Here is a 96,344-nt window from a genome sequence, read left to right as displayed (position 1 = left end):
ATCTGGGGTTGGGCTGAGGCAGATTGGATAACCAAGGTTAATGAAAATAAAAATATAATAAATCCTCGTATAAACATCGCTCGTTTTATCATTTTATCTTCATCCATCAAAACTGATAATTCATTTACTACCTCATCACAGATAAACTTTTCCACATGAAAAACAATATTAATGGGTAAAGACAAAATTTTGCAAGATGAATGATCAGATAAAAAATTATTTAGATTTCGTGAAAAAACGTGAAAATACGCCAATAATCGTGCTTTGCTTTGTATTACTTTTTGGCTACATTTTACCCACACTTGTTTATATTGATCTCCCATACGGCACCGATGCCTTCACACACCTAATTTACACAGATTTAATGGCAAAAACCAATTCATTGAACGAGTTCTACGAAAAAAATCTCGAAAATGGATACATAGGATATGACTACCCCTTTGGACTGTGGATGTTTGGCTCAATTGTGGCGAAAATAACTGGAGTAGAATTGCTACAGTTATCACTGCTGATACCTTTCGGGTGTTTTGCTATCCTAATTTTGCTCTATTATCAATACTCAGAACTCTTTAATCAGAGTAAAGAAGTGAGAATCTTCTCGATTTTATTTCTGCTCTCGATCCCATCCATAGTGATGAGTGTTCTCGGATATTCTACCTCAATCTTTGCAATGTTTGTAGATGTAGCGATTTTATATCTGCTTCTTAACGAGAGTATGGATGTAGCGAGAAGATTCATTCTGATAAACATCTTCGTTTTTTTCCTTTGCATCACTCACACTGGAACATATCTGTTCATAATTTTCCTATCTATGACCATGTTCGTTGTCTTCGCAGCAATTTCCGGCAAACTACACAAAGAATCGTATTTTCTCGCCTTGCTAACACTCTTATACTACACTGCATTGATGCATATCTTCCCCCATATCCATTCCCAATACATAGGCAAAGGGAGGATATTGCTGTCAATTGGAGAGTTTATGTCCATTGGTTCTGTGTCTATGAGACAAGTCTTGGAAATGTTTTATGAGCGGCTGCTCGTTAGTCTCAGTGTACCTTTCATTGTTTTCTGGATGTCATTTTTGTTCTTAATAGGCTATCTCACTACTTGGATAAACCATTACATTTTAAAAGCCATCAGGAACTCCCGTAGCGGAACTTACCAGGCACTTTTGCCCGCAGGTGCGATTTCTCATGGTCCTGCTTTTTGGCCATTATGGCTTGGCCCGGTCAATGTTATCTTGGCTGTGATAGGTGTATTGAGAATTAGAAAAATACTAATTCTAAGCTTAGTCATTTCAGTCACGATTATTACATTGCCCTCTGGGGTTTTCGCAGGAGAAAGGGCATTGAGAGAGCTCTTCTATATGTTTCTTGTAATTCCTCCTTTGTCTGCCATAGGGTTCGTAGCAATTAGAAAGTATCTTTCGAAAATGAAGAAATCTACGCTGAGATCAAGCTTTGCTGTCGCAGCGTATCTAATTATTTTCCTTTCAATAACCTCAATACCAGTAGTCGGCAATCTTTACTATCACCAAGACATAAGTGGTTCGAAACACGAGATAGATGGAATGAAGTGGCTTGCCAGTGTTGGAACTTCGGGGGAGGGGGCTATCGGGCCTTTAGGTTCAAGACTTGCAGTTTATGCTAATAAAATCCCAGTTAAGATTTTGTCAGTTACAGCAGGATCAGAAATGTCGAGACTGGCTAAGGACGAGTACTATACATATTTCAGATCACAAAGTGAGGATCGCACTAAGGATTTACTGGCTTCCTTTGGGATTAACTACCTTGTTTCTACAGACAAAATATTCAGAATTTATGGACAAAGCCCGTCAAATTTATCAGTGGATAGTAACACACAGCTTGACAAGATATATTCCAGCAAAAGTTTCTTCGCCATTTATCGCCAGATACCTTCAAAATATAGAATAGCTCAGATTTTCCCTCAAATAAACTTTGATGATGAGGTTCTAATTAAGGATGCTGGTGGTAGCTTCCTAATTGACACTAATTACTACAGAATTCGCTTGAGTAAAGAAACTCCTGAGATTCAATACATAGGCACGAGATTAAACAATTATCTGGGTGAGGGTGGCTTCGCGGATATATTAAAATTAGTATTACTGAGTCCAGATCGGAAGGAAGTTGTTTATGGTTTGCATGAACTCTCATATTCTGAGATTACAATTGGCAAAAATCAAATAATATACACTACTACAATAAAAACAGGAAGCGGTCAAAAGATGGCAACAATATCTGTTAAATATACATTTTTCGAAAGAGCATTTAAGAAAGAGATTTTTGTAGCCAATGATTGGAGTAACAGTTCGATGAGGGTGGGATACACTGCCAAAATTTACTCTCCTTTGGATATGTTCAAAATCAAATATGGGGAGAACGTTGAAAAAAGGAAACTTTATCCAAATGAAGATTACGTCTTGTTAGAAGATACGAAGTTCAGTGAGATGTTTATCCACCATAATGGTACGGGAATTCTGATTAAATACACTCAAAGTGCTCCATATCCAAATAAGATACTCTACACCGGATCGGTGACAGGATATTATATGGTAAATCAGATAATGGATACATTCCAAAATGAGCTGTCTCCGTCTGAGTCAATAGTTATCTCCCAGTGGATATCCACTGGAGATGAGGAGTCTGCAGAAAAGAACATTGACCGATATTCCTTGTCAATATATCCGTTCCCATACGCAATCAAGCCACTAATTCTCATCAGTTATCTTGGAGATGTGAACAACATAACAAACGATAAGCTAACTATTGTCAAAAATGTACACAAATATTTTGAACAACATAGTATTCCACATTACTTCGAGGTAGTAGACATAAATAGCGATTTGGACGTTCTTAGTGGAATAACCAAGGACATTATCTACACATCTGAAACTCAAGAGTTGCCTGGTGGGATAGAGGTGAGAGGTTATTATCCCAAATATTTGAAATGCGACTTAAAACTCGTAGAATCACTTGAAAAGAGTGATGCAATTTTCGTATTTTCTAAGGAAGTCCCAGCACCCTTCAACGTATACTGGAGAGAAGGTGTTAGACTGCCACATTCTGCCTATATCAAAGAGAAGGAGACCAATATATTGCACGTACCGGTGTCCAAGCCAACAATTAAAAAGGAAGGCACATATCCTGACTTCAAAGGCATGATTAATGTGATAGATTCATCAGCAAATTACGATTCACTTGTTGTGTTCCGGTGGGATTCCGTTTATTTAAACAGCTCTGAAATCCGAGAAATGGCGCTAAAAATATTGGATTATGCCAAAAGACGAGGTTTGACCATATCAGACCCTTATGAAATAGCGGATCATCTGTTACTCCTCAGAAATATCTCTATCAGTGTATCTATAAATGATAGCTCAGGCGTCATTGAAGCAAACATAACAAACAAAAATAACAAACCCATAAACGGTGTAACTCTCAGAATTGATCACCCTTCAGAGCCAAAAGTGGAGAACGCTCAGATAATCAAAAGAGAGAAGAATAAATGGTATATCACCACTGATATCATGGCAGGCAAGTCCAAAACGGTGAAGATATTTGTTTAAAAAATGCTTTTCACCAAATCTATTTTTAGATAGCCAGTAGCAAAAATCAGGAGAGTGAAAATTGTAGATATGAACAGCACATCATAGACAAAATTTGAAAATAGTGCAAAGTGTCCAATCACTCCAGTAATAACCGTCGCAATAGCCAATCTGTGAATTTTTTTAACGAATATTAAAGCTGGAGATACATCTTTTGAAAGTTTTAGTGTTACTAACAAGTAAACGAAATAAAAGGAGGTGAGAACGGAATAGGTTCCTAAAATCCCCATCAATATCGTGAAATTATGCACGGAAACAACAAGGAACAAAAGGCAAATTACTGTTGCAATAACGAGGGACCTGTATTCCGAAGGTTTCTGGTAAGATACGTTCAAATATGCTACAAATTGCTGAATATACAGAAAAACGTAACCGATAGCCAAGATAGGAAGAAATCTTGATGAAACTGCGTAATCTTTTCCAAATAGAAGTTCGACAAATTGTGAAGGATAAATGCAAAGTAACATTATGCCCAATATTAAGAATGCGAACAGTGCTCGAACAACATCACCGAGCCTTCCACTTTCATACAAGAGTTCCTCCCTACTGGCACTACTTGTAGCTTCTGGAATGGATATGAAGCTCATTGATGCAAATGCAAACGACAGTACAGATATTACAGTCAGTGACGCATCAAAATAGCCTTGCCAGACCACTCCAAGATCGTGGCTTACCACTACCTTGCTGATTGTCTGACTCATCCCCCCAAACAATCCTAAAAGGTAGATGGATGACCCAAAATACAATATTTCCCGGTCTGGCCTTATCAACTTTAAGTTCCCGAATATTGTCTTATGGTGAAATGTGAGCACAAACATGAGAGTAATTAAAGACGAAAAAGAGAACACCAAAATAGCCCTTGTAAAATCAAGGTTTTTCAAGAGTATCAGTAGAGCAATAAGTAGAAGAAGCTTGAGTATTGCCGGAAGAGAGGCTATAATACTTGTGGACGAGTACAACTTTAATCCTCTGAAGAGTCCTGTAATAACGTTTAGAATGCTTCCAGAAACAAGAACAACGAAAAAAGCCAGATATAATAGTCCCCAGTTGCTTAGTGGCAGATTAAGAAAATTGAAAAAAGGTTTATAGAGGACAAAAACAAATAATCCGAAAATCAAAGATACTACAAGCGAGTAGGTGAATGCAAAGCCAAAATAATTCCTGCCTTTTTTCGAATTGGATAGTAGATCATGCAGACAAAAGTTAGTAAAGTAAAAAAACATAGCTGGTAGAGATATTGTGGTTAAGGTTATCATCCCGTATTCGTAGGGAGTTATATACCTTGCAACAAGAATCTTACTTATAACACCGCTTAACTTCATTACTGCAAGAGAAAATATGAAAAATAAAGTATAAAATGGAAGGCTCTTTTTCATCCATTCCACCTTTTTGATCTCACTATATGGGACATCCTTTCTACGATTCTAAAAGCAAGAGAGGAATGTTTAACTGCTGAAAACCATGGAACTGGTTCTGGGTTGAAATTCGATTTGTAGTCAACCAACCTCGGATTCTCTCCTGAATCCATCAACTCGTACTTTTCGTATCCCTCGTTACATGCCCATTTTATTGCCTCCCACTGGACAAGGTCGTTTGGGTAAATCCCGGTTAACTTTGTTTTTGGGAGTCCTATCCATAAACCAGCCCATTTGCGATAATGAAGAGTTACAAGCCCACCGATTCTCTCTCCATTTTGTTTAGCCACGAATATTTTCATGTTTTCAGGATAAAAGGTTTTGAATAGTTCTTCAAGATAGCTTTTGTAGTAATCTTTGGTTGGTCTAAATCCCTGCTCCTCAAATCTACTGTAAAGAGCAGACCTTAAGTAAGCCAAGTCATCGTAGTCGCCCATTTCAATTATAACTCCCTCTCTTTTTGTTTTCTCAATATTTACCCTTGTTTTTCTGTTGAGTTTTTTCCACAACACCTCTGGGTCTTTTTCAAGTCGAATCATGTAGGTGTAAAGTGGCTTTACGTCATACCTGCTCCAAATGAGAGGTCTGCATTCAAAATACGGTGAAGTTCTTATGCGGACATAGTTTGCATTAAGTTCAGAAAATAAAAATTCATCAACCTCTTTCTGGAAATTGTAGAAAAGACTGACTTTTTTGCTCTCTTTCAGTGTCTCATAATTTGCAATCACTGGCCCGAGATACAGTAAAAGAGCTTTAGGAGGTGGTGAAAAATATGTTTTGATGAATTTTATTTTTTGGGCAAATAAAGGATATATTCCAATGGGAGTTGACCCCTTGTACCCTATCAACGGATAAAGCTTTGTTTCTGTATACTTTTCAACGATCTTCAACCATTCCCATAGGTGAAAAATTGTTCCTTGTGGGGAACTTTCCACAATCCGATTCCAGAGTTCTGAATCTTTCGTTGACTCAACATGTATGCTCATCACAAACACCTTTAAATTTTTTCAAATATTCTGATGTGTCTCCAATAACCTTTGCGGGAACACCTGCTACTATTTTACCCGGAGGGACATCCCGCGTAACAATAGCACCAGCTGCAACGATTGAAAATTCGCCAACCGTAACACCTGGTAAAATTAAAGCTCCTGCACCAATGTAAGCATTCCGCTTAATTACCACGGGTTTTAACATTATTGGGATATTGGGGCTGATGCAGTGAGCGCTCGAATCATGGGCAAGTATAATCACTCCTGGCCCTATATCTACCCCATCCTCAATCTCCACGAGTTCTGGAAACGAGTCCTCAATAAATACTCCATTGGCAATGTCCACGTTTCTACCAATTTTTGTTCCCCTCAACCTGTAGAGTGCCCTTTTTACTCTTCCTAAGGGGATGTTCATCGCCATTGAATGCAAAACGGCAAGATAAACGTCGCGAAATTTTCTCGTCATTTTTTCACCCTATGTATGCCAAGCTTGCCTTTCATTCTCGGGTAGACCCCTTCAATAATAGTAGGAATCATAGAAGATTTCTTTGCAGAAAAGCGAACAATAAGATCGAAATTAAATTTTGAATAATAGTTGTGGAGTCTTCTATCACCCGCTGCCCCCATTATTTCGTAGTAGTCGTATCCATTTTCACATGCATACTTTATCTCCTCCACTATCAAAAGATCATTTGGTGATGGTGAAAGCTTTATTCTCGGCTTTGGAAAACCTATCCAGCTCAAAAACCTGTCTTTAGAGCTAACACAAACTGTTCCGGTTACAATCTCATCCTCATACTCTGCAACAAAAACTTTCAATTTAAATCTGTCAAACAACTCCAGTAAATATTTTTCTGACACTGTTACCGGTTTACTCTGATTTTCATATCTTCCTAACATTAAATTGTAGATTGCCTCAATTTCTTTTTTACCTCCTTCTCTAACATAAATACCCTTCCTTAAAGCTCGTTTGATCTCCTTTCTGATTTTCTTTGTTGTTATTTTTTCCAAAACTGCCTCTAAACCGTTTTTCAAATCTGTGATATATCCATACGCCGGCTTAACGTCATATCCGAGCCATTGAAAAGCTCTTGGGTCATCAATTTTAGGAGGAGCGGAGAAGTAGACGTAATTAGCTTTTAAACTTTTACTTATGAAGCAATCTACTGATTTCAGGAATTCCAGAGTAGTATACTCTCTTTGTGATAATCTCAAATTCTCTTTACCTACCATGGCTGGACCGAGATATGAGATCGCTGTGCCCGGTGGTGGTGAAAAAGTAGACCTTACGAAGAATTTTTTATAGAAGAACACCGGGAATATGCCCACCGCCTCCTCCCCTTTGAATGCAATTAAAGGATAGAGCCTAAATCCGGTATGTTTTTCCATTAGTTTGAGCCACTCATACTGATGAAAAGCTGTTGCCTGTGGAGAAGTATCCGCGATTTCGTTCCATATTTTTTCATTCTCTGCGATCTGTATGTCCATGTTAAAACACCACCCTAACCTTTTCTTCACCAGTTGTGAAAATCGTCACCTTATCCTCATCCCTCCTAACAACTTTTGCACCGGATTTAACCTCTAATTCTGCTCCGTTCGTGGTGTGAATATCCAAAAAATGTGACTCTCCCTTTGGAAGTGGTTGAATCACAATTTCGCCGTCTAAATACTTAACCTCAACCTTAGATTTTTCCCGTTTTTTCCACCATTTAGCAATTTCACAACATGTTGCAACCCATGCATCCCTATTAAGGCAGTATCTCACAATCTTTTTGTAAGTATCTCTCCATCCTGGAAATTCGAGATCGTTGAACACAGAATGATGCCAAAGAATAGTTAAAATTCCTCCGTATCTCTCAACTCTCTCAGCTACTTTCAAAAATTCTTGCCAGGGTTTTTTGTAGGAAAATAGAGCTATATCTTCGACCACAAGTGGTATTTCAAGAAGATTGAGTTCTCTACCTGATTTCGAATCTAAGGGATAGAAGGGGAAGCTTGTGCCCCATCTAAATCCAATACAATTGTTAAATCCAAGAGTAGTATCATAAAATAAACCAAGTTTTTCGTGATATCTCCAAGTTTCGGGAATGTTCAAATTCAGGTTATGCTGTCTTGTACCGCATACTTTCCCGTTCATTACTTCCTCCAAAATTGCCAGCTCATTCGCCAACTTGTCCAAATCTCTGAAAGAGAAAAAAGACCCGTGAAGACCAACTTCCCATCCTTCAGAAGTTAGTGTTTTCAGCAAATTAGCGATTTTTTCATGTCTGATGTCAAATCTTCTACCGTAGTGTCTCCACGTTTTCAAATCGAAAAGATTGACTTTTGCAGTTTCATTGAGGAAGAAAAATGTAGATTTTACTCCCAACTCTCTTTCAAGTTTCATAATTTCCTCAAAAGTCCAAAATGGCTCTTCACCACCCAATTTCTTAAAAAGAGAGACAATCTGATTTCTAAAAGCCTTTAAGTTTCTCCCCTTCAGATGTCTCAGTGAAAATGTAAGATACTGGTAGGTTTTTTTAACTTCATCAACATCATGGGTAAGACACACCGCAAACTTTTTCCCATAGGGCCAAAAGGAGTGATTAACTATTGCTCCCCCTCTATTTTCGTGCAGAATTAAATCGAAAATCTGCTGCTCTGCCATGTCAACAAAAGGTTCTCTGGAAATTTTTTCTCTCAAGTCTTTATCGTGGTAGTATTTTTCCAGATGCCCTGAAAGCACCCTCCCTATACAATCAAAAACATTGGACTGAGTATCGGGTAAAATCTGCCTGGGAGACGGGTTCAAAATATTTATCGAGTTGTCTATAATTGTGCGTGGGGGGAGGGTTTTGTATTTATCCTCAAAGTGCTTCAATCCGTAAAGTGTGTAAATGTCATTTCTAACCATATTTTCACCATCATCAGAATGGAGTAACGTTTGAGATTACAAATCGCCTTTTTCCAGACTCCGTAGGAGGAATTGAACTTACAATTTTGATAGTCAATTCTACATCATCTCCCAACTGACCTTTTATCCTCGAAGAAATGTAATCTTCGTCCGTCTCCCTGAACTTCTCATTGATAACGATTCGTACCTCAACTTTGTCTATTCGTTCTTGAATTATCTGAAACTGTTCCACACCTTCGATGTATTTGAAGAGGTTCGCAAAGAACTGTGCAACAATAAATCTACCGCTTGGAGTTACAATGATGTCTGTATTCCTACCCTCTACAGATTTCATTAGCGAAAGACCTCTTCCACAAGGGCAATCTCCTACTCCCTTTACACCCACATCGTTTATCTTGTATCTTATAAAGGGCATGACAAAGTTGTCCAAGTTTGTAAAAACAATGCTTCCAAGTTCTCCTGGGGCTACCTCCTCACCCTCCTTAAGAAATTCTACAACAACGCTTTCATCACAAAGATGATAATTAAAGTGTTCCTCGCATTCAAAGGCTATAGGTGTGCTCTCTCCTCCATAGCCATCAAATACTTCACACTCGAAGACAGATTCTATAACTTCCCTGTAGTGTGGAAAAAGTGTGTCTCCAGTCGTCATTATAGCGGCAGGCTCTGGAATTTCACGGATATTCTCCTCTTCAATCAACTTTGCAATGATGTAGATGGATGACGCAAAACCTCTTATTATTTTCCCTTTTTTCATAGTTTTCAACAGATTTGGCAGCGTTTCCAAACTCACATCTGAGAAAGGTATATAGTGGCAGTTCATTAAGATGTCCTGAACTTTTTTCTTAAAAGACGTTCTAACACTCATGCTTATTTTTACATACGGGTCGCCAAGATTATATCCTGCCCAACTCCAGCAACGAAAAGTATGCGCCCAACCTATACTGTATGATGTTTTGTCCAAATAATATTTAAGCGGTTCACCTGTTGAGCCGCTCGATTGGGTGCCCAATATTCGGGATTTTGGAATATTTTGCGCTAAAAGATGTTTTAGATTTTTCCTGACATCGTCTTTTTCTAAAACCGGTAGTTTAGAAAGCTCTTCTTTTCTCCTGACATCGTCGGGAGTTAACCCAAGCCTCTTAAAGACCCGATGATAATATGGGACATTTTTGTAAGCATGATGAATCAGTGCCCGTAGTTTTTTATTCTGTATCTCTTCAATTTCATTACGATCCAGCCATTGTGTTTTTTTAAGCCAAGCAAGATGTTTTCTTATTTCAGTTCCTTGAAAACTTTCCATCAATGGGAAAATTAAATTTCTGAATGCTGCTGAGTAACCTAACATATACATCTCCTAATTATCTAATATGACAATTCATAAAAGCTTTCTGGATATTTCTCCACAAATTTTGTCACCCACTCTGTAACATCAATTTTGTCTCTGGTCAGCTTATTCCTTTTTTTCTGCCACTCTCTTTTTGTAGTATCAGATTCAAGCAATTCAATGGCTTTTTCAACAGCAGTATCGTGGTCAGCAAAAAAGAAAAGAAGGTCATATTCATTCCTGAGTTCAACAAAGTTACCGCTGGTCTCTCCAGTAGCCTTACCATTCTCCTCCGACTCTACATGAATAGCTGGCGTTCCAAGTAAGGCTGACTCGACAGCCATCGTACCTCCTTCTCCAAAATAAAGGTCAGCGTAATGAAGAACTGAATGGATTTTCTCTGGAGAAATATTCAACGCATAGTCTCTTAGGTGCCCGTTAATCTTTCTCTCTGAGGTAATAAAAACTCTGCCAGCCTTCTCAAAAAGTTTTATAGTCTCAAATAGTCGCTCGTGATCTAATCCTTTAAGCTTGCTATCATGATAAGCGCTCCATGAAATTAACCTTATCACAATAAATTTTTCCCCATTAATCCCAAGCTCGTCCAAAACCGATTTGTCCGGTTTAAAATACCTTGGGTGTAAATACGCCAGTTCCTGATATCCGTTGTATCTGATATTTTTCTCCACTCTTCCACGAAAACACTTTGGCGTACAAATTACCGAAGCAAAGTGAGTAACAAGTTTGCTGAATTTTACAAGTTCCGTATCATTGAAAATTACCGATGGCTTATTCATCAAAGAGCCGACCTGCGATGCATAGGGACTGAAAACTCCTGTAAAAACGTCTGGCTTGAACTTTCTTGCAATTTTTAGAAGCTTGATATCTTTTGCAGCCATATCTAATCCTTTCATAAAAAGTCCGTTTCTACTCCTGCCAATTTTAGTATGCTCAATTCCGAATGATTTTAGCAAATCAACTGTAAGGTCTTTGTCTCTCGCAACAACCAGAACTTCGTGACCCCTTTTTTCCCAATTTGTAACGGGATTCTTGTAAAAATGAACGTGTCCCGGATGCCCTACGTCAACTATTATCTTCATATTACTTCAAAAAATAAAAAATTGAGCTTATCTTTCTCTCCTTGTAAAGTAGTACACCGAACCAAGTAGAATACCTGCTGGTATCAGAATTGAAATGAACTCAGGTATACTTGGCCCCGAATCGTTTCCGCAGTATTCGGTTATCCAGAATCTCTTCACCGCAGTTGCTGGTTTATCTGGTAGTTCTGGACTTCCAATACAACTCTTGGGTATCGCCACTTCAAACGCATAGTTCGTTCTTCCAAAGTCATTTACACCCAAATCGGTTTCGCTGATATCTGCAACACAAAGATCACTCGCAGGATCAACACTTGAGAAGTTTATCTTATAGGGCGCATTCTCTGGAAACGGGCTTGGTATAGCCCAATCGTTGTCAGTTGGTGTCATGTAAACTCCCCCAAGAACTCCCTGTGTGTCTCCAGACCTATAGAAGTTTACTCCATACTCATACCCGTATCCTCCACCAGGTCCAAAATCAAGCGCCAAATCTCCTATAGCAGATTCAGTTGAGGTAATTATCAGCACGAATATGTAAGTATCATTCTCAGTAACATACATTGCCTCTATGTCATACATTTCGCCAAATCTACCACCTGTACCACCATAAGGTTCAGCTCTATTCCCAACGAGTAGGGGTTCACGGTAGGTTGCTTGCCATGTTGCATTGCCATAAATGTGCACTCCTGTATATGAAGCGTTGTAGTTTATCGCTGCAACGTTTAATGGGTCCTGATTATCTTCCACAAAGAAGCTGATACCATCCACTGTTGGAATCCAAGTTGCTGGATCACTCCAGTCGTCTGTCAAGATTTGGGATAAACCCCAATCACCCAAATCACCATCAACGGATACGTCAACGGCAAGAGTGGGGGTCATCGCCACTATCGCTCCAATTACTATCGACAGAATTGCCGACTTCAATACTTTCATTTCACATCCCCAAATATATTGATACTTGAGAGTATTTATAACTTTCTATTTAATAAAATTGTTATTATAGTTGTTACAATACTAACTATTATTGGATTACTATTATGAGAATATTTCAAGAAACCTGATTTTTTTTCAGCAAGAAAAATGCTACGGGAAGAAGAAAAACGGCAAAAAGTATCCAGCCAAGGTGAGAATGGACAGTCATCATGGTTTTAACACCATAAAAGTAGGTAAGATGAACGAGAATTGCCACTCTTAAGAGGTTGGCAATATATGATGCAAGAATAAGCAGTGCGAGGACTATCAACAACTTTTTCGTCCTGAACTTCTCAACTGTCTCGGAATATGCGATGACCAGACTGATTATTAATATCAGCGAGTACCATCCAAAACATGCAAGGTCAATCTTCAAAACTGTTCGTTCAACACCGCAAACCTCAATGAGCCGCATATCTGGATTGCTAAGATTGTAGCCCATGTTTTGCATTGTTGCCACCACAGGTAACGTAACGAAATAATGGCCGTAATAGTAGGGCAAATCAAAACCGACGTTCTCAGGTATCAGAAAAAGAATCGAGTAAAATACAAGAAACAAGAAAGAGAAATAAACTGAAAACTTGCCAATCTCTGAAAATCGGGGTATATTAGAGACTATCAAAGAAAAACCGAGCAGGAGAACCATAGAGTCCAAGGTTTGAATTTCGGAATTTTTGTATAAGTTATATCCAACTACAAGGAGAATTAAAGTAGCACCAACAAAAATCTGAAGTTTTGACGGTCTGATTCTGTCTCTTTCGGACTTTCTTGTAAGTATGTATATAAAAACAACTATTAATATAAGAAATATCAAACCGATATATAAGGAACCATAACTAAGCTCGATAAATGCTGCTATGAGGAGTAGTGCTGCCAAAGCTAACGTTAAACCCTCTCTTTTTTGAGTCACGATATCACTTTTTAAAACATCATAAAATCCTTTGCATCAGACTATCCACCGAATTACCTCAAACGCCTCTGCATATTCTGAATCAATCTGCACACCTCTCGTCCTTGCCAAGCTTCTGATGAATTTTTCCTCCATGTAAGCTTTATCCATCTGCGACTCGTAGCATTTTAAGGCTGCAATTTTTTTATCCACATGCCTCTTTTCAAGTCTGATGAAGCATGTTGTGTTGAAAGTTATATTATTCCAAGGCTGTTCATAACCGAGAATAGTATATTTTTTAAATGCCCTCAGTGTTTCTTCTCTCGTAACCTTATGATCTTGATGGGTGTCGAAAGATGATGGCGTGAACACCCATTCCGGCTTTACTTCATCCCTTATTTCGATAAGGACATCCAAAATTTTTTGTCTGAGTGTAGGATATTCTCTCACTTCGAAATCGTAGAGGAGTAAATTGGATTCGTCAACTCCTAAAATTTTTGTGGCTTTCCTGACTTCCCTTTTTAAAATGTCTGGTGGATACTCTCCAGGCACAGATTTTTCACATGCGGAGAGTGCTACATAGTACACTTCTATACCCTCCTCCACCAATCTTGCTATACTTCCTCCACAACCAAGCTCTCCATCATCTGTATGTGGACTTAAAACCAATACCCTTTTCATGTTTAACCACCCAACAAGTTTGCAGGGTCTTCAACTTTACTCTCATTGGCCAATTTTATTATCCAATTGTAGTAATTTTTACCTCCGAAGTCCACGTCTGAAACGACAGAGTAAAACTCGTTCTTGCAAATCACAGCCTTCTCGAGAGATGTCCTCCACTTCTCCGCTATTTCATCTACGTTTGCACTTGCTAAAAGATCAATAATTGAGTAGTTCAGAGAAAAGACTTTCTCTGCTATTTGGATTAAGGTATGTGAATATTGATAGTATCCTTTGAATTTTTTATCTGACTTCAACTGTTCAATCCACTCGGTTCTTTTTCTTTTTATGTTGATTCTAAAGAACTCTTCTCCGTATAATCTCGAGATATCATAAATTATTTTTCTATGCACGGGTGAAAGGTAATAATCGCTACTTTCCCAGTATGCAACCAATGGCCTCTCAATACCAAACTTTGAGTACATTTCATTTGATATCTGACCATATATCAGGCTACCTCCACTCCCAGAAATGAACAGGGATGTGTTCAAGCCTTTCGAAAACACAAGATTTCGAAAAACTGCTCTTGGAGATAATCGGTCAAAAACTTCTTCAATACTGTTAAACTCGTAAGTGGTTTTGCAAATGGGGCATTTTGCTGTAAAAATAGTATTGTAGTACACAGGAGTATTTCCACCGCACTCACAAAGGTACCAAAAAGGAGCCATAGTTAACTCATTAGTTCTACCATTGGGGATATTTTTCTCTATAACTACAGCATTGTAAATTCGGTTAAAATTCCTTACGTCTTTCGACATCTCCATCCACTCGTTTAGAAAAACTCCCTTCTTTTGAAGATCAGAGTATTTAAAAAAGAATACTTTATTGACGTCTAAATAATTGCAAATTCTTGCGAAAAGGATTGCATTAACGTCAGCAAAGCTTTTTCCAAGCTTATAGCTCTTCTCCATTTCATCAATTATCCAATCAGTACTAGCAGAGCTGTAAATTTCATTAATTTTTTCAATTTCCTGCACCCACCTCTCCCTCGACGGTTTTTCAACCTGATCAAACCTCCTTAGGGCGTCTTTTTTGTCCAATTTAAAACCTATCTTTTTAAATCCGTTTTTGTTGATGTCTGGCACCCTATTCTGATAGAGTAACCTCGCTGTTGCCGGATTGTAATCGTATATCCCAAATAGAGGTATTATCCCGTCAGTACATTTCAAAAAATTGGCCATGAAGGCCTTTTTGAACGTTCCGGAGTATGGAAGGAAGTTGGGCTGATGACCTGTCTCCACAACCACATCTCCGTCAATCTCAGGTATTTCTATACCAGCGTGCCTGTGAAACTTCTCTGCACACCTGATAACAGATTCTACATTATCGCCATTCGCTTTATTTCTTTTAATCACCTTCAAAAAATCGCTCCATTTCATCTACTTTTCACCATTCATTGTTTAAATTACATTTCTGTTAATATTTATAGTTAACGAGTTACAAATTTTAATGTTTATTAAAGTTGCATGAATACGCAGTATATATTTAATATTAATTTTATAACGAATACTAAAATATGATAATAACAACAATTATTATTTAAAGAATAGTATAGAAAAAGTTTATATAGTTTAAGAAACTAATAATCGTTGCATATAAGAATGTGGAGGTAAAAAGAAATGAGTTTAAAAAGCGTTGTAGTAGCAATAGCAGCACTGTTAGTTTTTGCTGGAACAGCTATGGCGGCAACATCACAGAATGTTGTGATAATTGGCGGCAACTCTCTGGGAACGGGATGGTATGATGCAAACTATATGGGATGGTCGTGGGGAGGTTATCTACCTGTCAGCGGAGAGCCGAGACTCGACGCCATCTCCTTTACCCCCATGTCACCAGGTGATGTTAGTGCGGCAAATCTGACGCCTTTTGACACAATTGTTCTCAATATGGCAAGTTATGCGATGGCCTGCAGTTCTGGCACGCTTACAGATGAGCAGAAACAAGCAATAGTTGATGCAGTTGCTACAGGGAAAAAGCTAATCATATACGACAGTGAGTGCACTCCAGGACCTGATTACAGCTGGCTACCGTATCCCTTCAATACAAACAACCCCGGTGCAATGGGCGCTTCTGGCACTCTGACCATAGTCGAGGAAAACACTCTCTCCAGCAGTAGCCCAGCAAGCCCCTACTTCATTGATGCGACATATTTAGGCTCCTCGACCGACGCAGTTGGAGATATGAACGTTATGGTAACTTTTGACCCATACTGGTGTATTGATATGTCTGGAACCAACATTAATCAGGTTACGGGCCCGGTTCACACGTATGCCAAGTATCCTGCAGGAACTGATGTTGGGCTGATAATATATAACGGAATGGATATGGACTACATGCCGGATTCAAAACTGCTTGAGGTCTGGATACAGGAGCTTGAACAACCTTTCAACCCGTCAAATCTGCCATGTGGTGTTACGGTTGTGGGAATAACTCTAACTCCTGCAACAGACACGAACTACGTTGGTCAGAGCCATACTGTTACTGCCAAGGTTACAGATTTGTTGGGCTATCCTGTTGAAGACGTTGATGTTACATTTACAGTGCTTTCAGGTCCAAATGCAGGTGACAGTGACATGGACACAACGGATTCGAATGGAGAGGCTACGTTTACATACACTGGCGACGGTGGGGTAGGAGTGGACATTATACAGGCTTGCTTCTTTGACCAAAATACTGAACAAGAAGTATGTTCGCAGACCGTAGAAAAAGAATGGACAACTCGCCCGCCGTCAGTCCCAGAATTTCCACCATTAGCAGTAGCAGCACTCGGACTTCTTGGAGCAATAGTACTTTTAAGAAGGAAATAAATATTAAATTTTAATTATTTTTTGTAAACAATATTAACTGAAAACAAAATAATTTATACCACATAAATTACAAATTAGGTCATGGTAGAGGGAGCTGCTGATGAGTCATATAATGACTTTGACAGTATCATCCAAAAAACTGCTGCACTGGCTATGGTTATAGGAGCAATAGCAGCAGCAATCCTAATCTGGTCAAGCTTACAGGAATCCTATTCTGCAGTGTACATTTACCCCGACAGCTATAGTAACTACATAAACGTATCAGAATTACCAAAGGAGATTACTTTCAGATATGGGGTCACAAATCACGAAACGAAGGACGAGGATTACAAAATTGACATTTTTTTGAATGATATGCTTGTAAAATCCAAAAAAGTTACAATAAAAAGAGGAGAATCTTTTGAGGAGTTTGAATCCATTACAATCCCGGAGAACATAAATCTACCTGCAAAAGTAAGTGTTGTTGTTGAGGTAAGTGGAAGCACTTATGAAGCTCATTTCTGGATCAGAGAATCTCCCTCTTGAATCATATCCTCACGTTTTCTCGTAAGTATGAGAACTTCAAGTCTCCAAACAGCTAAACAGGCTAAGGTAAAGATAAGGAGGGATGTAAATATATTTACGGGAGTGGTGGGTATGTGTAAAACAAGATCAATGAAAAGAGTGATCAGGACATCAAAAATCACACTTAATGCCCCAGAAAGACCTAATCTCAACGTTAAGCTTAACTCTTCCTTTTTCGGAAACAGGACAAGGCTGAAAGCGAACCCCGGAACAAAAAACAGGAAGATCAGTCCGAAAAAAACTCTAAAGAACTGCACAACCGCCAATATCATCTTACCACCCTGAATTTTCTTACAGCAAGTAGCAAGATTTGAGATATAACAAGTCCAGCGATGTCTGCCATTAAATCAGACGTGCTTGCTGATCTATAAGGGACAAAACTCTGGTGATATTCATCAGTTGCACCATAAATCGAGCCCAATATGATCGAGAGCGGTTCTGGATATCTCCCCACCGTTGTTTTTACAGTTGGATTGAGAGTAAGCCCGAAACCCATGTACAGCATCATATGGGCAAACTTATCGGGATAACGATACACAAAGTAAAAGGGAATACCAAGAAACTCAACACCCAATTCAACCATTTTCTGGTGTAGATACAAAAAAAAGCTTGAGCTGATGGGGTTAGGGGGAGAAGGAATTGATGACAGATAGAATATCAAAATTGCATATATAAAAGTGATAGTCACAAACAGATACTTTTTGGTCATAGTTTATACTCTCAAAGAAAATATAAAAATTTACCGCGAGTTTTCGAAAAATTATTTGGGGGTTTTTACCTTCTCCTTGTCAGAAATATGGCGCCAATTGCAATTGCTGCGGGTATAACTACTGTTCCAAACTCTGGGATTGAATTAGTGTGGCTGTAAAAGGTATCTCGTTTGGCTTTAATTATCCCGTCACATCCATTTGAGGAATCAACTACGAGGTCCACTCTGTAATCATGGCCAGAGAAATCACCGTTGGGAATAGTCCATATATATTGCGGAGGAATGTATCCCATTGAGTTAGTATCAACGTATCCTGACTTTAATACCTGCTGATAAGTTGAAGACCTCTCATCTTTGTCGAAAATGCAGTAAAGGTAAGTCCAGTTTTCTTTCAAATTTTGTCCTTCCAGAAAAACGTCCTCCCCAAGGTTAAAATAGTCGTCCCTTGCACCATCTGAATGAACAGCCCATATGTTTCCAGGGTTTCGGTTTGCCTCAGCAATTCCGACCATAACCATTGTCAACAGAATTGTTGAAACGATTATTTTCTTTACATTCATTATCTTTCCCTCATTAATTGTAAATACTTGGAGATATAAATACATTTTGGTTAAATAAAAATCTTATTATGCTTACAATCCTAATAACAATTTGGTGACATTGTAGGTTAAAAATGAAAAGGAAATTGTTGTCATAAAAAATATTTAATCTGAAATTGGTGTGGACTCAAAACCTGGCAGAAGTTTAAAATCTTTCAATAGTCTATGAAAAGACCCAAAATGCAGAAAATAAAAGTTAAGGAATACATCGCCACCACAATCTGCCATTCGGTCATTCTGAAATGGTAGGGCAGCACCCACTTCAGAGTAAGAGGGTTTGGTACCTCAATTGTCCAATCTTTCCTTATCTTTCCAAACTTTACTGGCTTCCATCTCGGGTCTTCTGGATGTAGCTTCCACATAGTCCTCCAGTAGACGTACATCAAAAAGTTTACCACGTGAGGGATGAGCATGACAAATCCTGATACAAGAAAACCATTTGCAACTATGCCAGCACCAATAGCTGCTCCCATTAAGAGGGCACCGACGTTCCCCTCAAATATTCTTGAGGGATACCTGTTGTACCACAGCAGTCCGAGTAAAGCCCCTAACATGCATCCAAGAGTAAAAAATGTATCTCGGCCTGCTAAAATAGATTTTACCAGTAAAAAAGCGATTATAATCGTTGAAAGACCGACTGCCATCCCATTAAAACCTGAATGCATATTGGTGAGGTTAGAAGTAACCATAATGTATGTGGGAACTATAAGCAGCCAGTAGAGCCACCCAAGCACCAACAATCCGAATAATGGCAAAAAAACGGTATTAGTGGTAATTTCAATTGCAAGTGGGAGGGAGAATGAGAATGTAAGAATTATTTTCGTTATCCTTCCTACATCTGCGTAGTCATCAAGCAACCCGAAAAGACCGAAAAAAGTGATTACAAATAATGCTTTCCAGTCCAATCGGGTTATTGGAATAAGTGGAGGGTTATTCCAAAGGCTATTGAAAATATAGAAGAGAGAATACATAATCAATAGAACAATAAGTACTGAAACGCCTCCGCTTGTCGGCACCCTCCTCAAATCTGGCTTGTAGTAATCTGGAACGACCAATCCAATTTTTCTAAACATCCTTATTTGTGCTGTGACCACAATAACAGAAAGAAAAAAGGACAGGAGTATCAACAAGTAAATTCCCATTAAGTTTCCCATGTTTTACGCCCTCGTGTGGAATTCCAGTTTGAATGTATCAAACACAACATCAGCCTCCTCAGGAAGCATCGGCAAGATGCCCATCCCTCTCAATTCCTCCTGACTGAACATTTCATCGTAAGCCCCGACATTGAGACCTTTATTCTTCAAATGCTCTACAATGGCTAAACCTCTACTGTGATACACCTCTTTAACTCCCTCTCTGAATGTAACCCCTTTAATACAGATTTTTACCTCTCGCAGAGGCTTATCAACTTTCATACACTCAAGAACTATCTTATCAATCCAGAATCGAACCATCTCATCATTGACTTCTCTTGCAGTTCTAAGTAATTTTGCATTCTCAAACTTCTCTCTGCGCTCCATCTCCTTAATTAAAAACCATGGATAAACGGGAATACAGTGCCCACCCACTCCAGTTGAAGGCAGGTGGATATGGCAGTATTCATGATTTGCAAAGTTTCTGGCCTCGTAAAAGTCAATTCCGAGTTCCTCTGCAATTTTAAATAGTTCGTTGGCAAGAGCTATATTTACATCTCTGTAACACCCCTCAATTACTTTTATAAATTCAGCCGTTCTCGCATTCGAAACAAGGTAAAGGTTGGGAATAAACCTTTTGTATAGATTAAAAGCCACTTCTCCACTTTTTTCATCAACCCCCCCGATTATCTTGGGAAACTCTCTTAATCGCGATATGCTGTATCCAGTCATTATTCTTTCCGGAGAGTAGGCTAAATAGAATTCTCCAAGTTTCAGCCCACTTTCATCTTCCAGCCATCTTCTGACAATGGTTTCGGTCGTTAAGGGCGGAACAGTAGTTTCAAGCACCACGACATCACCTTTTTTGATTACCCTCCCAACCGATCTGAAAGCAGATTCCATTATCGAAAAATCAGGATTATGCGCTGAGTCAATAAACAACGGAACAATAACTATAAAAAGGTTGCATTGTTTTGCATCATTGTAATCTGTAGTAGCTATTAAACTTTTACCCCCGTGCTTTCCAATTAACTCATCCAGACCTTCCTCTTCTGGAATTGGGTTTGCACCTCGATTTATCATTTCGCATCGCTTTTCATCTACGTCTATTCCGATTACCTTCATACCACTTTCAGCTATCGTTGCGGCCAATGGTAACCCAGCTTTACCCAATCCTACCACAGAAGCGAGCACCATAATATCACTCTCACGAAACAGAGTTAACAGTTTCTGCAATATATCTGAGCTGATCTTCATTAACACCCGGATGAACTGGCAAGCTTACAACTCTCGACGAAACTTCCTCGCTAACGGGGCATTTCACATCCCCATAACCGAGTTTAACGTAAAGGGGCTGTTTGTAGATTGGAAGTGGGTAGTGAATTGCACATCCAATCCCTTTGCTCTGAAGAAAGCCCACGAACTCATCTCTTTTTATGGGAAAATCATCTTCCACCCTAAGAACATACTGATGGTAAACGTGCTTCGATCCTCTAATTTCTACAGGTTTGGTCAGCCCCTCAACTCTAATATTTCTGTTTAGGAACTCCGCATTTCTCCTTCGAATCTCATTTAACTTATCGAGTTTTTCAAGTTGAGCAAGACCAATAGCTGCCTGAATATTCGTCATTCTGAAATTGTAACCAAGTATAAGATGTCTATATTTGGAAGCTTCTCCGTGACTGCGTATTAGTCTGCATTTTTCTGCAATGTCGTTATCGGAGGTTGTAATCATCCCGCCCTCTCCTGTGGTGATGTTCTTCGTTGCATAGAAAGAAAAACAACCGGTTCCAAATCTGCCGACTTTTTTACCTTTAAACTCCGCTCCATGCGCCTGAGCACAATCCTCGATAAGAATTAGATTGTGATCTTCGCATATATCCAAAATAGCATTAACATCAAATGGGTGTCCAAATAGGTGCACACCAACTATTGCCTTCGTCTTTGGCGATACTTTCTCAAGAACGCTTTCGGGATTTAAGTTGTAAGTCCTGTCTTCGATGTCGGCAAAAACAGGTCTCCCACCCTGAAACAAGATTGCGTTGGATGTTGCTATAAATGTAAATGGTGTTGTTATAACTTCATCTCCCTCACCGATGCCCAGAGCCTTTAATGCTACATCCAGCGCAACTGTTCCATTACACACAGCCACAGCAAAATCAGCTCCTATGTAGTTCGAGAATTCTTTCTCAAATTTTCCCACAACTTCGCCCTGTGCAACCATTCCAGACTTCAAAACATTAACAACTCCCTCAATTTCTTCGTCACCGATAAGCGGCTTGGATATTGGGATAAACCCCTCAGTTACCATAATTCACCCTTTCTCACCAAAGCACATAAATTTTTTGTAAAAAAAATTAAGGTTTTACCCGCTCGATTATCTCCCCAACACTGCTCGGCTCACCCTCTGCAACCTCTATGTTTGCCTTAAACCTCTTGAAACCATCGAAGTTTGTCAAGTAACTTGCAAAAATCCCGTTCGGAATTATCCCCCCACTTTCAGGTGCACTCTCAGACAGTTTTACCTTTAACTTAACAGCCCTCCCATTTGCCTCAACCTCGACCACATCTCCCTCCTTAACCCCACTCCTCTTAGCAAATTCAGGATGGAAGAAAATTACTGGCTCAAAACGCGACTTTGTCTCATCTGAGACTAAAGCATACCGGGCAACTACGATCTCAGCCTCAACCTTCAAGAATTTGGAAAAGCGCATCATCACAATCCCTCCTCAATCTTTTTGAGGATGTAAATATCGTTGACATCTCTCTCCTCGATTACCTCAAGCTTTATCCTTGCCCCATCACTCCTTACCATTGTTCCACCCATTTCTATACCGGAAACCGCTGATGGTATAATAATATCAGCAACCCTTGCTGTTGGACTCATCCTCGGATCAATTACGATAGTTTTGACCTCTTTCAGCTTAGATGCAACATCGTAAGGGAGAGAGGAGACGGGATCGGTGCCTATTATAACTGCTGTATCAACCTTCCCATTCTGCAGAAGGCTTGTAAAGGCAAAATCCACATCACCTTTTCCATCCTTAAAGCTGTACTTGTTCACATATCCAGTTTTTTCAAACAGAGTCTCATTGAAGCCCCTCATGTTGGCGTGAAAACCTGCAGGGATGAAGTAAAGAGGAGCAACCTCATTCATCTTCCTAACCATCTCCACGAATTTGCCCAAGTCTTTCAACCCGTACTTAAGGCCAAGACCGCCAAATATGACGTTGAGATCGGACTTTTTCATCTCATTCAGTATAATCCCAGCCTCTTTTGCGTATTTTGCTGCTTTTCCCTCCATAACTTTGAAGAAGGAATCAACAAGCTCATCGTCATTGTCAACCTGTATGAACTTCGCATTCTTCTTTGCAAGTTTGGCAGTCTCGGACCTTCTAACATCAACCACAACCAGAAATCTGTCCTCCTCATATCCGCGAGGCCTTTTCGCACCTCTTGGATAGTAGCTGTATCTCGACATGTGTCTTGAAAGGCTGTGGAAGGGGTTTGCACCCCAGTAAACCATAACGTAAGCCCTATCCCGCACATCCTCAAGCGTTGTGGTCGGCAACTCTTTTCTTAAAATTGCTTCAACAAACTCTCCAAGACAGAAGGAGGAATTATCGTCTATATATGCATTAAGCTTCTCAGCGAGTTCTATTCCAAGTTGCTGAGCTTCCACCGTCGTTGTATCCATACCGTAGATCACAGTGTTCTTGGAATCCTTCAAAACCTCAGTAGCCTCCTCAATAGCGGAGTCAATATCAACCTCCTTTCCTTTAACCATTGGTTTAGCCCTGTTTTCTTTGTATTTTTCAAAAATCTCTTCTCCCCTCCTGCAGGCATGTAAAATCCTACCATCCACGATTTCAATGTCATCACAAAGACAGGAACAACCCGGACATACAAAACTCATTTTCATCCCTCCAGAAATCTTATTGCATCAGTCGGACAGTTCTCCCTACAAACCACACACAGAACCCTGTTCTTACCGTATCTCCTGCACGCCTGCATGTTTATGACCTTCACAGCGCCATCTTCAACTCTTAAAATTGGATCGTCAATGGTTATACCTTTACCAACCGCCGCTCCTTTAGGATCCTTCTCTACATGAACCGGGCAGACAACAACACAGTTGCCACACCCGGTGCAGAGACCCTCGTCAACAATCAAACCTGTTTCGGTAGCCTCCTCAAGAGGTTTCAGCATTTCTTCAAGCTTCTTCCTCTGCCTTTCATATTTCTTGTCCTCGTAAAGCGGAGTGCATTCTTCAAGTTTCCTCTCACGATTTAGAAGTTTGAAAGCAAAGCTCATGCAGGTAGCTTCACCACATTTTTTGCAGTTCGTCTTGGGGAGAAGCTTGTAAATGTCCATCGGGTTTAACGCCATAATGTTAGGTGGATTTTACAGATTAAATTCTTTTGCCGTTTTTGCCGTTTCTCCCCTAACCTAACAATAGTTGCTTTATCCCGAATTATTCAGTTTATCAAGCCCTTAAGGATGACGGCAAATCCGTATGCTATAAACAGTGCTGAGATTATCCCAAAGGGTGTGAGTATTATGTGCGGGGTGACATTGAGCTTTTTACCATCCCACCTTGAGTTTATAACCACAGTGTATGCGAGGGTGTAGAGGATAATCAGCGGCGATATAATTTTCACTTCAAGCCTCTGAGCTACGAGAAAAACATATCCCCAAAGCAGAATCGTGATTGCTGCGAGAGGATATAAGGACATCAAAGCCCTTCTGGGCCCAAAATAAACCGGTGTGTTCTTTAATCCTGCTGCTTTGTCAAATTCGTAGTCGGAGACGGCTGTAGGAATGTAGAAGGTTGCAGCAAGGAAGAATGCTGCAATGTAGACAGCAAAGGGCATATCCGCACCACCTATGCTCAACCCAGCATAGAAAACGAGTACTGCAGCGAGAGCGTTGCAAATAACGTCTGCAACGGGCTTTGCTTTGAATCTGGGTGGAGCAGAGTAAACGTACCCGATGATATTGGCTCCAAGCATAGCAAAGAAAAATTTCGTATTTATGAAAGCCGCAAACACCATTGAGAGAATGAAGAATAACGCACACAGAATTTTCGCCTCTTTAACGGAAATCTCACCAGTCACAAGGGGCTGCATGGAAAGATTCAGGTCTTTCACTCTGCCATCATGTAACCTGTCCACATCTCTGTCAAAGAGAGCATTTATTGTGAAGCTGAAACTCATCCAGAAGGCAAAGGATACGAGACCAAAAACTGCGTGATAATAATTAGTCTGCGGTGTTACACCAAATCCAAAACCCACAGCGTAGGGAAGAAGGAAGCAAAGCCATGCGACAGGTCTTAAGAGTCTCAAATATTTCGATGGTAGATCATAAGCTTCGTATGCATCATACATTTCTCTGGCAATTCTTGGAAAGTCATCTTGCATATATCTTCACCTGAATGTTAATGATAAAAAATTTTCGGATTCAGCAGTCGAATTCGGCATTGAATAACTCTCTGTAAGCTTTAACATTCCTGTCCGTCAGTGAATAGTTTATCTCTTTGTATTCTCTTATTTTTTTCAGATCAATCTCGGCACTTACATCCTCTTCTCCATTCTCATTTTTACTTTTGGCGAGTATTCCGTCAAATGTTGCAATAAGGCTTCTACCTACGGCTTCGTTGCCTGTAAAGGTTCTTCCAAACCCTCCAGCCTTAACAATAGCATAGGCATTGTCAAAGGAGCGTGTGAAGTAGAGGCAGTATCTGTAATCCGTTCCAGGTAGTTCTGACTGCTTGAAGGAAACAACTGGATTTAAGACGATCTCAGCGCCTTTAAGGGCAGCAACTCTGCATAACTCTGGGTAGAGGATGTCGGCGCACACAAGAATGCTAACCTTAGCTCCTTTGATCTCAAGTATCTCAAGCTTTTCCCCGCAAACAATCCCAAGCTCTCTCTCCGTCCTCGTTGGGTGAACCTTATCCTGCCATCCAACAAGCTCTCCGCTGTCAAAGACATATGATCTATTTCTGTATCCTTTTTCGTCAACAACTGCGTTCCCAGAGGCAGCAATTCCATATTCAAGGCTCAAATCTTTCAGAAACCTAAGAGTTTCATCGAGGATTTCAAGAGCAAGACGGGAGTAGGAGAAGTATTCAGGAAACAGGATAAGCTCGCATCCGTTTTCGGCTGCTTTACTTGCAACCTTTCTGGCACTGTTCAAGTCACCGATTCTGCACTGAATCGCAGCAACTTTAATCTTGTTTTTCATCTCTTATCCTCCTCACTCCACAAGAATCAATTTTCGCTTTAAACGGCTCTCCAAATTCTTTGAGAGCCTCGTATCCATTTATGGCAAACACAGCTCTTCCGAGCATCACCATTCCTGCCCTACCGCCTGAACTCTCCACAGCCTCCACCACATCCTTAACAAATTCGACAAGCCCTGTTTCTTCAGCAAACTTATTTGAGCATACAAAGAGGTTTTCGATTGTCGGTTTCTTCAAAAACTCTTTAGTCCAAATCTTTCCAGCTTCGCCTATCTTTTTTCTTTTTAAATCGTCTGAAATCGTATCTTTTGTCGAGATTTCGCCTAAAATTAGAAAATCGAGATTTTCACTCCAGCAAAATTTCTCAACTGAAGCCAAGGATGGGCATGCTGCGTTCTTTCTCACAACAACACCACCATAGGTTTGGGTTACAATATCCCCTAAACCGGTTAAATTCACAACCTCTGCCTCATGTGCCAGATCGGCTGCTTTGATGTAGGGCAAATCTCCGAGCATTGCTACCGCCAGCGCAACTGCCCCGCTCATCCCAAAACCACAGCCGAAGGGCAAATCAGATTTAATTTCAACCCCCTCGAGTCCGACCTTTTCGATTACGTAGTTAAGGGTGGAGAAGCTCCATTCTTCTTTGTTAATTGTGGTTCTAACGCTTTCTCGTGCTGCAACTCCGAGATTAATTGTGAACCCAACCCCAATGCTGCCAGAACTTTTTGGTTTGTCTGAAATATGGGGTGAAAAAATGCACGTGATGCTTGCAGGGGCAAATATCATAGGCAGTCTTCGATGTAAGCCTTAACAATTTTTTCAGCAACGTCTATCTTCAGTCCTTCGACCCATTCCTGCCTTTTTTGTGTTAGTATGAGCACTCTTGTGTCTTCGGTCCCCATTCCTTTCTCCAGAACATCATTGGCAACGACCATATTCAAAGCATCCTCTTCCAGCTTCTCTCCAGCAATTTTCAGCAGTTCACCATCTGTAACTCCTGTCTCAGCCTTGAACCCAATTATATGCCCTTTGTAAATCTTTCTAACTTCTTTTATTATTTTGGGCGCCTCTCTCAGTTTTAACTCGATAGATGGGGTGGTCTTTATCTTCTTTGCCTCCATATCAACAATAAAGTCTGATGCGGCTGCAGAGGAGACGAAGATGTCACATCCTTTTTCGATCTCATATAAGACGGCTTTCAGCATATCTTTAACAGACCAGACTCTAATTTCTCTGAACATCGGGAGCCTCAGATTGGTGGACTTGGACGTTATCAGTGTCACCTCTGCTCCCCTCCTCCACATTTCAAGTGCAATTTCTTTCCCCATCTTTCCGGAGCTTTTGTTGCTTATGAATCTGATAGGATCGAGCTGCTCGTAAGTTGGGCCAGATGTGACGATAACTTTCTTCCCTTTAAGCTCCTTTGAGTAAAGCTCTCTCTCCACATGAAGGCAAATTGTCTCCAGATCAGGGAATTTTGCCTTTCCCTCTTCAATTCTGGGCTGCACAATCTCGATACCCATGTTCACGAGTTTCTGTATGTTCTCAAGCACAGCCTTGTTCTTCATCATACTCTCATGCATTGCAGGCACTATTATGATTGGCTTCCCTGATCCAAGAGCTGTCGTTGCAAAGGTTGTCACGGGAGTGTCGTCAATACCCTGAGCTATCTTGGAAATTGTATTGGCAGTTGCCGGGGCGATTAAGTAAAGATCGGCATCTCCATCTATACCCAAGTAGTTAACATGCTCGATATTACCGGTAATCTCAGTAATAGTTTTACGACCCGTTGCAAACTCAAGTGCATAGGGATGAATAATCTTTCTCGCTGCTTTGCTCATCACAGCAACAACATCAGCCCCTCTTCTGACAAGCTCTCTTGCAAGCTTTACACTCTCAACAGCTGCTATGCTTCCTGTGACACCGAGAACTACTCTTTTTCCTTCAAGTTTCCTGCTTTTCTTACCCTTTATCCTCTCCAAGTGCACGCTTAACACCCCTCATGAAGACATCTATGTCTCCGCTCTCAAGAGCCCTTCTGTATCTCGCCTTTTTTAAAATCTCCTCTATTCTTGAAATTTTCTCCCCCATTGCAGCGAGCTCTTCTTCATCCGGAGGAGTTGTTACTATTTCTTCTTCCTCTATTTCCACTTCTACCTCCTCTACGAAGAACTTAAAGGGTTCTTCAACTCTTTTCTTTTCAACAATCCGAACTACAGCGTCTTCCCAAGCCTCTCTCCAAGGAGCATCTGTTGCAACCTCTTTGGTGAAATAAGCGTCTCTATCAACCTTAATCAAATCATAAGGGCAAGCATTCTCGCAAGCACCGCAGTAAATACAGAACTTTTCGTTGAAATGAACCTTTCCCTTGTCCTTAGACACATACCATACTTTGTTGTGCTTGCAGATCAGGATGCATGCAGCACATCCGACAGGGTCGCACCTCGCCATCCTCGCCTCAAACAGTGAAAGTTTGCCCTCCATCGGTTTGATTGTTTTTGCAGCATCATAAGGGCAAACCTCTTCACAGTAACCGCAGTGGGAACACAAATCTTGCTCTATCTTTATTTCTGCAATTTTCTCGGGAAGCCGGAATGAAATTCTCTTTCCTTCAACTTTAATCGCTTCTTCGGGGCACACTTCCTCACATAGTTTGCAGTAGTCGCACGCCTCCTCATCAATCAGTATGTCCGTATATGGCATAACGTCTTCGGGAGTTGGTTCCTTCTCAACCATCTTGAAAACTTCACAAAACTCAGCACAAATTCCGCAGAGGTTGCACTTTTCTCTGTTAATCTCAACTTTTCCCTCTATATCTTCGTTTTTCTCTTCGATGTCCTGTCGGGTTATGAAAACCTCCCTCCCTATCGCATTTGTCGGGCAGGCTTTGTAGCACAGAGTGCACTCCCTGCACGTTTCGTATTTGTATGTGTACATGACCGGTGAGAGTGTAAGAGATGACCTGTCAACCTTTTCACCATTGATGTAAAACTCAAAGGCTGTAAAGGGGCAGAAAGAGTAGCAGATTCCACAGTAGGCGCACTTAAGGTGGTCTATTATCACAGGAGGCATGTCCAGCCCAACTGCTATATCGTGCACAGGCCCAAGTTCTATCGCGTTGACTGGGCAGGCGTAAACGCATATCCCACAGCCATTGCACCACTTGTAGTCGTAGATAAGTTCTCTTACCTCCCCCTTTGCTCTTTGGATGTATTTGAACTTTTCATCCTCAAGCATTTCGAGGTCTCTTTCCACGTCCATTTTCCTACCCTTTTCCACAATGGTTTTTAACCCTTATCAATCCGTTTAAACTTCACTTCCTCTCCAAGCGGCATTGTGGCATCTAAGCCCCATTTTGAGGTAGTTTTCTCTGCTGATGGGTCGAGACTGCTACCTCTTGCCCCTTTTATAACGATGAAGTCTTTATCTGGCTGGAACCTCGTTGATATGGCGAACTCGATGTCACGGTAATCGAGGATATCTATGTCTTCATCAACCACAACAACACCTTTCATGCTGGGATTTGCTGCAAGAGCTGCAAGGATTGCATTCTTCGCGTCTCCCTCCGATTTTTTCTCTATCTGGACTACGCAGTGGAAGTAATGGCAGCTTCCGGGAGTGGTGATTACGTTCTTCACCTTGCAAACATTGGATACGAATTTGTAGATTACTGGCTCGTAGGGAACTCCCATGAACATCTGGTGCTCCATACTGCCGGGAGTGATAGAGTAGTAGATGAAATCGTCCTTAACGTACATTTCATCGAAGATGAGTTTGGGTTCATCTCTCACCTTGTCATACGTGCCAGTGATGTCTACAAATGGACCCTCTCTAACTCTTTCGGCAGTTATTCTTCCGAAGAGAACTATTTCGGAGTCTGGAACAAGCAGGTCTCCTTTCTTATAAAGTTTCAGTCCGTTCATAAGCTTCGAAGCGTAATTGAACTCCTCCCCTACCGGAACCCTCGTGGATGAGGCGAGAAGGAAAAGAGGGTGAACTCCGATTGCTACAGCAACCTTAAGTTCTTCTCCTCTCTCAACCGCATCCTTCCACATCAGATATGTATGTCTTGGTGGTACAAGACGAATTGCAACAGATGACTCATCCAGAACCATCATCCGGTGTATACTGGCGTTGTAGTGCTCCCCCTTTGCAATCACTACTCCTGCCGTGATATATCTTCCACCATCCTTCGGGTAGTATTTCAGGATTGGTAGGTCGTAAAGGTTGACACCCCCCTTTCTCACATCAAGCCGGGAAAAATCGTCAATCTCAACTTTTGCATTCTTTTTTTCAATTTCAGCAAGCTCTCTGGCTATGCTGTAGGCATCTATACCAAGATATCTGGATAGAAGCTGGCGGTTACAAACAAAGTTCTTTGCAACTTTCTTTCCTTCGACATTAAGGATCACGGGTTTGTCTGATAGGTTCTTACTTTTCAAATAACCTGTTACTTCATCATGTTTCAGTTCGACATTGATTTGGATAGGTTCTACTCTCTTAATAGCATCTCTGAGGTTCATAAAAATTGAAGTCTATTTTAATAAATAAAGTTATTGAAGCTCTTGATCAATCAGCTTGGCAAACTCCTCATATGGCATGTATCCAACAACCTTCTTGCCATTGATGAAGAACGTCGGAGTGCCAGTGACGCCGTAGCTCCTTCCATCCTGCAAGTCCTTGTCAACCTCTGATTTGTATTTGCCAGAATCCAGACACGCCTTGAAGGCTGTTACGTTCAGGCCAAGCTGTTCGGCATACGAGTATAGCATGGAGGTGTTGGACATCCACTCTCTTTGATTCTGGTAGAGTATTTTGTGGAATTCCCAGTATTTGCCCTGTTCTCCTGCACAGTTTGCCGCTTCAGCACCTTTGTAGGCAATATCCCCATGCACAGGAAAATCCCTGTATACGAACCTGATCTTATCTCCGTAGTTCTCCAGCAACTTATCCTCGACCTCGTTTGCGAATTTTGCGCAGTAGGGGCAGGTATAGTCGCTGAACTCAACGATAACGACTTTTGCATCCTCCGAGCCTATGGATGGGTCATCATCCACGCTGACATTTATCCTGTTCCCTCCTGCTCCTGTTTCGCCATTGGTTTCCTGCTCTGACAGGGAAATAATACATCTCGGATCGTTGAGTAGTAACATTGAGCCGTTGGCAGTCATGAACATTGATTGACTTGTAAGTGTACCTTTATCATTGTAAAACTCCAAATTCAGAAGGTATATTTCACCATAAGGCTGGGTTTTTGTGACCCTTACGTTAACATCGGGGTAATTCGCATGAACCATTGAGTTAATTTTCTCAACGGCCTTTTCGAGAGTTTTATCAAAATCCGCACCCGGTGGATTTGCCTCGCAAGCTTGAGGAGCGGGATTTTGCGCTCCTACGACAATGTATCCGACCAGAACTCCCACAATAAGGCCTATCACTATTCCCACTGCCAAATCCTTCATGAGTCATACATCGGTGTGGGGATATATATAGGTGTGGGGTGAATTTTTTATCTCTCATGCAAATTCAGGGTGGATGAAAATTGCAGTGGTCGGAGGAGGGCTTACAGGACTGAAGGCGGCGAAGGAGCTTGCAGAATACGCTGATGTGAGAGTTTTTGAACCTCATGAAATCGGAGGTCTGGTGGCGGCTTGGGGCGACAGCTTCAAAATTGAGAAGTTCTATCATCACTGCTTTCGTGATGACCACTATCTAATTGAAGAAATAAAGAGATGTGGCCTCAAATTGGTCTGGAAAACCGCCAAAACTGGGTTTGCTGTTGCTGGTAAAATTTATCCCTTGAACACCCCTTTTGAAATACTCAGATACCCCTACGTGAGTCTGGTTGATAAAATAAAGCTCGCAAAATTTACGATCCGGAGCAGAAAGCTGAACTATGAGTATTTCGACGATATTGGTGCTATAGAGGGGATAAGGAAAGAGCTTGGGGAAAATCTTCTTGAAAAGTTTTTCATGCCCCTTTTAAGGTCAAAATTCGGTGAAAATGCCACAGAGGTAAGCTACGCATGGTTGCTCGGCAGGGTGGCAATAAGGAGTAACAGAAAGTTTTCTGGGGAGGAAATAGGCTATATAAGGCACGGTTTTTATCAGCTAATTGAGAAAATGGCGGAGGGTCTTGAGATTGTAAGGGAGAAAGCTAAGATCAAAAAAGGGGCAAAGTGGGAGGTGAATGGCGAGCCATTCGATGCAGTCATTTTCACCGCTCCCTTACCTGAGCTTGGAGAGTTAAAAGAAAGGCTCGGAATTCCTGAAGTAAAATATCAGAGCTCGGTATGCGCTCTTGTCGGAGTGGAGAGAAGCTTAACTGAGAGCATCTACTGGACGAACATTGCAGACAAAATGAGTTTTGGGGCTGTGATTGAGCACACGAACTTCATGCCCTTCGAAGACTACGGAATACATCTTATATACCTTGCAAGCTACTCGACACCCGAAGGAAAACTCTTCAGCATGGGTGAAGAGGAAATTGCGAGACTCTTCCTTTCCGAGCTGCGTAAACTGGGCATGGACGAGAAAGATATCAGGTGGATAAGGATTTTCAAGGCAAAATATAGTGGTCCAATCTATGAGAAGGGATACAAGAAAAAAATAACACCTTACAAGGTGGCGGACGGTTTTTACATAGCCGGAATGACCTCAAGGCCAAACTATCCGGAGAGGAGTATGAATGGGAGTATAAGAGCGGGGCTTGAAGTTGCAGAGGAGATCAAGAGAGACTTCCTATAATCTTCTCCAAAATCATCGCGAGTCTGACTCTTGCATATTCAGCAAATTTTTCTTCAAGCATAATTTTTGTTCCGGTAATCCTGCAAAAGCCCTCTTTTTCAGCTTTGAAAAGATGCTGTCCAGCTTGATTGAGAATGGGGTAGATGTCTGAGTGTGTCAGAGGGTAGGTTATGGCAAGGAATTCTCCCACCAGTTCACGTGGTATTTCTGCATAGCCAAACTTGAGAATTGCCTCAACAGCTTCTCTTGCGACTCTGTACTCTTCACCCATTTCGTAACCATAGGGGGTGTATGACTTCAGCCTGAATGCAAGACCCATTTTGCCCAGTTCTCCAACAAGCTCAATTGCATCGTCATTAAAAACGGAGTTCACGATGAACTGGCAGAGAAGGGTTTTTGGATGAACTTCATTAGTATATCTCATCTCTTCGAGAGGAAATTTTTTCATGAAGTTTAGAAGAGATTTTAGGCTGTAATCTTCTGGTTTTTCGTATATATTTCTCACAGTAAGTGATTCGGAAATTCCGAGAGCTATAATATAGTTTCTCGGATTTTCAGCCAGTCTCTTAAGTTCCTCTTTGTTCTTCATAATCCTTCTTAGAACAACTTTCTTCGCTGCTGCAAAACCTTCATGAGTTAGAGATGCGAACATTTCTGGATTTAACTTAGGTTTGGAGGAAGAAGTGACGAACCCGAGCATTTTCAAGTCTGTGATGGATGTTTTAAGTGGGCTATAACTGATATCCTTCTCATAAATCTCCCTAACTACGTAGAGGTAGGCAAGGGAATCTTCGATCGCCTTAACCTGCATGCTCGGATTCCCAAGCTCTTCAAAACTCTCAGATGGAATTTCAATTTTAAAACTCTTGCAGAACTCCTCAAGAGAAATGCAACCCTCACAATCTCCTATAACGTAAATTTCGCGGAAAGGGTATGATGTAAGCCTTTCAACGCATGATTCGTAACTTCCAGCAAAGATGTCAATCCCAATCCTTTTTCTGAGAATTGCGATGTCTACCCATCCTATAGGAACCTTAAAGGGCGAGATTGCTCTGTAACCTGCTCTTCTCAGGCAGTCGGCAAGTTTATTTCTCAAATCGAGATACATGGTCTTGGTTGGTCAGAAGATTAATGTTTTTTTGGACAGGTAAAAGCTGTAGAGAGGATATTATAAACAATAAATCATTTTCGCAAAAAGTTTTTAGTTTGGAAGCTAATTCTCATCATGGATTCATTTAAAATGGAGTTATCACGTTCTGTTAAAAGATACGATTTTCATCCTATTCAAAGAATGCTGTATTCTCAAGATTTAATCAGGATTTCTCCCTTTTTGAAAAGATTTATAAAATATCCTGTCTGTATTGTCCAGCCCGAAAGCGATGAGGAGGTTTTGGCGACACTTGAAATTAGCAGAAGGTTCAAAATTCCAGTAGTTCCGCGAGGTGCAGCAACTTCAGCCTATGGTGGTGCCACGACGCTCAAAAACTGTATGGTCATTGATTTTTCGAGAATGAACAGCTTTGAAATTAAAAATGGATGCGCTGTCGCGGAAAGTGGTGTGGTGTGGCTTGACCTTGAAAAGGAGCTTAACAAGGCTGGCTACGCACTTAGAGTCTATCCAACCAGTGCACCAGCATCAACTGTTGGGGGTTGGATAGCACAGGGTGGCTATGGGGTTGGAAGTCTGAGGTATGGTGATATAGGAAAAAATGTTGAGTGGATAGAGGTTGCAGATTTTGACGGCGTGAAAAGGGTTAAGGGAAATGAGTTGAAATACTATGTTGGGTTGTTTGGAACAACAGGGCTGATACTCAGAGCATGTCTAAAGCTGAGAGAAAACAGAGAGCCCAGTAACTATGCCGTTAAATGCAGCTTTAAGGAGTCTCTCAATCTTATAGAGGGAGCGTATCATGCATCTTACATGAACAGAAGTCTGAGTAAAATGGTTGGTTGTGGAGACGCCGAATCACTTTTATTGAGCTTTGAAGATCAGAAATCAGACTTAGATTTCGATGTTGAACTTGGCAATAAAATCTGGAAGAGGAGATTTTACCTGCTTAAAGCTGCAAAGAATGCTAACATAATTTTCACAGAGGCAGTATTGCCCTACGAAACTGTATCGGAGTTCTATCAAAAAGTAGGTAACCTTGCGATCAAGGCGATATTTACCCAAGACTGTGTGGTAATGCTTGGAATTCTTCCGGAAAGAGGATACTACAGCACGGCTTTGAAGGTTGTAAAATTCATAAAAATGGCAGAGAAGCATGGTGGAAGAGCATACGCGACAGGTATGCTGTTTCCTCATAAGAAAATCCTCGACGAAGATATTAGAGACTATAAGAAGGCTGTTGATCCTGAGAATCTGCTGAACCCCGGAAAAGCAATGCAAAGTAATGCAATTTCGAAGTTAATAAGGCTCGCGGAGATGATACCATGAACATCCAAGAAATAGCAGCGAGGTGTAGCAGGTGCGGATACTGCAACGTCTGTCCAACTTACCGCGTTGAGGGCTGGGAATCCGTATCACCGAGGGGAAAGATTCAGATTGCCCTTTCTTTTCTGAATGGGAATATTAAAATTGATGCAAGGACTGTAAAGGACATATTCAAATGTTCTGTCTGCGGGTTGTGCGAAGAGGTATGTCCAATTGATCTACCCCTAATCGATTTCTGGGAGGAATTGCGATATGTAATGTCCAAGAACGGATATGCGCCTCTCTCTGTCCACAAAAAGCTTAAAGAAATTACCTACAGATACTTTAATCCATACAGTGGGGATCAGGATAGAAGAGATGAATGGGTGAATTTTGAGATTAAACCGTCAAAAACTCTTTATTTTGCGGGTTGCACAGCAAGTTTCAAACTTCAAAATCTGGCCAAAGCTACTGCAAATGCCCTTAACAAACTTGGCATCGAATTTACCATTGCCGGAAGAAACGAATACTGCTGCGGCTCACCATTTCTGAGAACAGGGCAAAAAGATATCTTTGAAAAATTGTTTGAGAGGAACCTTAGATATTGGGAGAGAGCAGGGATAGAGAGAATAATAACTTCCTGTCCCGGATGTTACAGAACGATATCTCGTGATTATCCAAGGATTGCGGAAGAAAAAGGACAAGAGTTCAACATAGAGGTTGTTCACACTGTGTCCATTCTTGAAAGGATGGGTAGATTTGAGGAAGTTGAGAAAAAGGTTAAAGGAACGTATCACGACCCCTGTCACCTTGGAAGACACATGGGAATGTATGATGAGCCAAGAAATGTTATAAGAAAGCTTGGCATCGAATTCGTGGAAATGGAGAGAACGAAAGAATACTCGCTTTGCTGTGGTGCTGGAGGTGGTTTGAGGAGCCAGTTTAAAGAGATATCTTTTGAAATTGGTAAACAGAGGGTTCTGGAAGCGATGGAGACCGGTGCAGAATACCTTATAACCTGCTGCCCCTTCTGCGAGTATCACCTCTCAAAGTCCGCGGAAAAACTTGGAAACAAAATCAAAGTCGTTGACTTAGTTGAAATAGCAGAAAAGCTAATCTCTCCTTAAACGATGCTCTCCTACCGTTGTAACTTGCAGTTAAAAGTGAACTTAGCACGTCATGTGTCTCGGGCAGTAATGTTATAGCCATACCAACCGAATTTGCAGAGTGCGCGTCACTGCCAGCTATTCCAGGTTTTGAGAATTTCTTTGCGTATCTTTTTGCGAGAAAGTTGAAGTAGCTCTTAGAGTTAAAGACTTCAACACCGTCAACAACCTTGAAGTCAGCAACTCTCAAACTCCCCCCACGAATAAAGTCGAAGGGGTGAGCGAGGAAACACACACCTCCAAGAGTTCTTACCCTCTCGCATGTCTCCTTCATACTCATCTTTGGCTCAACGTCTTCTATTATTCCGTAGGCAAGCAGATGACCGCTTGAGGTTGTTATCTCGCATCCGGGAATAACTCTGAGAGGAAGATGTTCGTCCTCGGTAACTTCAATAGCCTCAAGAGACCCCTGAACAGTGTCGTGGTCTGTTATGGATATCACATCTACCTTTTTCGAAACAGCAGCATTCAAGATGGTTTTAACATTATCCCTACCATCGCTGATGGAAGAATGCACATGAAGTTCTGCCCTAAGCACATTACGACTTGACATCAAGTTTTTTATCATTTCCGCCCAACTTATTGTATGGAAGTGAAGCCGATAGCTTTTGACTCAATGGGTGTCAGGAGTATGGCTACTTTTGTGAAAACTAAGGATGTCAGCATTCTCATTGATCCCGGAGTCAGTCTCGCTCCCAAGCGCTACCGCTTACCCCCTCACAGAATTGAACTGGAAAGGATGAATTTAAAATGGGGAGAAATAAAAGCATATCTTGTTGAGAGTGATGTGGCAATTATAACCCACTACCACTACGACCACCATGACCCAAACGAGGTTGAGATTTTCAATGGAAAGAAGCTTCTCATAAAACATCCAACTGAAAACATAAACAGAAGTCAGAAAGGCAGAGCAGCTTACTTTTTAGACCAACTTAGCAAGACGGAGGTTGAAATAGACTACTGCGATGGAAATAGCTACTCTTTCGGTAATACGGATGTTGAGATTTCCGATCCAGTTTTTCACGGTGCCGACAGCAGGCTGGGTTTTGTTGTTGAGGTTTTCGTGGATGATGGGGAGAGCAGCTTCCTCTTCTCCTCTGACGTTGAGGGGCCAAATAATGAAGATCAGTTAACATTCATGCTTGAAAAGTCTGCAGAGGTGGTGTTTATTGATGGACCGATGACCTACATGCTCGGCTACCGTTACTCGCAGAAGGCTTTCGAAAATAGCATTGAAAACTTAAAAAAGTTGATTCATGAAACGGATGTCAAGAAACTCGTTCTCGACCACCACCTCACAAGGGATTTGAAATGGAGGGAGAGGATGGCTGATGTGTTTAGGAGCGGAGAGGAAGCTGGAGTAGAGGTGATGTCTGCAGCGATTTTTGCGGGCGTTGGGGAAGAACTGCTTGAAGCGAAAAGAGCTGAGCTTTACAGGCAAGACAGAGAAGGAAAAACTAAAAATTAGGAGAAAAACTTGCTGAGACTGTCAGTCCCTTGGTACTGTGGTTTTTCGATATCGGGAGTATAATGGCAGTCCCAGCACTCGGGATGTATACCCACGTAGTCATGGCACTGATCGCAAAACTCTTCCTTGCTGTCATGGCAGCTCCAGCAGGTATTGGTGGAAGCGTGATATTCTTCACCGGTCGTAAAGCTGTGGTAGATTCTTCCTCCCTCTGCCCCATGCCTTATTGCCTGAGTTCTCCACTGCTGAAGCAGTAGCATGTGGTTTGCTGCCATCCACTTTGAATCCTCAACACACTCGCCTGCTGGCTTTTTCAGTTCAGGTTCGTAGCCGAAGCTTCCAGCCATTGCGTTGTACCAGTAGGGTGTAAAAAATCCCACGAGAAATATCAGTATCAGCGGGATTACGTACTTTTTATTGTACATCTTCTTCACCTCCCAGTGGCTCACCTCTCAGGTCATACTGCCTGTCTTCAGGTTTCTCACCGAACGCTGTTAGAACTAAAGCATTTCCGACCATTTCCATTGGTCCTCCGACCTCAATTGGTATCTTCCAGTATTCGAGGGCATGCGGGAACTGAGCCTTGTCAATGGCACAAGGGGTAAGGAGTATGTTCACACCGTATTTCTTGTAAACGTGCCTCACTGCCATCATTCTTGGCATAACTCCACGCATTCTCAAATCCATAATCTCGTCAGCAAGCATACCTCCTCCAGCACCACAGCAGTAGGTCTTGTCCTTTATCGTGTGCTCCGGCATGTCATAGAACTTGTTCATGACATTTCTCAAGACGTATCTTGGCTCCTCGACCATACCCATTCCTCTCGCAACATTGCACGGGTCGTGGTATGTTGCTGTCCAGTGGTCATTTCTGCTTTTGTCAATGGTTATTTTATTATGCTCGATTAGTGCAGCTGTGAACTCAAGGATGTGTATCCATCCATGTTCACCTGAGGCATAACTGTCAAATCTTATCCCTCTCAATCCTTCAGCAAGCTCGCCTAAGTCTGGATTCTCCCAGAACTTCTTCCACTCTTCGTTCTTTGGCGGATTATTCATGGTGTTGATGAACTGGTGTTTATCTCTCCACATGTGCCCGCACTCTCCTCCAATGATAAAGCTAACTCCAAGCCTCTCAGCCTCCTTGTAGATTTTGGAGTTGAGCAGTTGTGCAGCCTCATAGCTGTGGAATGTACCAAAGTTACCTCCTTCACTCGCATACGTTGACCATGTAATTGTTAATCCGTATTTCTCTTCCAGCTCGTTGAAGAGCAAAAGATAGCCGAGCATAACGAACCAGTGCGGTGTGGCGAAGTAATCTGCGGAAGGGGCGACAAAGAGTACATCTGCCCCCTTCTTGTTGATATACGTATGCAAGTCAAAACCCGTTACATCCTTAAGCTCCTCAAGTCCCTGCTGTATGGCACCTACCATACCTCCAGGAAGTAGACCAAGGTGATTACCAGTTCTCGCTGACGCCTCAATTGAAATTGTCATAAACCTCTGATTCAAGCCAATTCTGCTCAGAATTCTTCTCAGCCACCAGACAATTTCTGCGGTGTCAATGCCATAGGGACAGAAAAGACTACATCTTCTGCAGAGAGAACACTGATAAGCATAGTAGTAAAGTTCCTTCACCACATCCTCGGTGAGCTCCCTTGCTCCAGCCCATTCGCCAAATATTTTGCCTGAGGGTGTAAAGTATCTTCTGTAAACAGATCTGATGAGTTCAGCTCTCCCAACTGGCATGTTCTTAGGATCGCCTGTGCCTATGTAGTAGTGACACTTATCGGCGCATGCTCCACATCTAACACAGATATCCATGAAGAGCTTGAATGCTCTATTCTTCTCCAAAGTGTCTTTCATCGCCTCAAGGAAGAGTTCCTTCCAGTTTTCAGGCAGTTTTAGATCATGGAGATCTCTTTCTACGTCACCAAATGGCATTTTGAAGAATTCTGAATCTACCTGCTTGGGTGTGGAAAGATAGCTTGTCCTACCCTCTTCAAGTTCTTTAACGGGTTTGAGCATCTCTCTCCATTCTGGAAATCTTTGCCTTATCTCAATCTTTTCGGGCATTTCTTCCATCACAATCACCTCACAATTCCTCGGGAACTATCTTGTAATCGCTTTCTGCAATTTCGTCAAGCTGATCGGTGTACATGCTGTAGTAAGTGTCCCAGTCAAGCTTCTTTGAAGTGAAGGTCATACCACTCACCGTAATTCCCTTTGTCAGTATCGGCACTGAAGGATCGCTATCCCACGGATTTATGTGCCTCTTTGCTCTGTTGTCGTTAGGCATGTTTCTTGTTGGTGTGAAGAGAACACCTCCAGCATGCATTAGTTTGCTGAAGGGGAAATAGGCGAGAAGGAAACTTGCAAGAGCGAAGTGGATATAGAAGATCGGTTCAATGCTGTCAGCAATTGCAGCAGCCTTTCCGACATTGAAAACCATCAGGTTCATCAGCAACTCTTTGACCGCTGCAAGGTCTGCCTTGAAGAAGTATCTCATAATGTTTCCGCTAATCGTTATGGCGAGAAGCAGAATTAAGGCGAAGTGGTCGCTTGGAAGACTGAGAGTTCTCTCTCTTGATAGAAAAATTCTCCTGAGCCATAGTAAAAACAATCCTGCGACTATTGCAAGGCCTGAGATGTACACTGATGGGATAAACACACCTTTGAATGCTTCAATCTCGCTAAGCATCTCTACGAATTCTGGAACAGGTTGAAGGAAAAACCTTGAGTGCCTGATAAGTACGAGGAGCAGTGAGTAGTGGAAGAGGATTGCAAAAAGCCAGAGCCAGCGCGCATCCTTCTGAGAGGCTCTGTCGAGGTAATACCGCGTATTCTTTAGCAGGCTTCGGAACATAAATATCTCAAGGATCATTCTTCCAACAGTTTCCCACCATGTGTAAGGGGAATCGAACCTGTCGTAGATCGTTCTTTTTATGAAAGGAAAGGATTTCTGCTGTCCTCCTGTGGTAGGTATCTTTAGCGGCACGGCACTGTTCGCCCAATTGACAAATCTGTAGACAACTCCCGCGACGAATATCGCGACGGCGATGTATGGCACAATGACACCGAATATCACTCCTATCATTCTTCTACCACCTCCTCGACTGCCCTTTCAGGAATCAGTGCGAACAGTTTAACTCCAACCACGAAAATCAGATAAACCATGGCAATCAGTCCGATTATCTGAAGCCACTCGAATATTGTTGGTGTGTAGGAAACAACGTAGCCTTCGAGGGTGTGGAGAGATTCAAGTTCATAACCGGGGAGATACTCTTCCGGGAAAACCTGTCCCGGAATGATGAGGTAGAACCTCTCTGCGAACACCAATGCAGCGTGGAGGATACCTGCTACTGAAATCCAGCGGAGGTCGTAGCCGGTTTTGGGATAGAGTATTATTATCGTTGGGATTGCGATACCAAACACGACGAGCAGCCAGAAACTCCAGAAAACTCCGGTTCCGGGATTGAGGAATACAAATTGAACCGCCTTGTGAAGTCCAGGGATGTAGCCCTTCTCCAGCCCTTCAACGGCGAGGAAGTAGCCCAGAACCATCATAAGCCCCGCAAAGATCAAGCCAAGACCTCTGATGAGAGATGGGTCTAATTCTCTGTTTGTGAACTTGAAGGTGAAGTAGAGGGTTGCCAACAATAGACCAAGACCTGAAGTTATGGCACAGACGATGAACATTGGTGGTGTCAATGCAGAATGGTAAAGCTCTTTGGAATACATAAAGCTGTAGATTGCTCCAGTACCGCTGTGAACCAGAACTGCCCAGAAAACAGCCAAGCCTGCCATGAACCTTGTAGCTCTCTCCATTTCCTCAAACTGAACCAGCAGGTAAATTGAGCAGATTACGAAATAGCTTGAATACAGAAAGGCATTCCACGAGAAGATTGAAGTCGGGTTGAAGTATTTGACTGCATTCATGAAATGGTATAGCTTTCCAATATCGAGTGCGATGCTCAGAATTGCAGCAATGATCCAAGCTGCTGCCATGTATGCAGCAATCCTGCTGAAGACTTTGTACTTTTTAATGTTAAAAACTCCAGCCAGAGCAGAGACTATCAACGAGCCTGCACTCAGACCAATGAAGTAGGGGATTCCAGCGTTGACTATACCCCAAGGCACTCTGTTGCTCAGTCCGTTAAGCCCCCCGATTTCATGGTCGAGAACATAAGCATAAAAACCCGCACCGGTAACAACTGCAAGGATTATGACTAAGGCAATGTACTGAATTGAGTCACCCTCAATTTTCTTGAATTCCACCGCCATTTACTCACCTCCAAGTTTGAGATAGAAAACGTGCGGATCAGTTCCGAGGTTTGCTCTTAGCTGCACGGGCATGTTTTCTCTCAGAATCTTTGCAATTTCGCTGTTCGGGTCTTTTACATTACCGAAAACCAGTGCTCCTTTCCCAAATTTGTGACACGCTTCAACGCAAGCTGGAACAGGCTCTTCTCCCTTTGCAATCGCTTCATCAACCCTGTGTACACAGAAGGTGCACTTCTCAACCACACCCTCGGTTCTCATCTGAACCTTTGGATTGATCTCCTCAAGCCCCTCTCTTGGATCAAGAAAGTTGAAACTTCTCGCCCCGTATGGGCAGGCTATCATGCAGTATCTGCAACCAATGCAGCGGTGCATATCAATCTCTACAATCCCATCAGGTCTCTTGAAGCTGGCTTTAGTCAGGCAGACTTGAACACATGGTGGATACTCGCAGTGGTTGCAGAGAAGCGGAATGTAGAATTCCTTTGCGTTTACTGGCTTTTCCAGCTTTAGTTTGGCTATCCTCATCCACTGCGGATCAAACCTTTTCTCCTTGAACTCTGGAACGTTGTTCTCCTTGTCACATGCGACAACACATGGTGGTTTTACTTTTTCATTTCCTGTTTTGGCTATCAACTCTTCCATGCACTCAGTGCACTTGGCAACGTCAACAGCCATGCCCCACCGCCTTTTTGCCTCTATTTCTTCTGCCGCCTCTACGAACTGTGTTTTTGCAGAAATTTGCGTTGGTAAAATAGTTCCTGCTGCAACTGCTCCGGTTAGTATCAGAAATTTACGTCTCGACATCATGTTTATTCCTCCAGATTTCATGTTTTATTCCAATGGATTACGTCTCTAATTTCCCAGTGGGGAGTATATTGGGCTTATATTAACCTTTTGTTTTTTAACCTCAGATTTTCCGGATGAAATGTTGGGGGAGAAATTTCATTATAATGATAATTACAATATTTTCATTTATTTATAGGAAAAAAGTTTAAATACAATGAGACCCTATTAATATTAGGTGAAAAATCATGCCAGAGGCCAAACCGGTTATCGAGATAAAAGACGTTCTCATTTTGTCAGTTGGCACTCTGGTTCTTCTGTTGTTGCAGTTACGGTTGGCTTAAAATCTTTTTAAAAATAAGAATAAATTTAAGGGGAGACTTAGGCTCCTTTTATCTCCTTCAACTTCTCGATCAGCTCAGGAACAACGTCAAACAAATCTGCTACAACTCCGTAATGTGCAACTCCGAATATAGGCGCTTCTGGATCCTTGTTTACGGCGATGATTAGCTCACTATCTTTCATGCCCATGACGTGCTGGAAGGCACCGCTGATACCGAGAGCAAGGTATAGTTTGGGTTTAACGACCTTTCCTGAAATACCGACCTGTCTATCCTTTGGCAACCATCCGTTATCAATTACCGGTCTGCTTCCAGCCACAACGCCACCCAACAGATCAGCAAGCTCCTCTGCCAGCTCTATGTTGGACTCATCCTCAATGCCCCTGCCGACCGAGACGATTATATCAGCCTGTGCAATGTCAACTTCTCCAACTTCTGGTTCAATGTAGCTGACAAATTTCCTCTTTGATTCTCTGGATGGTTTGATTCCGGCGTCAACGATTTCTCCACCAACTTCAGTCCCTTCTTTGAACACACCCTGTCTGATTGTCAGAACACAGGGTGTTGATTTGAGCTTCAGATCAACCATAAGCTTACCCTGCATGAGATACCTTGACGCCTTAACACCATCGCTCACATCTACTGCTACAACATCTGTGGCAATCGGAGCATTGAGCTTTGCAGCAAGGTAGGGGGCAAATTCTCCACCCTGAGCAGTATTGCCAACGAGAATAATATCCGGTTTCTCTCTCTCAATGAGCTGCAACAGAACATCAACATAGAGGTCGGGTGTGTAGTTCTCGAGGCTGTCATCCTCAACCTTCCAGACCTTGTCTGCATACTTTGCAAGCTCCTCGGCATATTTGCCAACATCTTTACCAATCACGACAGCCTCGCTGCTACCATCACCCTTGATTTGGTTGGCAAGGTTGAGTAGCTCGATGCTGAGCGGGTTAAGCTCGTCAAATCTATATTCAGCAACACAGAACACCTTCATTATATCAACCCCCTCTCTTTCAGAATCTCAATAAGCTTCTCGGCTACCTGTGATGGATCACCCTCAATCATCTCCGCCTTCTTGACGGGTGGCAGATACATTTTTTCGATTTCAAGTGTTGAAATGCTCGGAGAAACGCTGACCTCTTTCATCTCCTTCGACTTTGCCCTCTTGATACCCATGATTGAAACGTATCTTGGCTCGTTTATACCGCTCTGGATGGTAATGACACAGGGAGTTGGAAGTTCTACCTCTTCAAGATATCCACCTTCCAGTTCTCTCCTTGCGATTACCTTTCCATCCTCAACCTTAAGCTCGGTTGCTGCCGTTGCTACAGGAAGGTCTAACATTGCAGCCAGCAAAACACCGACCTGTGCATTGTTCAAGTCTTGACTCATTAAACCTGCAAAAATCATATCAAACTGCTCATCCTTTATTGCCTCTTTTATAACTTCTGCAGTCGTGTAGGCGTCAAAGGATGTATCAACTGGGATTTTTATCGCTCTATCTGCTCCCATTGCAAGGCACTTTCTCAGCGTATCATCGCAGTTGGTTCCAACACCCACTACAACAACCTCTCCGCCCTTGTCCTCTTTTATTCTTATTGCCTCCTCTACTGCATATCTATCCCAGTCGTTTATATCATAAACAAGCCCGCTCTGGCTGACGCTTTTGCCATCGCTCGCAACACTAATCTCCGATTCCGGGTCGGGGGCGTGTTTTGCAAGCACTATAATTTTCATTCAACCACCTCCAGCCCATCATGACAAAGCCTGAATAAAAAACTTCCTATTTTTAAAAATTTAAGGGAGAAAATTTTACTTTCCTTTGAACTCTGGTTTCCTTCTCTGGAAGAAGGCTGAAACACCTTCCATTACATCCTGGGTTGAAGTCGCAATTCCGAAGTATGCGGCTTCTATAACCTGTCCGATCTCAGGAGGCAGTTCATAGCCAAAGTTGATCGCGTACTTGGCTGCTCTCAGGCTTATTGGTGGACCTTCGGCAAGCTGTTTTGCCAGTGCCATAACTTCTTCTTCAAACTTCTCAGGTTCAACTGCTTTGTTTACGAGTCCAATCCTTTCAGCCTCATCAGCGTCAATTCTTTTTGCAAGCATTATCATCTCCTTTGCCTTTGCCATCCCTACGAGTTTTGGAAGTCTCTGAGTTCCGCCCCATCCGGGTATCAGTGCGAGGCTAAGTTCTGTTAGACCGATTTTCGCACCTTTTTTCATGATCCTAAAGTCACATACCATCGCAAGCTCACATCCACCGCCAAAGGCGTATCCATTGATTGCGGCAATGACAGGTTTTGGAAATCTCTCTATCTGCGTGAAGACCCACTGACCCTTTGCTGCGAGCATCATCGAGTTTGCTGGAGCCAACCCGGATGGGTCCTGCATTGCAGTCTGAAGATCGAAGCCAGCCGAGAAGGCCTTATCACCCGCGCCAGTCACAACGACAACCCTGACATCCTCATCCTTCTCAAGTATCCTGAATGCTTCGAACAGTTCATCAAGAGTTTCCGGGGAAAGGGCGTTCAGCCTCTGAGGTCGGTTTATAACAACTTTTGCAATCTTGTTCTCAACATCCTTCTGAATTTCAATATTCTTGAAGGTCATTTCCCCCTTTCCATAGCTGTAGAATCCTTCGCCGCTTCTCTCTCCAAGCTTGCCCTCGGCAACCATCTTTTTGAGATACTCGGAGGGTTTTAGAATTTCGAAACCCTTTTCCTTGTAAAGCTCTTCGACCTTTGAGAGAATAACATCAAGGCCAATCTCGTCACCGAGCTCGCATGGACCCTTTGGCATATTCGTTCCGAGCTTCATTGCGGTATCAACATCCTTTGGTTCTGCAACATCCATTGCGATAATGTCGGCAGCGATGTTGACCATCGGAGCTATCAATCTTAATGCATCGTACTTCCCAGCCAGCTCCTGAGGTATTTTTGGTCTTCCTGCACTCCAGTCGTAGAATCCCTTACCTGTTTTCATCCCAAGCTCTTTGGCCTCGAATTTCTCAGCAAGGAGCTTTGATGGCGGAACGATGTCCCACTGCTGACCTGCATGGTAGAGAATGTCCAGTCCAACAAAATCAGACAGTTCAATTGGACCCATCGGGAAGCTGTATTTATACACCATTGTGGCATCAATTTCCTCTTTGGTAGCGACTCCTTTCTCTACATCATCAATTGCCAAAACCAGGTATGGCACAAGAATTCTGTTAACAATGAACCCTGCGATGTCCTTCTTAACTACGACAGGAACCTTGCCGATACTCTTTACGAATTCGACACCGAACTTTATCGTCTCATCGCTCGTCTTTTCACCCTTTATTACCTCAACCAGAGCCATTACTGGTGGTGGGTTGAAGAAGTGTAAACCGAGGAACTTTTCTGGCCTGTCGGTTGAGTTTCCGAGTTCTGTGATGCTCAAACCAGAGGTGTTGCTCGCAAATATACACTCAGGCTTCGCATACTGCTGAACTTCTGCGAAAACCTGCTTCTTTAAATCCATTATTTCCGGCACAGCCTCAATGACGAGACTTGCGTCTTTCACAGCCTCTTCCATTTCGAGGGTGAAATGTATTCTACCGAGAATCTCTTTTGCCTTCTCTTCGGTCATCTTGCCCTTGCTCACAGCTCTCTGTAGGTTCTTCTCAATTGCAGCCCTACCTCTATCGAGGAATTCCTGCTTTATATCCCTTACCCAAACCTCGTAGCCCGCGGTAGCGCACACCTGAGCAATACCGCTACCCATTGCTCCAGCGCCAAGAATACAAACCTTCTTTACATCCATACTATCACCTCAAATTGGTGCTAACTCATACATAAGATAGCCCTCTTTCCTCCTGCTGACCTGAACCTTTACCCTCTGACCCGGTTTAACCTGCTGCGGGTCACCGCTATACCAAGCAAGGATTCTTGGCCCATCATCGAGCTTCGCAATCGCTACTGGATAAGGGTCGTACTGCCCGAAAGATGGAGGTTTAACAAAGACGACAGTCATCGTTTCAAGTGTCCCCTCTTTCTTCAGCTCAACCCACTCAATGTCAGAATCAAAGCAGCTTGGACAATCCTTCTGCGGGGGGAAGAATATTCTGCCACACTTCTTGCATTTCGTGGCCATTAATTTGCCCTCTCTCAACCCTTCGTAGAAAGGCTTGATGTTCTCAACTGAGATTATGTAGCGCAACCTGAGTTCTCTCATGTCCACCCACTGCATTGCTCCACTCTTCTCGTCAACGATAACTGGGAAACCAAATTCTTCCATATTCTTCTTCACTTCCTCATTCATCATACTCACCTCTTTTCAAGCCCGTAGATCGTCACGTAGGTGTAATGTCCCGTTCCCCCGACATTGTGAGCCAACCACCTACCCTTGTTGATGTCAGCCTGTCTTCCGGGTTCTGCCTTTTGCAGTAGTTGCTTGTATGCTTCGACTGCTTGACTCACCCCAGTTGCACCAATTGGGTGACCCTTTGCTTTGAGCCCTCCATCAATGTTGACTGGTATCTTTCCTCCGATATATGTCTGCTCGTCTCTGATGAGCTTATATCCTTCTCCTCTCTTACAGAATCTCAAATCCTCGTAGGCGATGATTTCTGGAGCGGTAAAGCAGTCATGCACATTTGCCCCATCGAGATAATTCGCTGGATCGTCAATGTCAATTCCAGCCATCTTGTAAGCCTGCTCTGCTGCGTATCTGGCTGATGCGAGGGAAGTAAACTCCTCTCTCCTGCTAAGATTGGCGGTGCCTGTACCAACACCTTGACCGAGAATCCAGACCTTCTCATCGATTCCAAGCTCCTTGACCTTTTCTTCACTTGCAAGAATCACACATGCTGAACCATCGGTGATTGGTGAGCAGTCAAACAGCTTGAATGGCCAAGCGATGTATGGACTCTTCAAAACAGTCTCAACGTCTATTTCCTTCTGGAACTGGGCGTAAGGATTCTTTGCTCCGTAGTAGTGGTTTTTTACCGCAACTTTTGCGTAATCTTCTTCAGTGGCACCATACTTCATCATGTAGGCAGTGCCGTGAAGGGCGTAGTAGGCGGGGAAGGTGAGGCCAAAGTTCTCGAATTCCCAGAAGTAGCTTCCGAATCTTCCTATCAGCTCTATTACATTGGGGTTTGGCGACTCCTGCATTTTCTCAACTCCAAGAATCAAAGCTAAGTCGACCATTCCTGATTTGACTGCGGTGTAGCCCACCCTAAGAGCAGCACTCCCACTTGCGCATGCTGCTTCAACCCTCATAGAGCCCTTTGGGGCGAGGTCAGCATACTCTGCAATAAGCGCAGGAATTGCTGCCTCACTGCTCCACATTCCCGCATTGCTAACAACAAAGAAGTCTATATCTTTTGGTTCCAAATTTGCAGTCTCAAAAGCTGGTTTCATTGATTCCCAGCATAGTTCGGCGATGTTCACGTCCTTCCTTGTTCCAAACTTGGAATGTCCTATACCTATAACAGCAACGTTCTCCGACATCGAAAGGGTCTTAGCTGCGCACCATATAAGTCTTTCTTGATTTTATATCTGTTTTAAGCCTATATGATTTGAAAAAATTTAAATTTGGAACAGATGTAAATTATAAATCTTACAGTTTAAAATTCGTATCTAAATCCCAAGTAGAGGTGATAATTTATATATCCGCGAGACAAGATGTTTTGGATGCCGGATTACCTCGTTATCCTTCAGGCTGCATGGATTGTAAAGAAGGCAAAAAGCCCTGAAGATGCGATGAACATAGCCGTTGCAGAAGCTGGTAAGAAACTCAATCCTGACTTAGACTTTGTTAAGATAGATGTCGGTGACACAGCGTGTCCAAAATGCGAGGCTCCCCTCAAATCAGTATTCATGGTTGCAGGAGTGGCACTTGTTGGTTTAATCCTCGAAATGAAAGTATTCAATGCAAAGAGCGAAGAACATGCAGCCAAAATCGCAAAATACGAAATTGGGAAGAGGATGCCAAGAATCCCCTTAGAGGTTATTGAGGTCATCATTCTCGATTGAGTATGTGTGGGTAAGGTTAATGACTTGCTAACATAATTTTTATAAAGGTTGGTGACAACAATCATCATGGTGTTCAAAAAGTTGAAAGCGGAGGCTGAGATAGTATTGAGACATCTACTGGTACTTAAGACTGTAATGGAAAAACAGCCAGTCGGGATTTTTAAATTGTCAGACATTTTGAACATGCCCAAACACAGGGTCAGATACTCCCTCCGTGTACTTGAGCAGTCTGGCATAATAGTCCCGACGCAGTACGGTGCAATGGTGAAGGATGAGGGATACGACAAAATCGAAGAGATGAAAAGTGAAATTGAAGAAATAAAAAATATATTGGGAGATATTGAAGACCTTTTAAACAAGCTTTAACTTTTTAATTTTTTATTCAACAACTTCCGCAAAACCGTATTTGCGAAGAACCTTTGTTATTCTTACTGTCACAACGTCGTCAACTTTCACTCCCGGCACAAAGATAACAAAACCATCAACCTTTGCTATTCCATCTCCTTCTGAGCCAAGAGCTTCAATTCTCACTTCCCTTATGTCTCCCACTTCTACAGGCGGCTCGCGGCCAAATTCACGTCCAAATTCGCTCAATTCAAACACCTCATTTTCAAATTTCGTAATTGCTTACTGCAGACTACTTAAGCTTTTCCCCTTTGAGAATAAAGTACGTCAGAGTTTCCTGCAATCTCAGATCGTCAAGTATCCCCTTGATTCTCTCAACCTGCTTTTCAATTTCTTTGAGCGCCCTCTCACAACCTATATCATCCTTTATCTCAATAAAACCTGAAATTATGGCTACAGGGTTTCTGAGCCTGTCTGCAAGGTCCTCAAACTGTTCGAGATTGTCAAGGAGCAAGTTGATGGCTATTTTTCTATCTCTTTCAGCCCTGTAAGATGTTATGGCAAAGCCAAGATTCTCACCAAGCTCCTCGAATATTTTGATTTCATCGTTGCTTAACTCTCCTACCGAACATAGAACCAACACACCAAAAACGTGGCTGTTGTGCACGATCGGTATTGCAAGGCTTTTTCCAGTGTTCAAGGGACACAAGCATTCTTCATATTTCAGCAAACCGTCTCTTGCCCTCTCAGCGAGAGTGCATTCGGGTGCAAGCGGTGTTGCTTTGAGAATTTTATCTTTTTCAAGAACCCAAGCCCACGAATTTATGTTCCTAATCCTTGAGAAAACTCTACAAACCTTTGAAAGAAGAGCATATTCATCCTTCTCCCTGAAGATTAGTTCGTTTATCTCGCTTATGGTTTTCAGCAGGTCGTTGGTCTTTTTGAGCTCTCTTTCTGTCCTCAGTCTGTCGGTTATGTCTCTCAAAACTCCTTCGGCACCTACCACCTCTCCTTCCCTGAAAACAGGCCACTCAACGACCTCAAAAACCCTCTCATCTCCATTCTTGCATCTTGCTCTGAATGTAAACCTTACACTTTCTCCGTTCAGAACTTTCCTGAAGTTCTCTCTTAAGACATCTAAGTCCTCTTCAAATGCAATTCTTCTCGAGGTGTGTCCTATCAGCTCCGAGTGGTTATATCCCAGAATCTCGGCGTATCTCGGGTTCACATCAATAAATCTTCCCTTTCTGTCTATTATGAAGAACATATCTTTTGCTTCTCTGAAGAACCTCTCGTACATCGTGAGCTTTTCTTGCGACCTCATTTCGTCAGTCCGGTCTATCAGCATACCCATTACTGCCGGTTTACCCCTGAACATCACTCTGGTGGCAATTGCGTCGACGTACTTCACCTCACCAAACTTCGTTATCAATCTGAACCTGTAAGGGACATCAACGTGCTCCCCCCTAATTCTGCGGAGGTAGTTGTTGATTATTGTCTCTCTGTCCTCTGGATGGACAATATCGAACGGGTTCATCTCGTAAAGTTCATCCACGCTATACCCGCTTAGAACACTTGTATCATTGAGAAAAACGAATTTACCATCTTGAATTATATAAACTACTGTAAATGTCTGGTTTGCCAATCCGAGGAAGAGATTCTCTAATTCCTTTCTTCTTGTTATTTCTGCCACACCACACAGTATTATAGGTTGCCCATGATAGTAGCTTTTAGTTGCGAGCACTTCTACAAACAACTCCTTTCCGCTTTTCTTACGAATTTTAAGTTCCTCCTTTATAATCTCATTTGCATTCAACGATTTCTCGTAAAGCTCTTGTATTTTATCCCGATACTCATCTGTGGCAAGCTCCCTGAAATCCATCAGATATAAATCCTTCTTTGAATATCCTGTGAATTTTTCGACGATTTTGTTTGCATATATTATTTTTCCATCCTGTATAACAACAACACCGAATGGGAAGTCATCAATTAGGTGATGTAGCGATTCTGGTAGCAACACAATGATGTATCCGTCATCTACTTTTATTTTTGATGCTGTAAAAATTTCACCATTTAGTTTTGCTTTGAACACACTTCCTGAACCATCAACTTCAAAGACTTCATCAAACCTCTTACCCTTTATACCCGATGGCAAACCCTGCAATGATACGATTTTACCTTTTGGATTTACTTTGAGCATCATTACGTGTGGCATTATAGAAAATTAAAAAATCGTCCCTACTTATATTTTTTGGTAATTGATCATGTTACATTAAGATTGCAGGATGATGCATTTGTAGTCTTTTTCCACTTCTTCGAGAAATCTTTCAGGTTCAATACCCTTCACGTATGACAGCAACGTCAAACCTCCAGCCCCTACACCCTCTTTGACGAATCCGTGATCGTAGGCTCTCAGCCCCCCGTATCTGGACTTTCCGAGCATCGGATCAGCTGTGACAACAGGGAATGGAGACAATGAGAGGTCTGCGTTACCGTCAGATGCTACATATTTTGTCGTTGCAACTACTGCTTCAACTTCACCCATTTTTACAATCAGATTTGCAATTGCAACCATCTGGGTTCCACCTGCAAGCACGACTGGTTTCTCAGAACCGAGGGCTATACCAATAACCCCAAGCATAACCGGGTCACCGACAGCGGACAGTATCTCAATTGGATCGTCGTTGTTGACTCTTTCCACAGCTTTTTCAACGACTTTCTTCTTAAGATTGATTGGATTTTCCGGCATGCTGGATGAAACGGCAGGTTCGAAGCCCAACGCCTTCAAAACAGCTGCTGCAGTCGTCGTGCCTGCGGGTATACTCTCTCCGACAATCAGCACATCTGCGACCTTAGACACATTCCTGCCAACAACTCTTGCCCTGTTTATAACTTCTTCCACTTTTTGGATGTCCATTGCCCTTTCTTCTGCTATATTTCCACCCACTGGAGCATTAATATCAACGAAAGGAATCTTGGGTTTCACCATCAGACCTGAGTTTACAACGAAAAATGGGGTGTCAGTTAGCCTTAAAGCCGTATAGGATATCAGAGCAGGAGTTGGCTTCCCATCCGGTGTTGCGGGCACACCATCAATAGACAGGCATTTGCCATAGTAAAGTAATTCAGCATCTGCTGGAGGAGTGTATTTAATGAGTTCAGGATTTGCTCCAGCCACTGTTATTCCCGGCACTTCCGCGGTTTTTGTGTTCCCTATTACAAGCAAATAAACGGTTTTACCCTTCAACGTCTCCAAAATATTACTGTCTCCCTTTATGAATTTGTACATGAGGGAAAAAGAAGAGAACGACAAATAAACTGTTCTTTTGTTATACAATTGTATTACACTAAAAAATTAGGGTTTGAAGTATTCGAGGATTTTACTCTTCCCCTTCAGGATGTACTCAGCTAAGGCTTCTCCTGCTGCTGGTGCAGTGGACATCCCGTTTCTACCGAAGCCGTTGAGTTGAATGAATCCTTTAACCTTGGTAGGGCCTATGACAGGCAAACCGTCCCTTCCCAAATCGTAAACACCAGCCCACTGTCTAAGAATGGACATTCCTCTAAGCTTTGGAACCAGCTCAACCACTCTTTTGGCATACTTTGTGAGGAAATCAAGACTCGACTTCACGTTGATGTTATTCGTTTCATTCCCTAATATTCCACCAACGATCTCTCCTCTCATGGACTGGCTTATATAGACGTTTGTTGAAACATCGAGGATGTAAGGGTCGAGATAAGGCTTCAAACTTTCAGTAACGCAAATTTCCTCTTTGAATATTTTGTTGTTCAGCTCAACTCCAGCTTGCCTGCTTATTTCGTTGCTCCATGCTCCAGCAGCGTTTATAACATAATCTGCCCTGTGCAGTTCGTCGTCAACTCTCACTCCAACTACCTCGTTTCCCTTAACTTCCACGCTCACCGGTGTGTAGTCGTATACCTTTACCCCCAGTTCTTTGCACCCTTTCGCTAATCCCCACACGACTGGCCAAGGGAAGACCACACCACCATCGGCAAAGTAGCTTGCGATGCTGAAAGCATTCTCATTTATGTCGGGAAAGAGGCTTTTAACAAAGTCGGGATCAACTATTTTGACGTTAACACCCGCCCTCTTCTGAATCTCAACTTCGTCCTTCAAGACATTTGCCACCTCGTCATTTGCAATCTTTACGTATCCATCTCTCCTCAGCAGAAAGTTGAATCCGATCTCTGATTGCAGCGTGTTGTATAGCTCAAGACTTCGCAATGCAAGTTTGATTAACGCCTCATTTCTGAACTGTGCGGTTAATCCACCTGAGTTTCTTCCGCTTGCTCCGTAAAGCAGGTATTTTTGTTCAAAGACGCTTACTTCAGCACCGTTTTTTGCAAGAAAATAGGCGGCTGAAAGTCCCGCTACTCCCCCACCAATTACGGCGACCTTTATCGTCATTCCCCATCACCCTTTTCTGCAGCAGCCAGAATATATAGAGGTACGGGATTGACGGGTTGTCTTTGGGTCGTTACACCTATTTCGTCAACACTTTTGCCAGTTTTCTGGCTTAAAATTCTCAGTAAGTGCATTAAACATCCTTTGCCCTGACATGGACCTGTAGTAGCTCCGGTAAACCTTTTCAGGCTTTCAAGATCATCATATCCAAGTTCAATGGCGTGAATTATTTCCTCTTCGGTTAAATCCTCACATCTGCAAACAACTTTTCTGTCTTTCATACCCTTCACCCCGTTGGTCTGATAGCTCTCACCTCAAAGATCAGGTCAGCGTCAACTTCGACCCTTACGAGTGATGTATTATCATTCCTTTCAGGAGGTAGAACCCAGTTCACAACGCCTTCTCCAATTTCTTCTCCTTTTCTGTTGTATAACTTGACTCTGTCTCCTTTTTTGAGCCATGGGATAAACTCGTACTGAAGTGTCACTTCTCCCTTTCCGTCCTCCTTTAGTTTCAACATGAAAATTGCAAGACCCGGACAAACTCTGATGCATTTCATACAGCCCGTGCATTTTTCGTAATCAACCTCTGGCGGATCGTTTATGTTGTCCATTTTTACGGCATCAGCCGGGCAGGATTCATAGCAGGGGCTGCATGGGATTGGCTGAGGACACTCGATATACGCAACTGCCTTCTTTTTCAGCCTTTCCTCGCTGGGGAAGGGTGGAAGTTCATCCTTTTCGAGATAACCCCTCTCAAGATACTTCATAAGCTCACCTCGCTTTCGAGAATGCATTTTTCGAGGCCGCAGACTATTCTCTCACCGAACGGTCCAGCTCTGAACTCCTCAATGTCTCGAACAGCCTCTTCAAGCTCATTCTTAGCCTCTTCTCCGCCGTAACCAAGGGTTACCGCTGCATGCACCCCAGCTATTCTCCCTTCCATGATCGCTGCTGTCGCCTCCTCAATTCCAGCCACGTCACCAGCAACGTAAAGACCTTTAACGCTGGTCTCATTGTACCTCGATCTCAGCGGAACCATCCCACCGAGTTCCGGTACGAACTTCATCTTACAGCCAGCCTGATACAGCAACTCGTGGGTTGGTGAAAGTCCTACTGCAACACAGATGAAGTCGCAATCAATCTTCTTCTCTGTCCCCGGAATTGGTTGCCATCTATCGTCAAGCTGGGCAATTACTGCACCTTCAACGCTCTTTTTACCTATGGCCTTAAGTATTGTGTGTCTAACGTAGATCGGCACTCCGAGCCTTCTGACCTTGGCAGCATGGACGAAATAACCACCAATTCGAGGCATTGCCTCAACAATCGCTGCAACACTAACACCAGCCTGCATAAGCTGATATGTAAGGATAAGACCAACATTACCGGAACCAACAATCAATCCTTTCTTGCCCGGCATTATGCCATATACGTTCATCAGCGTCTGAACTCCTCCTGCTCCATAAACACCCGGAAGATCATTGTTCTCGAATATCAGCGTTCTTTCATAAGCTCCTGTAGCAACAACGATTTTCTTAGCCTTTATCTTTAGAAGTTTTCCTTCGTCATTAAATCTCTGGTACGCACCAGCCACTCCATTATATATGCCGAAAACCCTCGTCTCCTTCCTTATATCAACATTCTCCAGTTTGCTGAGCTCATCTTCAAGGATGTTAGCAATTTTTATACCCCTCGTTCCTGCTCTTTCCTTAGCAGAACCGAAAAACCTGTGGGTCTGTTTTACAAGCTGACCGCCGAGAAACGGATTCTCATCAACAAGTAAAACTTTTGCACCGTATTTAGCAGCGTGAATCGCAGCAGACATTCCACCTGGTCCACCACCCACAACAAGAACATCGGTTTCAATTTCCTCATAATCTGCCTTACCTTGAAAAACAGCCTTGGGTGGGTTTCCAAAACCTGTAAACTTTCTCATCCTCTTGACCATGAACTCTCTTGCTCTCCTTGATTTTGTGAACTTAGTGTAGTGGCTTCCGTGTGGAAACATGGTGTCTATGACATCGTCAAGTATCGAGAACATGTCCTTTTCTGCATCAGGCAAACCGCTCTGTGTTCTTACTTGCATTCCATCTCTAACATAAACTTTGCAGGTTCTGACGTTCGGTATTCCGTCAACTTCCATCATGCACGCGGAACATTTTCCTATGGCGCAGAAAAAGCCGCGAGGGCGGTGCCATCTGAAGGATCTGCTGAAAACCCTTACACCAGCAGCATAAAGCGCAGCTGCAACGGTCTCTCCCTCGTAGGCTTTTATGGGTTTGCCATTAAAATATATCGTTACTTCTTTTCCCCTCCTGAACTCAACAATTGGGTGCTCTTGTAGTCTGCCATCCTCAGTTCTTACCATTTGTTTCACCCCTTAGAAAGACTATTTTGGAATTGTAGAGTATGTGGCTTATTTAAACTTTCCTAAGTTTACTATCAAGATTATTTGTGACTAATAACAAAAACCAAAAATTTATTTAGTTGAAATTTTAAAAAAGCCTTGGGTGATCCAATGATCGCAGACTACGAATCCAAAGCTGCGGAAATTCTGACAAAAATGATGGAAAAGCTCGCAGAGAATGGGGATGCAATTCTATCCGCTATGGACAAGCTCGTGTATCTTGAGAAGAGTGGTATTTTGGATGAGCTTGTGATGCTTTCAGAAATCGTTCTTGGAATAAGAAAGATTCCTGACGAGTTCATGGATGTTGATGTGCAGGAAGTTGTGAGCAGGAATCTGGAGCTGCTACTCTCTCTCGCTCTTTCAGTTGATGATGAGGTAATTCAGCTTGTTGAGAAACTTTTAGATGCCCTTAAAAAAGTAAAAGATTTCGAACCAGTTGGCCTTACTGGCTCTCTTAAGGCAATAAGAGACCCAGATGTCCAGAAATCTCTTGGATTCCTATTAGCTTTCGCGAAAAACCTTGGAAGAGACATTTAATCGAGAAAATGAGGGTTACATAACAAGACTACAAAATAAAATCTTTTATCAAGATGCTAACAAGCCGGAATTCGTCGTAGGTAAAGCTTCCTGGCTTGTTGATGCCGTTAGAGAGTTCAATTAGCTGTAGGAATCCTTAGAATGGTTGTAGATTGGTCATTCTGCGTCACAATGATGGGTTTACCTCAAGTTCAGTGCAGTGTATCTCAGGCTGAAAAAAGGGGAAGTTTCATCTAAGCCCTTAGCTGACAACATCGTTGTTGGTCTGGACGAGAGGGGAGGTTGTAGAATAAAGGTTCTGCTGAAACCTGAAAGCAAGGGCTTGCTCGGCATCAAGGCAGAGAGTGGCAGGGAGGAGAAAGAAGATGTTGTGGTGAAGGGCTGAATTATGAACGAGCTACTCCTATCTCACAAGAATGACGTTGTCTATCTTTCTGGCAAGCTCTCTGTCTGCTGTGGCAAGAGGTGCATCGCATCTTTCGGATGCAGCAACGAAAAGAGCATCGTATGCGGTAATTCTCTTTTCAACGGCTATTTTGAATGCGAGATCGTAGAGTTCTGCAGAGGTGACGATCTGACATACAAAGGTTACGAACTCGATGCACGCACTCAGCCCCTCTTCCACGATGTCTGCAGGCTCTTCTTCAAAAACAGCCTTCTTCCACGCAATATTCGTGATTTCTGCTATTGCGAGGTCGAGGGTGTAGAGGATTTCGAACTCCTCCAGAATTTTCTCCGCCTTAGAAGCTACGTCGTCCTCTCTAAAGAAAACGGCTGCAATAACACTGGAATCGAGAACAACCTTATCTGGCATCCCGGTCCTCTCTTATCATCTCCGAGATATTTGAGTTCTTCATCTTGTTTCTCAACTCCCTCGCCTCTGCGAGCAACCTCCTCTTTGCCTCTTCGCGAACTCTCTCGATTATCATCTTCCGTATCTCTTCCTGCCAGTTCACGTCCTTCATCTTCTCCATCGCTTTGCGGATTTCCTTTGGTATCCGTACACTATAGGTTGTTGTAGACATATTATGTAAACATAGTGAAAGAAGTATATATTACTTGCCGTCCGAGTATCTCTCGATCTCCTCAAGCTTCTGCAGGACGAAGCGGCCGAAGCCCGTCAGAACGTATGCTTTCGAGCCCTTTGGTGAGTCTTTCAGTAGAACTGGTTCGACAAGACCGAGTTCGATAAACTCGTTCATACGATTGGTAAGTGATTTGTTGTCTCCCTTGGCGACTTCTCGCAGCTCAGACCACCTCTTTGGATGCTTGAGTGACTTCAAGACCTCCAAACCTTTAGCTTTGGCTATGGATTCCAAAAGGTCTCTCAGTTGCACCTTCTGGTTGTTCATTGCACCAAAGGGTGAATAGATTACTCAAAAGTTTTTAGAGAAATATAGAACTTTTGATATGCTTTTTGCACTAAGTAGAATATATAAGGTTGGGACACCGTTTCAGCCCGTTTGATCAGGTAGCTAAGAACTTCAATAGAAGACGAATCGAAGTGTGGAGGCTACGAACCCATGTTGGTATGGGCCCGGAGGGATTCGAACCCTCGACCGCCCGGTTATGAGCCGGGCGCTCTGACCTGGCTAAGCTACGGGCCCTTGTCTATATCCAGTCACATCCTGAGTTTATTTGCTTTTTGGTCTATATCACTCTTGCCTTTGAAGATGCAGCAGACAAGGCCTCTATCAGTGCCCTTTGTGCCTCGCCAACCCTGATAACACCTTCAATCGTCGTTCCAGCAGGGGTTGCTATCTTTCTAAGCATGCCCTCAAGTCCAAGCCTTTCGTAGAGTTCCGCCGTTGCCTTAAAAGATGATACAGCTACCTTCAGAGATTTCGTATAATTAACACCATCTCTAATCGCTGAAAGTATGAAAGCGTGCAGTAAATAAGCCAAAATTGACGGAGAACTTCCAAGATAAGCTGTCATAACGTCAAGCTCACTTTCGTTGCTGCATTCGATAAACTCTGTATCCAGAAACGATATGTGCTGAAACGTCTCGGCAGGCCAATAGGCGACAAGCGATATGGCTATGTTCGTCATCGCCCTGAAGGGATTTTTTATGTGTCTTCTCATCTCATCCAGCTTAACACCGGCAGCAAAGCTCACTACTGGCCTTTCCTCTGCTACTCTGCCAATTCTTTCAAGCTCCCTTCTGAAAACGTCAGGTTTCAAAGCCACTAAAATGACGTCACAGTCCCTAACCCCCTCCATCCGATCTGTAACCTCTATTCCCTCCATTTCCACAACTTTCCTTTTGACCGCAACAACTTCAGCCCTCTTCGAAGCGTTTTTTGCTAATGCCATACCCAGATTGCCAGCTCCTATAACCCCAACTCTCATAAAATCCGTAGCGAGTTATTAGAATAAAATTTTACCTGAAAATGTGTCTCTTTCCGACTCCCATCCTAATAAGAGGTTTTGAAAGATGTCGCCTCGCAGATGGGGGCACCTCGTAAAATCCGGGTTCAATGTTTCTTGCCATCTTCTCCATGACCTTCTCTTTCGCAGTGGTTTTACATTTCCTGCACCTGAATCCTTGACTTCTTCCGGCAGACTCCATTCTCTTCCCGCAAATCGGACAGATCGGATTCTTTTCAACGTAAATCTCAGCAACTTCAACAACCCTCAGCTTTTCCAAGTTTATCGTGTCCTTCTTCATCGAGCCGTAGACCTCGACAATATCGCCGGGCCTCAGCAGTCTGACGATGTTGCGGAACTGCTTTGTCGGTTCGAAAGCTGCACACTTTATCTCTCCGAACTTGGTCTCAATTTTGAAGAAAACATGACCACCTTCAATATCGTAGGGCTCCTCCACCACCCTTCCCTTTATCCGGTAGGAGTGGTAGTTCTCAATCCTCTCTATGTTTTCGTTAACGTCAATCAGGTGCATGTCCGTTGCATGGTTCGTTATGAAAATCATCCTCTTGTCCACAGGCTCTGTTTTGACCATTGACATTGCTTTATGCAGAGTCTCAACATTCTCTCCCCTAAGTCCGTAGAGAACCGGGCAAGGGGTGTTGGGGACGCAAACAACGGCATCGTTGCACCAGTCTACATTGTCGAAAGTCTCGGGATAAAGCTCAAAGTCCATGTCAAAGAAGCTCTCCTTGTCATACTCTCTCTCAGTCCCGAATCTTTCTGGACACCTGTAGGCAATCAGCTCAAGCGTGAAGTCGTTTAATTCCGCTCCAACTGCGGCAAGGGCACCGATAAGCCCTCTACCCTTTTTGTATTTCAGGTGGGGGATAAAGTGCTTTCCGATGATAAACAGAGCCTCATCGAGCATCACAACATCCTTTATAGCCTTCTCTGCAAACCCTCTCAGCTTCACTGCAAGTTCTTCTTCAACGAATACAGCACCCGGATTGGTATTGTCGTCCTCAAGCATGGCATGTTCAAGAATCACATCGTTGACAACCTCAATAAGCTCACCCCTGTTTTCAGTCTCCACCAGTAAGCTTACTGCCCCATTACCTCTCGTTTTGTAGGGAATTGTGGGGTTCAGTCTTACAAGTCTCGGAAAACCTATAACCCTCCCCACCTCTCCCTCTATCCTCTCCATTATAAGAACTGCAAGGTAGGTTGTGCACATTCCCTTGTTGCTGTCCGTATCGTCAATCCCCACCCAGACTTTCATTTAATCTCGCTACCCTCGCTGCGATATAATCTGATTTCGTCCTCTCAATTCCACTCCTTGCAATGTCCAGCTTCCTTCTTAATCCCGGAAGGAGTTTGTCGGGAAAGGAGGTGAATGAAATAAGCTCGTTGTAAATGTCTTCCATGAGTTTCATAAGCCTCTCTGCATCTTCAAATCTGCCTTTAACCAGCTTACTAAGAGCATACCTTCTGAGCTCTCCGACAAGATCGGCAAGGCCAGTTATAAAGGCGGAAGGTTCAACTTCCAGATTAATCGAAAAGCTGAACTCCCCTCTAACTGCCCTGTGAAAGGCAAAAGCTTCAACAAGCTCCTGCATCGCGTCGTGGGTGAGGGTATGATAGATTTCAGGGAACTCTCTAAATTCTCTGATCTCCTCCAGAACTTTCAATGCATTGTTTAGGTATTTTTCCGCTTCTTCTATCTCTCCAGCGTGAATCAAAGCCACTGCCTTTGTGGAGTGAATCCTCATATCCCTTAAAAGCTTCAAAAGCTCCTCTCTTGCAATTTCAAGTTCTTTAAGCCTCTTTCTGCATTCCTCGATATCCATCCTCTCACCCCAGCAAAACAACTCTGCTCGGTTCGGATTCGCTCACGACTTCATATCCTGTCTCCTTGGAAAGTTTAGTAGCGAAATTAACAATATCAGCATGTTCCGGCATATTCTCATACCGGAGCCTCAGCCTTGAATAGCCCAGATACATGTAGGCTTTTGCCTCAACAAAATCGGGTTCAGCCCTGTTTATCAACTTTGCATAGTTCTTCACAGCCCTATCGTCCATATTGTAGCCTTTAATCAGCGTCAGTCTTACTACAGTCCTGCTATCGCTTTGCCTCATCACGCCAAGACTTTTTGTTATCCTTTCCCAGTTGCTTCCGGACGGGCGGTTGAGTGTGATGTGGCTCTCCTCGTCGAAGGCTGTTAGGCTGATGTAAAGCTGTGTAGGGCTGACCTTTTCCAGTACATCCGGCATTGTACCGTTTGTCACAAGAAACGTCGTAAATCCCCTCTGCATATATCCCTCGATCAGCTCTGGAAGGTGGGGATAGAGCGTTGGCTCGCCTATCAGGCTTATGGCTACCTGATTCGGCTTATACGCCTCCTCAAGCTTTTTCCTGTTCACACCAGCAGTTCCGTGAAAACCGCTCAGTAAGCGGTGCTGAGCCTTTATACTCTCCTCCACGATAAAATCTGGATCGTCCCACCCTTTGAAACCCTTTAGCAGCTCAAGTGGACGCCAGCAGTAAATGCAGTTCTGGTTGCACATAAGGGCGGGAGTCATCTGAAGACAGCGGTGGCTGCTAATCCCGTAAAACTTCTGCTTGTAGCAAACCCCTTCATCCTTCAACGACTTCTTCAGCCACAGGCAAGTCTTCACGGCTGAATGTCTTCCCACAATCTGGTATCCTTTGAGTTCGCTGAGCAGCTTTTCGTTCATCGTAAGGAGTGGGATGAACCGTTATTTAAATTTGGCTCACTCAGGAAAGTGAGTGTGAAATCGGTATGTGAAAGGGAAGTAGAGTTCAGAGTTTTTAAGGTCGTAGATCGAGGAGCCCTTTGGATTTCTATGCTTTAACTCCGCAATGTATCTGAAAATTTCGACTTTGAAGTCTTCCTTGTAGCTGTAAAACCCTTCTTGAAGCAGGATGGATTCGTCTGCGGCAATAACTGCGGTGCAGGCAGCCTTCCACAACGCCATCTCCGGGAAAGGTTTACTGTTGTCTGACTTAAAAAGGGATGCTGCGTGATACACCATGAGTTTTGAAGCTTCAATTTCCGCCGAAATCTCTCCGAGCTTTTCGAAGCAGTGACAGTAATTGAGGTCCTCGTATCCCGCTTTCTCCCTTTCCCTTAAATAGCCCAATGCAGTTTTGAGGGCATACTTGGCGGTGCCAACACATCGTGCGGCAAGAAGGAGGTTTAGAAGGGGTCGGATATCAGACTCCGCAGTGTCAACAACTCTATCAACCCTAAGCTCTATCAATTCAGGAGTGTAATACTTCTCTTCAGCAAAAAAGATTGACGCCTCGGAATTGTCCACCTTAATGTATTTATCATAGGTAAAATCTGTAATGAGTCTTTCCTGATGGATTGCGAGGGAGGCAAATTCACCAAAAATATGCTGGGAAATTGTGAAGTAAAGCATAGGAACGCCAAAAGTCGGTTTTACCGAAAAAATACCTTCAAATACAGCTGAAGCCTCGGTAGCGGAGAGGTCTTCTAAATTAAAGTATCCCAGTTCAAAGCCCTTCTTCCACGCTTTCAGCATATCTTTATCACACTCTTTCTCGGCAAATTCACTGCAAGCCTTCACTATGTCCCCAACCTCATCAGAGTGCATCATTCACCTCCGATATGTGTTCAGCAGTCCTCGTTGCGAAGGCCATAATTGAAATCATTGGGTTAACTCCAACACAGTCTGGAAAAATGCTCGCATCCGCAATATACATGTTTTCAAAGTCGTGTGAGCGACAATATGAATCTACGACACCATTATATGGTTCAGCACTCATTCTGCATGTTCCCTGAGGATGGTATGCTGACCAGATTAACATGTTTGGGTGCAAACGTCCAATTTCTTCCAGCCTGCTCAGGTCGTCCTGCTTTACAATTGGGAAATTTAGAAGGGGGGTGACAACTTTCTCTGCTCCAGCAGCAAAATATATCCTGCACGTCTCGACAAGTCCTTTCATCGCCTTCTGCACATCCTTCACCCCGAATTTATACTGCACAATGGGTGTTTTCCCTACAAGTGGTAGGAACTCGGGCAGAGCCAGCACTCTTCCCTTCGAATCATCCTCCCCAATCATAACTCCAACCATTGATGCTTTTCTGTAGTTCAAAAAGAGCTCTGAAAGCTCCTTTCCGGCAAGCCAGTTTCCTGCCATTGCGAGGGCTGGGGGTGCAAAGGTTGTCTCCAAAATTATCCCTTCATCTGCAAACTCCTTAACAGCCAAGCTCTGAGACATTCCCTCCCAGCCGTTCAGAATTTCGTCAAAAATTCCCATGACGGCGATGGCTGGATGAATCCTCAGATTTTTGCCAACCATACCGCTCGAATTCGCAATTCCATTTTTCAGCAACAGGTAGGGCGTGTGGATTGCTCCGGCTGCAAGAACGAGAATTTTGAACTCAGCTACAAATCTCCCAACTACCTGCCCTTCTCTGTTTAGAATTTCGCCACCTACCTTCGTTATTCTTTTACCTCTGAACTCCAGCCATTTAGCCCTGAAGCCAGTATAGAATTTCGCCCCGTTTTGAGTCGCTAAGGGGATGTAGCTGATGTGCATTGCCTTTTTTGCATCAATAGGACAGCAAAATTCACACAATCCCAATCCTTCACATCCGGAAGTGTTCTTGTAGAGCGGAAAGTAGCTGTAACCAAGTTTCTCGGCTCCAGCAGCTACTTTCATCGCTGCCTTACCTATGAGATTGACCGATACTGGATGGACGTTCAGAGTTCTTTCTACTTTCCTAAAGTACTTTTCCATTGTTTTCGGGTCAACCCCTTCGAGATTAAAATCGCTGCTCCATCTCTCAAGCACTTCGTCTGGCGTTCTAAAGCACGTTCCTTCGTTAACCACCGTCGTTCCACCGAGAGCAACTCCAGTTGGGAGCAGGACAGATGGTTGACCCAAGCCTATGGGGGAAACTGTGAACGTCATTCCGGCATCTCTGTATAGTTCTGGGGTGACACTCAGCATATCCCCTCCAAGTTTATCACATTCGGGCATGAAACCCTCTTCGATAACAGCTACATCAAAACCCTGTTCAGCAAGCTCCTTTGCAACTACCGCCCCACCAGCTCCCGAGCCTATAACGAGGACATCGCAGCGTATTTTGAAGTTCCGGCTTACTTGATGTCCTTCGATTATATTCTCTGTCACGAGATCGGGCGAGGGGACTTTTTTGCTACCAGTATTTACAGAATATCCAATCGCCTTCTCCACTTCTTTTTTCGAAGCATAGAGGGCAACTGCAAACAGTTTTATAACAATAAAGACCATACGGAAAACAAAGAATCTGCTCCTCCTCAGTCCCTCAAGCAGCATGTATCTCTCATTAATGTCTAAAGAGGTGAAAAAAGCTGGCTTTTTCAGCTTGAAAACTCTAAGAATTGGGAGAAGCTGTAGAAAGATCAGACTGATATTGATCATAAGTCGAACGTGTGGCGGCATTCTTCTAAGAAACTTCTCAACCCTCTCATCAACTTCCACGCTATATTCTGGTAGATTATCATCTGATGGAATCAGAGCCTCACCTGCCTTCTTCAAAACCCTCAGTCTCTTTTCGCTTATCATGTCAGCTCCCTACCTCACTCTGCTCTTCCAAATCCAGATATAAAGACCGATAAAGACTAAAGCAAGCGGCAAGTCGGTGAAGGCTATCACGAGGCTGTAAAATCCTCCTCCATTCAGGAAGAATGTCAAAGCTGCTGCTGACGATGAAATCTTAGCGATGAAGAGAACAAACAGAAACCGCCAGTAGATGGTGACATTGGTGGCTATCAGCACTGCCAGAAAGGCTATGGTCATCATGTATGCAAAGGTTAGACTCCTCCAGAAATTAATTTCCTCCCCTCTTTCGATTTTCAGCACTTTTCCAGTTTCTGAAATAACATTTCCAAGATTTTTGGGGAAGAGAAGGAAGTAGAACCCGGCAAGGAGGAAGATAATAAAGGAGAGCCAGCAAACAGTCTTTGCCACTCTAAACTCAATCATGAGCTATGCCACATTTAATCAATACTTAAATTTTTCCAAATACTTTTCTATCTTCTCCGCACACTCCAACGCAGACCTGAACGCTATGTCACCCCCATTACCTTCGGCTCTCGTTGTATCACCGACGAAGAATAGATTTTCGATAGTCGGACATAGGTAGTCAGGTCTTTCAAAATATGTCTGACCGGGCTTTGGAATCGCCCCGTCCACGACTTTAAGATATAGCACTCTCTCCCACTCCGTTTTATCCAGAATTCCCGGAAACATTTCTTCAAGCATTTCTCTCATCTCTTCAAGCTTTCTGTCAAGATAGCTCCTGTCATCCATCTTCTCATAGGGAAGTGGGTAGTAGAAGGTAGCAAGCTGCTTACCTTCTGGAGCAGTTTCAGTGTAAATATTGGAGGTGAAGTGACCCATAATAACTGGCTGGAGCGTGAGGATAACAGAGTCTATATTCGAAACCTTCTCCTTCAAGGCCAGATCAATTGATATCCCTGAGGTAGGCTCAAGGCTCTCAACCTTCTCAACAAAGGATTCTGGCAGTAGACGCCTGTCCACAATGCCGCAAATTCGTTGTAGGGGGAAGGCAATAACAACCACTCTCGCATCTATAAATTCATCACCAACAACGATCCCTTCAGCAACATTTCCGTTAACTTCAACCTTCTTAACTTCAGAATTCAGCCTTATTTCACTACCATTCTCGACGATTTTTTTCTTAAGGCTGTCTATTATATACTTCCATCCACCAACTGGATAACCCCCAGTATATTTGCTCTTCACAGCTTTCTGGGCAAAGGTTACAGCCTCGCATAGCGAGGCTTTTTTCATGTCGGGACAGACTATCCCCGACCCAATGAGCGCTGATACAAGCCTGTAAATGTCTTCTCTTTCCGTAATATCCTTTATGAACTCGTGTACGGTGACATCCACGACATCTCTTGGGTTCAGTCTGAGTAATTTGATCATCAGTCTCAGCAGTGTCAATCTTGCCCTAAATGGGACGAGTTTTGTTGTGAGAAAGCCAATTGCACCTTTCGGGACTCTGTAAAAACCATTGGAGTAAACGATAGCGTTCGAGGAGTGGAACTCTATCGGTATGCCCAGTTTACTGAAAAGCTCAGCCACAACTCCTTCGTCGGCAAATCTGCATGTATGGATTCCGTAGTCCAGAATAAATCCGTCCCTTTCCACAACCCTTGCTCTACCACCGAGAATCTTCGATTTTTCGAAAACAGCAACACTGTATTTATCTGAAAGCAAAGCGGCAAGAGATAAACCTGCGATTCCTCCTCCTACGATTGCTACGTCCAGAATTCTCTCACCCCGCTCATCCACGCATGAAGTAGTAATATGTGGCTACAACACCTACAAGCGCAACAGCGGCATCACCCGAATTCTGAGAAATTACGCTTGTCATAAGGTAGAGGGGTGCGAATAGCAGGACTGGTATGAAGGAAACGACTTCCAAGAGAATTAAAGGTAGCAGTAGGGGTATTAGGATGCCTATCATTGTATTAGAAATCTCGTATTCCCATATTTAATATTTACTGAGCTGATGATGATTGTAATTACATATAATAATCATCACATAACTCAACAAGTGTTCTCGCAGCCCCAACAACATTTTTCTTTCCGGCAATTGCTGATACTACAGCGATTCCTGCAGCACCACATTTTAACACGTCAATCGCATTGCTTTCGTTTATTCCACCTATACCTATGACAGGGATTCTAACGGCACTTACAATCTCTTGCAATCCGTCAATCCCTATTGGAGTTTTTGCATCCTCTTTGGTCACCGTTCTAAAAACAGGGCCAACACCAAGATAGTCTGCATACTTTTCTGCTCCCCTCGCTTCCTCGACAGTATGGGCGGAAACGCCAACTACACCATCAAAAAAGTCCCTTATAGCCTTTGCAGGAAGGTCACTCTGCCCAACGTGGACACCATCTGCATATGATGCAATTGCAATATCAACTCTGTCATTTATTATGAGCAAAGCATCATAGTCGTAGGTCAACTTTCTCAGTCTTTTTGCTGTTTCATAAACTTCTCTCGCAGGTAATTTTTTTTCTCTAAGCTGTATTGTTCTCACACCCCCCTTTAAAGCCTTCTCTGCAAGCTCCTCGTGCTTGCCGAATCTTGAGTCGGTTATGAAGTAAACCCGCATTTTCTCCAGCATCGCAACATTTTTTGTTTGAGAGGCTAAAAAGGCTACGTGTCTTTAAGGGAGTTGCTGAAGGACAAGCTAAGCGAGGAGGAAATTAAGCTTGTAAGAAGGAGCTTTGAGATAATCGGTGATGTAGTGGTCATTGAAATTCCTGATGAGATCATGCACCGTAAGGATGATATTATTGCTGCGATACTGAAAAGGCACAAACATGTCAAAACTGTGTTGAGAAAGGTTGGGGAAGTTAATGGAGTTTACAGAATTGCAAGATATGAACTTGTCTATGGGGAAAAGACTGAAACCATTGTTAAGGAGCACGGATGCAGATTTGTAGTTGACCCAACCAAAGCCTACTATTCAGTCAAGTTGTCAGGAGAGAGGGAGAGGATTGCGAAGCTTGTGAGGGAGGGAGAGAAGGTTCTTGTGATGTTCGCTGGTGTCGGGCCTTATCCGATAGTAATTGCAAGGCTCGCAAAGCCGAGAGAGGTTATAGGGGTTGAACTGAACCCGATAGCAGTTAAGTATTTCAGGCAGAATGTGAAGCTGAACAAAGTTCAGAATGTCGTAAAGGTTCTTGAAGGTGACGTAAACGAAATTGTCCCCAAACTTTCGGGAAAATTCGACCGCGTTCTAATGCCTGCTCCCTATTCAGCTGAGAAGTTCATACCTCTGCTGAAGGACAAAGTTGAGAAAGGTAGCTTTATCCACTACTACTCTTTCGAGAGTGAGAATGAAGAGGAAAGGTTGCCGGATAAAATATCGGATAAATTTGCGGAACACGGGATAAAGGTAGAGGTGCTGAAACTGAAAAAATGTGGAAACTTTGCTCCCTACGTCAGCAGATATGTTGCAGACATCGAAGTTGTTGGGTAAAATTTTAATTTCGAGCTAATTAACTCGGTTTATGAAAAAAACTCTGATCCTGCTGTTCATCGTGTTTTTACTTATCCAGCCAGTACATGCTCAGTTTGAACATGCACAGAGGGCAGATATCAAGGCTGTTGCCGTAACAAGTGGCGAAAATCCCACTGGTGTTGTAATAAATATCAGTGTCATTGTCACACCCGGAGACGGAAAGGTTTTCGTCTCGACAACCCCCTACACCGAAATTGACATGCAGGGAAGTGCACAGCTTGCCGCTCTAACAGCCTGCGATTTACTGGGGATGGACTTCACAAAATACGACTTCTTCTATATTATTGAGGCTGAGGCACCAATCGTTGGTGGACCCTCTGCAGGGGGTGTGATGACTGTAGCTACTGTAGCTGCACTCAAAGGTCTCAAAATCCGCGATGATGTTTACATGACTGGAATGATTTACCCTGACGGTTTCATTGGGCCAGTAGGTGGGCTAAAATATAAGCTCGAAGCTGCTGCATCTCATGGCGGAAAAATTTTCTTGATACCTGAAGGGCAGAGGATTACCTATGTAGAAGAGACCAAGGTTAGGAGAGTAGGTATTATCAGCATAGTTACCCCTGAATACAAGAAAATAGACCTCGTGGAGTATGGCAAGTCCTTGGGCGTAGATGTTTATGAGGTTAGAACTCTTAACGACGCGCTGAAGTTCTTCACGGGCTATGAAGTTAAAAAACCACAAGGTGAGTTCAGTATCAAGGCTTACTCCAATATTCTGAAAAAGCTCGCAGAAAAGATGAAAGAGTCTGTCGAACCACTTAGAAAAGCTGTTAAGAGTGGCAAGGCTGAGGAACTAATTGAAAAAGCAGAAGAACGCTACAGTGAAGGGAAATACTACACTGCCACAAGTCTTTACTTCCAGTCGAAAATAATCCTTAGGTATGAGCTTTATAAGAAAAACATAGTTACCGCACAGCAATTCGATAACGAGGTTGAAAGCATCAAAAATGAAATAGATTCTCTCAAGGGCTACCTTGGCAATGAGCAAATCGGCGTAAACTCACTTCAGGTTATTGCCGCTGCACAGGAGAGGATAGCAGAGGCAGAGAACCTGCTTGAGAAGGCAAAGACTGCTAATACAGATGATGAGGCTTTGCAGTATCTTGCTTACGCTAAGGAGAGAGTTGAGAGTGCAAAGGTGTGGCTCTCTATTCTTTCCGAACTGAAGAACGACTACGAGATTTCACCACAGGAGATTGAAAAAAGGGCGGAGTTCTACATAACCCAAGCTGGTTCGATACTCGTTTACGCATCATCACTGAATGGTGAACAGACATTGCTGAATGACGCTTATGAATCGCTTGAAACCGCTAAAAGACTGCTCTCTGATGGCTTGTATGCAGGAGCTGCAGTGATGGCTATAAACTCTATTACTGACGCGAGCCTTTCAATTGAAGTCAAATATGGGGAAGTCAACGATAAGGTGGAGAGTGCAAAAGAAGCTGCCAACTCTGCGATTTCTGAGGCAGAGCAAGTGGTTTTTCCTGTGCTTCCTGCAGCCTACTATGAGTTTGCCGAGAGTATGGAAAACAAGTACGCCAAGCTTATGTACTACAAGCTATCAGAAAGGCTGGCAAAGCTGCTGACTAATATGGCAAAATCAGGTGGAGAAAGAGAGCTTAAGCATGTCGAATTCAATCCTTACACCTACTACACTCCAAAAAAGAAATCAAGAATTGAGCAGGTTATAGAAACGCCGGGATTTGAGGTAGTCTACGGCATAGTGGCTATTTCTACGATTGCAGCTTTGAGCAGAAGGAAGGTTAAGAGGGGAACTGAAAAAGAAGGAGGAAACAAATAACACCGGCAAGAAAGGTTGCAAGAAAATTGACCCCTGAATTTGTCAAATACCCTTTTTCTTCAAGCGTTGCACCAAGAATACTGTCAATGTGAACGCCGATAAAGGCTGAAATTGCAGCAATAATTGCAGCATAAATGCCAATAATCCCCATTAGGAAGGAAAGCACAGTTGTGAGAAAGGATGTGGCTAAAGCTGATATTTCGCCTTTGAACGATACCCCACCACTGACACCTGGTTCAACTTTGTGAAAGTTTGTGATAAGGTAAACATTGTTTTCTGCTTTACCAACTTCACTCGCTGTTGTGTCTGCCAGCGCTGCCGCAACCGATGCGACAAAGGCGGCTGCAAAAAATTGGTTATGGGTAACACCATACTGTATCGCGAAAAAGAGGGGTGCAAGACTGTTTCCAAATACGTTTGTATAACCTCTTGCACCCCCAGCCTGTTCAGCTATCCCTCTACTCTGTTTTATCTCGTAGCGATATTTCGTGAATGCAGAGCCAAGGGTGTAGAAAAGGAGCAGAACAGCAAAGAATCTGAAGTCCGTAAAGAGGATTAGCGTGGTTCCTACAAGAGTAGCACTCATCAAACCAGATTCATCTGCAACTCCTGTATAGAGGGCAAGAAGACTCAAGAGAAAGGATGCGAAAAAAGCTAAGCTGAGGTCAAATATTGATGCTGAAGGGACGTATATTCTGAATATCGTGAATACGGTGGAGAGGGCTATCATCAGTGTAAACCTCTTATCTGCGTCGGTCTCAACACTCTCCACCAGAGATGCTGTGAGTCCGCCTGCAAGAGCTATAAAAAAGGTCTGAGCTGTGTTGAAATGCAAATCTGTCAGGAGATAGAAGGCAAGAAAGTAGAAGAGGGACGCAGAGGTGTAGGCAGCGATATTCCAGATTGCGTCCCTTCTCAGCTCATGTACAAAAATCAGGAAAATTGACGTATACACGACATCCCTCGGAATAGCAAAACATGCAAGAAGGGAAAGGAAGGTGGCAAGTAGATATGCGTTGAAATACGAATCTTCGTTACTTGGGTTTCTAATTGAGAGTTTCAGGCTCCCTTTATTAGAATAGATCAGAGTAGCGATGGCAAAGGTGGCAAAGGCTAACCGGGGATCGAGTTTGATTGAAATTAGTGCTATCACTGAAAGAGTGATTGCTGGAAGCATTGGGAAAAGTTAAGTAATACATGCATTTAAACTTTGATGGAATGCTGCTGAAAATCTACGAAAAATTACTGGAAAGGGAGATAGAGAAAGTTCCGAAGCATATCGTCGTTATCAGCAACCACCTCGGTGAGGGGTTTCTAAAATTTATCAATTGGTGTAGAAGGTTTGGAGTTGAGGAAATTACTGTTTGCTCCCATAATGAGATCAACAGAGATTTCATTAAAGGTTTTAGAGTTAGAATAATTGAAAACGAGCTTGTGAAAGAAAGTGAAGGTGAGCCACCAACAGTTAACATTATTGCTGGCTATACAGGACATGAGGAAATTCTGAATACCATTAAAAAACTTGCCGAGATGGTGATAGCTGGAGAGTTAAAGCCGGAAGATGTTGACGAGAAAACATTCGAAAGGTTTCTGGCTGTGAAAACACCGCCGGACATAATAATCAAAGCTGGAAATGAAGTTCCTGAATTTATGATATGGCAGGGGATTTACAGCGAGCTCTATTTTGCAGATGTGGACTGGGATAATTTCAGGTATGTTGACTTTTTGCGAATTCTGAGAGAGTATCAGAGGAGGGAGAGGAGATATGGTAGATGACATCAATCTGAGGAGTGTTAGGGTTATAGCAGACTACCAGTTCGGCAATGGCGCGGGTAGGGTTTTGTTCCCCGACACCTGCACCTTTATTCTTTCCACAACAGGTCGAGTTAGGCAGGTTGTAGACGATGGTAGGAGAATTGCGACGCTGAAAGCTGATTCAGGATGGTTTACGTTGAGCATTGAAGGGGCAAAGAGACTACATGCTTTTTTAGCCTATCCAAAGATGAGGGTGGTTGTGATGGATGAGGTTTCGGAGTTCATCGCTTCGGGAAAGAGTGTTTTCGCCAAGCATGTTGTGGAGGTGGATGAAGACATAAGAGCGAATGATGAGGTTATAGTTGTCAATACAAAGGATGAATTGCTCGCCACGGGTAGAGCGATACTCTCAGCTTTCGAGATGCTTGAGATGGAGAGAGGAGTGGCTGTAAAAGTCAGGCAGGGTGTTAAGAAATGATTAGGGTTGATAGGAAAAACATGATTCTTTCAGTAAAATCGGGAAGCGTGGTGACAAAAAATCTAAGGTTTGATGGTTTGGTCGTGGCTGGTATCAACTGCAGCTTTCTGGGTAGCATTGAGGCAAGGGAAGTAAATCTCGGAAAAGGATGCGTTGTTGGTGGGAGAATAAAGGCTGAGGAAGTTACACTTGGAGCCTACACTTCGTTTAGTGAGATTTACGCTGATGATGTGGTTCTTCTCTCGGGCTGCAGGGGAAACAGGATAGTGGCAAATGCTGATGTGAGGGTGGCTAAAAACTGCGTTGTAGGGGAGATTCTCGCAGGAAACAGGCTTTTGATAGAGGGAAACTCCAGAATAGGAAAAATGGAGGCAAGAAAAATTATTGCCTACGGCTGAAACCCTCTTATTTTGTCGAGTATTATCTTTCTCTCGACTCTCGCAACAACTTCCCTGATTTTTTGCACCGCATCTGGATTGGCTGAAACGCTGTCAATCCCGAATTCAACAAGCTTCTCGACAACATGCGGGTAGCTTCCTGCCTGCCCGCAGATTGAGCTCTTAACCCCGTGCTTCTTACATATTCTTATAGTTCTCTCGATAAGTTTCATAACGGCAGGATGGGTTTCGTCATAGAGATAAGCGACGTTTTCATTGTTTCTGTCAACTGCGAGGGTGTACTGAGTCAAGTCGTTCGTTCCGAGGCTTACGAAGTCTATTCCTTCATTAATTAAGTCTTCGATGATCATCGCAGCAGCAGGCGTTTCAACCATAATGCCGAACTCTATCCTATCCAGAGGCAACCCCTCACTGATCGCAATCTCTTTCGCCCTCCTAACTTCCGACGGAGAGGTTATGAGGGGTAGCATAATTCCGATATTGGTGTAGCCTTCATCAACCAGCTTCTTTATCGCCCTCATCTCCGCTCTTAGATGTTCCTCCTCTACCAGATCACGCCTGATCCCTCTGAAACCGAGCATCGGATTGGCCTCGATTGGCTCATCTTCTCCACCCTCCATAGCTCTGAATTCATCCGTAGGAGCATCAAGCGTCCTAATCCAGACAGGTTTTGGATAGAATGCCTTAACTACCTTCCTCATTTCCTGGTAGAGTAGATCAACATACTTGTCCATCTCCCCATCTTTTATATATTTCATCGGGTGTTTCTCAAGTCCGAGAACCATGTGCTCAATTCTGAACAGCCCCACACCATCAGCATTTGTTTCTTTGGCAACTCTCTCTGCAACATCCGGAATCGAGATGTTTACCTTGACCTCTGTGGCTGTTATTATCGGAGCTGACGCAACTACGGGCCTCGGCTCCTCCTTCTTTTCTATTCTGCCCTCATAAATGATTCCTTTCTCTCCATCAACCGTGACTATCATTCCATCCTTAAGAACCTTTGTAGCTTCTTTGGTTCCAACAATCGCTGGCACTCCAAGTTCCCTTGAAACTATCGCAGCATGGCAAGTCATCCCTCCCTCATCTGTGACGATTGCAGCAGCCCTCTTCATTGCTGGAACCATGTCGGGAGTAGTCATAGTTGTGACCAGAATATCGCCCTCTTCAACTTTCGAAATTTCCTTTTCGCTGAAAATGACTTTAACTTTGCCTGAGGCTATGCCCGGCGAAGCACCGAGCCCTTTTAGGAGAATTCTACCTTCAACTTCCTCAGAAGTGTCCACGATATCTTTACTCTCTTTTATCGTCGTTACAGGTCTCGACTGAACAATGTAGATTTTACCCTTCTCTGTTGCCCATTCCACATCCTGTGGTTTACCGTAATGCTCCTCAATAAGTTCCCCAAGGGTAACAAGCCTTTCTATCTCCTCATCACTGAGAACCCTTTCATTGGCCTTCTGTGGGTCAAGCTCCACCTTAACAGTTTTTCCATCCTGCTTTGTCAGCATGAACTTTTTCTCTCCAATCTTCACTTCCTCAAGTCTCCTTGCAATTCTGTCATAAACATAGGTATCAGGAGTTACAAGACCGCTAACAATCGCCTCTCCAAGTCCAAAAATAGCTTCAATAATGCATTTCTTCTCCCCTGTAACTGGATGGGAAGTGAACATAACACCGCTTTTCTCACTGTTTACCATTTTCTGAACAACAACGGCTATACTAACATCCTCGTGTCTAAAACCCTTCTGGATTCGGTAGTATATCGCCCTCGGTGTGAAAAGGCTACCCCAGCACTCCTTTACCTTCTTAACGACTTCATCCTCACCAGCAATGTTTAGATAAGTTTCTTGCTGTCCAGCAAAGCTGGCATCAGGCAGGTCTTCGGCTGTAGCTGAGCTTCTTACGGCAACGTAAACGAGTTCTCCTTCATCTTCGCAAAGCTTTCTGTATGCTTCCCTTATCTCTCTTTCGATATCTTCTGGGATTTTTGCGCCTTCAATAATGCTTCTAATCTCCTTTGATACCCTCTCAAGCTTTTCAGTATCCTCAACGTCGAGGTTTTCAAGAAGCGAGTAAATTTTCTTGGCTATGCCTGTTTTTTGGATAAAGTCTCTAAAGGTTCTCGCATCGACAACGAATCCGTCAGGAACTGGAATTTCAGCTCTTAACAACTCGCCAAGATTAGCGCCCTTACCACCAACGATGGGGATATCATTTTTATCAATATCTGCCAACCAGAGTACTGGCATTCAACCACCTCGTTCTGAGTCGGCTGAGGTTTTAAAAAATTTACCGCAAAGGATTTATTTCTCCTCTTGCAGAGGGAGAGATAATGCTGAAAAAAGCCTTGTTTTACTTATTGGCGGTGCTGGTTGGAGCTACGGTTGCAGTAGTGGGTAATATTTACTATCAGGAAGAGCAAGGTAGTATCGCTAATATTATCGGAGATGCGGACATCTACTATTTCTATTCCGATTACTGCCATTACTGTCAGCAAGTCAAACCATATATCGAGGTTCTTGCAGAAAAATATGGGATAAAATTCTGTAATGTGGCAGAAATGGACGAAAACTGCTCCAAAATTTCTTCGTCTCTAAATATAAAATACGTTCCAACTCTCGTTATATCGGCAGAGGAGAAGAATTACGTTTTTGTCGGCTACAAAGAGGTTATGGATGTTATAAATACTATAAAGGGGTTAAAATGAGCATGAAAGGCTTAACCTATGGACTCATTGCTGCTGGGTTGCTGGATTCAGGGTACCTTCTTTATTTAAGCACTCAGCCCGTTTGTCCGCTTGGCGTTTGTGCATCAATTTCTATCTTCTCTCTCCCTCAATATATTCCTGCTCTTCTTGGTCTGGTCTGGTTCGCATTGTCATTTATCATCTTTACTTTTAAGATTCCAGTAGTGGTTCTGCAGCTCTGGAGATTTTCAGGTGTTGCTGGCGCTTCCTTCCTTGGGACTTATGCTCTGCTGAACAACTATTACTGCCCCTTCTGTTTCGCGGCGTATATTCTTGGGATTCTACTTATTTTGATATCTGAGAGAGAATTTGACTATTAGATTTCAAAGGAGGGGCGTGTGGCGACAGCTATGTATCTCGCCATCCTTTTTCCAACATTTCTCACCCTGTGCTTCTCCTTTGGTTTGTGCCAGATTACATCACCAGGCTTTAGCAGCGTTCGCTTGCAGTCATCGGATATACATTCAATTTCACCCTCTAAGATATACTTCATTTCCTCCCCTTCATGCCGATAGTCTGGTGTTTCAACGCCGGGTGGAATTTCAGCAAGAATGGCAATGAGTCTATCACTTAGAATGAGCAGAGAATAGCTAACACCATCCTTTTCCTTAGCCACCCTTTCTCCTTTTCTGAAAATTTTAGCCATACATAAAGTTACAATAAACTATTATAGATTATTTTTTCGGTTTCAACTTAAATTAAATTTTCCCTCGTCTGACAACTTCCAAAGGAATTTTTTTCCTGTGCACCGCTGTTGCAACCAAGACCCCTTCACAACCCATCTCTTTCAGCCTATAAAGATCATCCATACTGGAAATTCCACCGCCGAGGAGAACTGGATTGTCAGAAACTTCCATCACTGCCTGAAGCAGGGAAAAGTCTGTTTTCATTGTCCCAACAAAGTGTATGGGGAGAACGATAACACCGTATAAATCGAAGGAGTTGAGGTATTCTACTGCCTCTCTCCAGCTGCCGAACTTACCTGAAGCGTCGAGGAACTCCTCTTTGAAATCGAGACTAACGTAGCATCCTCTGCTAATTTGGGTGATGTCAAAGGTCTCCGTTCCCACGACAGGTGTGAAAGGAAGTTTGTCAACTTCTTCAGCACTTCTGAACCCGCAGTCTGCGATCAATTCATCGGTCATGGATGATAACGCTAATAATACCTTCATGTTATCTCCAATACCCATGATTCGATCAAGGTCTGCAGCATAGAGGAATCTTGGTTTGATTTGAGAAACAACCTTTAATGGATCGTCTGAGCTTACAAGTGTGCTAAAGTCGGTAATTGGTAGATACTTGTCTCTTTCTCCACTCTTCCCCGCCACCACTCTACCATTTTTGATGTCTATGACGAAGAATACCTTCATGAGTAAACGTCTGCGGTGGGATTAAAAAGGAAATGTTAAATAAACCGAAGCATACAGGCATCAGGTGATAAAATGGTTGTGAAAGTCGGAGTTTTGAAGATGGGTGCTATTGGCACTGCTCTGCTTGTGGAATATTTGCTCGACGAGAGGGCTGATAGAGAAGATATCGAGGTGAGGGTTGTAACAAGTGGAGCAAAAATGCAGCCTGAAGAGGCTGTTGTGGCGGAGAAGCTGAAGGAGTTTGACCCAGATGTTGTGATTGTGATATCTCCAAACGCTGCTCTGCCCGGTCCAAAGGCGGCGAGAGAGGCTTTTGAGGGTAAGCCTGTGATAGTGATTAGTGACGCCCCAGCAAAGAAGGCGAAAGACGAGCTCAAGGAAAAGGGATTTGGTTACATATTCATCAATGCAGACTCCATGATTGGAGCAAGGAGAGAATTCCTTGACCCAACTGAAATGGCTATATTCAATGCAGATGTTGTCAAGGTTCTCGCAGCAACTGGAGCCTTCAGACTCGTGCAGGAGGCGATTGATAAGGTCATCGAGGATATCAAGGCTGGCAAGCAGCCCGAACTCCCGCAGGTAGTAATTACAGCAGAAAGAGCTGTTGCAGCCGGCAACTTCAGCAACCCTTACGCAAAGGCAAAGGCCATGGCTGCATTCTACATCGCCGAGAAGGTTGCAGACATAGATGTGAAAGGCTGCTTCATCGAGAAAGACCCAGAGAAGTATATCCCGCTCGTTGCTTCAGCCCATGAGATGATGAGGGTCGCTGCAATCCTTGCTGATGAGGCAAGGGAAATTGAGAAGAGCAATGATACGGTCTTCAGAAATCCGCATTCCAGAGACGGTAAGATACTGGGTAAGACCCAATTGATGGCCAAACCCGAATGAGAACAAGAATTCTAATTTCAATTTTAATTTTTACAAACTTAATTTTATTTTATTCGATCCTTTTCGTCGCCCTGATGAAGAACTTCGAGGGAAAAAGCTATACTGTTATTGATGGGTTTTACTGGGTTGTTTCCACCATCACAACGGTGGGGTATGGAGATATACATTTCACCACTCAACCAGGCAAGATTTTCTCGATTCTCGTTATGGTAAGTGGAGTGCTTTACTTCTTTGGATTCTTCGTTCCTTATGTTGTAATCCCATGGGCGGAACAGAGGTTCAGACTTGTTTATCCAACAAAAATCAGCGGTTTGCAGAACCACATAATCGTATGTGGATACAACCTCTACACAGAGGAGTTCTGCAAGATGCTTGAGGAGTTCAGGATACCATACGTGGTTCTGGAGAAAAATGTGGAGAGGCTGAGACATGGAATTAACAAGGGTTTGAAAGTGGTGCAATCCGATGGAAGTCTGGAATCTTTTAAGGAGAACGGTGTTGAGAGAGCAACAGCCATTTTAATTGCTTGGCGTGAATTGGAGGACATAATTGATACTCTTCTCACCATTAAGGATTTTGAATCCAGAAAATATGTCATTTATGGGGATCACAGGTACTCAAGATATCTATATTATGCAGGAGCGGAGAAAGTTTTTCTGCCGAAGAGTCTCATCGCTTCCAGCATTGCGAGAACGATTCTTGGAGAGGTTAAAGTTGGCAGGATGACGAAACTCCTCGAGAATCTCTACGTTTCAGAAATCATCATCCCGGAAAAAATGACAGTCTCAGACTTAGAGAAGGAGGGAGTAAAAATAATCTCAGTCTGCAGACTCGGACAACTTGCTCTTAACCCACCGCCAACTCACCAACTCGAAAAGGGTTGTATTGCCATTGTTGCAGGAGATAAGAGAGCTATAGAGAGTGTTATTTATGAAGGTGCTCATCCTAGGTTACGGTGACGTTGGAAAGACTGTTGCGAGAATTCTTCTCTCAAGGGGAGTTGAGGTAATAGTTGTAGATACCAAGGAAATATGGCCTGATGAGGGTGTTGAGTTTTTCAGGGCTGACGTTATGAATGGAAAATTCTGGGAAGAGTTTGATTTTTCAGACTTTAACTCGGCAGTTATTGCTCTCCCTAAGGATTTCGATGCGGTTTTCTGTATTCTGGCTATAAAGAGGAAAGTTCCAGACATCGAGGTTTTTGTTAGGTGCAATGAGGTTGAGAACGTCAGAAAAATGTATTCTGCTGGAGCGGATCACGTATTTGTTCTGCCCATTGTTGCAGCCGAGATGATTCTAAATGAGATTTTTGGAGAGTCAATCAGAAAGAGATTGAATTTTGAGAATGTAGAGATAGCTGTTTTTGAGGTTAAGGAGGGGATGGAGTATACAATTGAGGATATAGAGAGAATGGGAGTTAGGTTTCTCGGTGCTGAGCTGAATGGAGAAAGATATGAAGGAAATATACTGAGAAAAGGTTGTAAGGTTGCTGTTGCGGGGAAGAGTGAAAACATTGAAAAGCTTGAGATTGAAATTTCAGAGAGGTTGAGACTATGAAGGTCCATATTCTTGTTGACAACAAGGTTGTTAACCTCAGACCGGGCGGGATGATGGCGGAGTGGGGCTTCTCAGCATACGTGGGCAATATCTTGTTGGATTTTGGAACTTCAGGGATAGCTTTCAGAAACATGCAGTTACTGAAACTTCCGAAACCCGAAAAAGTCGTCCTTAGCCATGGCCACTATGATCATACGGGAGGAATTATTGGCTATATTGGGGATAAGGTAAAGCTCTACGCTCACCCTCATGCTTTTCTGCCGAGATACTTTAAAGGGGTGCAGGTGGGCATTCCTTTCACAAGGGAGTTTGTGGAAAGCAGATTTGAGGTTGTAGAGGTCAAGGAACCAGTTGAGATTGAGAAAAACATCTGGATGCTGGGTGAGATACCGAGAAGACACGAAGAAGCGCTGCTTGAAGAGTCGTATGTAGTAGTGGACGGAGAAAAACAGGAGGACAGGATTCTGGATGATACTTCTTTAGCGGTGAAGACGGATAAGGGTGTGGTGTTAGTTCTTGGATGCTGCCATGCTGGGTTGAGAAACACGATTGAATGGGCGGAAGAGGTGGTAGGAGATGAGGTAAAGTTCATTGTAGGGGGAACACACCTCATCGCGTTTAAACCTGACGAGATGGGGGAGATTGTCAGTTGGTTGGATAGAAAAGTGGAAAAGATTGCGCCCTGCCACTGCACAGGATTGATTAATGAGTTTATTCTGAAAGAGAAGCTTGGAGAGAAGTATGTGGCGGTGGGAAGCGGGAGTGTGTTTGAGGTTTGATTTTATTTTTTATATGTTTAATCTCGAAACATATCACACAAGCCGAAGTGGAGACAATTGAAAAGCAAAGTCCAATTAAACCAACCTCAAAAACAAATCCCTTCTCTCAACAACCCTCCTCTCAACCTCTTCCCTGCTGCCTCCAGAGGCAAGGATTGAGACAAGAGGGTCATCCTTGCGGTAAAAGTCCCCTTTGTTCGGCACGTCAGCAAAAAAGGGGTTACCCCTCAAATCCTCCTTAACCTCCAAATCTCTTGGTGCAAAGAGCACAGTCCTTATCGCATACCTCCTCGGCTTTGGCTTTTCCGGTAATCTCCCTTCAAAAGTCTTTGCGTGCATCCCGAAAATGTTGACATCGCAACTCCACTCCACGCTGTCAAGAGACCCCTGAAACCTTGGGTTAATCTCCAAAATATAAGGCTTCTCCGCCAAAACAAAGTCCACCCCCACCGAACCAACAAGACCAAAAAGCTCAACAGCTTCAACTGCAAGCTTTTCTAACATTCTTCTTGTTTCATTTCCCACAACTAAAGGCGTCAGGTTCCCCGAATATCTGAATCCAGCAGCATTCATCTCCTTCCAGCCCGCATAAATGAAATTGCACGCTATCGGAACAGCTTTACCATCTGAGGCAATGAGTGAGACGCTGCAGGGCACCCCTTTGATGAACCTCTGCTTTATACACCCTTCTAAAACTTCACTGGAAACCCTAATCTCCTCTCCTCCTCCACCCTTCCTCGGCTTGACTATCCCCTTCTCATCACCGCTGAGGAGTTCTGGAAATGGAAGTCCAGCCCTCTCTAACTCACGATAGAAGTTCAGCTTGTCAGCAACCCTACTGGCAGTTCTGGGCTCGTTGCAAAGCAAATCTCCCTTCACGTCAAGAGTCTCAAAACCTGAGCATAGAATGATTTTAGCCCCAATTTCCTCTGATTTTTCTTCAACCAGCTTCTTTACCTCTCTTTCATCCAGATTGTCTCTTATCTCTACCACTGACCTGCAGTAAATTCTCAAATCTGCATCAGCAAATTTGGTCAAAGCGTAAACTTCATAACCGGCCTTATTTGCTGATTCAGCTACATTTCTTACATTGTTCCCGGCCATTAACACCTTTTCAGGCATTTTCTGATGACATCCTCCTCTTCAGAACGATAAATCTCGTCCATACTTCCCTCTCCCAGCACGTTAAGACCTCTGATAACAACAGCGGGAATGCCATCCCCACCTTCCCCCATTAAAAGATTGGCAAAGGAAGCCACCTCATCAGCCACACATTCGACAGTTACTTCAAGTTCTTTCCCATACAAATCTTTCTGTCCAACCCAATCTCTCATTGCTTTTACTCCTGCGACTCCAATTGCAAACCCCGTAACGCCCCTCCTGAAGCACCTACCATTCGTGTCTGTAATTATAACTCCAACTTCCTTTCCCGTTATGTCCTTAAACCTCTTCTTAAGCTTCCTCGCACTCTCGTCCGGGTTTAATGGGGGAAGGATTATCTTTCCCTCCTCGATGTTGGACGCATCTATCCCCGCATTCACACAGACATTACCGAACTTGGCCTTTACAAGCAAAAAGGGAAAATCAATCAGCACTTCCTCACTTTCCTCAAGCACTGCCTGAACGAATTCTGGAGACTTTCCAACTCTCTCCGCAATCTCCACAGCCATTGCAGATGGGGTATAGTCTTTTAGCAATCTCACTCTTCCCTCAGCTTTGGAGATGATGGTAGAGCAGATAACCACAACGTCTCCGTTCTCCAACTCGACCCTTTCAGCAATCATCTCTGCAATGTCGTCATCCTCTTTTACAAGGGGTAGTCCCTTGACTGGTATAGCCTCAACCCTCTCCTCACTCATGCTTCGAAAGGAATTCGAATATTATGTCGAGAAGCTCATCCTTGCTCAGCATCTGCTGCACGGCTCCCTGAGCAACATCTTTCCTGCCCCCTCCACTTCCCTTTGCCCTTCTGCCAATCTCTCTCATAAGCTCCCTTGCGTCATACTTCTGGCCGCTGAAAGTCACAACAAAAACCTTCCCCTCTCGCTTGGACATCAAACATCCAACAGCGCCCTTGGAAGCAAGGGATTCGGCGAGCTTCTGAAGAACTTGCATGTCTCCTTCTACAATATCTGCAACGACTTTTATTGAATCAAACTCTTCAGCCTTCTCTATCATGCTTTCTGCTCTTACGTCTGCGAGTTCGGCTTTAAGCCTGTCTATCTCCTTCCTCTGCTCCTTCCACTCTTCAAAGAATCTCTCAACAGTTTTTGGCAACTTTGCTGGCTCAACCCTCAGTATGGCACTTGCCTCCCTCAGAAGTCTCTCTATCTCTTCCACAGCTTCTATAGCAGCCTCTCCTGCAGCATACTCGAATCTTATGACTCCGTCCTGTATTGACTCCACCTTAAGAATCTTCAGCACTCCGATTTCGCCAGTTGATCTGCAATGGGTGCCACCGCACGCCTGAACGTCGTCCCCAACCTGTACTATCCTGATGTCTTTACCTGGAGGGACACCACCCTGATACAGCCTGAATCCGTATTTCCTCTCAGCTTCAATCCTGTTCATCCACGTCCACTTCACAGGCTTGTTTGCCAGAATTTCTCTGTTTGCGAGCACTTCGATCTCCTTGATCTCTTCATCGCTTGGTCTCTTGAAGTGGGTTACGTCGAGTCTTGCCTTTCCAAACTCTTTTCTCGCTCCTGCCTGCCACACGTGGTTGCCCAAAACTCTCTGGATGGCATATAGCAAGACGTGTGTTGCAGAGTGGTGCCTCATGTGCCTCCACCTTACGTTTGGGTCAATGACTCCACTAACCTTCGTCCCTTTTTCAGGCTTGGCACCCTTTATCTTGTGCAGAACGACACCATCAACCTCTAAAACATCAACAACTTCGTATTTACTACCATTCGTAACCAGAAGCCCCACATCATTGTCCTGGCCACCGCTCTCCGGATAGAATGCAGACCTGTCAAGAATCACGTAGTCATCTTCTACACCAATAACCTCTGCACTGAATTCGAAGAGTGTTGGATCATCGTAATACAGCTTTTCAGTCTTCGGGTATTTACCTTTAAGCTTGATTTGAGCTTCCTGAACTTTTTCAGCCTTCGAATGTCTTGCTGCAAGTTCTGCATAGAAATCTTTCGGAATTTCAACCTCTGCTCCTTTTTCATGCGCAATCTTAATTGCCAGTTCTGCTGGAACGCCGTGGGAGTCGTAGAGCTCTATTAAATCCTCTTTTTCAAGTCTCTTTTTCCTTTGTACAAGTCTTTCAACAAGCCTTGTCCCTTTAGCCACAGTTGAAGAGTATCTCTGCTTTTCTATGTCCAAAATCTCTTGGATTGTATCAAGTGAAACATCAAAATCGAACTTCAGAATATCTCTGTGCATCTCAATCAAATCGTAGATGTCAATACCCAGCTCAAGCTCCTCGGCAAGCCTAAAACTCCTCCTTATCATTAGTCTTGCAAGATAACCTGCCCCCGCATTGGATGGGACGAGTCCGTCACCAAGCATGAAGAGAATGCACCTTGTATGGTCTGCGAGAGCATACACTTTCTCGAGAGGAACTACGATTCTCTCAAGCTCATCTACGCTCACTCCGACCGTATTTGCAACGCTCTGCCTCAATTCTTTCAATTTCTCTCCTCGCAGTTCTCCCATGATCCCCGCAAGTTTTGAACTCTCCGCCACTACTCTCTTCACATCATCGTCTCTCCTGCTGAAACCGATATTGCTGTAATCTATAATCTTGTCAACAACATCCGGAAATATGGCATCGTAAACCGTTGGAGTGCCCTTGCTTGCCCACACGAATCTTTCAAGTCCATAACCTGTGTCAACTATGTAGTTGTCCATTTTTCTGTATCTCTCCCCTTTGATTACTATGTCGCCATCAGGATGTTCTTCAAGGTTCATGAAAACGAGTGTTGCGAGTTCAAGTCCACCTACAAGAGCCTCAAGGCACGGACCTGCGTTACCTCCGCCAGCCCAAGGTTCCTCCTTGTAGATTATGTTTTCTTTGCTAACACCGAGTTTCTCCAGCAATTCGGTGCAGTAGGCAACAGTTTCATTTTTCCAATAGATTTCTTTTTCCGGGTAATTGAAGGCGTGATGTGCCATCATCTCAAAAAGCGTGAGATGTCTGCCCGTTCTTCCAACGCTATCGAGGTCGTCAAGCCTGATACAGGGCTGGGAGATTGTGAGGGGGTTTGCTGGTGGTGGAGCCACTCCAGAAGTTACAAAAGGCTGGAAATCCGCAATAGAGGCGATGGTAAGGTAAATATCAGTCCTCCATCTCGCCACAACTGGGTAGCGATCTATTCTTCCGTGACCTCTATTTTCAAAAAAGCTTAAGTAGAGTTCTCTCATTTCGTCGAGCTCAAAGGGTCTTTTAAAAACCGGCCTTTCTATGAAGCTGTAACTTTCACATGGGGGGTCCCCGCAGATTTCTCTGCTTTCATCAGTTGTCCAGAAATACTTGCCGCATTTAGGACATTGCTTTCTCACAAACCCATTCTCCTTCAGGAACGTGATGTCCAGATACTCCTTATCCAGACTCATCGGTTGCTTTTGGCAATACATGTTTATATTGGTTCCTATAGGAACTTCACTCCGGCTTCGGGAATTCGATTTTTGTGTACCAGATTCAGTATCAGTGGTGTGATACTCTCAACAAGGCGCGAGTTTGACAATGGCCCTGCATCAAGTGCTCTGAGTCCATCAATCTGGGATATCAAATTCATGACGAGCTTCTTTGCCTCTTCATCGTCACCGCACACGGGAACGTCCCAGTCGAATCTCTCCCTCAGATTTGCAAACCGGGTTGCTGGAATTGTGTGCAATGCTGAAATCACTACACTTTCTTGGAGTGTTGATGCAACCATCTCGGCTGCAGATGTGTTGGAAGCGTAAACAAATATATCTCCACTCCTTTTCATTGGGACTAAGGGTGAAACAACAATTTTACCGCTCAAAACGTGTCTAAGCATTCTCGCTGTTTCTATTGCATGCTCCCATGGGATTGTAAGAAAGGCAATCTCGCAGTTTTTAGCTGCATCTTCGTTCACCATCCCCTTTATGTTTAACCCCCCTCCTACTTCTCTTCTGTATTCGTCGGCTTTAGAATTTGCTTTCTCCTCTCTCCTCGAACCTATTAAAATTTCATGCCCAAGCAAGGCAAATCTCATTGCCAATCCTTTCCCGAGGTTTCCTGTCCCCCCTAGCAACGCTATTCTCATTTGACCACCGTATTTAGATTTTTCAAATTTCTTTTTTGACGGTCAGTATTTTATTTTTCTTCTCGCAAGACTGTTCATGTGTGAGGGTCTGTATTTTCGGCGGGTGGAGGATATTGAGCGTCAAGGAGATATGGAGAAGAGTGAACACAGTAAGAGGGCTGAAGATGTAAAAAAGATGTAAATAAGGTAATGGGCTCGCCCGGATTCGAACCGGGGACCTCCTGCGTGTGAGGCAGCTTAAGGAAGAAGGAGAACAGTCCTTTGACGATATAACAAGATTACAACAAATATCTAACAAAAATATGATAAGTATTAAAGAAATTTACAGTCAATTCAGGGAGGAGTTCAAAAACTGGTTGATGAGTAGAGTTAGGCAGGAGAAATTAACGGAAAAAACTGCAATGGACTATATGAGCGTTCTGGATAGGAATGAAGATAAGCTTGAGGTTTATTTACCGTTTGATCTGGAAAATATAGAGATTAAGAAGGGATTAGCGTTAGCTCTCAGAAACTTCCTGAACTTTCTGGAAGATAGAGATGTTGAGAAGATAAATGGATATTCGATAGATAAATGGAGAAAGAAGATAGTAATACCAACTGCAAAAGCTCAGGAGATCTACATAACCAACAAAGAACTTCAGGAAGCTTATGAGAACCTAAGGGGCAAAAAACCGATTTACAGAACGATTTTCAAGATGCTTGTTTTTAGCGGTGCAAGATTGAAGCATGTATATGATGCTCTGAAATCCTTCGATCTTGAGAAGGTTGTAATTGTGGATAACATTGCAAGATACCCAATAACTCACTTGACCAAAGGAGCTAAGAAGGGTTATTGGCTTTACTTCCCTGCTGAGTTTGTAGAGGAACTAAAGAAGGCTAAGGTCAATCAGGGATATAAGAGTATCCAAAAAGGATTGATGCATGGGAGAGTAAATGCTGAAACAATCAGAAAATGGCATTTTAACTTCATGATAATAGAGAACGACGTTCCTGAATCTGTAGCAGATTTTATTCAAGAGAGAAGGCCTGCAACAGTAGGTTCAGCACACTATCTCAATAAGATTAAATCAGCAGATAAAGAATACAAAAAGATCGTTGATAAGTTTCCGATCCTATCATGAGCTCTTGGAAACAACCAAAATTTACAAATTATTTTTTAAAGTGAATACTCGCTCTTTCTGTGACTTTCAAACTTTTCTTTGACAAGCTTTTAAAAGAAGAATTGTGCTGACAATCCAAATACAGCTCACAAGGAGAAACGACAGACTGATAAAATTCCAATTTGGCCTTTCACGATCTATTTTCAACTTAATAGTTTTATTTTGAATTTCAGTAACTGGATAAACTCTAAGCCCATACTTTTCTGTACCAAACCAAGTTGGTTTTATGAGCTCAAATTTGTAAATTCTACCACCAAGTGTTAGAGTAACAGTTTCTGAACCATTCACTTCGGAAAAGTAAACATTTCGCTCATCACTCCCCTTCCATGTTGCAACTCTTAAAAATCCTCTCTCAATTTTTTGATCTACAGATATCGTTACTTTGTAAGCTTTTGTGTAATTTTCAGTTATATCAAGGATGCTTCCATTCGGTAAACGTGTTACTACTCTTGAAAAACTCCAACACTTAAGCCAAGATTTGTTATTAAACCACAACTCATTCCACTCTGTAAACTTCTCTGGATCGTTTACATACCACCAGTAAATAGTTGGATCTGCTATAACCCAACTGCCGTTAATTTTCACTTCAACCCAAGAATGGTCAATTCCTGGATCACTTACAACTCTCGCCTCTAAACCTGCACGTTTAGCAACTTCACAGAAAAGTGTTGCCAATTCTCCGCATCCTCCCACTTTAAAATAAGCAATCCATTTAGGATCATTGTTAAATCCTGATTGGTCCAATACTCTTATTTTTAATTCACCATCTATCCAATAAAAGGCAAAACCCCCAAACGAGAAAGATGGTTCAACACCATAAATATACTCTACATTTTCTGCCTCCCATTCAGCTATTTTTTCAAGTTTTTCGATAACACCATAAGTGGCGTTGATTTCGTCAACAAGCTTTTCTATTTCAGATTCGCCTTTGGGAGCAATCTGAATGTGATACCAAACCGAAACAAGTTTGTTAAAGAAAAATAGAATGGCAACAATCAATATAATGAATGTCAAAAACAAAGTAATAGTATATCTCCTATTTGACGTCATTCCTCTCTTGTAATCAATCTGTAATCTTCCTCAGGAATATCCCTCATCGCCTTACCCATTAGATGCCCGCTCCACTTCCTTTTGTTTGTGATGAACTTCAGTTTAGGAACAAGAGGTTTGAACTCGACAGGTTTTTCGAAGATTTTAATGGGTTTGAGCTTGATTCTGAGGGGAAAGGTCTCGTTGCCCATACCCCTTGGCGTTTTGAAGATTCTGGATGAATCTTTGAACACCTCTGATGCTGCTTCATAAACAGCCACTATCCTTGAAGGTTTAGTTTCATCGCCTATCTTTTCCTGTTTTACGTAAATCAAAAGCTTATCTCCTGGCTTTACCTTTACTATTGTATTCTTGTGCCTCTCAGGAACTCCCCAGATATTCTTCTCCTTTATAACCTTCCAGTTCTCCTCGGTTGTGATGCAGAGCCAGTAAGCCATTAAACCACCTATCAATAATTAAAACAAACAAAGTTAAAAACATTAGCAAAATAAAATGATTCAGTATGGCTACACTCGACAACTTTGTTGATATCGGCACTCGTGAGCTTACCCCTGAATTCGAAAACCAACTCTGGAGGGCTGCTGATAAACTTAGAAAAAAAGTAGAGGTGCACCAATACAAATACATTGTTCTTGGGCTGATATTTCTCAGATATCTAACTTACGCATTCAATGAAAGAAGGGAAGAGCTGAAGAAACTGTTTGCAGATGAAAATAGCGAGTATTACTTAGATGACGAGGAGACAAGAGAGCGTGCTTTGGAAGACGAAGACTACTACCTCGAAGCAGGAGTTTTGTACATCCCAGAAAAAGCAAGATGGAATTACCTTGTTAAAAATGCAAATCAATCAAACATAGCTGAGATCATAGAGAATGCAATTGAGATTCTTGAAAATAGATATCCTAAACAGCTAAGAGATGTTATTCCAAAGGTCTATACAAGCTCAAATTTGGATCAATACGACATCTCCTTCCTGATAAACCTCTTCTCAAAGATAGATTTTGGGTATGATCACAAAGCCAGCGATATATTCGGTAGAATTTACGAGTATTTCCTTGGAAAGTTCACAGAGCTTGAAGGCAAGAGGGGTGGCAAGTTCTATACTCCCCGTTCGCTTACAAAACTCATAGTTGAAGTTCTCGATATTAGAGGGGGAAGGATGTTTGATCCTGGATGTGGAAGCGGAGGTTTCTTTGTTTCAGCAATAGAGAAGCTTGAAAGAGAGGGGATTGATAAATTCAGCCTGCAGATCTACGGGCAGGATTCGGATCAGATGGCTTGGAAGCTCACGAAGATGAACCTCGTTATCAGAGGTGTTGAAGGAGAAATAAAGGTTGGAGATAGCTACCACGACGATAAGTTCTATGATATGAGATTTGATTTCGTAACTTCCAATCCGCCCTTCAACGATAGCGAGTGGGGAGCGGATAGGATAAAGCCAGACGATCCGAGATTGAGGATTAACGGGGTAAGAGTTCCAGTTCCACCGAACAACAACGCAAACTACATGTGGATCCTACACTTCATTTATCATCTCGCTCCAAATGGAAAAGCGGGCTTTGTGATGGCAAACGGAGCATTATCTGCTGGAGGGGTTGAAGGAGAGATAAGGAAGGCAATTATTGAAGCTGATCTAGTCTATGGAATAGTTGCCTGCCCGCCAAAGCTCTTTTACAATGTATCTCTACCAGTATCACTTTGGTTTGTAAGAAAAGAGAAGTCAGAACACATGAAAAGGAGAGTGCTGTTCGTAAATGCCAAAGATCTCTTTGAGCCAATTTCAAGAAGGCAGAATGTGATGAAAGACGAGCACATCTCAAAAGTTGTGGAGAAATTCAGGCTCTTTGAGGAAGGAAAACTGGATGAAATCAATGAGATCGGATTTGCCAAGGTTGCAACAATTGACGAGATAGCGAAAAACGGTTACGTTCTCACTCCCGGAAGATATGTTGGAGTTAAGCTCGATTTCGATGATGAAAGGAGCTTTGATGAGAAGATGAGGACTTACAGCGAAGAACTTTCACGGTTGTTGAAAGAAGAAGAGAAACTAACAGAAAAAGTTAAAGAAGTTATAAAATCATTAGGATATAAGGTGTAGGTTATGGAGCTTGAGGAGGTGATAAAGAGAATAAAGGAGAACGAGAATTTGCTTAAAGAGAGATTTAAAGTTAGAGAAATAGGAGTGTTTGGTTCTGTTACAAGGAGAGAGAAAAAAGTAAACGATATTGATGTAATTGTAGAATTTAGCGAGCCTGTAGGTTGGGAGATTGTGGATTTGAAAGAGTTCCTCGAAGATTTACTTGGAGTAAAGGTTGATTTGCTGACCAAAAAGGGAGTTATGAGCAAACCAGCATTCTGGAGGTCTATTGAGAAGGAGATCGTGTATGTCTAAGCGGAGTCCTGAACTTTTTATTCAGGATATGCTCGAAGCTATCGAGAAAATCGAAAGATACACAGAGTCTGTAGAAGACTTGAATGATTTTATGGAAAAGGATATTGTGGTTGATGCTGTTTTGAGGAATCTGGAGATAATTGGCGAGGCCGCGAGAAATATCCCTGAGGAGATAAGAGAGAAATATCCAGAAATCCCGTGGAATAGAGTTGTTGGTTTGAGGAATGTTGTTATTCATGGCTATTTCGTTGTAGATCTCGAAATTATATGGGTAATAATAAGGGAGCAGTTGCCAGAACTCAAGAATGTTCTAAGAAAAATGATGGGAGAATTAGAATCTAAAGAGGAGGAATCTCTGTGAATCAAACAAAGATGAGAATAGTACTGAAAAAAGATTGGGATATAAATATTAACCATCCAACAAACAAAGGGCAAGTTCAAGGTTATTTTGTTGGCCGAGATAAAGAGCTTAGATTATTAGTTAACGAGATTTTGAGACGAAATAGTGGCGCAATATTGATAAGTGGATACAGGGGGGTTGGAAAAACATCCCTTGTTTACAAAGCATTATGGGAGGCAAAAAAAGGGGATGAAAATATAATAATAGTTTTGCTAAATGCTGCTCAGCTTGAAGCTGAAATGGATGAATCAGAAGAGTCAAAAATCCATCCAAGAAAAATTATCGAGAATTTAATAAGAAGACTCTACTCAAGTACAAAAGGCTTAAAATTGCCTGGAGATATTAAAGAGGAAGTTACAAAACTGTATAAAAAAGCAGTTGCAAAAGAATTCAAGTTGTTAGAAGGTTATCAGAGTAAACAAGAATTATCACAACAGATAATGGAAGAAAAAATGTACGAAATTTTGCTTGATGAAAAAAATGTAAAAATTATGATATTTTTGATTTCGTGGACTGTTGCAGTAACTTTTCAATTTATACCGTTAACACCATGGGACTATCTAAATAAAATACTTCCACTAATTCTTGCGTTCCCTCTTCCATTTACCTTAAATTTATGGTACAAGAAAAAAATAGATTTCAAAAAACTAAAGGAAGATATAGAGAAAACTGAGGAGTTATATGAATTCGATAGCAGCATTGGAAATTTAGAATTTGATTTGGAGCAATTACATAGAAAGTTTAAAGAGAATGGCAAAAAACTTATTTATGTAATTGACGAACTCGATAAATTAGAACCTGATCTGGTTATAGAGGTTCTCAAGTTTTTTAAGAATCTATTTACCCTTTCTGACGCTATCTTTATTTTCATTGGTGGAGAAGAGATTTACGATTTTGGTGAGAGGTCTAAGGAAGGCAAGAAATCTGGGGATGAAAAATCTAAGGAAGATATTTATAGGCCAAAAGAGTACACATACTTCACATCAAAATATTTCTTATGCCGTCCATTATGGGAAGATCTGAGCAGATTTTTCGATGAGATCACAGAAATAAAGGAGATCGATGACAAGAACTTTGAAATACTCAAGAGAGCCATAGCTTTTGAAGCAAGGAATGACTTTTTCGATTTAATAAAATTTATTAAAGATAGAATTACCGATTTCGATCAAGATAATCGACCAATTATTAAACTCGACAATTTACCAGAGGAGGACATCAAAAAAGCTCGATTCCACAAAGCAATAACAGTATTGTTCGAGAGTAAATACATAAATCCCAACCCATCAAAATGGTTGGAGAATGAATCAATACTAAGGAAACTTTTCGAACATGCTCACAACATATATTCAAGTTATTCGGGATACCAAATAACCGATCCAGATAAAGATAGGGTTGAAGATGAGGCCATTCGATATTTTAATGAATTTTTGTACAGGCATGGAGCTTTCAATGTCCAAAATGAAACATCTGTGAATATCAGAGGAGTTGCTGTGCCAATAAGGACATATCAATATATGGGAACAATTCCTTCAGAAATTCCAGATAAAATTGACGAGCTGGCAGAATTTGAAAAAAGATTCATAAATAACTTCGAAAATTATGCAAAGTATATCCTTGCTTTGATTAACGCATTTCGAATTGCACAAAAACAGGAAGAGCTGACTGAAGGTCAATTTTGGAGGGAACCAGTGAAATACGTTCAACAAATCAAAAATTGGGGTTTTGATACTTTAAGTCAGTTTAATGCCAATTATCCTGTATACCTAAACCTTGTAAGTCGGAAACCACCCTATCCTTACAAAAGAGAAGACATCGAAAATAGAACAAAGCAGATTGAGAATCACACTAATACAATGCTACAGAACTTACCTAATATTACTTCTCGGATGTTGGTTTCTCTGAATGCTCACATGAATTTACAAATACAACATTTGCAACAAAATAATTCATTATTTAGCGGATCTGCAAATCAAATTCGAAATGCTTTGAATAACTTCAACCCCTTAGTGATTTTCAAACCAGACTTAAGCCGTCAAATTATAATAATCTATAATCAATTGAGTGCTGTACTGAGTGTTAAAAGCAAAATTAAAGATAATTCCAAAACTCACAGAATCGTTTGCTTTTCACCTAAAAAAGAGAGATCATCAGAAGGTTTACATATACTATATACAAAAGATCCAGAAAGTTTGAAAGAGGAGCTCGTAGTACTATTCAAAGATCTTAATGAATTTCTAAAGGAGTGAACAGAAAATGGTAGTATTACGCTGGGAAACGGAATTCAAGAAAACGGAGATCGGGGAGATACCGAAGGATTGGGAGGTTAAAGAACTCGGAAGGGTTATTAAAATTAATAAAAAATCGAGAAATGCTAACAAAGAGCCAGTCGCATTCATTAGCATGGAAAATATCCCCGAAGATGGCCTTCACCCAAAATTTGAAGTGAAGAATCCAAATGAGGTAAAAAGCGGAATTGAGGTTTTTCCAGGCTCATTACTATTAGCTAAGATAACTCCATCATTTGAACATGGAAAAAGCTGTATTGTTCCAAAAGGGAATAATTATAAGTGGGTAGCCACGACTGAAGTCTTTTCAATCCTTCCAAAGGACGATATGGTAGATTTACTTTACCTGTTCTATTTCTTTAAGTTTCCAGCTATTAGAGAGGGATTGCAGTATACAATGACTGGTACAAGTGGAAGGCAACGTGTGCCCAAAGACGCTTTAGTACAGTTGGAAATACCATATCCACCCCTACAAGAACAAACCCGCATAGCAACCGTTCTCTCATGGTTCGACGATTTAATAGAGAACAAACGCAAGCAGAACGAGATTTTAGAAAAGATGGCGATGGCAATTTTCAAGAGCTGGTTCATCGATTTCGAGCCTTTTCAGGATGAAGAGTTCGTTTACAGCGAGGAACTGGATATGGAGATTCCGAAGGGGTGGGAAGTTAAGAAATTGAACAGCATAATAGAATTCAAATACGGTAAAGGTCTCCCTGAGAGAAAGAGAGAACCTGGACCTTACCCTGTAGTTGGCTCAAGTGGTATAGTTGGTTACCACAGTGAATATTTGGTTAAAGGTCCGACCGTTATAATTGGAAGGAAAGGCAATGTCGGCACGGTTCAGTTAATAGCGGAACCAAACTACCCTATAGATACAGTGTTTTACTCAGCACCAAATACTCCCAAGGAGTTGGTATTTTACATATACCACTACTTAAAGCTAAACTCTCCAAAAGAGGTGGCGAGCACAGATACTGCCGTTCCAGGACTAAATATAAATCTGCTGAACTTGATGGACATTATAATCCCACCACAACCAATCCTCCAACGCTTCCACTCCCTCGTCGAACCACTCTTCCAGAAAATCCTCCTCAATCAGAAGCAAATCCTCACATTAAAGAAAATCAGAGATACCTTGCTCCCACAACTCGTGTTTGGGAGATTGCGAGTAGAAAAACTATGAAGGAGAAATCGGTTAGGATTGTTGAATATCCGCTTGAAAAAGAAGAAATAAAAATCCCTTGCGCTATTCTCAAAACTAAAACGATCGAAGAGTTGAATAAAGCGATATCTTCAAGTATCCCGATAAGAATGAGCAAATTCTACGAAAGATTAGCAAAGGAAAACCAATGAACACCTTAATTTCGATGAAATCAAAAAGATGTCGATTTGCTAAGCAAAAAAGAGAAACTAACAAGTAAAGCAGAATTAAGCAAAGAAGATCTAAAAATTCTTGAATTTCTGGTAAATGCGGCTACTATCAAATTTGAGGATTTCTTGGAGATGGTCGGTCCATTTTATAACATTTTGAAGATTGCAGAAGAGCTCAACAAGAAGGATCTGAAATCTGAATACTTGGCGATGTTCATTCTCACCCCCCAGAGGGCTATGGCTTGTAGGTTAGTTGGTCAAAGAAAGGAGATTGAGGAGTTTTATTAGGTGTGGTTCGAAGTCTAGTTCTTGAATTCTTTACATTAAATTACTACGATAACCATTAACATTTCGTCTTACAACTTTATCATCCGCTTTTTGCTCAGAAATCAGTAAAATTGGTATTGGTGGTGTGCTATAGCCAAATTTTTTTGATTCCTCCTTTAAAGGTTGTTTGAATCGATTAGGCGAGCATCCTCCTGAAAGAATCAAGCCAATCCACTTAATTTTGCTGTAAGAGTTTTTGTCCAACCTGTGTTTTAGTTCACACTCCAAATGTTTGTAGGTTACTATTATTTGTCTAATAGCTTTTCTGACTTGCTCCTCAGTGTCACCTTTAAGTTCAACCAACAAAAACAGCTTACACTCTAAATTTTGTTTGGAATAAACTATGAGTAAATCACAGACTGCACCTTTATCTATTATATAAGACAATTCATTTTGTTTAAATTCAAGTATCCTATTTTTTGTTTTGCACATATCATTGTCGATTTCAAAGAAAAGTATTATTTCACCAGATTTCTGGCTTAAGCTAATGGTTTTATTATTCTCACTGTGACTTGTTTCATGTTTCAATCCATTTATTACTAGGTCATTGAGTGGCATGTTAATCCTCGTTTTTATTTTTACATACGTTTAAGTTCAAGTAGTTTATTATAGATTATGCTAATTTTATCTGAAACTTTACTAAACGTTTCCCAATCAATTATTCGCTCTTCAACATCTAATATACTCTTCACGTATCCATCCTCTGTAAAAAAGTAGACTTCCACATCGTTCGGAGATATAAACGCCTCTCTATAACCCATAAACGCGTACTCTCGCAACTTTCCATCGTCAATTTTGTCCTTTACGTCGTACCCCTCCATCAGGTTCATGAGGTGGTCCACAATGTATGGGCTGTGCGTCGTTAGAATAACTCTTACACCTCTATTGACCGCCATTGTTATGATTTCGAGTAATTTAACCTGAGCTTCTGGGTGTAAGTTCATTTCGGGCTCATCTATTATTAGGTAATCATTCTTATCAATTAAATATCTAAAATACAAAACCAATCCTGCCAACTCTTTTACGGCTGTCGATGTTATGTGTAAATCCAAGCGTTTTCCATCCGCGAGTTCGAACTCCAAGATTGGCTGAGCTATTTCTTCCTTTCTTTCCAATACTATCTTACCTCCAAGTATCTCATTCTCGATAAGCTCAGACAACCATACAAACTCTTTCCTCTCTTCTATAGATTCTTTATTTTCGAATTTTTTGGAAAATTCATCCAAATTGTCCAAAAAGTTTATGAAATCCTTTATTGGTTTCGGAAACCTATAAGAAATGAACATTACGTTTCTTATTAAGTCCCTTAGTCTATCAGCATCTTCGAAATCTTCTTCAGAAATCAAATCTGCAATTTTGATACCTCGTTTACCCAAATATCGATACAATGTAACCAATGCCAATCTTTCTGCTGGTAAAACTACAATCTTTTTCCCAATACCACCAAGAATTGCACTTAGAATGCTTAGAATTACTGATCTTTTCAAAATTTTTTTATCGCTGAGGATCCGATTAATTGTTTCACGATCCTCTTCGTCTTCAATTCTTGAGTAAATCTTTAAAACATTCTCCTTCTTCTTTTTTTCCATTATGATTAGCTCTCTGTCTTTAGTCACGCCAATACCTACTTTTATTTCTGAATCTACCAGATGACTTAGTATGGAGTTCAAGTCATCTTCAGAAAGTTCGACTTCAATTCTTGTACTCTCAAATAATTCTCTTTTAGAAGTTTGCATAAACTTGTAAATTACTTTTTCAGCGAAAATACTACATGTATAGTCCTGAAATTTTTGATCTTATAAACCCTACTCATTCCCCCAACACCTCATCGAAAAGCTTTGAAGCAACACCCACCCTCACCTCTACCGGCAACCTGCTCCAGAAGGCATCTTCAGGAGTCTGGAGATAGTACTTTGTGTCTAAGCTTTCATGAAATCT

Annotated in this window: 101 protein-coding genes and 1 tRNA gene; 30 read left to right on the top strand and 72 right to left on the bottom strand. The window is 42.4% G+C overall.

Features of this window, described 5'->3' with window-relative positions; translation table 11 throughout:
* Positions 1-196: 196 nt before the first annotated feature.
* Positions 197-3,583: a hypothetical protein gene (locus tag BP688_RS06040; protein ID WP_290623870.1), complete on the top strand. Its 3,387-nt coding sequence runs from the start codon at positions 197-199 to the stop codon at positions 3,581-3,583.
* On the opposite strand, the gene BP688_RS06035 is transcribed toward BP688_RS06040, so the two are convergent.
* The 11 genes from BP688_RS06035 to BP688_RS05985 form a co-directional block, all read right to left on the bottom strand.
* Positions 3,580-4,998, bottom strand: coding sequence for a lipopolysaccharide biosynthesis protein (locus BP688_RS06035; RefSeq protein ID WP_290596756.1), 1,419 nt, complete (start codon positions 4,996-4,998; stop codon positions 3,580-3,582). The two genes, BP688_RS06040 and BP688_RS06035, sit on opposite strands and share 4 nt — an antisense overlap.
* Complete coding sequence (locus BP688_RS06030; protein ID WP_290596755.1) at positions 4,995-6,023, bottom strand: lipid II:glycine glycyltransferase FemX; 1,029 nt, start codon at positions 6,021-6,023, stop codon at positions 4,995-4,997. The genes BP688_RS06035 and BP688_RS06030 overlap by 4 nt, the downstream gene beginning before the upstream one ends.
* Entirely contained in the window at positions 6,007-6,492 is a 486-nt protein-coding gene (locus tag BP688_RS06025; RefSeq protein ID WP_290596754.1) for an acyltransferase, read from the bottom strand. Before BP688_RS06025 ends, BP688_RS06030 begins: the two co-directional genes overlap by 17 nt.
* Positions 6,489-7,514 (bottom strand): GNAT family N-acetyltransferase, encoded by a 1,026-nt coding sequence (locus BP688_RS06020; RefSeq protein WP_290596753.1) that lies wholly within the window; start codon positions 7,512-7,514, stop codon positions 6,489-6,491. The genes BP688_RS06025 and BP688_RS06020 overlap by 4 nt, the downstream gene beginning before the upstream one ends.
* 1 nt (position 7,515) lies before the next feature.
* A complete protein-coding gene (locus BP688_RS06015; RefSeq protein ID WP_290596752.1) occupies positions 7,516-8,919 on the bottom strand; it encodes a polysaccharide deacetylase family protein in 1,404 nt (467 codons plus the stop codon).
* A 13-nt stretch (positions 8,920-8,932) separates the two neighbouring features.
* A complete protein-coding gene (locus BP688_RS06010; protein WP_290624559.1) occupies positions 8,933-10,273 on the bottom strand; it encodes a phenylacetate--CoA ligase family protein in 1,341 nt (446 codons plus the stop codon).
* Positions 10,274-10,284: 11 nt separating this feature from the next.
* Positions 10,285-11,346, bottom strand: a complete 1,062-nt coding sequence (locus tag BP688_RS06005; protein WP_290596751.1) for a DUF354 domain-containing protein — start codon at positions 11,344-11,346, stop codon at positions 10,285-10,287.
* A 27-nt stretch (positions 11,347-11,373) separates the two neighbouring features.
* Positions 11,374-12,276, bottom strand: a complete 903-nt coding sequence (locus BP688_RS06000; protein WP_290596750.1) for a hypothetical protein — start codon at positions 12,274-12,276, stop codon at positions 11,374-11,376.
* Between the two features lie 115 nt (positions 12,277-12,391).
* Entirely contained in the window at positions 12,392-13,225 is an 834-nt protein-coding gene (artC, locus tag BP688_RS05995) for an archaeosortase C (RefSeq protein WP_290596749.1), read from the bottom strand.
* Between the two features lie 36 nt (positions 13,226-13,261).
* Complete coding sequence (locus BP688_RS05990) at positions 13,262-13,885, bottom strand: PIG-L deacetylase family protein (RefSeq protein ID WP_290596748.1); 624 nt, start codon at positions 13,883-13,885, stop codon at positions 13,262-13,264.
* Positions 13,886-13,887: 2 nt separating this feature from the next.
* Positions 13,888-15,303 (bottom strand): hypothetical protein, encoded by a 1,416-nt coding sequence (locus tag BP688_RS05985; RefSeq protein ID WP_290623868.1) that lies wholly within the window; start codon positions 15,301-15,303, stop codon positions 13,888-13,890.
* A 240-nt stretch (positions 15,304-15,543) separates the two neighbouring features.
* On the opposite strand from BP688_RS05985, the gene BP688_RS05980 reads away from it, so the two are divergent.
* Both BP688_RS05980 and BP688_RS05975 read left to right on the top strand, forming a co-directional pair.
* Entirely contained in the window at positions 15,544-16,731 is a 1,188-nt protein-coding gene (locus BP688_RS05980) for an Ig-like domain-containing protein (RefSeq protein ID WP_290596747.1), read from the top strand.
* Positions 16,732-16,812: 81 nt separating this feature from the next.
* On the top strand, positions 16,813-17,256 hold the full coding sequence (locus BP688_RS05975; protein ID WP_290596746.1) for a hypothetical protein: 444 nt from the start codon (positions 16,813-16,815) through the stop codon (positions 17,254-17,256).
* Here BP688_RS05975 and BP688_RS05970 read toward each other — a convergent pair.
* From BP688_RS05970 to BP688_RS05895, 16 genes are all read right to left on the bottom strand, one after another.
* Complete coding sequence (locus tag BP688_RS05970; protein WP_290596745.1) at positions 17,226-17,567, bottom strand: DUF1616 domain-containing protein; 342 nt, start codon at positions 17,565-17,567, stop codon at positions 17,226-17,228. The two genes, BP688_RS05975 and BP688_RS05970, sit on opposite strands and share 31 nt — an antisense overlap.
* On the bottom strand, positions 17,564-18,004 hold the full coding sequence (locus tag BP688_RS05965) for a VanZ family protein (RefSeq protein ID WP_290596744.1): 441 nt from the start codon (positions 18,002-18,004) through the stop codon (positions 17,564-17,566). Before BP688_RS05965 ends, BP688_RS05970 begins: the two co-directional genes overlap by 4 nt.
* A gap of 65 nt (positions 18,005-18,069) precedes the next feature.
* Positions 18,070-18,564 (bottom strand): hypothetical protein, encoded by a 495-nt coding sequence (locus tag BP688_RS05960; RefSeq protein WP_290596743.1) that lies wholly within the window; start codon positions 18,562-18,564, stop codon positions 18,070-18,072.
* A gap of 194 nt (positions 18,565-18,758) precedes the next feature.
* A complete protein-coding gene (locus tag BP688_RS05955; RefSeq protein ID WP_290596742.1) occupies positions 18,759-19,757 on the bottom strand; it encodes an MraY family glycosyltransferase in 999 nt (332 codons plus the stop codon).
* A 3-nt stretch (positions 19,758-19,760) separates the two neighbouring features.
* Complete coding sequence (locus tag BP688_RS05950; protein WP_290623867.1) at positions 19,761-20,933, bottom strand: nucleotide sugar dehydrogenase; 1,173 nt, start codon at positions 20,931-20,933, stop codon at positions 19,761-19,763.
* A 10-nt stretch (positions 20,934-20,943) separates the two neighbouring features.
* Positions 20,944-22,047, bottom strand: a complete 1,104-nt coding sequence (locus tag BP688_RS05945; RefSeq protein WP_290596740.1) for a DegT/DnrJ/EryC1/StrS family aminotransferase — start codon at positions 22,045-22,047, stop codon at positions 20,944-20,946.
* Between the two features lie 46 nt (positions 22,048-22,093).
* On the bottom strand, positions 22,094-22,453 hold the full coding sequence (locus BP688_RS05940; protein ID WP_290596739.1) for a molybdopterin dinucleotide binding domain-containing protein: 360 nt from the start codon (positions 22,451-22,453) through the stop codon (positions 22,094-22,096).
* A complete protein-coding gene (locus BP688_RS05935; RefSeq protein WP_290596738.1) occupies positions 22,453-23,652 on the bottom strand; it encodes a formylmethanofuran dehydrogenase subunit B in 1,200 nt (399 codons plus the stop codon). Before BP688_RS05935 ends, BP688_RS05940 begins: the two co-directional genes overlap by 1 nt.
* Before the next feature lie 2 nt (positions 23,653-23,654).
* Positions 23,655-24,125, bottom strand: a complete 471-nt coding sequence (locus tag BP688_RS05930; protein WP_290596737.1) for a (Fe-S)-binding protein — start codon at positions 24,123-24,125, stop codon at positions 23,655-23,657.
* A gap of 89 nt (positions 24,126-24,214) precedes the next feature.
* A complete protein-coding gene (locus BP688_RS05925) occupies positions 24,215-25,156 on the bottom strand; it encodes a UbiA prenyltransferase family protein (RefSeq protein WP_290596736.1) in 942 nt (313 codons plus the stop codon).
* A gap of 40 nt (positions 25,157-25,196) precedes the next feature.
* Positions 25,197-25,982 carry a carbon-nitrogen hydrolase family protein gene (locus tag BP688_RS05920; RefSeq protein WP_290596735.1) on the bottom strand — a complete coding sequence of 262 codons (786 nt, stop codon included), beginning with the start codon at positions 25,980-25,982 and terminating at the stop codon, positions 25,197-25,199.
* Complete coding sequence (locus tag BP688_RS05915) at positions 25,966-26,769, bottom strand: pantoate kinase (RefSeq protein WP_290596734.1); 804 nt, start codon at positions 26,767-26,769, stop codon at positions 25,966-25,968. The genes BP688_RS05920 and BP688_RS05915 overlap by 17 nt, the downstream gene beginning before the upstream one ends.
* Complete coding sequence (coaBC, locus tag BP688_RS05910) at positions 26,766-27,971, bottom strand: bifunctional phosphopantothenoylcysteine decarboxylase/phosphopantothenate--cysteine ligase CoaBC (RefSeq protein ID WP_290596733.1); 1,206 nt, start codon at positions 27,969-27,971, stop codon at positions 26,766-26,768. Before coaBC ends, BP688_RS05915 begins: the two co-directional genes overlap by 4 nt.
* Positions 27,946-29,244, bottom strand: coding sequence for a 4Fe-4S binding protein (locus BP688_RS05905; protein ID WP_290596732.1), 1,299 nt, complete (start codon positions 29,242-29,244; stop codon positions 27,946-27,948). Before BP688_RS05905 ends, coaBC begins: the two co-directional genes overlap by 26 nt.
* Before the next feature lie 26 nt (positions 29,245-29,270).
* A complete protein-coding gene (locus BP688_RS05900; RefSeq protein ID WP_290623865.1) occupies positions 29,271-30,506 on the bottom strand; it encodes a UbiD family decarboxylase in 1,236 nt (411 codons plus the stop codon).
* A 30-nt stretch (positions 30,507-30,536) separates the two neighbouring features.
* Positions 30,537-31,445 (bottom strand): DsbA family protein, encoded by a 909-nt coding sequence (locus tag BP688_RS05895; protein ID WP_290596730.1) that lies wholly within the window; start codon positions 31,443-31,445, stop codon positions 30,537-30,539.
* Positions 31,446-31,518: 73 nt separating this feature from the next.
* On the opposite strand from BP688_RS05895, the gene BP688_RS05890 reads away from it, so the two are divergent.
* Positions 31,519-32,730 carry an NAD(P)/FAD-dependent oxidoreductase gene (locus BP688_RS05890; RefSeq protein WP_290623864.1) on the top strand — a complete coding sequence of 404 codons (1,212 nt, stop codon included), beginning with the start codon at positions 31,519-31,521 and terminating at the stop codon, positions 32,728-32,730.
* Here BP688_RS05890 and BP688_RS05885 read toward each other — a convergent pair.
* Entirely contained in the window at positions 32,711-33,838 is a 1,128-nt protein-coding gene (locus BP688_RS05885; protein WP_290596728.1) for a hypothetical protein, read from the bottom strand. The two genes, BP688_RS05890 and BP688_RS05885, sit on opposite strands and share 20 nt — an antisense overlap.
* Before the next feature lie 117 nt (positions 33,839-33,955).
* On the opposite strand from BP688_RS05885, the gene BP688_RS05880 reads away from it, so the two are divergent.
* Together BP688_RS05880 and BP688_RS05875 are read left to right on the top strand one after the other, a co-directional pair.
* Entirely contained in the window at positions 33,956-35,167 is a 1,212-nt protein-coding gene (locus tag BP688_RS05880) for an FAD-binding oxidoreductase (RefSeq protein ID WP_290596727.1), read from the top strand.
* Complete coding sequence (locus BP688_RS05875; protein WP_290596726.1) at positions 35,164-36,270, top strand: (Fe-S)-binding protein; 1,107 nt, start codon at positions 35,164-35,166, stop codon at positions 36,268-36,270. Before BP688_RS05880 ends, BP688_RS05875 begins: the two co-directional genes overlap by 4 nt.
* Here BP688_RS05875 and BP688_RS05870 read toward each other — a convergent pair.
* Positions 36,221-36,847 carry a PHP domain-containing protein gene (locus BP688_RS05870; protein ID WP_290596725.1) on the bottom strand — a complete coding sequence of 209 codons (627 nt, stop codon included), beginning with the start codon at positions 36,845-36,847 and terminating at the stop codon, positions 36,221-36,223. The genes BP688_RS05875 and BP688_RS05870 overlap by 50 nt on opposite strands.
* A gap of 48 nt (positions 36,848-36,895) precedes the next feature.
* On the opposite strand from BP688_RS05870, the gene BP688_RS05865 reads away from it, so the two are divergent.
* Positions 36,896-37,777, top strand: coding sequence for a hypothetical protein (locus tag BP688_RS05865; RefSeq protein ID WP_290596724.1), 882 nt, complete (start codon positions 36,896-36,898; stop codon positions 37,775-37,777).
* Here BP688_RS05865 and dsrJ read toward each other — a convergent pair.
* The 10 genes from dsrJ to BP688_RS05815 all read right to left on the bottom strand — a co-directional run bounded on the left by dsrJ (position 37,774) and on the right by BP688_RS05815 (position 48,668).
* Positions 37,774-38,202 carry a sulfate reduction electron transfer complex DsrMKJOP subunit DsrJ gene (dsrJ, locus tag BP688_RS05860; protein ID WP_290596723.1) on the bottom strand — a complete coding sequence of 143 codons (429 nt, stop codon included), beginning with the start codon at positions 38,200-38,202 and terminating at the stop codon, positions 37,774-37,776. The two genes, BP688_RS05865 and dsrJ, sit on opposite strands and share 4 nt — an antisense overlap.
* A complete protein-coding gene (dsrK, locus tag BP688_RS05855; RefSeq protein ID WP_290596722.1) occupies positions 38,192-39,862 on the bottom strand; it encodes a sulfate reduction electron transfer complex DsrMKJOP subunit DsrK in 1,671 nt (556 codons plus the stop codon). Before dsrK ends, dsrJ begins: the two co-directional genes overlap by 11 nt.
* A gap of 10 nt (positions 39,863-39,872) precedes the next feature.
* Entirely contained in the window at positions 39,873-40,874 is a 1,002-nt protein-coding gene (gene dsrM / locus BP688_RS05850; protein ID WP_290596721.1) for a sulfate reduction electron transfer complex DsrMKJOP subunit DsrM, read from the bottom strand.
* Positions 40,871-42,061 carry an NrfD/PsrC family molybdoenzyme membrane anchor subunit gene (gene nrfD / locus BP688_RS05845; protein WP_290623862.1) on the bottom strand — a complete coding sequence of 397 codons (1,191 nt, stop codon included), beginning with the start codon at positions 42,059-42,061 and terminating at the stop codon, positions 40,871-40,873. The genes dsrM and nrfD overlap by 4 nt, the downstream gene beginning before the upstream one ends.
* Positions 42,062-42,868, bottom strand: coding sequence for a sulfate reduction electron transfer complex DsrMKJOP subunit DsrO (dsrO, locus tag BP688_RS05840; RefSeq protein ID WP_290596719.1), 807 nt, complete (start codon positions 42,866-42,868; stop codon positions 42,062-42,064).
* A 357-nt stretch (positions 42,869-43,225) separates the two neighbouring features.
* Positions 43,226-44,182 (bottom strand): electron transfer flavoprotein subunit alpha/FixB family protein, encoded by a 957-nt coding sequence (locus BP688_RS05835; protein WP_290596718.1) that lies wholly within the window; start codon positions 44,180-44,182, stop codon positions 43,226-43,228.
* Positions 44,182-44,925 carry an electron transfer flavoprotein subunit beta/FixA family protein gene (locus BP688_RS05830; RefSeq protein WP_290596717.1) on the bottom strand — a complete coding sequence of 248 codons (744 nt, stop codon included), beginning with the start codon at positions 44,923-44,925 and terminating at the stop codon, positions 44,182-44,184. Before BP688_RS05830 ends, BP688_RS05835 begins: the two co-directional genes overlap by 1 nt.
* 75 nt (positions 44,926-45,000) lie before the next feature.
* Positions 45,001-46,977 carry a 3-hydroxyacyl-CoA dehydrogenase/enoyl-CoA hydratase family protein gene (locus BP688_RS05825; protein WP_290596716.1) on the bottom strand — a complete coding sequence of 659 codons (1,977 nt, stop codon included), beginning with the start codon at positions 46,975-46,977 and terminating at the stop codon, positions 45,001-45,003.
* A gap of 9 nt (positions 46,978-46,986) precedes the next feature.
* Positions 46,987-47,475: a Zn-ribbon domain-containing OB-fold protein gene (locus BP688_RS05820; RefSeq protein ID WP_290596715.1), complete on the bottom strand. Its 489-nt coding sequence runs from the start codon at positions 47,473-47,475 to the stop codon at positions 46,987-46,989.
* Between the two features lie 5 nt (positions 47,476-47,480).
* On the bottom strand, positions 47,481-48,668 hold the full coding sequence (locus BP688_RS05815) for a thiolase domain-containing protein (RefSeq protein ID WP_290623860.1): 1,188 nt from the start codon (positions 48,666-48,668) through the stop codon (positions 47,481-47,483).
* 183 nt (positions 48,669-48,851) lie between these two features.
* On the opposite strand from BP688_RS05815, the gene BP688_RS05810 reads away from it, so the two are divergent.
* Complete coding sequence (locus tag BP688_RS05810) at positions 48,852-49,193, top strand: DUF555 domain-containing protein (protein ID WP_290596713.1); 342 nt, start codon at positions 48,852-48,854, stop codon at positions 49,191-49,193.
* Positions 49,194-49,259: 66 nt separating this feature from the next.
* Entirely contained in the window at positions 49,260-49,559 is a 300-nt protein-coding gene (locus BP688_RS05805; RefSeq protein WP_290596712.1) for a hypothetical protein, read from the top strand.
* A gap of 12 nt (positions 49,560-49,571) precedes the next feature.
* Here the strand turns inward: BP688_RS05805 and BP688_RS05800 are convergent, their stop codons facing one another.
* The 7 genes from BP688_RS05800 to BP688_RS05770 form a co-directional block, all read right to left on the bottom strand.
* Positions 49,572-49,787, bottom strand: a complete 216-nt coding sequence (locus tag BP688_RS05800; RefSeq protein ID WP_349677322.1) for a TRAM domain-containing protein — start codon at positions 49,785-49,787, stop codon at positions 49,572-49,574.
* Positions 49,788-49,830: 43 nt separating this feature from the next.
* The gene (locus BP688_RS05795) at positions 49,831-51,753 is read right to left on the bottom strand and encodes a PAS domain S-box protein (RefSeq protein ID WP_290623858.1); all 1,923 of its coding nucleotides are present in this window, start codon (positions 51,751-51,753) and stop codon (positions 49,831-49,833) included.
* Between the two features lie 57 nt (positions 51,754-51,810).
* Positions 51,811-52,827, bottom strand: a complete 1,017-nt coding sequence (gene cobT / locus BP688_RS05790; protein WP_290596709.1) for a nicotinate mononucleotide-dependent phosphoribosyltransferase CobT — start codon at positions 52,825-52,827, stop codon at positions 51,811-51,813.
* A 66-nt stretch (positions 52,828-52,893) separates the two neighbouring features.
* Positions 52,894-53,967: an NAD(P)/FAD-dependent oxidoreductase gene (locus BP688_RS05785; protein WP_290596708.1), complete on the bottom strand. Its 1,074-nt coding sequence runs from the start codon at positions 53,965-53,967 to the stop codon at positions 52,894-52,896.
* Positions 53,964-54,245, bottom strand: coding sequence for a (2Fe-2S)-binding protein (locus BP688_RS05780; protein WP_290596707.1), 282 nt, complete (start codon positions 54,243-54,245; stop codon positions 53,964-53,966). The genes BP688_RS05785 and BP688_RS05780 overlap by 4 nt, the downstream gene beginning before the upstream one ends.
* Before the next feature lie 5 nt (positions 54,246-54,250).
* Complete coding sequence (locus BP688_RS05775; RefSeq protein ID WP_290596706.1) at positions 54,251-54,733, bottom strand: 4Fe-4S dicluster domain-containing protein; 483 nt, start codon at positions 54,731-54,733, stop codon at positions 54,251-54,253.
* Entirely contained in the window at positions 54,730-56,331 is a 1,602-nt protein-coding gene (locus tag BP688_RS05770) for an FAD-dependent oxidoreductase (RefSeq protein WP_290596705.1), read from the bottom strand. Before BP688_RS05770 ends, BP688_RS05775 begins: the two co-directional genes overlap by 4 nt.
* A gap of 138 nt (positions 56,332-56,469) precedes the next feature.
* Between BP688_RS05770 and BP688_RS05765 the strand changes: the two genes are divergently transcribed.
* A complete protein-coding gene (locus BP688_RS05765; RefSeq protein WP_290596704.1) occupies positions 56,470-56,910 on the top strand; it encodes a helical membrane plugin domain-containing protein in 441 nt (146 codons plus the stop codon).
* 199 nt (positions 56,911-57,109) lie between these two features.
* Positions 57,110-57,295 (top strand): hypothetical protein, encoded by a 186-nt coding sequence (locus BP688_RS05760; protein WP_290623856.1) that lies wholly within the window; start codon positions 57,110-57,112, stop codon positions 57,293-57,295.
* Positions 57,296-57,313: 18 nt separating this feature from the next.
* Here the strand turns inward: BP688_RS05760 and BP688_RS05755 are convergent, their stop codons facing one another.
* From BP688_RS05755 to thiE, 14 genes are all read right to left on the bottom strand, one after another.
* Positions 57,314-57,724, bottom strand: coding sequence for a type II toxin-antitoxin system VapC family toxin (locus tag BP688_RS05755; protein ID WP_290596703.1), 411 nt, complete (start codon positions 57,722-57,724; stop codon positions 57,314-57,316).
* A complete protein-coding gene (gene vapB / locus BP688_RS05750; RefSeq protein ID WP_290596702.1) occupies positions 57,714-57,935 on the bottom strand; it encodes a type II toxin-antitoxin system VapB family antitoxin in 222 nt (73 codons plus the stop codon). The genes BP688_RS05755 and vapB overlap by 11 nt, the downstream gene beginning before the upstream one ends.
* A gap of 30 nt (positions 57,936-57,965) precedes the next feature.
* Positions 57,966-58,262 carry a transcriptional regulator gene (locus BP688_RS05745; RefSeq protein WP_290596701.1) on the bottom strand — a complete coding sequence of 99 codons (297 nt, stop codon included), beginning with the start codon at positions 58,260-58,262 and terminating at the stop codon, positions 57,966-57,968.
* Positions 58,263-58,442: 180 nt separating this feature from the next.
* Positions 58,443-58,517: transfer RNA gene (locus BP688_RS05740), tRNA-Ile, on the bottom strand.
* 43 nt (positions 58,518-58,560) lie between these two features.
* Positions 58,561-59,262, bottom strand: coding sequence for a pyrroline-5-carboxylate reductase family protein (locus BP688_RS05735; RefSeq protein ID WP_290596700.1), 702 nt, complete (start codon positions 59,260-59,262; stop codon positions 58,561-58,563).
* Positions 59,263-59,293: 31 nt separating this feature from the next.
* A complete protein-coding gene (gene tiaS / locus BP688_RS05730) occupies positions 59,294-60,559 on the bottom strand; it encodes a tRNA(Ile2) 2-agmatinylcytidine synthetase TiaS (protein ID WP_290596699.1) in 1,266 nt (421 codons plus the stop codon).
* Positions 60,537-61,127 carry a translin gene (locus BP688_RS05725; RefSeq protein ID WP_290596698.1) on the bottom strand — a complete coding sequence of 197 codons (591 nt, stop codon included), beginning with the start codon at positions 61,125-61,127 and terminating at the stop codon, positions 60,537-60,539. Before BP688_RS05725 ends, tiaS begins: the two co-directional genes overlap by 23 nt.
* Before the next feature lie 4 nt (positions 61,128-61,131).
* Positions 61,132-62,016 carry a 4-demethylwyosine synthase TYW1 gene (gene twy1, locus BP688_RS05720; RefSeq protein WP_290596697.1) on the bottom strand — a complete coding sequence of 295 codons (885 nt, stop codon included), beginning with the start codon at positions 62,014-62,016 and terminating at the stop codon, positions 61,132-61,134.
* Between the two features lie 36 nt (positions 62,017-62,052).
* A complete protein-coding gene (locus BP688_RS05715) occupies positions 62,053-62,922 on the bottom strand; it encodes an acyl-CoA dehydrogenase family protein (protein ID WP_290596696.1) in 870 nt (289 codons plus the stop codon).
* Complete coding sequence (locus BP688_RS05710; protein WP_290623852.1) at positions 62,909-64,879, bottom strand: GMC family oxidoreductase N-terminal domain-containing protein; 1,971 nt, start codon at positions 64,877-64,879, stop codon at positions 62,909-62,911. Before BP688_RS05710 ends, BP688_RS05715 begins: the two co-directional genes overlap by 14 nt.
* Before the next feature lie 9 nt (positions 64,880-64,888).
* Positions 64,889-65,299 (bottom strand): hypothetical protein, encoded by a 411-nt coding sequence (locus tag BP688_RS05705; protein WP_290596694.1) that lies wholly within the window; start codon positions 65,297-65,299, stop codon positions 64,889-64,891.
* A gap of 18 nt (positions 65,300-65,317) precedes the next feature.
* Complete coding sequence (locus BP688_RS05700) at positions 65,318-66,637, bottom strand: phytoene desaturase family protein (RefSeq protein ID WP_290596693.1); 1,320 nt, start codon at positions 66,635-66,637, stop codon at positions 65,318-65,320.
* Positions 66,630-66,812 (bottom strand): hypothetical protein, encoded by a 183-nt coding sequence (locus BP688_RS05695; protein WP_290596692.1) that lies wholly within the window; start codon positions 66,810-66,812, stop codon positions 66,630-66,632. Before BP688_RS05695 ends, BP688_RS05700 begins: the two co-directional genes overlap by 8 nt.
* 58 nt (positions 66,813-66,870) lie before the next feature.
* Positions 66,871-67,485, bottom strand: a complete 615-nt coding sequence (gene thiE / locus BP688_RS05690) for a thiamine phosphate synthase (RefSeq protein ID WP_290596691.1) — start codon at positions 67,483-67,485, stop codon at positions 66,871-66,873.
* A gap of 36 nt (positions 67,486-67,521) precedes the next feature.
* On the opposite strand from thiE, the gene BP688_RS05685 reads away from it, so the two are divergent.
* On the top strand, positions 67,522-68,346 hold the full coding sequence (locus BP688_RS05685) for a class I SAM-dependent methyltransferase (protein WP_290596690.1): 825 nt from the start codon (positions 67,522-67,524) through the stop codon (positions 68,344-68,346).
* Between the two features lie 31 nt (positions 68,347-68,377).
* Positions 68,378-70,192, top strand: a complete 1,815-nt coding sequence (locus BP688_RS05680; protein WP_290596689.1) for a S16 family serine protease — start codon at positions 68,378-68,380, stop codon at positions 70,190-70,192.
* Here BP688_RS05680 and BP688_RS05675 read toward each other — a convergent pair.
* The gene (locus BP688_RS05675; RefSeq protein ID WP_290596688.1) at positions 70,155-71,369 is read right to left on the bottom strand and encodes a TIGR00297 family protein; all 1,215 of its coding nucleotides are present in this window, start codon (positions 71,367-71,369) and stop codon (positions 70,155-70,157) included. The two genes, BP688_RS05680 and BP688_RS05675, sit on opposite strands and share 38 nt — an antisense overlap.
* Before the next feature lie 41 nt (positions 71,370-71,410).
* Here BP688_RS05675 and BP688_RS05670 point away from each other — a divergent pair, with 41 nt between their 5' ends.
* From BP688_RS05670 to BP688_RS05660, 3 genes are read left to right on the top strand one after another with little or no spacing between them, the layout of a single operon-like run.
* Complete coding sequence (locus tag BP688_RS05670; protein ID WP_290596687.1) at positions 71,411-71,968, top strand: undecaprenyl diphosphate synthase family protein; 558 nt, start codon at positions 71,411-71,413, stop codon at positions 71,966-71,968.
* Positions 71,958-72,425: a PUA domain-containing protein gene (locus BP688_RS05665; RefSeq protein WP_290596686.1), complete on the top strand. Its 468-nt coding sequence runs from the start codon at positions 71,958-71,960 to the stop codon at positions 72,423-72,425. The genes BP688_RS05670 and BP688_RS05665 overlap by 11 nt, the downstream gene beginning before the upstream one ends.
* On the top strand, positions 72,422-72,823 hold the full coding sequence (locus tag BP688_RS05660) for a hypothetical protein (RefSeq protein ID WP_290596685.1): 402 nt from the start codon (positions 72,422-72,424) through the stop codon (positions 72,821-72,823). The genes BP688_RS05665 and BP688_RS05660 overlap by 4 nt, the downstream gene beginning before the upstream one ends.
* Here the strand turns inward: BP688_RS05660 and ppsA are convergent.
* Positions 72,814-75,075 carry a pyruvate, water dikinase gene (gene ppsA / locus BP688_RS05655; RefSeq protein ID WP_290596684.1) on the bottom strand — a complete coding sequence of 754 codons (2,262 nt, stop codon included), beginning with the start codon at positions 75,073-75,075 and terminating at the stop codon, positions 72,814-72,816. The two genes, BP688_RS05660 and ppsA, sit on opposite strands and share 10 nt — an antisense overlap.
* Positions 75,076-75,158: 83 nt before the next feature.
* Here ppsA and BP688_RS05650 point away from each other — a divergent pair, with 83 nt between their 5' ends.
* The gene (locus tag BP688_RS05650; protein WP_290596683.1) at positions 75,159-75,533 is read left to right on the top strand and encodes a thioredoxin family protein; all 375 of its coding nucleotides are present in this window, start codon (positions 75,159-75,161) and stop codon (positions 75,531-75,533) included.
* The gene (locus BP688_RS05645; RefSeq protein ID WP_290596682.1) at positions 75,530-75,892 is read left to right on the top strand and encodes a hypothetical protein; all 363 of its coding nucleotides are present in this window, start codon (positions 75,530-75,532) and stop codon (positions 75,890-75,892) included. The genes BP688_RS05650 and BP688_RS05645 overlap by 4 nt, the downstream gene beginning before the upstream one ends.
* On the opposite strand, the gene BP688_RS05640 is transcribed toward BP688_RS05645, so the two are convergent.
* On the bottom strand, positions 75,889-76,218 hold the full coding sequence (locus BP688_RS05640) for a cupin domain-containing protein (RefSeq protein ID WP_290623850.1): 330 nt from the start codon (positions 76,216-76,218) through the stop codon (positions 75,889-75,891). The two genes, BP688_RS05645 and BP688_RS05640, sit on opposite strands and share 4 nt — an antisense overlap.
* Positions 76,219-76,270: 52 nt before the next feature.
* Complete coding sequence (locus BP688_RS05635) at positions 76,271-76,942, bottom strand: HisA/HisF family protein (RefSeq protein WP_290596680.1); 672 nt, start codon at positions 76,940-76,942, stop codon at positions 76,271-76,273.
* Positions 76,943-77,014: 72 nt separating this feature from the next.
* On the opposite strand from BP688_RS05635, the gene BP688_RS05630 reads away from it, so the two are divergent.
* The 4 genes from BP688_RS05630 to BP688_RS05615 are packed head-to-tail and all read left to right on the top strand — an operon-like array spanning position 77,015 to position 80,172.
* Positions 77,015-77,836 carry a F420-dependent methylenetetrahydromethanopterin dehydrogenase gene (locus BP688_RS05630; protein WP_290596679.1) on the top strand — a complete coding sequence of 274 codons (822 nt, stop codon included), beginning with the start codon at positions 77,015-77,017 and terminating at the stop codon, positions 77,834-77,836.
* Positions 77,833-78,795 carry a potassium channel family protein gene (locus BP688_RS05625; protein ID WP_290596678.1) on the top strand — a complete coding sequence of 321 codons (963 nt, stop codon included), beginning with the start codon at positions 77,833-77,835 and terminating at the stop codon, positions 78,793-78,795. The genes BP688_RS05630 and BP688_RS05625 overlap by 4 nt, the downstream gene beginning before the upstream one ends.
* Positions 78,767-79,393, top strand: coding sequence for a potassium channel family protein (locus BP688_RS05620; RefSeq protein WP_290596677.1), 627 nt, complete (start codon positions 78,767-78,769; stop codon positions 79,391-79,393). The genes BP688_RS05625 and BP688_RS05620 overlap by 29 nt, the downstream gene beginning before the upstream one ends.
* Positions 79,390-80,172, top strand: a complete 783-nt coding sequence (locus BP688_RS05615; RefSeq protein WP_290596676.1) for an MBL fold metallo-hydrolase — start codon at positions 79,390-79,392, stop codon at positions 80,170-80,172. Before BP688_RS05620 ends, BP688_RS05615 begins: the two co-directional genes overlap by 4 nt.
* A 75-nt stretch (positions 80,173-80,247) precedes the next feature.
* Here BP688_RS05615 and BP688_RS05610 read toward each other — a convergent pair whose 3' ends face one another.
* From BP688_RS05610 to npdG, 4 genes are read right to left on the bottom strand one after another with little or no spacing between them, the layout of a single operon-like run.
* Positions 80,248-81,294, bottom strand: a complete 1,047-nt coding sequence (locus BP688_RS05610; RefSeq protein ID WP_290623848.1) for an ATP-grasp domain-containing protein — start codon at positions 81,292-81,294, stop codon at positions 80,248-80,250.
* Positions 81,276-82,031, bottom strand: coding sequence for a coenzyme F420-0:L-glutamate ligase (cofE, locus tag BP688_RS05605; RefSeq protein ID WP_290596674.1), 756 nt, complete (start codon positions 82,029-82,031; stop codon positions 81,276-81,278). Before cofE ends, BP688_RS05610 begins: the two co-directional genes overlap by 19 nt.
* The gene (gene alaS, locus BP688_RS05600) at positions 82,024-84,741 is read right to left on the bottom strand and encodes an alanine--tRNA ligase (RefSeq protein WP_290623846.1); all 2,718 of its coding nucleotides are present in this window, start codon (positions 84,739-84,741) and stop codon (positions 82,024-82,026) included. The genes cofE and alaS overlap by 8 nt, the downstream gene beginning before the upstream one ends.
* A 35-nt stretch (positions 84,742-84,776) precedes the next feature.
* Complete coding sequence (gene npdG / locus BP688_RS05595) at positions 84,777-85,418, bottom strand: NADPH-dependent F420 reductase (protein WP_290596672.1); 642 nt, start codon at positions 85,416-85,418, stop codon at positions 84,777-84,779.
* 227 nt (positions 85,419-85,645) lie between these two features.
* On the opposite strand from npdG, the gene BP688_RS05590 reads away from it, so the two are divergent.
* Positions 85,646-86,539, top strand: coding sequence for an integrase (locus BP688_RS05590; RefSeq protein WP_290596671.1), 894 nt, complete (start codon positions 85,646-85,648; stop codon positions 86,537-86,539).
* 66 nt (positions 86,540-86,605) lie between these two features.
* On the opposite strand, the gene BP688_RS05585 is transcribed toward BP688_RS05590, so the two are convergent.
* Together BP688_RS05585 and BP688_RS05580 are read right to left on the bottom strand one after the other, a co-directional pair.
* Positions 86,606-87,577: a transglutaminase domain-containing protein gene (locus tag BP688_RS05585; RefSeq protein WP_290596670.1), complete on the bottom strand. Its 972-nt coding sequence runs from the start codon at positions 87,575-87,577 to the stop codon at positions 86,606-86,608.
* 47 nt (positions 87,578-87,624) lie between these two features.
* Positions 87,625-88,065: an EVE domain-containing protein gene (locus BP688_RS05580; RefSeq protein WP_290596669.1), complete on the bottom strand. Its 441-nt coding sequence runs from the start codon at positions 88,063-88,065 to the stop codon at positions 87,625-87,627.
* 65 nt (positions 88,066-88,130) lie between these two features.
* Between BP688_RS05580 and BP688_RS05575 the strand changes: the two genes are divergently transcribed.
* From BP688_RS05575 to BP688_RS05545, 7 genes are read left to right on the top strand one after another with little or no spacing between them, the layout of a single operon-like run.
* Positions 88,131-89,726: a type I restriction-modification system subunit M gene (locus BP688_RS05575; protein WP_290596668.1), complete on the top strand. Its 1,596-nt coding sequence runs from the start codon at positions 88,131-88,133 to the stop codon at positions 89,724-89,726.
* Between the two features lie 3 nt (positions 89,727-89,729).
* The gene (locus tag BP688_RS05570) at positions 89,730-90,020 is read left to right on the top strand and encodes a nucleotidyltransferase family protein (protein ID WP_290596667.1); all 291 of its coding nucleotides are present in this window, start codon (positions 89,730-89,732) and stop codon (positions 90,018-90,020) included.
* Positions 90,013-90,381 carry a HepT-like ribonuclease domain-containing protein gene (locus BP688_RS05565; protein ID WP_290623844.1) on the top strand — a complete coding sequence of 123 codons (369 nt, stop codon included), beginning with the start codon at positions 90,013-90,015 and terminating at the stop codon, positions 90,379-90,381. The genes BP688_RS05570 and BP688_RS05565 overlap by 8 nt, the downstream gene beginning before the upstream one ends.
* The gene (locus tag BP688_RS05560; protein WP_290596162.1) at positions 90,378-92,666 is read left to right on the top strand and encodes a P-loop NTPase fold protein; all 2,289 of its coding nucleotides are present in this window, start codon (positions 90,378-90,380) and stop codon (positions 92,664-92,666) included. Before BP688_RS05565 ends, BP688_RS05560 begins: the two co-directional genes overlap by 4 nt.
* A gap of 7 nt (positions 92,667-92,673) precedes the next feature.
* Positions 92,674-93,891, top strand: a complete 1,218-nt coding sequence (locus BP688_RS05555) for a restriction endonuclease subunit S (protein WP_290596161.1) — start codon at positions 92,674-92,676, stop codon at positions 93,889-93,891.
* Positions 93,888-94,061 (top strand): hypothetical protein, encoded by a 174-nt coding sequence (locus tag BP688_RS05550; protein ID WP_290596160.1) that lies wholly within the window; start codon positions 93,888-93,890, stop codon positions 94,059-94,061. The genes BP688_RS05555 and BP688_RS05550 overlap by 4 nt, the downstream gene beginning before the upstream one ends.
* A gap of 36 nt (positions 94,062-94,097) precedes the next feature.
* Positions 94,098-94,367 carry a hypothetical protein gene (locus BP688_RS05545; RefSeq protein ID WP_290596159.1) on the top strand — a complete coding sequence of 90 codons (270 nt, stop codon included), beginning with the start codon at positions 94,098-94,100 and terminating at the stop codon, positions 94,365-94,367.
* Positions 94,368-94,397: 30 nt separating this feature from the next.
* Here BP688_RS05545 and BP688_RS05540 read toward each other — a convergent pair whose 3' ends face one another.
* Positions 94,398-94,964 (bottom strand): hypothetical protein, encoded by a 567-nt coding sequence (locus BP688_RS05540; protein WP_290596158.1) that lies wholly within the window; start codon positions 94,962-94,964, stop codon positions 94,398-94,400.
* 20 nt (positions 94,965-94,984) lie between these two features.
* Positions 94,985-96,142 carry an AAA family ATPase gene (locus BP688_RS05535; protein ID WP_290596157.1) on the bottom strand — a complete coding sequence of 386 codons (1,158 nt, stop codon included), beginning with the start codon at positions 96,140-96,142 and terminating at the stop codon, positions 94,985-94,987.
* Positions 96,143-96,344 lie beyond the last annotated feature (202 nt).

The sequence above is a fragment of the Archaeoglobus sp. UBA230 genome (assembly GCA_002507545.1).
GTDB lineage: Archaea > Halobacteriota > Archaeoglobi > Archaeoglobales > Archaeoglobaceae > Archaeoglobus.
The sequence above is the reverse complement of the archived record's forward strand: the minus strand, read 5'-3'. Positions and strand labels throughout refer to the sequence as shown.

Bases quoted from the DNA above. Each gene is read 5' to 3' on its own strand.
- BP688_RS06040 (WP_290623870.1), top strand. From the start codon at position 197: ATGAATGATCAGATAAAAAATTATTTAGATTTCGTGAAAAAACGTGAA.
- BP688_RS06035 (WP_290596756.1), bottom strand. From the start codon at position 4,998: ATGAAAAAGAGCCTTCCATTTTATACTTTATTTTTCATATTTTCTCTT.
- BP688_RS06030 (WP_290596755.1), bottom strand. From the start codon at position 6,023: ATGAGCATACATGTTGAGTCAACGAAAGATTCAGAACTCTGGAATCGG.
- BP688_RS06025 (WP_290596754.1), bottom strand. From the start codon at position 6,492: ATGACGAGAAAATTTCGCGACGTTTATCTTGCCGTTTTGCATTCAATG.
- BP688_RS06020 (WP_290596753.1), bottom strand. From the start codon at position 7,514: ATGGACATACAGATCGCAGAGAATGAAAAAATATGGAACGAAATCGCG.
- BP688_RS06015 (WP_290596752.1), bottom strand. From the start codon at position 8,919: ATGGTTAGAAATGACATTTACACACTTTACGGATTGAAGCACTTTGAG.
- BP688_RS06010 (WP_290624559.1), bottom strand. From the start codon at position 10,273: ATGTATATGTTAGGTTACTCAGCAGCATTCAGAAATTTAATTTTCCCA.
- BP688_RS06005 (WP_290596751.1), bottom strand. From the start codon at position 11,346: ATGAAGATAATAGTTGACGTAGGGCATCCGGGACACGTTCATTTTTAC.
- BP688_RS06000 (WP_290596750.1), bottom strand. From the start codon at position 12,276: ATGAAAGTATTGAAGTCGGCAATTCTGTCGATAGTAATTGGAGCGATA.
- BP688_RS05990 (WP_290596748.1), bottom strand. From the start codon at position 13,885: ATGAAAAGGGTATTGGTTTTAAGTCCACATACAGATGATGGAGAGCTT.
- BP688_RS05985 (WP_290623868.1), bottom strand. From the start codon at position 15,303: ATGAAATGGAGCGATTTTTTGAAGGTGATTAAAAGAAATAAAGCGAAT.
- BP688_RS05980 (WP_290596747.1), top strand. From the start codon at position 15,544: ATGAGTTTAAAAAGCGTTGTAGTAGCAATAGCAGCACTGTTAGTTTTT.
- BP688_RS05975 (WP_290596746.1), top strand. From the start codon at position 16,813: ATGGTAGAGGGAGCTGCTGATGAGTCATATAATGACTTTGACAGTATC.
- BP688_RS05970 (WP_290596745.1), bottom strand. From the start codon at position 17,567: ATGATATTGGCGGTTGTGCAGTTCTTTAGAGTTTTTTTCGGACTGATC.
- BP688_RS05965 (WP_290596744.1), bottom strand. From the start codon at position 18,004: ATGACCAAAAAGTATCTGTTTGTGACTATCACTTTTATATATGCAATT.
- BP688_RS05960 (WP_290596743.1), bottom strand. From the start codon at position 18,564: ATGAATGTAAAGAAAATAATCGTTTCAACAATTCTGTTGACAATGGTT.
- BP688_RS05955 (WP_290596742.1), bottom strand. From the start codon at position 19,757: ATGGGAAACTTAATGGGAATTTACTTGTTGATACTCCTGTCCTTTTTT.
- BP688_RS05950 (WP_290623867.1), bottom strand. From the start codon at position 20,933: ATGGTGCTCGCTTCTGTGGTAGGATTGGGTAAAGCTGGGTTACCATTG.
- BP688_RS05945 (WP_290596740.1), bottom strand. From the start codon at position 22,047: ATGGTAACTGAGGGGTTTATCCCAATATCCAAGCCGCTTATCGGTGAC.
- BP688_RS05940 (WP_290596739.1), bottom strand. From the start codon at position 22,453: ATGATGCGCTTTTCCAAATTCTTGAAGGTTGAGGCTGAGATCGTAGTT.
- BP688_RS05935 (WP_290596738.1), bottom strand. From the start codon at position 23,652: ATGAGTTTTGTATGTCCGGGTTGTTCCTGTCTTTGTGATGACATTGAA.
- BP688_RS05930 (WP_290596737.1), bottom strand. From the start codon at position 24,125: ATGGCGTTAAACCCGATGGACATTTACAAGCTTCTCCCCAAGACGAAC.
- BP688_RS05925 (WP_290596736.1), bottom strand. From the start codon at position 25,156: ATGCAAGATGACTTTCCAAGAATTGCCAGAGAAATGTATGATGCATAC.
- BP688_RS05920 (WP_290596735.1), bottom strand. From the start codon at position 25,982: ATGAAAAACAAGATTAAAGTTGCTGCGATTCAGTGCAGAATCGGTGAC.
- BP688_RS05915 (WP_290596734.1), bottom strand. From the start codon at position 26,769: ATGATATTTGCCCCTGCAAGCATCACGTGCATTTTTTCACCCCATATT.
- BP688_RS05905 (WP_290596732.1), bottom strand. From the start codon at position 29,244: ATGGACGTGGAAAGAGACCTCGAAATGCTTGAGGATGAAAAGTTCAAA.
- BP688_RS05900 (WP_290623865.1), bottom strand. From the start codon at position 30,506: ATGAACCTCAGAGATGCTATTAAGAGAGTAGAACCTATCCAAATCAAT.
- BP688_RS05895 (WP_290596730.1), bottom strand. From the start codon at position 31,445: ATGAAGGATTTGGCAGTGGGAATAGTGATAGGCCTTATTGTGGGAGTT.
- BP688_RS05890 (WP_290623864.1), top strand. From the start codon at position 31,519: ATGAAAATTGCAGTGGTCGGAGGAGGGCTTACAGGACTGAAGGCGGCG.
- BP688_RS05885 (WP_290596728.1), bottom strand. From the start codon at position 33,838: ATGTATCTCGATTTGAGAAATAAACTTGCCGACTGCCTGAGAAGAGCA.
- BP688_RS05880 (WP_290596727.1), top strand. From the start codon at position 33,956: ATGGATTCATTTAAAATGGAGTTATCACGTTCTGTTAAAAGATACGAT.
- BP688_RS05875 (WP_290596726.1), top strand. From the start codon at position 35,164: ATGAACATCCAAGAAATAGCAGCGAGGTGTAGCAGGTGCGGATACTGC.
- BP688_RS05865 (WP_290596724.1), top strand. From the start codon at position 36,896: ATGGAAGTGAAGCCGATAGCTTTTGACTCAATGGGTGTCAGGAGTATG.
- dsrJ (WP_290596723.1), bottom strand. From the start codon at position 38,202: ATGTACAATAAAAAGTACGTAATCCCGCTGATACTGATATTTCTCGTG.
- dsrK (WP_290596722.1), bottom strand. From the start codon at position 39,862: ATGGAAGAAATGCCCGAAAAGATTGAGATAAGGCAAAGATTTCCAGAA.
- dsrM (WP_290596721.1), bottom strand. From the start codon at position 40,874: ATGATAGGAGTGATATTCGGTGTCATTGTGCCATACATCGCCGTCGCG.
- nrfD (WP_290623862.1), bottom strand. From the start codon at position 42,061: ATGGCGGTGGAATTCAAGAAAATTGAGGGTGACTCAATTCAGTACATT.
- dsrO (WP_290596719.1), bottom strand. From the start codon at position 42,868: ATGATGTCGAGACGTAAATTTCTGATACTAACCGGAGCAGTTGCAGCA.
- BP688_RS05835 (WP_290596718.1), bottom strand. From the start codon at position 44,182: ATGAAGGTGTTCTGTGTTGCTGAATATAGATTTGACGAGCTTAACCCG.
- BP688_RS05830 (WP_290596717.1), bottom strand. From the start codon at position 44,925: ATGAAAATTATAGTGCTTGCAAAACACGCCCCCGACCCGGAATCGGAG.
- BP688_RS05825 (WP_290596716.1), bottom strand. From the start codon at position 46,977: ATGGATGTAAAGAAGGTTTGTATTCTTGGCGCTGGAGCAATGGGTAGC.
- BP688_RS05820 (WP_290596715.1), bottom strand. From the start codon at position 47,475: ATGAATGAGGAAGTGAAGAAGAATATGGAAGAATTTGGTTTCCCAGTT.
- BP688_RS05815 (WP_290623860.1), bottom strand. From the start codon at position 48,668: ATGTCGGAGAACGTTGCTGTTATAGGTATAGGACATTCCAAGTTTGGA.
- BP688_RS05810 (WP_290596713.1), top strand. From the start codon at position 48,852: ATGCCGGATTACCTCGTTATCCTTCAGGCTGCATGGATTGTAAAGAAG.
- BP688_RS05805 (WP_290596712.1), top strand. From the start codon at position 49,260: ATGGTGTTCAAAAAGTTGAAAGCGGAGGCTGAGATAGTATTGAGACAT.
- BP688_RS05795 (WP_290623858.1), bottom strand. From the start codon at position 51,753: ATGCCACACGTAATGATGCTCAAAGTAAATCCAAAAGGTAAAATCGTA.
- cobT (WP_290596709.1), bottom strand. From the start codon at position 52,827: ATGTACAAATTCATAAAGGGAGACAGTAATATTTTGGAGACGTTGAAG.
- BP688_RS05785 (WP_290596708.1), bottom strand. From the start codon at position 53,967: ATGACGATAAAGGTCGCCGTAATTGGTGGGGGAGTAGCGGGACTTTCA.
- BP688_RS05780 (WP_290596707.1), bottom strand. From the start codon at position 54,245: ATGAAAGACAGAAAAGTTGTTTGCAGATGTGAGGATTTAACCGAAGAG.
- BP688_RS05775 (WP_290596706.1), bottom strand. From the start codon at position 54,733: ATGAAGTATCTTGAGAGGGGTTATCTCGAAAAGGATGAACTTCCACCC.
- BP688_RS05770 (WP_290596705.1), bottom strand. From the start codon at position 56,331: ATGGTAAGAACTGAGGATGGCAGACTACAAGAGCACCCAATTGTTGAG.
- BP688_RS05755 (WP_290596703.1), bottom strand. From the start codon at position 57,724: ATGCCAGATAAGGTTGTTCTCGATTCCAGTGTTATTGCAGCCGTTTTC.
- vapB (WP_290596702.1), bottom strand. From the start codon at position 57,935: ATGTCTACAACAACCTATAGTGTACGGATACCAAAGGAAATCCGCAAA.
- BP688_RS05745 (WP_290596701.1), bottom strand. From the start codon at position 58,262: ATGAACAACCAGAAGGTGCAACTGAGAGACCTTTTGGAATCCATAGCC.
- BP688_RS05735 (WP_290596700.1), bottom strand. From the start codon at position 59,262: ATGAGAGTTGGGGTTATAGGAGCTGGCAATCTGGGTATGGCATTAGCA.
- tiaS (WP_290596699.1), bottom strand. From the start codon at position 60,559: ATGAAAGTCTGGGTGGGGATTGACGATACGGACAGCAACAAGGGAATG.
- BP688_RS05725 (WP_290596698.1), bottom strand. From the start codon at position 61,127: ATGGATATCGAGGAATGCAGAAAGAGGCTTAAAGAACTTGAAATTGCA.
- twy1 (WP_290596697.1), bottom strand. From the start codon at position 62,016: ATGAACGAAAAGCTGCTCAGCGAACTCAAAGGATACCAGATTGTGGGA.
- BP688_RS05715 (WP_290596696.1), bottom strand. From the start codon at position 62,922: ATGATGCACTCTGATGAGGTTGGGGACATAGTGAAGGCTTGCAGTGAA.
- BP688_RS05710 (WP_290623852.1), bottom strand. From the start codon at position 64,879: ATGATAAGCGAAAAGAGACTGAGGGTTTTGAAGAAGGCAGGTGAGGCT.
- BP688_RS05705 (WP_290596694.1), bottom strand. From the start codon at position 65,299: ATGATTGAGTTTAGAGTGGCAAAGACTGTTTGCTGGCTCTCCTTTATT.
- BP688_RS05695 (WP_290596692.1), bottom strand. From the start codon at position 66,812: ATGATAGGCATCCTAATACCCCTACTGCTACCTTTAATTCTCTTGGAA.
- thiE (WP_290596691.1), bottom strand. From the start codon at position 67,485: ATGCTGGAGAAAATGCGGGTTTACTTCATAACCGACTCAAGATTCGGC.
- BP688_RS05680 (WP_290596689.1), top strand. From the start codon at position 68,378: ATGAAAAAAACTCTGATCCTGCTGTTCATCGTGTTTTTACTTATCCAG.
- BP688_RS05675 (WP_290596688.1), bottom strand. From the start codon at position 71,369: ATGCTTCCAGCAATCACTCTTTCAGTGATAGCACTAATTTCAATCAAA.
- BP688_RS05670 (WP_290596687.1), top strand. From the start codon at position 71,411: ATGCTGCTGAAAATCTACGAAAAATTACTGGAAAGGGAGATAGAGAAA.
- BP688_RS05665 (WP_290596686.1), top strand. From the start codon at position 71,958: ATGGTAGATGACATCAATCTGAGGAGTGTTAGGGTTATAGCAGACTAC.
- BP688_RS05660 (WP_290596685.1), top strand. From the start codon at position 72,422: ATGATTAGGGTTGATAGGAAAAACATGATTCTTTCAGTAAAATCGGGA.
- ppsA (WP_290596684.1), bottom strand. From the start codon at position 75,075: ATGCCAGTACTCTGGTTGGCAGATATTGATAAAAATGATATCCCCATC.
- BP688_RS05650 (WP_290596683.1), top strand. From the start codon at position 75,159: ATGCTGAAAAAAGCCTTGTTTTACTTATTGGCGGTGCTGGTTGGAGCT.
- BP688_RS05645 (WP_290596682.1), top strand. From the start codon at position 75,530: ATGAGCATGAAAGGCTTAACCTATGGACTCATTGCTGCTGGGTTGCTG.
- BP688_RS05640 (WP_290623850.1), bottom strand. From the start codon at position 76,218: ATGGCTAAAATTTTCAGAAAAGGAGAAAGGGTGGCTAAGGAAAAGGAT.
- BP688_RS05635 (WP_290596680.1), bottom strand. From the start codon at position 76,942: ATGAAGGTATTCTTCGTCATAGACATCAAAAATGGTAGAGTGGTGGCG.
- BP688_RS05630 (WP_290596679.1), top strand. From the start codon at position 77,015: ATGGTTGTGAAAGTCGGAGTTTTGAAGATGGGTGCTATTGGCACTGCT.
- BP688_RS05625 (WP_290596678.1), top strand. From the start codon at position 77,833: ATGAGAACAAGAATTCTAATTTCAATTTTAATTTTTACAAACTTAATT.
- BP688_RS05620 (WP_290596677.1), top strand. From the start codon at position 78,767: ATGAAGGTGCTCATCCTAGGTTACGGTGACGTTGGAAAGACTGTTGCG.
- BP688_RS05615 (WP_290596676.1), top strand. From the start codon at position 79,390: ATGAAGGTCCATATTCTTGTTGACAACAAGGTTGTTAACCTCAGACCG.
- BP688_RS05610 (WP_290623848.1), bottom strand. From the start codon at position 81,294: ATGCCTGAAAAGGTGTTAATGGCCGGGAACAATGTAAGAAATGTAGCT.
- cofE (WP_290596674.1), bottom strand. From the start codon at position 82,031: ATGAGTGAGGAGAGGGTTGAGGCTATACCAGTCAAGGGACTACCCCTT.
- alaS (WP_290623846.1), bottom strand. From the start codon at position 84,741: ATGAGTCTGGATAAGGAGTATCTGGACATCACGTTCCTGAAGGAGAAT.
- npdG (WP_290596672.1), bottom strand. From the start codon at position 85,418: ATGAGAATAGCGTTGCTAGGGGGGACAGGAAACCTCGGGAAAGGATTG.
- BP688_RS05580 (WP_290596669.1), bottom strand. From the start codon at position 88,065: ATGGCTTACTGGCTCTGCATCACAACCGAGGAGAACTGGAAGGTTATA.
- BP688_RS05575 (WP_290596668.1), top strand. From the start codon at position 88,131: ATGGCTACACTCGACAACTTTGTTGATATCGGCACTCGTGAGCTTACC.
- BP688_RS05570 (WP_290596667.1), top strand. From the start codon at position 89,730: ATGGAGCTTGAGGAGGTGATAAAGAGAATAAAGGAGAACGAGAATTTG.
- BP688_RS05565 (WP_290623844.1), top strand. From the start codon at position 90,013: ATGTCTAAGCGGAGTCCTGAACTTTTTATTCAGGATATGCTCGAAGCT.
- BP688_RS05555 (WP_290596161.1), top strand. From the start codon at position 92,674: ATGGTAGTATTACGCTGGGAAACGGAATTCAAGAAAACGGAGATCGGG.
- BP688_RS05550 (WP_290596160.1), top strand. From the start codon at position 93,888: ATGAAGGAGAAATCGGTTAGGATTGTTGAATATCCGCTTGAAAAAGAA.
- BP688_RS05540 (WP_290596158.1), bottom strand. From the start codon at position 94,964: ATGCCACTCAATGACCTAGTAATAAATGGATTGAAACATGAAACAAGT.
- BP688_RS05535 (WP_290596157.1), bottom strand. From the start codon at position 96,142: ATGCAAACTTCTAAAAGAGAATTATTTGAGAGTACAAGAATTGAAGTC.